General features: G+C 61.9%; 140 protein-coding genes and 1 riboswitch (2 of these 141 running past the window's edge). Of the genes, 107 read left to right on the plus strand and 33 right to left on the minus strand.

Translation table 11 applies throughout. From position 1 onward, the window contains the following. From ACVZUB_RS09980 to ACVZUB_RS09990, 3 genes are all read right to left on the minus strand, one after another. Positions 1-1,398 carry the 5' portion of a DEAD/DEAH box helicase gene (locus tag ACVZUB_RS09980; RefSeq protein WP_482628318.1) on the minus strand. The gene continues 432 nt to the left of window position 1, outside the view, so 1,398 of the gene's 1,830 nt are visible here — the first part of the coding sequence; the start codon lies at positions 1,396-1,398; its stop codon lies off the left edge, out of view. 118 nt (positions 1,399-1,516) lie between these two features. Continuing rightward, a complete protein-coding gene (gene metX / locus ACVZUB_RS09985; protein ID WP_083057711.1) occupies positions 1,517-2,653 on the minus strand; it encodes a homoserine O-acetyltransferase MetX in 1,137 nt (378 codons plus the stop codon). Then, complete coding sequence (locus tag ACVZUB_RS09990) at positions 2,650-3,975, minus strand: bifunctional o-acetylhomoserine/o-acetylserine sulfhydrylase (RefSeq protein WP_482628319.1); 1,326 nt, start codon at positions 3,973-3,975, stop codon at positions 2,650-2,652. Before ACVZUB_RS09990 ends, metX begins: the two co-directional genes overlap by 4 nt. Positions 3,976-4,118: 143 nt before the next feature. Next, positions 4,119-4,259: riboswitch (SAM riboswitch) on the minus strand. 305 nt (positions 4,260-4,564) lie between these two features. Here ACVZUB_RS09990 and ACVZUB_RS09995 point away from each other — a divergent pair. The 7 genes from ACVZUB_RS09995 to yhjD all read left to right on the plus strand — a co-directional run bounded on the left by ACVZUB_RS09995 (position 4,565) and on the right by yhjD (position 11,195). Further along, positions 4,565-5,788 carry an NADP-dependent isocitrate dehydrogenase gene (locus ACVZUB_RS09995; protein ID WP_003940772.1) on the plus strand — a complete coding sequence of 408 codons (1,224 nt, stop codon included), beginning with the start codon at positions 4,565-4,567 and terminating at the stop codon, positions 5,786-5,788. A 130-nt stretch (positions 5,789-5,918) separates the two neighbouring features. Then, positions 5,919-7,127, plus strand: coding sequence for an MFS transporter (locus ACVZUB_RS10000; RefSeq protein WP_482628320.1), 1,209 nt, complete (start codon positions 5,919-5,921; stop codon positions 7,125-7,127). Between the two features lie 36 nt (positions 7,128-7,163). Then, on the plus strand, positions 7,164-8,009 hold the full coding sequence (locus ACVZUB_RS10005; protein WP_080712672.1) for an exodeoxyribonuclease III: 846 nt from the start codon (positions 7,164-7,166) through the stop codon (positions 8,007-8,009). 26 nt (positions 8,010-8,035) lie between these two features. Beyond that, positions 8,036-8,554: a ribonuclease domain-containing protein gene (locus ACVZUB_RS10010; RefSeq protein WP_162114152.1), complete on the plus strand. Its 519-nt coding sequence runs from the start codon at positions 8,036-8,038 to the stop codon at positions 8,552-8,554. Then, positions 8,554-9,048, plus strand: coding sequence for a barstar family protein (locus tag ACVZUB_RS10015; protein WP_030535081.1), 495 nt, complete (start codon positions 8,554-8,556; stop codon positions 9,046-9,048). Before ACVZUB_RS10010 ends, ACVZUB_RS10015 begins: the two co-directional genes overlap by 1 nt. A 26-nt stretch (positions 9,049-9,074) precedes the next feature. Further along, positions 9,075-10,109, plus strand: a complete 1,035-nt coding sequence (trpS, locus tag ACVZUB_RS10020) for a tryptophan--tRNA ligase (RefSeq protein ID WP_482628321.1) — start codon at positions 9,075-9,077, stop codon at positions 10,107-10,109. Positions 10,110-10,160: 51 nt separating this feature from the next. Then, positions 10,161-11,195: an inner membrane protein YhjD gene (gene yhjD / locus ACVZUB_RS10025; protein ID WP_007727380.1), complete on the plus strand. Its 1,035-nt coding sequence runs from the start codon at positions 10,161-10,163 to the stop codon at positions 11,193-11,195. Here yhjD and ACVZUB_RS10030 read toward each other — a convergent pair. Then, positions 11,192-12,499: a serine hydrolase gene (locus ACVZUB_RS10030; RefSeq protein WP_139799822.1), complete on the minus strand. Its 1,308-nt coding sequence runs from the start codon at positions 12,497-12,499 to the stop codon at positions 11,192-11,194. The genes yhjD and ACVZUB_RS10030 overlap by 4 nt on opposite strands. Before the next feature lie 198 nt (positions 12,500-12,697). On the opposite strand from ACVZUB_RS10030, the gene ACVZUB_RS10035 reads away from it, so the two are divergent. Then, complete coding sequence (locus tag ACVZUB_RS10035) at positions 12,698-13,270, plus strand: dihydrofolate reductase family protein (protein ID WP_482628322.1); 573 nt, start codon at positions 12,698-12,700, stop codon at positions 13,268-13,270. 62 nt (positions 13,271-13,332) lie between these two features. Here the strand turns inward: ACVZUB_RS10035 and ACVZUB_RS10040 are convergent, their stop codons facing one another. The 8 genes from ACVZUB_RS10040 to iolC are packed head-to-tail and all read right to left on the minus strand — an operon-like array spanning position 13,333 to position 22,535. After that, positions 13,333-14,838 (minus strand): CoA-acylating methylmalonate-semialdehyde dehydrogenase, encoded by a 1,506-nt coding sequence (locus ACVZUB_RS10040; RefSeq protein WP_003941032.1) that lies wholly within the window; start codon positions 14,836-14,838, stop codon positions 13,333-13,335. A gap of 24 nt (positions 14,839-14,862) precedes the next feature. After that, positions 14,863-15,747 carry a sugar phosphate isomerase/epimerase family protein gene (locus ACVZUB_RS10045; protein ID WP_482628323.1) on the minus strand — a complete coding sequence of 295 codons (885 nt, stop codon included), beginning with the start codon at positions 15,745-15,747 and terminating at the stop codon, positions 14,863-14,865. A gap of 2 nt (positions 15,748-15,749) precedes the next feature. Next, positions 15,750-16,790: a Gfo/Idh/MocA family protein gene (locus tag ACVZUB_RS10050; RefSeq protein WP_042449660.1), complete on the minus strand. Its 1,041-nt coding sequence runs from the start codon at positions 16,788-16,790 to the stop codon at positions 15,750-15,752. Between the two features lie 26 nt (positions 16,791-16,816). Beyond that, entirely contained in the window at positions 16,817-17,722 is a 906-nt protein-coding gene (locus tag ACVZUB_RS10055; RefSeq protein WP_007727370.1) for a sugar phosphate isomerase/epimerase family protein, read from the minus strand. 52 nt (positions 17,723-17,774) lie between these two features. Then, a complete protein-coding gene (iolD, locus tag ACVZUB_RS10060; protein WP_030535076.1) occupies positions 17,775-19,730 on the minus strand; it encodes a 3D-(3,5/4)-trihydroxycyclohexane-1,2-dione acylhydrolase (decyclizing) in 1,956 nt (651 codons plus the stop codon). A gap of 14 nt (positions 19,731-19,744) precedes the next feature. Then, on the minus strand, positions 19,745-20,617 hold the full coding sequence (iolB, locus tag ACVZUB_RS10065) for a 5-deoxy-glucuronate isomerase (RefSeq protein ID WP_030535075.1): 873 nt from the start codon (positions 20,615-20,617) through the stop codon (positions 19,745-19,747). Between the two features lie 21 nt (positions 20,618-20,638). Then, on the minus strand, positions 20,639-21,538 hold the full coding sequence (locus tag ACVZUB_RS10070; RefSeq protein ID WP_070162750.1) for a Cgl0159 family (beta/alpha)8-fold protein: 900 nt from the start codon (positions 21,536-21,538) through the stop codon (positions 20,639-20,641). Next, positions 21,531-22,535: a 5-dehydro-2-deoxygluconokinase gene (gene iolC / locus ACVZUB_RS10075; protein WP_030535074.1), complete on the minus strand. Its 1,005-nt coding sequence runs from the start codon at positions 22,533-22,535 to the stop codon at positions 21,531-21,533. Before iolC ends, ACVZUB_RS10070 begins: the two co-directional genes overlap by 8 nt. A 199-nt stretch (positions 22,536-22,734) precedes the next feature. On the opposite strand from iolC, the gene ACVZUB_RS10080 reads away from it, so the two are divergent. The 5 genes from ACVZUB_RS10080 to ACVZUB_RS10100 all read left to right on the plus strand — a co-directional run bounded on the left by ACVZUB_RS10080 (position 22,735) and on the right by ACVZUB_RS10100 (position 28,182). Beyond that, positions 22,735-23,472, plus strand: coding sequence for a GntR family transcriptional regulator (locus ACVZUB_RS10080; protein WP_003941006.1), 738 nt, complete (start codon positions 22,735-22,737; stop codon positions 23,470-23,472). Between the two features lie 106 nt (positions 23,473-23,578). After that, positions 23,579-24,727, plus strand: coding sequence for a Gfo/Idh/MocA family protein (locus ACVZUB_RS10085; protein WP_387480454.1), 1,149 nt, complete (start codon positions 23,579-23,581; stop codon positions 24,725-24,727). Between the two features lie 30 nt (positions 24,728-24,757). Further along, positions 24,758-26,140, plus strand: a complete 1,383-nt coding sequence (locus ACVZUB_RS10090) for an MFS transporter (RefSeq protein ID WP_482628324.1) — start codon at positions 24,758-24,760, stop codon at positions 26,138-26,140. Between the two features lie 121 nt (positions 26,141-26,261). Further along, positions 26,262-27,698 (plus strand): rifampin monooxygenase Iri, encoded by a 1,437-nt coding sequence (iri, locus tag ACVZUB_RS10095; protein WP_482628325.1) that lies wholly within the window; start codon positions 26,262-26,264, stop codon positions 27,696-27,698. A gap of 58 nt (positions 27,699-27,756) precedes the next feature. Further along, entirely contained in the window at positions 27,757-28,182 is a 426-nt protein-coding gene (locus tag ACVZUB_RS10100) for a hypothetical protein (RefSeq protein WP_482628326.1), read from the plus strand. Positions 28,183-28,221: 39 nt separating this feature from the next. Here ACVZUB_RS10100 and ACVZUB_RS10105 read toward each other — a convergent pair whose 3' ends face one another. The 4 genes from ACVZUB_RS10105 to ACVZUB_RS10120 all read right to left on the minus strand — a co-directional run bounded on the left by ACVZUB_RS10105 (position 28,222) and on the right by ACVZUB_RS10120 (position 31,757). After that, positions 28,222-28,539 (minus strand): hypothetical protein, encoded by a 318-nt coding sequence (locus tag ACVZUB_RS10105; protein ID WP_482628327.1) that lies wholly within the window; start codon positions 28,537-28,539, stop codon positions 28,222-28,224. A 61-nt stretch (positions 28,540-28,600) separates the two neighbouring features. Further along, the gene (locus ACVZUB_RS10110) at positions 28,601-29,785 is read right to left on the minus strand and encodes a phytanoyl-CoA dioxygenase family protein (RefSeq protein WP_482628328.1); all 1,185 of its coding nucleotides are present in this window, start codon (positions 29,783-29,785) and stop codon (positions 28,601-28,603) included. A 173-nt stretch (positions 29,786-29,958) separates the two neighbouring features. Beyond that, positions 29,959-30,735: a TIM barrel protein gene (locus ACVZUB_RS10115; protein WP_214514470.1), complete on the minus strand. Its 777-nt coding sequence runs from the start codon at positions 30,733-30,735 to the stop codon at positions 29,959-29,961. Further along, on the minus strand, positions 30,732-31,757 hold the full coding sequence (locus tag ACVZUB_RS10120; RefSeq protein ID WP_482628329.1) for a Gfo/Idh/MocA family oxidoreductase: 1,026 nt from the start codon (positions 31,755-31,757) through the stop codon (positions 30,732-30,734). Before ACVZUB_RS10120 ends, ACVZUB_RS10115 begins: the two co-directional genes overlap by 4 nt. A gap of 116 nt (positions 31,758-31,873) precedes the next feature. Between ACVZUB_RS10120 and ACVZUB_RS10125 the strand changes: the two genes are divergently transcribed. From ACVZUB_RS10125 to ACVZUB_RS10140, 4 genes are all read left to right on the plus strand, one after another. Next, complete coding sequence (locus ACVZUB_RS10125) at positions 31,874-32,875, plus strand: LacI family DNA-binding transcriptional regulator (RefSeq protein ID WP_065455153.1); 1,002 nt, start codon at positions 31,874-31,876, stop codon at positions 32,873-32,875. 160 nt (positions 32,876-33,035) lie between these two features. After that, entirely contained in the window at positions 33,036-34,037 is a 1,002-nt protein-coding gene (locus ACVZUB_RS10130; RefSeq protein WP_007727338.1) for a substrate-binding domain-containing protein, read from the plus strand. A 63-nt stretch (positions 34,038-34,100) separates the two neighbouring features. Further along, on the plus strand, positions 34,101-35,159 hold the full coding sequence (locus tag ACVZUB_RS10135; protein WP_003940759.1) for an ABC transporter permease: 1,059 nt from the start codon (positions 34,101-34,103) through the stop codon (positions 35,157-35,159). 3 nt (positions 35,160-35,162) lie between these two features. Next, entirely contained in the window at positions 35,163-35,975 is an 813-nt protein-coding gene (locus tag ACVZUB_RS10140; protein ID WP_007727336.1) for an ATP-binding cassette domain-containing protein, read from the plus strand. A 58-nt stretch (positions 35,976-36,033) separates the two neighbouring features. Here ACVZUB_RS10140 and ACVZUB_RS10145 read toward each other — a convergent pair whose 3' ends face one another. Genes ACVZUB_RS10145 through ACVZUB_RS10160 form a run of 4 tightly spaced genes read right to left on the minus strand, consistent with a single transcriptional unit; the run spans position 36,034 to position 39,726 of the window. After that, positions 36,034-37,035 carry a Gfo/Idh/MocA family protein gene (locus ACVZUB_RS10145; RefSeq protein ID WP_482628330.1) on the minus strand — a complete coding sequence of 334 codons (1,002 nt, stop codon included), beginning with the start codon at positions 37,033-37,035 and terminating at the stop codon, positions 36,034-36,036. After that, entirely contained in the window at positions 37,032-37,898 is an 867-nt protein-coding gene (locus tag ACVZUB_RS10150) for a TIM barrel protein (protein ID WP_007727332.1), read from the minus strand. The genes ACVZUB_RS10145 and ACVZUB_RS10150 overlap by 4 nt, the downstream gene beginning before the upstream one ends. Further along, positions 37,895-38,935 (minus strand): Gfo/Idh/MocA family protein, encoded by a 1,041-nt coding sequence (locus ACVZUB_RS10155; protein WP_482628331.1) that lies wholly within the window; start codon positions 38,933-38,935, stop codon positions 37,895-37,897. The genes ACVZUB_RS10150 and ACVZUB_RS10155 overlap by 4 nt, the downstream gene beginning before the upstream one ends. Next, the gene (locus ACVZUB_RS10160) at positions 38,935-39,726 is read right to left on the minus strand and encodes an SDR family oxidoreductase (RefSeq protein WP_482628332.1); all 792 of its coding nucleotides are present in this window, start codon (positions 39,724-39,726) and stop codon (positions 38,935-38,937) included. Before ACVZUB_RS10160 ends, ACVZUB_RS10155 begins: the two co-directional genes overlap by 1 nt. A 75-nt stretch (positions 39,727-39,801) precedes the next feature. Between ACVZUB_RS10160 and ACVZUB_RS10165 the strand changes: the two genes are divergently transcribed. Continuing rightward, positions 39,802-40,824: a LacI family DNA-binding transcriptional regulator gene (locus ACVZUB_RS10165; RefSeq protein ID WP_083057767.1), complete on the plus strand. Its 1,023-nt coding sequence runs from the start codon at positions 39,802-39,804 to the stop codon at positions 40,822-40,824. A gap of 58 nt (positions 40,825-40,882) precedes the next feature. On the opposite strand, the gene ACVZUB_RS10170 is transcribed toward ACVZUB_RS10165, so the two are convergent. Genes ACVZUB_RS10170 through sdhC form a run of 4 tightly spaced genes read right to left on the minus strand, consistent with a single transcriptional unit; the run spans position 40,883 to position 44,278 of the window. Continuing rightward, positions 40,883-41,650: a succinate dehydrogenase iron-sulfur subunit gene (locus ACVZUB_RS10170; protein WP_003940925.1), complete on the minus strand. Its 768-nt coding sequence runs from the start codon at positions 41,648-41,650 to the stop codon at positions 40,883-40,885. Further along, on the minus strand, positions 41,650-43,401 hold the full coding sequence (gene sdhA, locus ACVZUB_RS10175; RefSeq protein ID WP_003941011.1) for a succinate dehydrogenase flavoprotein subunit: 1,752 nt from the start codon (positions 43,399-43,401) through the stop codon (positions 41,650-41,652). The genes ACVZUB_RS10170 and sdhA overlap by 1 nt, the downstream gene beginning before the upstream one ends. Before the next feature lie 15 nt (positions 43,402-43,416). Next, on the minus strand, positions 43,417-43,872 hold the full coding sequence (locus ACVZUB_RS10180) for a succinate dehydrogenase hydrophobic membrane anchor subunit (RefSeq protein WP_003940699.1): 456 nt from the start codon (positions 43,870-43,872) through the stop codon (positions 43,417-43,419). A gap of 1 nt (position 43,873) precedes the next feature. After that, positions 43,874-44,278: a succinate dehydrogenase, cytochrome b556 subunit gene (gene sdhC, locus ACVZUB_RS10185; RefSeq protein WP_020969155.1), complete on the minus strand. Its 405-nt coding sequence runs from the start codon at positions 44,276-44,278 to the stop codon at positions 43,874-43,876. A gap of 253 nt (positions 44,279-44,531) precedes the next feature. Here sdhC and ACVZUB_RS10190 point away from each other — a divergent pair, with 253 nt between their 5' ends. From ACVZUB_RS10190 to ACVZUB_RS10200, 3 genes are read left to right on the plus strand one after another with little or no spacing between them, the layout of a single operon-like run. Then, positions 44,532-44,936 carry a cytidine deaminase gene (locus tag ACVZUB_RS10190; RefSeq protein WP_003940810.1) on the plus strand — a complete coding sequence of 135 codons (405 nt, stop codon included), beginning with the start codon at positions 44,532-44,534 and terminating at the stop codon, positions 44,934-44,936. Further along, complete coding sequence (locus ACVZUB_RS10195) at positions 44,929-46,224, plus strand: thymidine phosphorylase (RefSeq protein WP_003940738.1); 1,296 nt, start codon at positions 44,929-44,931, stop codon at positions 46,222-46,224. Before ACVZUB_RS10190 ends, ACVZUB_RS10195 begins: the two co-directional genes overlap by 8 nt. A gap of 9 nt (positions 46,225-46,233) precedes the next feature. Continuing rightward, positions 46,234-47,319 (plus strand): adenosine deaminase, encoded by a 1,086-nt coding sequence (locus ACVZUB_RS10200; RefSeq protein ID WP_003940981.1) that lies wholly within the window; start codon positions 46,234-46,236, stop codon positions 47,317-47,319. 15 nt (positions 47,320-47,334) lie between these two features. Here the strand turns inward: ACVZUB_RS10200 and ACVZUB_RS10205 are convergent, their stop codons facing one another. Genes ACVZUB_RS10205 through ACVZUB_RS10215 form a run of 3 tightly spaced genes read right to left on the minus strand, consistent with a single transcriptional unit; the run spans position 47,335 to position 49,258 of the window. Continuing rightward, on the minus strand, positions 47,335-48,573 hold the full coding sequence (locus ACVZUB_RS10205) for a hypothetical protein (protein ID WP_063316661.1): 1,239 nt from the start codon (positions 48,571-48,573) through the stop codon (positions 47,335-47,337). A 47-nt stretch (positions 48,574-48,620) separates the two neighbouring features. Next, on the minus strand, positions 48,621-48,920 hold the full coding sequence (locus ACVZUB_RS10210) for a YbaB/EbfC family nucleoid-associated protein (protein WP_063316660.1): 300 nt from the start codon (positions 48,918-48,920) through the stop codon (positions 48,621-48,623). Then, positions 48,917-49,258 carry a hypothetical protein gene (locus ACVZUB_RS10215; RefSeq protein WP_372027395.1) on the minus strand — a complete coding sequence of 114 codons (342 nt, stop codon included), beginning with the start codon at positions 49,256-49,258 and terminating at the stop codon, positions 48,917-48,919. Before ACVZUB_RS10215 ends, ACVZUB_RS10210 begins: the two co-directional genes overlap by 4 nt. Positions 49,259-49,391: 133 nt before the next feature. On the opposite strand from ACVZUB_RS10215, the gene ACVZUB_RS10220 reads away from it, so the two are divergent. Further along, on the plus strand, positions 49,392-50,822 hold the full coding sequence (locus tag ACVZUB_RS10220; RefSeq protein ID WP_482628333.1) for a recombinase family protein: 1,431 nt from the start codon (positions 49,392-49,394) through the stop codon (positions 50,820-50,822). Here ACVZUB_RS10220 and ACVZUB_RS10225 read toward each other — a convergent pair. After that, the gene (locus ACVZUB_RS10225) at positions 50,791-51,249 is read right to left on the minus strand and encodes a helix-turn-helix domain-containing protein (protein WP_482628334.1); all 459 of its coding nucleotides are present in this window, start codon (positions 51,247-51,249) and stop codon (positions 50,791-50,793) included. The two genes, ACVZUB_RS10220 and ACVZUB_RS10225, sit on opposite strands and share 32 nt — an antisense overlap. Positions 51,250-51,443: 194 nt before the next feature. Here ACVZUB_RS10225 and ACVZUB_RS10230 point away from each other — a divergent pair, with 194 nt between their 5' ends. The 82 genes from ACVZUB_RS10230 to ACVZUB_RS10635 all read left to right on the plus strand — a co-directional run bounded on the left by ACVZUB_RS10230 (position 51,444) and on the right by ACVZUB_RS10635 (position 98,399). Then, positions 51,444-51,842: a hypothetical protein gene (locus ACVZUB_RS10230; RefSeq protein ID WP_482628335.1), complete on the plus strand. Its 399-nt coding sequence runs from the start codon at positions 51,444-51,446 to the stop codon at positions 51,840-51,842. A gap of 660 nt (positions 51,843-52,502) precedes the next feature. After that, complete coding sequence (locus tag ACVZUB_RS10235; RefSeq protein ID WP_482628336.1) at positions 52,503-52,772, plus strand: helix-turn-helix domain-containing protein; 270 nt, start codon at positions 52,503-52,505, stop codon at positions 52,770-52,772. A 61-nt stretch (positions 52,773-52,833) separates the two neighbouring features. Continuing rightward, entirely contained in the window at positions 52,834-53,697 is an 864-nt protein-coding gene (locus tag ACVZUB_RS10240; RefSeq protein ID WP_482628337.1) for a hypothetical protein, read from the plus strand. Further along, entirely contained in the window at positions 53,694-53,936 is a 243-nt protein-coding gene (locus ACVZUB_RS10245; protein WP_482628338.1) for a hypothetical protein, read from the plus strand. Before ACVZUB_RS10240 ends, ACVZUB_RS10245 begins: the two co-directional genes overlap by 4 nt. Next, a complete protein-coding gene (locus tag ACVZUB_RS10250; RefSeq protein WP_482628339.1) occupies positions 53,933-54,112 on the plus strand; it encodes a hypothetical protein in 180 nt (59 codons plus the stop codon). The genes ACVZUB_RS10245 and ACVZUB_RS10250 overlap by 4 nt, the downstream gene beginning before the upstream one ends. A gap of 103 nt (positions 54,113-54,215) precedes the next feature. Continuing rightward, complete coding sequence (locus ACVZUB_RS10255) at positions 54,216-54,704, plus strand: helix-turn-helix domain-containing protein (protein WP_482628340.1); 489 nt, start codon at positions 54,216-54,218, stop codon at positions 54,702-54,704. Next, entirely contained in the window at positions 54,701-54,907 is a 207-nt protein-coding gene (locus ACVZUB_RS10260) for a hypothetical protein (protein WP_482628341.1), read from the plus strand. The genes ACVZUB_RS10255 and ACVZUB_RS10260 overlap by 4 nt, the downstream gene beginning before the upstream one ends. Positions 54,908-55,018: 111 nt before the next feature. Next, complete coding sequence (locus ACVZUB_RS10265; protein ID WP_482628342.1) at positions 55,019-55,378, plus strand: hypothetical protein; 360 nt, start codon at positions 55,019-55,021, stop codon at positions 55,376-55,378. Continuing rightward, complete coding sequence (locus ACVZUB_RS10270; protein ID WP_482628343.1) at positions 55,375-55,545, plus strand: hypothetical protein; 171 nt, start codon at positions 55,375-55,377, stop codon at positions 55,543-55,545. The genes ACVZUB_RS10265 and ACVZUB_RS10270 overlap by 4 nt, the downstream gene beginning before the upstream one ends. Beyond that, a complete protein-coding gene (locus ACVZUB_RS10275) occupies positions 55,542-55,916 on the plus strand; it encodes a hypothetical protein (protein WP_482628344.1) in 375 nt (124 codons plus the stop codon). Before ACVZUB_RS10270 ends, ACVZUB_RS10275 begins: the two co-directional genes overlap by 4 nt. Next, entirely contained in the window at positions 55,913-56,098 is a 186-nt protein-coding gene (locus ACVZUB_RS10280; RefSeq protein ID WP_482628345.1) for a hypothetical protein, read from the plus strand. The genes ACVZUB_RS10275 and ACVZUB_RS10280 overlap by 4 nt, the downstream gene beginning before the upstream one ends. After that, positions 56,095-56,370, plus strand: a complete 276-nt coding sequence (locus ACVZUB_RS10285; RefSeq protein WP_482628346.1) for a hypothetical protein — start codon at positions 56,095-56,097, stop codon at positions 56,368-56,370. Before ACVZUB_RS10280 ends, ACVZUB_RS10285 begins: the two co-directional genes overlap by 4 nt. A gap of 315 nt (positions 56,371-56,685) precedes the next feature. Next, a complete protein-coding gene (locus ACVZUB_RS10290) occupies positions 56,686-56,874 on the plus strand; it encodes a hypothetical protein (protein ID WP_482628347.1) in 189 nt (62 codons plus the stop codon). Beyond that, positions 56,871-57,716: a PD-(D/E)XK nuclease-like domain-containing protein gene (locus ACVZUB_RS10295; protein WP_482628348.1), complete on the plus strand. Its 846-nt coding sequence runs from the start codon at positions 56,871-56,873 to the stop codon at positions 57,714-57,716. Before ACVZUB_RS10290 ends, ACVZUB_RS10295 begins: the two co-directional genes overlap by 4 nt. Next, positions 57,709-58,590, plus strand: coding sequence for a hypothetical protein (locus ACVZUB_RS10300; RefSeq protein ID WP_482628349.1), 882 nt, complete (start codon positions 57,709-57,711; stop codon positions 58,588-58,590). The genes ACVZUB_RS10295 and ACVZUB_RS10300 overlap by 8 nt, the downstream gene beginning before the upstream one ends. Then, the gene (locus ACVZUB_RS10305) at positions 58,587-58,943 is read left to right on the plus strand and encodes a hypothetical protein (protein ID WP_080909512.1); all 357 of its coding nucleotides are present in this window, start codon (positions 58,587-58,589) and stop codon (positions 58,941-58,943) included. Before ACVZUB_RS10300 ends, ACVZUB_RS10305 begins: the two co-directional genes overlap by 4 nt. Continuing rightward, on the plus strand, positions 58,940-59,476 hold the full coding sequence (locus ACVZUB_RS10310; protein WP_482628350.1) for a WhiB family transcriptional regulator: 537 nt from the start codon (positions 58,940-58,942) through the stop codon (positions 59,474-59,476). The genes ACVZUB_RS10305 and ACVZUB_RS10310 overlap by 4 nt, the downstream gene beginning before the upstream one ends. A gap of 77 nt (positions 59,477-59,553) precedes the next feature. Further along, positions 59,554-60,282 (plus strand): hypothetical protein, encoded by a 729-nt coding sequence (locus tag ACVZUB_RS10315; RefSeq protein ID WP_482628351.1) that lies wholly within the window; start codon positions 59,554-59,556, stop codon positions 60,280-60,282. Continuing rightward, complete coding sequence (locus ACVZUB_RS10320; RefSeq protein WP_482628352.1) at positions 60,279-60,725, plus strand: hypothetical protein; 447 nt, start codon at positions 60,279-60,281, stop codon at positions 60,723-60,725. The genes ACVZUB_RS10315 and ACVZUB_RS10320 overlap by 4 nt, the downstream gene beginning before the upstream one ends. 35 nt (positions 60,726-60,760) lie before the next feature. Then, complete coding sequence (locus ACVZUB_RS10325) at positions 60,761-61,567, plus strand: hypothetical protein (protein WP_482628353.1); 807 nt, start codon at positions 60,761-60,763, stop codon at positions 61,565-61,567. Next, the gene (locus ACVZUB_RS10330; RefSeq protein ID WP_482628354.1) at positions 61,564-62,133 is read left to right on the plus strand and encodes a hypothetical protein; all 570 of its coding nucleotides are present in this window, start codon (positions 61,564-61,566) and stop codon (positions 62,131-62,133) included. Before ACVZUB_RS10325 ends, ACVZUB_RS10330 begins: the two co-directional genes overlap by 4 nt. Next, complete coding sequence (locus ACVZUB_RS10335) at positions 62,130-62,417, plus strand: hypothetical protein (protein WP_482628355.1); 288 nt, start codon at positions 62,130-62,132, stop codon at positions 62,415-62,417. The genes ACVZUB_RS10330 and ACVZUB_RS10335 overlap by 4 nt, the downstream gene beginning before the upstream one ends. 88 nt (positions 62,418-62,505) lie before the next feature. Further along, the gene (locus ACVZUB_RS10340; RefSeq protein ID WP_482628356.1) at positions 62,506-62,682 is read left to right on the plus strand and encodes a hypothetical protein; all 177 of its coding nucleotides are present in this window, start codon (positions 62,506-62,508) and stop codon (positions 62,680-62,682) included. Then, positions 62,679-63,050 carry a hypothetical protein gene (locus tag ACVZUB_RS10345; protein WP_482628357.1) on the plus strand — a complete coding sequence of 124 codons (372 nt, stop codon included), beginning with the start codon at positions 62,679-62,681 and terminating at the stop codon, positions 63,048-63,050. Before ACVZUB_RS10340 ends, ACVZUB_RS10345 begins: the two co-directional genes overlap by 4 nt. Positions 63,051-63,095: 45 nt before the next feature. Beyond that, positions 63,096-63,245, plus strand: a complete 150-nt coding sequence (locus ACVZUB_RS10350; RefSeq protein ID WP_157902073.1) for a hypothetical protein — start codon at positions 63,096-63,098, stop codon at positions 63,243-63,245. Further along, the gene (locus tag ACVZUB_RS10355) at positions 63,242-64,525 is read left to right on the plus strand and encodes a hypothetical protein (RefSeq protein WP_482628358.1); all 1,284 of its coding nucleotides are present in this window, start codon (positions 63,242-63,244) and stop codon (positions 64,523-64,525) included. Before ACVZUB_RS10350 ends, ACVZUB_RS10355 begins: the two co-directional genes overlap by 4 nt. Positions 64,526-64,527: 2 nt before the next feature. Further along, on the plus strand, positions 64,528-64,704 hold the full coding sequence (locus ACVZUB_RS10360; RefSeq protein WP_482628359.1) for a hypothetical protein: 177 nt from the start codon (positions 64,528-64,530) through the stop codon (positions 64,702-64,704). Next, on the plus strand, positions 64,701-64,952 hold the full coding sequence (locus ACVZUB_RS10365) for a hypothetical protein (RefSeq protein ID WP_482628360.1): 252 nt from the start codon (positions 64,701-64,703) through the stop codon (positions 64,950-64,952). The genes ACVZUB_RS10360 and ACVZUB_RS10365 overlap by 4 nt, the downstream gene beginning before the upstream one ends. A gap of 5 nt (positions 64,953-64,957) precedes the next feature. After that, on the plus strand, positions 64,958-65,344 hold the full coding sequence (locus ACVZUB_RS10370; RefSeq protein ID WP_482628361.1) for a hypothetical protein: 387 nt from the start codon (positions 64,958-64,960) through the stop codon (positions 65,342-65,344). Then, positions 65,341-65,715, plus strand: a complete 375-nt coding sequence (locus ACVZUB_RS10375; RefSeq protein WP_482628362.1) for a hypothetical protein — start codon at positions 65,341-65,343, stop codon at positions 65,713-65,715. The genes ACVZUB_RS10370 and ACVZUB_RS10375 overlap by 4 nt, the downstream gene beginning before the upstream one ends. After that, positions 65,712-65,864 (plus strand): hypothetical protein, encoded by a 153-nt coding sequence (locus tag ACVZUB_RS10380; protein ID WP_482628363.1) that lies wholly within the window; start codon positions 65,712-65,714, stop codon positions 65,862-65,864. The genes ACVZUB_RS10375 and ACVZUB_RS10380 overlap by 4 nt, the downstream gene beginning before the upstream one ends. After that, positions 65,861-66,451: a hypothetical protein gene (locus tag ACVZUB_RS10385; RefSeq protein ID WP_482628364.1), complete on the plus strand. Its 591-nt coding sequence runs from the start codon at positions 65,861-65,863 to the stop codon at positions 66,449-66,451. The genes ACVZUB_RS10380 and ACVZUB_RS10385 overlap by 4 nt, the downstream gene beginning before the upstream one ends. A gap of 8 nt (positions 66,452-66,459) precedes the next feature. Continuing rightward, positions 66,460-66,624 (plus strand): hypothetical protein, encoded by a 165-nt coding sequence (locus ACVZUB_RS10390; RefSeq protein WP_482628365.1) that lies wholly within the window; start codon positions 66,460-66,462, stop codon positions 66,622-66,624. Further along, positions 66,621-66,962: a hypothetical protein gene (locus ACVZUB_RS10395; protein WP_482628366.1), complete on the plus strand. Its 342-nt coding sequence runs from the start codon at positions 66,621-66,623 to the stop codon at positions 66,960-66,962. The genes ACVZUB_RS10390 and ACVZUB_RS10395 overlap by 4 nt, the downstream gene beginning before the upstream one ends. Further along, positions 66,959-67,273 carry a hypothetical protein gene (locus ACVZUB_RS10400; protein ID WP_482628367.1) on the plus strand — a complete coding sequence of 105 codons (315 nt, stop codon included), beginning with the start codon at positions 66,959-66,961 and terminating at the stop codon, positions 67,271-67,273. The genes ACVZUB_RS10395 and ACVZUB_RS10400 overlap by 4 nt, the downstream gene beginning before the upstream one ends. Before the next feature lie 146 nt (positions 67,274-67,419). Next, positions 67,420-67,590 (plus strand): hypothetical protein, encoded by a 171-nt coding sequence (locus tag ACVZUB_RS10405; protein WP_482628368.1) that lies wholly within the window; start codon positions 67,420-67,422, stop codon positions 67,588-67,590. Further along, the gene (locus tag ACVZUB_RS10410) at positions 67,587-67,772 is read left to right on the plus strand and encodes a hypothetical protein (RefSeq protein ID WP_482628369.1); all 186 of its coding nucleotides are present in this window, start codon (positions 67,587-67,589) and stop codon (positions 67,770-67,772) included. The genes ACVZUB_RS10405 and ACVZUB_RS10410 overlap by 4 nt, the downstream gene beginning before the upstream one ends. Continuing rightward, the gene (locus ACVZUB_RS10415; RefSeq protein ID WP_482628370.1) at positions 67,769-68,437 is read left to right on the plus strand and encodes a hypothetical protein; all 669 of its coding nucleotides are present in this window, start codon (positions 67,769-67,771) and stop codon (positions 68,435-68,437) included. The genes ACVZUB_RS10410 and ACVZUB_RS10415 overlap by 4 nt, the downstream gene beginning before the upstream one ends. Positions 68,438-68,728: 291 nt before the next feature. Then, the gene (locus tag ACVZUB_RS10420) at positions 68,729-69,223 is read left to right on the plus strand and encodes a DUF6221 family protein (RefSeq protein WP_482628371.1); all 495 of its coding nucleotides are present in this window, start codon (positions 68,729-68,731) and stop codon (positions 69,221-69,223) included. Between the two features lie 550 nt (positions 69,224-69,773). Next, positions 69,774-69,926, plus strand: coding sequence for a hypothetical protein (locus ACVZUB_RS10425; protein ID WP_482628372.1), 153 nt, complete (start codon positions 69,774-69,776; stop codon positions 69,924-69,926). Continuing rightward, positions 69,923-70,345: a hypothetical protein gene (locus tag ACVZUB_RS10430; RefSeq protein ID WP_482628373.1), complete on the plus strand. Its 423-nt coding sequence runs from the start codon at positions 69,923-69,925 to the stop codon at positions 70,343-70,345. Before ACVZUB_RS10425 ends, ACVZUB_RS10430 begins: the two co-directional genes overlap by 4 nt. 17 nt (positions 70,346-70,362) lie before the next feature. Continuing rightward, positions 70,363-70,917 carry a cutinase family protein gene (locus ACVZUB_RS10435; protein ID WP_482628374.1) on the plus strand — a complete coding sequence of 185 codons (555 nt, stop codon included), beginning with the start codon at positions 70,363-70,365 and terminating at the stop codon, positions 70,915-70,917. A 10-nt stretch (positions 70,918-70,927) separates the two neighbouring features. Next, positions 70,928-71,152, plus strand: a complete 225-nt coding sequence (locus tag ACVZUB_RS10440; RefSeq protein WP_482628375.1) for a hypothetical protein — start codon at positions 70,928-70,930, stop codon at positions 71,150-71,152. Positions 71,153-71,271: 119 nt separating this feature from the next. Next, entirely contained in the window at positions 71,272-71,493 is a 222-nt protein-coding gene (locus ACVZUB_RS10445) for a hypothetical protein (RefSeq protein ID WP_482628376.1), read from the plus strand. Beyond that, entirely contained in the window at positions 71,483-71,650 is a 168-nt protein-coding gene (locus ACVZUB_RS10450; RefSeq protein ID WP_482628377.1) for a hypothetical protein, read from the plus strand. Before ACVZUB_RS10445 ends, ACVZUB_RS10450 begins: the two co-directional genes overlap by 11 nt. A 67-nt stretch (positions 71,651-71,717) precedes the next feature. Next, positions 71,718-71,978 carry a hypothetical protein gene (locus ACVZUB_RS10455; protein WP_482628378.1) on the plus strand — a complete coding sequence of 87 codons (261 nt, stop codon included), beginning with the start codon at positions 71,718-71,720 and terminating at the stop codon, positions 71,976-71,978. Beyond that, positions 71,978-72,244, plus strand: a complete 267-nt coding sequence (locus ACVZUB_RS10460; RefSeq protein ID WP_482628379.1) for a hypothetical protein — start codon at positions 71,978-71,980, stop codon at positions 72,242-72,244. The genes ACVZUB_RS10455 and ACVZUB_RS10460 overlap by 1 nt, the downstream gene beginning before the upstream one ends. 190 nt (positions 72,245-72,434) lie before the next feature. Next, positions 72,435-72,638 carry a hypothetical protein gene (locus ACVZUB_RS10465; protein ID WP_482628380.1) on the plus strand — a complete coding sequence of 68 codons (204 nt, stop codon included), beginning with the start codon at positions 72,435-72,437 and terminating at the stop codon, positions 72,636-72,638. A 696-nt stretch (positions 72,639-73,334) separates the two neighbouring features. Beyond that, the gene (locus ACVZUB_RS10470; protein ID WP_482628381.1) at positions 73,335-73,652 is read left to right on the plus strand and encodes a hypothetical protein; all 318 of its coding nucleotides are present in this window, start codon (positions 73,335-73,337) and stop codon (positions 73,650-73,652) included. Then, the gene (locus ACVZUB_RS10475) at positions 73,639-74,670 is read left to right on the plus strand and encodes a terminase (protein WP_482628382.1); all 1,032 of its coding nucleotides are present in this window, start codon (positions 73,639-73,641) and stop codon (positions 74,668-74,670) included. The genes ACVZUB_RS10470 and ACVZUB_RS10475 overlap by 14 nt, the downstream gene beginning before the upstream one ends. Next, positions 74,648-75,247 (plus strand): terminase, encoded by a 600-nt coding sequence (locus ACVZUB_RS10480; protein ID WP_283568079.1) that lies wholly within the window; start codon positions 74,648-74,650, stop codon positions 75,245-75,247. The genes ACVZUB_RS10475 and ACVZUB_RS10480 overlap by 23 nt, the downstream gene beginning before the upstream one ends. A gap of 18 nt (positions 75,248-75,265) precedes the next feature. Continuing rightward, complete coding sequence (locus ACVZUB_RS10485; RefSeq protein WP_283568080.1) at positions 75,266-76,609, plus strand: phage portal protein; 1,344 nt, start codon at positions 75,266-75,268, stop codon at positions 76,607-76,609. Then, positions 76,599-77,582: a VG15 protein gene (locus ACVZUB_RS10490; protein ID WP_482628383.1), complete on the plus strand. Its 984-nt coding sequence runs from the start codon at positions 76,599-76,601 to the stop codon at positions 77,580-77,582. The genes ACVZUB_RS10485 and ACVZUB_RS10490 overlap by 11 nt, the downstream gene beginning before the upstream one ends. Positions 77,583-77,644: 62 nt before the next feature. Beyond that, the gene (locus ACVZUB_RS10495) at positions 77,645-78,187 is read left to right on the plus strand and encodes a hypothetical protein (RefSeq protein WP_482628384.1); all 543 of its coding nucleotides are present in this window, start codon (positions 77,645-77,647) and stop codon (positions 78,185-78,187) included. A 15-nt stretch (positions 78,188-78,202) separates the two neighbouring features. After that, positions 78,203-78,565 carry a capsid cement protein gene (locus ACVZUB_RS10500; RefSeq protein ID WP_080909480.1) on the plus strand — a complete coding sequence of 121 codons (363 nt, stop codon included), beginning with the start codon at positions 78,203-78,205 and terminating at the stop codon, positions 78,563-78,565. Positions 78,566-78,617: 52 nt separating this feature from the next. Continuing rightward, the gene (locus ACVZUB_RS10505) at positions 78,618-79,526 is read left to right on the plus strand and encodes a phage major capsid protein (protein WP_482628385.1); all 909 of its coding nucleotides are present in this window, start codon (positions 78,618-78,620) and stop codon (positions 79,524-79,526) included. A gap of 11 nt (positions 79,527-79,537) precedes the next feature. Next, positions 79,538-79,753 (plus strand): hypothetical protein, encoded by a 216-nt coding sequence (locus ACVZUB_RS10510; RefSeq protein ID WP_482628386.1) that lies wholly within the window; start codon positions 79,538-79,540, stop codon positions 79,751-79,753. Continuing rightward, positions 79,737-80,132 (plus strand): hypothetical protein, encoded by a 396-nt coding sequence (locus ACVZUB_RS10515; RefSeq protein ID WP_283568085.1) that lies wholly within the window; start codon positions 79,737-79,739, stop codon positions 80,130-80,132. The genes ACVZUB_RS10510 and ACVZUB_RS10515 overlap by 17 nt, the downstream gene beginning before the upstream one ends. Further along, positions 80,132-80,509 carry a hypothetical protein gene (locus ACVZUB_RS10520; protein ID WP_482628387.1) on the plus strand — a complete coding sequence of 126 codons (378 nt, stop codon included), beginning with the start codon at positions 80,132-80,134 and terminating at the stop codon, positions 80,507-80,509. Before ACVZUB_RS10515 ends, ACVZUB_RS10520 begins: the two co-directional genes overlap by 1 nt. Before the next feature lie 2 nt (positions 80,510-80,511). Further along, the gene (locus tag ACVZUB_RS10525) at positions 80,512-80,691 is read left to right on the plus strand and encodes a hypothetical protein (RefSeq protein ID WP_080909475.1); all 180 of its coding nucleotides are present in this window, start codon (positions 80,512-80,514) and stop codon (positions 80,689-80,691) included. Continuing rightward, positions 80,691-81,005: an HK97 gp10 family phage protein gene (locus tag ACVZUB_RS10530; RefSeq protein WP_482628388.1), complete on the plus strand. Its 315-nt coding sequence runs from the start codon at positions 80,691-80,693 to the stop codon at positions 81,003-81,005. Before ACVZUB_RS10525 ends, ACVZUB_RS10530 begins: the two co-directional genes overlap by 1 nt. After that, positions 81,005-81,451 carry a hypothetical protein gene (locus ACVZUB_RS10535; protein WP_482628389.1) on the plus strand — a complete coding sequence of 149 codons (447 nt, stop codon included), beginning with the start codon at positions 81,005-81,007 and terminating at the stop codon, positions 81,449-81,451. The genes ACVZUB_RS10530 and ACVZUB_RS10535 overlap by 1 nt, the downstream gene beginning before the upstream one ends. 119 nt (positions 81,452-81,570) lie before the next feature. After that, on the plus strand, positions 81,571-82,140 hold the full coding sequence (locus tag ACVZUB_RS10540; RefSeq protein ID WP_283568087.1) for a hypothetical protein: 570 nt from the start codon (positions 81,571-81,573) through the stop codon (positions 82,138-82,140). Between the two features lie 17 nt (positions 82,141-82,157). Further along, positions 82,158-82,625, plus strand: a complete 468-nt coding sequence (locus tag ACVZUB_RS10545; RefSeq protein ID WP_482628390.1) for a hypothetical protein — start codon at positions 82,158-82,160, stop codon at positions 82,623-82,625. A 29-nt stretch (positions 82,626-82,654) separates the two neighbouring features. Next, positions 82,655-82,987: a hypothetical protein gene (locus ACVZUB_RS10550; protein ID WP_482628391.1), complete on the plus strand. Its 333-nt coding sequence runs from the start codon at positions 82,655-82,657 to the stop codon at positions 82,985-82,987. A 66-nt stretch (positions 82,988-83,053) separates the two neighbouring features. After that, positions 83,054-87,997 (plus strand): phage tail tape measure protein, encoded by a 4,944-nt coding sequence (locus ACVZUB_RS10555; RefSeq protein WP_482628392.1) that lies wholly within the window; start codon positions 83,054-83,056, stop codon positions 87,995-87,997. Then, the gene (locus tag ACVZUB_RS10560; RefSeq protein ID WP_264614351.1) at positions 87,998-88,963 is read left to right on the plus strand and encodes a hypothetical protein; all 966 of its coding nucleotides are present in this window, start codon (positions 87,998-88,000) and stop codon (positions 88,961-88,963) included. Between the two features lie 3 nt (positions 88,964-88,966). Next, the gene (locus tag ACVZUB_RS10565; RefSeq protein ID WP_482628393.1) at positions 88,967-90,649 is read left to right on the plus strand and encodes a Gp37-like protein; all 1,683 of its coding nucleotides are present in this window, start codon (positions 88,967-88,969) and stop codon (positions 90,647-90,649) included. A 9-nt stretch (positions 90,650-90,658) separates the two neighbouring features. Then, positions 90,659-91,270, plus strand: coding sequence for a translation initiation factor IF-2 N-terminal domain-containing protein (locus ACVZUB_RS10570; protein WP_482628394.1), 612 nt, complete (start codon positions 90,659-90,661; stop codon positions 91,268-91,270). Further along, on the plus strand, positions 91,267-91,854 hold the full coding sequence (locus ACVZUB_RS10575) for a C39 family peptidase (protein ID WP_482628395.1): 588 nt from the start codon (positions 91,267-91,269) through the stop codon (positions 91,852-91,854). The genes ACVZUB_RS10570 and ACVZUB_RS10575 overlap by 4 nt, the downstream gene beginning before the upstream one ends. Then, positions 91,854-92,762 carry a glycoside hydrolase family 19 protein gene (locus ACVZUB_RS10580; protein WP_482628396.1) on the plus strand — a complete coding sequence of 303 codons (909 nt, stop codon included), beginning with the start codon at positions 91,854-91,856 and terminating at the stop codon, positions 92,760-92,762. Before ACVZUB_RS10575 ends, ACVZUB_RS10580 begins: the two co-directional genes overlap by 1 nt. Then, a complete protein-coding gene (locus tag ACVZUB_RS10585) occupies positions 92,762-93,169 on the plus strand; it encodes a hypothetical protein (protein WP_482628397.1) in 408 nt (135 codons plus the stop codon). The genes ACVZUB_RS10580 and ACVZUB_RS10585 overlap by 1 nt, the downstream gene beginning before the upstream one ends. 3 nt (positions 93,170-93,172) lie before the next feature. Next, positions 93,173-93,436: a hypothetical protein gene (locus tag ACVZUB_RS10590; protein ID WP_080909463.1), complete on the plus strand. Its 264-nt coding sequence runs from the start codon at positions 93,173-93,175 to the stop codon at positions 93,434-93,436. Next, positions 93,433-93,624 carry a DUF7620 family protein gene (locus ACVZUB_RS10595; RefSeq protein ID WP_482628398.1) on the plus strand — a complete coding sequence of 64 codons (192 nt, stop codon included), beginning with the start codon at positions 93,433-93,435 and terminating at the stop codon, positions 93,622-93,624. Before ACVZUB_RS10590 ends, ACVZUB_RS10595 begins: the two co-directional genes overlap by 4 nt. Continuing rightward, a complete protein-coding gene (locus ACVZUB_RS10600; protein WP_283568946.1) occupies positions 93,621-93,998 on the plus strand; it encodes a putative phage holin in 378 nt (125 codons plus the stop codon). The genes ACVZUB_RS10595 and ACVZUB_RS10600 overlap by 4 nt, the downstream gene beginning before the upstream one ends. 3 nt (positions 93,999-94,001) lie before the next feature. Next, entirely contained in the window at positions 94,002-95,039 is a 1,038-nt protein-coding gene (locus ACVZUB_RS10605; RefSeq protein ID WP_482628399.1) for an SNARE domain-containing protein, read from the plus strand. Beyond that, positions 95,039-95,704 (plus strand): glycine-rich domain-containing protein, encoded by a 666-nt coding sequence (locus ACVZUB_RS10610; RefSeq protein WP_482628400.1) that lies wholly within the window; start codon positions 95,039-95,041, stop codon positions 95,702-95,704. The genes ACVZUB_RS10605 and ACVZUB_RS10610 overlap by 1 nt, the downstream gene beginning before the upstream one ends. Positions 95,705-95,707: 3 nt before the next feature. After that, complete coding sequence (locus ACVZUB_RS10615; protein ID WP_482628401.1) at positions 95,708-96,250, plus strand: translation initiation factor IF-2 N-terminal domain-containing protein; 543 nt, start codon at positions 95,708-95,710, stop codon at positions 96,248-96,250. Next, positions 96,247-96,654, plus strand: a complete 408-nt coding sequence (locus ACVZUB_RS10620) for a hypothetical protein (protein ID WP_482628402.1) — start codon at positions 96,247-96,249, stop codon at positions 96,652-96,654. The genes ACVZUB_RS10615 and ACVZUB_RS10620 overlap by 4 nt, the downstream gene beginning before the upstream one ends. Before the next feature lie 9 nt (positions 96,655-96,663). Then, complete coding sequence (locus ACVZUB_RS10625; protein ID WP_265154996.1) at positions 96,664-97,101, plus strand: hypothetical protein; 438 nt, start codon at positions 96,664-96,666, stop codon at positions 97,099-97,101. A 14-nt stretch (positions 97,102-97,115) separates the two neighbouring features. Beyond that, on the plus strand, positions 97,116-98,231 hold the full coding sequence (locus ACVZUB_RS10630; protein WP_482628403.1) for a hypothetical protein: 1,116 nt from the start codon (positions 97,116-97,118) through the stop codon (positions 98,229-98,231). 21 nt (positions 98,232-98,252) lie between these two features. Beyond that, positions 98,253-98,399: a hypothetical protein gene (locus ACVZUB_RS10635; RefSeq protein WP_167398198.1), complete on the plus strand. Its 147-nt coding sequence runs from the start codon at positions 98,253-98,255 to the stop codon at positions 98,397-98,399. Between the two features lie 202 nt (positions 98,400-98,601). Here the strand turns inward: ACVZUB_RS10635 and ACVZUB_RS10640 are convergent, their stop codons facing one another. From ACVZUB_RS10640 to ACVZUB_RS10650, 3 genes are all read right to left on the minus strand, one after another. Beyond that, positions 98,602-99,114 (minus strand): hypothetical protein, encoded by a 513-nt coding sequence (locus ACVZUB_RS10640; RefSeq protein WP_482628404.1) that lies wholly within the window; start codon positions 99,112-99,114, stop codon positions 98,602-98,604. Between the two features lie 72 nt (positions 99,115-99,186). Continuing rightward, positions 99,187-100,089 (minus strand): C40 family peptidase, encoded by a 903-nt coding sequence (locus ACVZUB_RS10645; protein ID WP_482628405.1) that lies wholly within the window; start codon positions 100,087-100,089, stop codon positions 99,187-99,189. Then, positions 100,086-100,400: a type VII secretion target gene (locus ACVZUB_RS10650; protein WP_341514175.1), complete on the minus strand. Its 315-nt coding sequence runs from the start codon at positions 100,398-100,400 to the stop codon at positions 100,086-100,088. Before ACVZUB_RS10650 ends, ACVZUB_RS10645 begins: the two co-directional genes overlap by 4 nt. A gap of 81 nt (positions 100,401-100,481) precedes the next feature. Here ACVZUB_RS10650 and upp point away from each other — a divergent pair, with 81 nt between their 5' ends. Continuing rightward, on the plus strand, positions 100,482-101,105 hold the full coding sequence (gene upp, locus ACVZUB_RS10655) for a uracil phosphoribosyltransferase (protein WP_007727319.1): 624 nt from the start codon (positions 100,482-100,484) through the stop codon (positions 101,103-101,105). Here the strand turns inward: upp and ACVZUB_RS10660 are convergent. Together ACVZUB_RS10660 and ACVZUB_RS10665 are read right to left on the minus strand one after the other, a co-directional pair. Continuing rightward, complete coding sequence (locus ACVZUB_RS10660; protein ID WP_341514176.1) at positions 101,102-102,694, minus strand: phospho-sugar mutase; 1,593 nt, start codon at positions 102,692-102,694, stop codon at positions 101,102-101,104. The genes upp and ACVZUB_RS10660 overlap by 4 nt on opposite strands. Continuing rightward, the gene (locus ACVZUB_RS10665) at positions 102,691-103,488 is read right to left on the minus strand and encodes a purine-nucleoside phosphorylase (protein ID WP_007727315.1); all 798 of its coding nucleotides are present in this window, start codon (positions 103,486-103,488) and stop codon (positions 102,691-102,693) included. The genes ACVZUB_RS10660 and ACVZUB_RS10665 overlap by 4 nt, the downstream gene beginning before the upstream one ends. A 67-nt stretch (positions 103,489-103,555) precedes the next feature. Here ACVZUB_RS10665 and ACVZUB_RS10670 point away from each other — a divergent pair, with 67 nt between their 5' ends. Then, the gene (locus ACVZUB_RS10670; RefSeq protein WP_003940710.1) at positions 103,556-104,254 is read left to right on the plus strand and encodes an enoyl-CoA hydratase-related protein; all 699 of its coding nucleotides are present in this window, start codon (positions 103,556-103,558) and stop codon (positions 104,252-104,254) included. Positions 104,255-104,266: 12 nt separating this feature from the next. Next, positions 104,267-105,197 carry the 5' portion of a M20 family metallopeptidase gene (locus ACVZUB_RS10675; RefSeq protein ID WP_341514177.1) on the plus strand. It continues 230 nt past the right edge of the window, so 931 of the gene's 1,161 nt are visible here — the first part of the coding sequence; its start codon is at positions 104,267-104,269; its stop codon lies beyond the right edge, outside the window.

Consider the following 105,197-nt stretch of genomic DNA (forward strand, 5'->3'; position numbering starts at 1 on the left):
GTGTCGCGAGAGCATCTCGCCCATCGTCCGGTACTGCGTGAATATCAGCGCGCGATCGCCGTCGTCGACGATCTCGGCGATCATTTCCGTTGCGCGGTCGAGCTTTCCGGATCTTCCGTAGAGGTCGTCCGTATCGCCGGTGACCTGCGCCGGGTGATTGCATACCTGCTTGAGAGTGGTCAGAAGCGCAAGGATGTTGCCACGCCGGGCAATTCCCGTGCCCAATCCGGAGTCGAACGCATCGGCAACTGCCGACCGGTAGATGCGCGCCTGTTCCGACGTCAGAGTGCACGAGACCGTGGAGAACTGCTTGGGCGGAAGATCCTTTGCCACTGTGTCTTTGGTTCTGCGCAGAATGAAGGGATCGATGACCGCGGCAAGCCTGGTCGCCGCGGTGGCCGATCGACCGGATTCGATCGGTACGGCAAAGCGTTGACGAAACCGTGCGCGAGTTCCGAGGACGTCGGGATTGGCGACGCGAAAGAGCGACCACAATTCTTCGAGACGGTTCTCCACCGGCGTGCCGGTCATCGCTACCTTGACGTCCGCCGACAACTGCATTGCTGCTTTCGCGGCGAGGGAAGCGGGGTTCTTGATCTGTTGCGCCTCGTCGAAGACCACTGAACTCCAATGGACCGGGGCCAATTGGGCTGCGTCGGAACGCAAGACGCTGTAGCTGGTCAGAACCGTAGTGCCGGCGGGGATACGAGTGGGAAGTGCACGGGCGGCCCCGTGATGAACGTGCAGTGGCAGATGCGGAGCGAATCGCTCGATCTCGCGGCGCCAGTTTCCTATCACCGAGGTGGGACACACAACCAGATGCGGACCGTCGCCGGCGCGGATCGCGATCATCGAAATCGCTTGCAGTGTCTTACCCAAACCCATCTCATCGGCCAAGATCCCACCGCCCGAACCCGACAGAGCCGTCAGCCAGGCAACTCCCTGCATTTGATACGGGCGCAGAGTCGCCTGAATCTTTGCTCGGCGAAGACTCTCGATGGCCGCGCGCGCTTCCGTGAACAACCGCACCGTGGACGCGGCGCTTCGGATCTTCGTGTCGTCGCGCTCGATAGCGGCATGCGCTGCGGTCGGAATGTCATGTGCGCCGGTGTCGATGACGCGCTTCCACGCGAGCAGCGACGATCCGAGGTCGCCGCGACCAGCATCGAGGTTGTGGAACGCGTCGATCGCGGTGGTGAGGTCGAGCAGTTGCGCTCCGACGTCGGTTGCTGTGATCGACTCGTCGACCGGGATCGCAAGCCTGCACACGCCCGGCGACCCGGTCGGCATCCCCAGTGCCGACAGCCGCGTTGCCGGGTCTGCGTCACCCCAGAACGCGAAGGACATGTGCTCGGGAATGTACGTAGCCTGCAGGCGCGTCGAGCATGGCTGATTCACGTTCGCCGATGCTAGCCGCGCCGGCTCACGTTCGCCAATGAGAATGTCGGGAAAACCCGCAGATCAGCTGTGGTTTTCCCGACATTGACGAATCCTGAAAACGTGGCTCTGTGCCGAATCAGCGAGCCGTACGCGCGAACTCCATCGTCCGGCGAAGCAGTCCGGCGACGGCGTCCGCCTCCGTCAGGAAGCCGTCGTGGCCGTCCTTGGACTTGAGAATCTCGAGGCCGCTGCACGTGGAAATTCCGTCGGCGATCTCCTCCTGCAAGCGAAGGGGATACAGCCGATCCGAGTCGACGCCGCCCACCACGACCGGTGCCGTGATCGATGCCAACGCCGCCGCAACACCGCCGCGTCCACGACCGATGTCGTGCCGGTTCATGGCCTCGGTCAGGAGGACGTACGTGCTCGGGTCGAAGCGGTCGACCAGCTTGTCTGCCTGATGTTCCAGGTAACTCTGTACGGCGTATCGTCCACCGTTCCAAGGATTTTCGTCGTTCTGAGCGGAGTTCTCGAAGCGTGCGTCAAGTTCGGCCTCGGTGCGGTACGTGAGGTGCGCGATGCGACGGGCGATGCCGAGTCCGGCGCGAGGTGCCCGCCCCGTTCCGTGGTAGTCACCGCCCTGCCAATCCGGATCGGAGACGATGGCAGCGATCTGCGTCGTCTGGGTGCCGATCTGATCTGCAGTGGCCCGTGAACCGGTTGCGAGAACCAACGCGGAGCGAATGCCGTCCGGGTAGGTAACTGCCCATTCGAGGGTGCGCATGCCCCCCATGGATCCGCCGACTACCGAGGCCAACTGGTCGATCCCGAGGAGATCGACGAGCTTCTTCTCCGCCGCGATCTGATCCCGGATGGAGATCTCCGGGAACCTGCTGCCCCACGGCTTGCCGTCGTCGGCCGGCGAACTGGGACCGGTCGTGCCGCGACAACCACCGAGGACATTGGTTGCGATGACGCACCATTCGCCGGTGTCGATCGGTTCGCCGGGGCCGACCATCCCGTTCCACCAGCCGGGGGAGGGCTGATTCGCGGAGATCGGTCCGGTGACGTGTGAGTCTCCGGTCAGTGCGTGCTCGACGAGTACGACGTTGTCGCGGTTCGGGGAAAGCTCACCCCACCGCTGAACGGCGAGCGAAACCGATGGGATTGCCGCGCCGCTCTCGAGTTCCAAGGCACCGATGTCGACGAACCCCACCTGGCCGTCGGGTGGGGGCAGGAGGTCGATCCTGGGCTCCAATTCGTTCACGGTCACGAGTTTGCCACCGCTGCCAGGCCGACGGTGAGATCGGCGAGGATGTCGTCGATTCCTTCGATGCCGACCGCGAGGCGGACGAGCCCGGGGGTGACACCGGAGGCGAGCTGCTCTTCGGGGGTGAGCTGCGAGTGTGTCGTCGAGGCGGGGTGGATGACGAGTGAGCGAACGTCACCGATGTTGGCGACGTGGCTGTGCAGCGTCAGGGCGTTGACGAACGTCTTGCCCGCATCGATACCGCCGGGCAGCTCGAAGGTGACGATTGCGCCGGTTCCATTGGGCGTCAGCTGCTTTCCACGTTCGAACCATGGCGAGGAGGGAAGTCCCGCGTAGGAAACGGAGGCGACCTCGACGTGACCGTCGAGGAATTCGGCGACCTTCTGTGCATTGGATACGTGGCGCTCGATGCGCAGGCTCAAGGTTTCGATACCCTGCGCGATGAGGAACGCGTTGAACGGCGCCACGGCGGAACCGAGATCGCGCAGCAGTTGGACGCGGGCCTTGAGTGCGAACGCCGGCGCGCCGAGGTCCGCGAAGGTGACGCCGTGGTAGCTGGGATCAGGCGTCGTGAAGTTCGTGTGGCGACCCTGCGTCCAGTCGAAAGTGCCACCGTCGACGATGACGCCGGCGATCGCGGTGCCGTGTCCACCAAGGTATTTGGTGGCGGAGTGAACGACGATGTCGGCGCCGTGTTCGAGTGGGCGAAGCAGGTACGGCGTCGCGACTGTGTTGTCCACGATCAACGGAAGACCGTTCTCGTGGGCCAGTGACGAGATACCGGGTAGGTCGAGGATGTGGTTCTTCGGATTGGCGATCGTTTCGCCGTAGAACGCCTTCGTATTCGGGCGAATGGCTTCGCGCCACTGCTCGAGATTGTCGGGATCCTCGACGAACGTGACTTCGATACCCAGCTTGCGAAGGGTGTAGTGCAGGAGGTTGTACGTGCCGCCGTACAGGTACGGGCTGGAGACGATGTGGTCGCCGGCCTCGGCGATGTTGAGGATCGCGATGGTCTCGGCGGCCTGACCCGAGGAGAGGAGGAGTGCGGCGACTCCGCCTTCGAGGGCAGCGATGCGCTGCTCGACGGCGTCCTGTGTGGGATTCATGATCCGCGTGTAGATGTTGCCCGGCTCGGCGAGGCCGAACAGTGCAGCAGCGTGATCGGTGCTGTCGAAGACGTAGCTGGTGGTCTGGTAGATCGGCAGAGCGCGCGCATTGGTGGCGGTGTCCGCTGTTTGTCCGGCGTGCACCTGCTTGGTCTCGAACGACCAGTTCGCGGTCGGATCCGAAGTTGCTGCGGCGTCGGCTGTGTTGTCGGTCATGATTTGTTCACTCCAGTGGTCTGACGGATAGATGTCGGACGGGGGCGAATGATCGCCGCCCCGTGCTGGGGTCTATCTACAAGTGCGACACATACTGAAATACCTCCGTGGGGCTCGGCCCGGTCTGGGGTCCGTCCCTGTCGGACCCGCGCTTGTCACCCGAATTGCGGTGGAACTGCGCGAGCAGATCCACGTCGGGAAACCTGGTCATCACCCGGGGCACCCCACCGCGGTTGGAGGGTTGCCGTCCAGCGAGCCGGGGCTTGACGCTGGCACTCATGACCAAGTCGGATTCTACCGGGAAGTGAGCGCAGTCCTGACACGGGGCGAAATGTGAGCCGCAACCGCACGCGAGGCAGAGCGACGCAGCCCACTAGCAGGCAAAAGTTACTCGCGAGTAGAGACCGATGAGTGGACCTGCCGGTTGCGGCCTCACGGGTTAGCAGTACGCTTGTCTTGTTTGGGACTCATCTCCCGAGATCAGTCCACACCGTCTAGGTTTGATAATCGAACCGTTCGCGGACCCACTCACAAAGTGTGACCGCAACCGTGTAACCAGGGAAACTTCCTAGGAGGACGCGAAGCACCCATGTCCAAAATCAAGGTTGAGGGCACCGTCGTCGAACTCGACGGCGATGAGATGACGCGCATTATCTGGCAGTTCATCAAAGACAAGTTGATCCATCCGTATCTCGATGTGAACCTCGAGTACTACGACCTCGGTATCGAGTACCGCGACGAGACCGACGACCAGGTCACCATCGACGCAGCGCACGCGATCCAGAAGCACGGCGTCGGCGTCAAATGCGCCACGATCACGCCGGACGAGGCACGTGTCGAGGAATTCGGTCTCAAGAAGATGTGGCGTTCCCCGAACGGAACGATCCGCAACATTCTCGGCGGCACGATCTTCCGCGCACCGATCATCATCTCCAACGTTCCGCGACTCGTTCCGGGCTGGACCAAGCCGATCATCATCGGCCGTCACGCATTCGGCGACCAGTACCGCGCCACAGACTTCAAGGTCCCCGGCCCCGGCAAGGTGATGATCACCTACACGCCTGAGGACGGCAGCGCACCGATCGAGCACGAACTGGTCAACTTCCCCGAAGAGGGCGGCGTCGTCCAGGGGCAGTACAACTTCACCACGTCCATCCGTGACTTCGCTCGCGCGTCGCTCACCTACGGACTGCAGCAGAACTACCCGGTGTACCTGTCCACCAAGAACACCATTCTCAAGGCGTACGACGGTGCCTTCAAGGACATCTTCCAGCACGTCTACGAGACCGAGTTCAAGGCTGAGTTCGATGCTGCAGGTCTGACCTACGAGCACCGCCTCATCGACGACATGGTCGCTTCCGCACTCAAGTGGGAGGGCGGATACGTCTGGGCATGCAAGAACTACGACGGCGACGTCCAGTCCGACACCGTGGCCCAGGGCTTCGGCTCGCTCGGCCTCATGACGTCGGTTCTGCTGACACCGGACGGAAAGACCTGTGAGGCAGAGGCTGCTCACGGCACCGTGACGCGTCACTACCGTCAGCACCAGCAGGGCAAGCCCACCTCGACCAACCCGATCGCGTCCATCTTCGCGTGGACCCGCGGGCTCGAGCATCGTGGCAAACTCGACAGCACCCCTGAGGTCATCGGCTTCGCGCAGGCGCTCGAAGACGTTGTCATCAAGACCGTCGAAAGCGGCCAGATGACCAAGGACCTCTCGATGCTGGTCGGCGGCGATCAGGGCTACCTGACCACCGAGGAGTTCCTCGGCGCACTCGACGTGAACCTGCAGAAGGCCATGGCCGCGAAGTAGATTCACCGCTTCACCTGTCAAATGGGACGTCTGGGAAACCAGGCGTCCCATTTGTGTTCGCGGTCTCACGTGAGTGAACTCACCCGCTCTCACTTGGAAGTTCAACCAGGTGTGAGACCACAATTGATCAGTGACTTCGTCTACCCTCTCCCGTTCTGACACCTCGACACCCGGGGTTCGTTCCGCCAGAGGTCCGGCGATGCTCGCTCTCGCTCTCGGCGGTTTCGGTATCGGCACAACCGAGTTCGTCGCCATGGGGTTGCTCCCGGAAATGGCATCCGGACTCGGTGTCTCGGAACCCGTCGCGGGTCACGTGATCTCGGCGTACGCGCTCGGGGTTGTCGTCGGCGCTCCGCTGATCGCTGCACTCACCGCACGAGTACCGCGCCGCACCCTGTTGATCGCACTCATGGTCGCGTTCACCGTCGGCAATGCCGCCACGGTTTTCGCGCCCTCGTACACGACGCTGATGATGGCCCGCTTCGTCGCCGGATTGCCGCACGGCGCGTATTTCGGAGTCGCCGCACTGGTCGCAGCTCACCTGGCCGAACCGGGAAAACGCGCGAAGGCCGTCGCCATGGTGATGATGGGTCTTTCCGTGGCCAACGTGATCGGGGTACCGGTCGCGGCCTGGATCGGCCAGGCACTCGGCTGGCGCAGCGCCTTCGCCTTGGTCGCCGTGATCGGAGTGGCAACCGTTGCTTCGCTCTTCGTCTGGATTCCGCGTTTGGACGGCATGCCGGTGACGAATCCGATCACCGAACTCGGGGCACTGGGCCGCGTTCAGGTGTGGATGACCCTGATCGTGGGCATGGTCGGATTCGGCGGGATGTTTGCCGTCTATACCTACATCAGTACGACTCTCACCGACGTGTCCGGGCTTGGCGCTTCGTTCATTCCCCTCGCACTCATGCTGTACGGACTGGGCATGGTGGCCGGCAACTTCGTCGGTGGATACCTCGCGGATCGCGCACTGATGAAGGGCTTGTTCCTGTCGATGGGATCCCTCGTGGTCATCCTCGCGATCTTCGTTATCGCCGTGCGCAATCCGTACACGGCGCTCGTCTTCGTCTTCCTCATCGGGCTCGCCGGGTCGTCGATGGTGCCTGGCCTCCAGACACGGTTGATGGATGTCGCCGAGGATGCTCAGACCTTGGCCGCGTCTCTCAATCACGCCGCACTCAACATCGCCAACGCCTTCGGAGCGTGGATCGGCGGCGGCGTCATCGCAGCCGGTTACGGGTACACCGCGCCGGCAGCGGTGGGGTCGTTGCTGGCCGTCGCGGGTCTCGTCGTGCTGTCGGTAGCGGTGATTCTGCAGCGTAGGGCCGCGCGCTGACCTGGGCGCCCATCCGCGTCGGTGGAATCGGCTACGGTGCTTGCCGTGCCACAAACTGCTGACTCCCACATTCTTGCGCCCCACACCATCACGTCCGTGAACGTCAACGGCGTTCGCGCAGCGGCCCGCAAGGGCATGCTCGACTGGCTGGAGAAGACGTCGGCGGATTTCATCTGCCTTCAGGAAACGCGTGCGTCGGACGATCAGCTTCGCGAGACTCTCGAACCAGCGCTCGGCAACGGATGGTTCCTCGTCTCCGCCGAGCCGTCCGCGAAGGGACGCAACGGAGTCGCGGTGCTCTCACGCACGGAACCTGACGCGGTGCGGATCGGTCACGGGGACGACGAGTTTCTCGACGCCGGTCGATACATCGAAGCCGACTTCGCCGATCTGACCGTCGCGAGCCTGTACCTGCCCTCCGGTGAGGCGCTCACGCCGAAGCAGGAGGAGAAGGAGCGGTTCATGGCGTCCTTCGCAGTTCACCTCGCTACCACCGCTGCGGCGGCCGAGGCTGCCGATCGTCACGTGGTGGTCAGCGGCGATTGGAACATCGCGCACACCGAACTCGACCTCAAGAACTGGAAGACCAACAAGAAGTCTTCGGGATTCCTCCCCGAGGAGCGCGCCTGGATGGATCTGCTGTTCGCCGAAGATTCCGCGTGGGTGGACGTCTTCCGCGCCCTCCATCCGGGTGTCGACGGCCCGTACTCGTGGTGGTCGTACCGCGGAAAGGCATTCGACAACGATTCGGGTTGGCGTATCGATTACCAGGTTGCCACTCGCGGATACGCCGAGCGGGCCAAGGTCGCGCTCGTGGAACGCGCTGAGTCCTACGACCTCCGTTGGTCGGATCATGCGCCTGTCACCGTCTCGTACCGATAGAGACGCGTATGTCTGAAGGTCTGAAAATGCCGAGCGCAAAGACGCGCAACGCCATCATCACCGTCGTGGTGGCGGTGGTTGCGCTCGTGCTGGCGGTCACCCTTTCTTCACGTGACTCCGACAGTTCGGCGTCGGCGGTGACGAAGTCCTCGAGTGCCCAGTCCTCGAGTGTTCAAGCCAAGCCTGGCGCCACCACCAAGGCTGCGCCGTCGAGTTCCGTGCCCTCGAGCTCCGCTGTCAAGACAACGCAGCAGACGAACAGCGATGCGCCGGCGCGAGTGCTCGCCACGCTGGTGGAGATCGACGCCGGGAGGTGGCCGGATTCCGCCAATGCGCCGGGCACCAAGGGCGGCATCACCTTCCGCAACAGCGAAGGACGTCTACCCGCTGTCGGTGCCGGTGGCGGACGTGTCGTCTATCAGGAATGGGACGTGAACCCGAAGAAGAACGGCCAAGGACGCGACGCCGAGCGAATCGTCACCGGCAACGACGGTTCGGCGTGGTACACCCTCGATCACTACGACACGTTTGTGAGGATTCGCTGATGTCCGATTCGTCTACGGTCAGCGTGGCGCAGTGGCTGGATCCGTCTTCGGATGTGGCTTCGGTGGCGCTGCAGAGCGACCCGGCCGTTGCAGATGATCTTGCACGTCAACTCCGTGCCGAGAATTTTGTCGTTCGGGTGGTTCGCGGAGAGAACATGCGGACAACGGCGCAGGTCTTCGACGAGTTTGCGGCAGCCTTCCAGTTTCCGTCCCACTTCGGGCGAAATAAAGACGCTTTCGACGACGTCATGCGCGATCTCGACGACGTCCTCGGACTCGGCGCCGGATATGTAGTTGTGGTCCGAGGCGCGGGTTCTCTACTGTCCGAGCAACAGGATCAGTTGGAGTGGTTCTGCGAAACGATGGACTTCTACGCCGAAGAATGGGAACCCGTCGTTTTCCGGACCGTCTACCAGTTCGGTGCGGAGGACCTCACCGCCCACGGTGAAGACCTCGTCGAACTCGACTACCCGGGCACCACGCCACTGCACTGATTTCCACTCGTGAAAAGATCGGAACCATGTCGACCCCTGCAGAACAGAAGCCCACCGCAAAGCCTCGCGTGCTTTCCGGAATCCAGCCGACGTCGGATTCTTTCCACCTCGGCAACTACCTGGGTGCGCTGCAGCAGTGGGTTCCGTTGCAGGACGATTTCGACGCTTTCTACTTCATTCCGGATCTTCACGCCATCACGGTGACGCAGGACCCGAAGGAATTGCGTCGTCGCACCAAGGTTGCGGTGGCTCAGCTCCTTGCGGTGGGGATCGATCCGGATCGGGCGACGCTGTTCGTACAGAGTCAGGTTCCCGAGCACGCACAGTTGGCGTGGGTCCTGAACTGCATCACCGGTTTCGGTGAAGCCAGCCGTATGACGCAGTTCAAGGACAAGTCCGCCAAGCAAGGCAGCGACAACGCCAGTGTCGGTTTGTTCACGTATCCGGTTCTGATGGCCGCGGACATCCTTCTGTACCGCCCGCAGCGCGTCCCCGTGGGTGAGGATCAGCGTCAGCACCTCGAACTCGCACGCGATCTGGCCGGCCGGTTCAACACCCGCTACGGCAAGGCGTTCGTCGTTCCCGAGCCGCAGATCATCAAGGGCACGGCAAAGATCTACGACCTGCAGGATCCGACCGCCAAGATGAGCAAGTCCGCCGCCAGTGCGGCCGGACTGATCAATCTGCTCGACGATCCGAAGGTGTCGGCAAAAAAGATCAAGTCGGCCGTCACCGACAACGAGCGCGAGATTCGTTTCGACCCGCAGGCCAAGCCGGGCGTCAGCAACCTGCTCACCATTCAGTCGGCTCTCTCGGGAGTACCGATCGAGACTCTGGTGGCCGGTTACGAGGGCAAGGGGTACGGCGACCTCAAGACCGATACCGCTGACGTGCTGACCGAGTTCGTCACCCCACTCAAGACGAAGGTCGACGGTTACCTTGCCGACGAGGCAGAGCTGGATCGCATCATCGCGGCCGGAGCGCACCGCGCCCGTGAGGTGTCTTCACGCACTCTCGCCGCCGTCTATGACAAGGTCGGATTCCTGGCACCAAAGGGCTGACATACGCGAATTCGGACTCACGACGCCTGACCGAACATGAGGGGGACGGCAATGGCTGACACGGACGACGACGCACCGAGCTTTCTCGAGAAGCAACGGGCAGCGCGACCCTGGCTCGATCATCTGGTTCGCGCGGCCGGACGGTTTCAAGAGCAAAAAGGCGACTATTACGCTGCTGGTATCACGTACTTCAGCGTTCTCGCGTTGATTCCGATCATGATGGTCGCGTTTGCAGTGGCCGGTTTCGTATTGGCCGGGCATCCCGAGTACCTGGAGTCGATTCAGGAGCAGATCACCAAGAGCATTCCGGGCAGCTTGGGTGACACCATCAACACGCTGATCGATTCGGCCATCGACTCGCGCGCGAGCGTCGGAATCTTCGGCCTCCTGGGTGCTGCGTACGCGGGTCTCGGTTGGATGGCAAATGTTCGCGACGCGCTGACGGCGATGTGGGAGAGCAAGCGCGAGCCCAAGGGGTTCGTACGTACCAAACTTGGTGACGCAGGGGCCCTCGTCGGTCTGGCTCTCGCCATGGTCGTCTCACTGGGAATGTCGGCGCTGAGCAGTGGGCCGGTTGCGACTCAGATCGTGAAATGGCTCAACCTCGAGAACATCACCGGTGTCGGCGTGGGGCTCAGAGTTGTTTCACTGTTGCTCTCACTCCTGGCGACGTGGGCGGTGTTCCTGTGGGTGATCGCCCGGCTGCCGCGCGAGCCTGTCACGCTGCGTAGCGCTGCGCAGGCAGCGGTTATCGCCGCGATTGTGTTCGAGATCTTCAAGCAGGTGGGTGCGATCTACCTCGCTGCCGTCACCAACGGACCAGCGGGCGTGGCATTCGGTCCGATCATCGGTTTGCTCGTGTTCGTGTTCACGGCGTCACGGATGCTGCTGTTCTGCACGGCGTGGGCGGCGACGACCAAGGAAAGTATGGCCCTGGCGTTCGTTCCGCCGCCGGATCCCGCAGTGATCTCGCCGCGAATCGTTGTCAGTGACGGTGCTTCACCGTCTCGCGTGGCTGCGCTGATCGCCACGGGTGCGGTTGCCGGCCTGGGTCTTTCGGGCTTCATGCGTCGTCGGCCGCGCTAGCGCCTCCGACGGTTGAGGGCAACGGCTCCCGCCACCAGCGCGATCACCACTACTCCACCGACAGCACCGATGAGTATGCGGTCAGTGGTGTCGGATTCGGCGTCGGTAGCGGTGGGTGCAGCCGAGATCGAGCCTGGTGCAGCGGCAGACGGTGTGCGAGTGACATCGGGCGAGGCATCGTCGGTGGATCGGTCCGTCAACGAGCCGACGGTTGTGCTCGCGGGGAGTGCATATCCGTAGTCGAGTAGACGGGCAGCTTGTTCCCACGGACGGATCGGCTTGGCTTCGCCGCCCATCAATGTCACCAGTAGTTTCCGGCCGTTACGCTCCGCGCCACCCACATACGTGTGGCGGGCGTCGTCGGTGAAGCCGGTCTTGCCGCCCAATGCGCCGTCGTAGTTGTAGAGCAGTTGATTGTCGTTGGCGAGAGTGAATCCGGGGCGGTCCTGATCGTCGGGAATCGTCGGATCTTTGGGGAAGCCGGGAAATTCGACGGTCTCGGTATGGATCAGACCGGCAAACGTCGGATTCTGCAGGGCGGTATGGAAAATCACGGCCAGGTCGTACGGCGAGCTGCTCATCCCCGGGCCGTCGAGTCCGGATGGAGTTGCCGTGCGGGTGTCGAGGGCGCCGAGTTCGGCCGCGAGCGCGTTCATTTTCGACACGGCTGCAGCGTCACCGCCGAGTTGGCGGGCAAGAGCGTGCGCGGCATCATTTCCCGATGCCATGACCAGGCCCTGCATCAGTTGCCGGTTGGTGTACTTGCCGCCCTTGCCGATGCCGACAGCGCTACCTTCAGCGTCCGCGTCTTCGGCCGTTGCGGTGATTTCGGTGTCGAGATCGAGTTCGTCGAGCGCGACAAGAGCCAAGAGCATCTTGATGGTGCTGGCCGGTCGGTAGCGACCGTGCGGATCTTTCGCGGCGAGGACCTCACCGGTTTCGGCGTCCGCGAGTACCCATCCGGATGCCGCGATATCCGCCGGGAGCGGGGGAGCGCCGTCAGGGAGTACAACACCGCACTCGCCGAGCTTGTCTCCACCGACAGGGCTTTCCGGAATCGGGACAGCAGTCGGGGCCGTAGATCCGGGCGCGGGTGCTTCGGAGAGATCGATCGCCGGTGCCGGGCTACTCGTGAAAGGGCAGCTGTCGGTGTTGGGTGTTGTGAACGGCGCTTCGGTGGTGGTGGGCGGCGGGGCCGGTTGGGCGCCGGCCACTCCCGAGGTCCCTACGACACCGGTAAACGCAATGCTCCCTGAGAGCACTGTTCCGGCTACTGCCACTGCACACTTTCGACGCCACATCATCGATATACGAGGGTATGCGAACGTGAGGGAACGTCCGAATCGCCACGCAAGCAGAGGGATCGAAAACAGGCGATTCGGTTTGTACATCGGTCATAGTGGACGATCGCCGCCGATGAGTTCCACCACCACGCAGAGTCTGTAACAGTGGGGTAGTCGGCTACTCGAATGGCGCACACGCACTGACGACAGGGGATCGGTATGGGCAAGATCGTGGTGACAGAATTCGTGTCTTTGGACATGGTGATGGAAGCTCCCGGTGGCGAACCGGGTTATGCGCACACTGGATGGGTCTTTCCGTACCAGGAGGGCGATCAGATGAAGTTCAAACTCGACGAAACCCTCGCCGCGGACGTCCTTCTGCTCGGGCGGCGGACCTACGAGAGCTTCGCCGGTGCCTGGCCCGAGCGCGAGGACGACCAAGGCTTTGCGGACAAGATGAACGAGATGCCCAAGTACGTCGTCACGAGTTCGACCGAACCGCTCGAATGGAACAACTCGACGGCGCTCGACGGTCCCATCGAGGAATCTGTCCCGAAGCTCAAGGAGCAGATCGACGGCGAGATCCTGGTCGCGGGAAGTCGGACGCTCGTCCACGCGTTGTTGCTGGCCGGTCTGGTCGACGAGCTTCGTCTGATGGTCTTCCCGGTCATTCTCGGGTCCGGCGGGAGAGTGTTCCCCGAATCGGCCGACAAGATCGTCCTCGCGTTGAAGGACGATCGTCGGTACGAATCCGGAGTTCAGGTACTGACGTACCACCCCACGGTCACGTAGACCTCTCGAAAACATCTGTGGCCGAGCCTCTTCGAGAGTCTCGGCCACAGATGTCTTGCCGGCTAACTGTTTTCGGGAAAGCCGAGGTTGATGCCGCCGTGGCTGGGGTCGAGCCAGCGACTGGTGACGGCTTTACCTCGCGTGAAGAAATGAACACCTTCTGTCCCGTGAGCGTGGGTGTCACCGAAGAGGCTGTTCTTCCAGCCGCCGAAGCTGTAGTAGGCCATGGGAACCGGGATGGGGACGTTGATGCCGATCATGCCGACCTCCACCTCGTTCTGGAAGCGTCGGGCAGCGCCGCCGTCGTTGGTGAAGATGGCGGTGCCGTTTCCGTACGGGTTGTTGTTGATCAGTTCGAGGGCTTGGTCGTAGGTATCGACGCGCACGACGGAGAGAACAGGCCCGAAGATTTCGTCGGTGTAGATCGACATGTCGGTGGTGACGTGGTCGATGAGGGTGGGCCCAAGCCAGAAGCCGTCCGGTCCACCATCGGCCTGGACTGTGCGTCCGTCGACCACGATGGTGGCGCCGTCCTTCTCGCCTGCATCGACGTATGAGGCGACCTTGTCGCGGTGGGCCTTGGTGACGAGCGGACCCATGTCGGAGTTCTTTGTGCCGTCACCGGTGACGAGGGGAGTGGTGCGTTCGACGATCTTGGCGACAAGTTCGTCGGCGATGTCGCCGACTGCGACCAGAGCGGAGATCGCCATGCATCGTTCACCCGCGGAGCCGAATCCTGCGTTGACCATTGCGTCGGCGGCGAGGTCGAGGTCGGCGTCCGGCAGAACGATGGCGTGGTTCTTGGCGCCGCCGAGTGCTTGCACGCGTTTGCCGTTGGCGGTGCCGGTGGCATAGACGTACTGGGCGATGGGGGTGGATCCGACAAACGAAATCGCTTTGACTGCTTTGTTTTCCAGAAGTTCGTCGACGGCGAGCTTGTCACCTTGGAGGACGTTGAAGACGCCGGGGGGCAGACCGGCTTCGGCCCAGAGTTCGGCGAGCCAGATCGCCGCGGTGGGGTCCTTCTCCGAGGGCTTGAGAATCACGGTGTTCCCGGCGGCAATGGCGACCGGGAAGAACCACATGGGGACCATCGCGGGAAAGTTGAAGGGCGAGATGATGCCGACGGGGCCGAGGGGTTGGCGGATGGAGTAGACGTCGACCTTGGTCGATGCATTCTCGGTGTATCCGCCCTTGAGGAGATGCGGTATTCCGCAAGCGAATTCGACAACTTCCTGCCCGCGGCTGATTTCGCCGAGGGCGTCGGAGAGAACCTTGCCGTGCTCGGCTGTGATGATCTCGGCGAGTTCACCTTTGCGAGCGTTGAGGAGTTCGCGGAAGCTGAACAGTACCTGTGTGCGCCGGGCCAGTGAGGTGTCACGCCAGGCGGGGAAGGCCGCCGCAGCCGCGTCGATGACAGCGCGGGCGTCCTCGAGGTTCGCCAGGGCCAGTCGGCCGGTGATCTGTCCGGTGGCGGGGTTGGTGACGGTGGCGGTGTCCTCGGACGTTCCGGCGAACGGCTTGCCGTCCAGCCAGTGCGCGATGACACGAGTATCAGTGCTGGTCATGGTATTTCCTAGTGGTCTGGTGACTCAGGAGTTCGGGGAGGTGTACTTGGCGACGTAGTCGTTCATCGTCTCGCGCTGGTACCGGGAAACCTCGTGCGCGTTTTCGTTCTCGGCGAAGACGCTCGACACCATCACGGCGTTCTCACGTTCGTAGAAGCCGAGTTTGCCGAGACCGCCGAAGAATTCGTCCCAGTTGACGTCTCTGTCACCGATTTTGAGATGCTGATGCACTCGAACGGCATTGGCTGGCGGGTTGGTGATGTAGCGCAGTCCGTGGGAACGGTGATGATCCATGGTGTCCGCCACGTGAACGAGTCGGACCATGTCGCCGGCGGCCTCCATGATGGCGGGAAGGTCCCCACCCATGTGGAATTGGTGGCACGCCACGATCACCATGCCGAGGTTCTTGGAGTTCACACCACGGATCGTGCGGATCGCGGCTAGTCCGTCTTCGACAAAATCGTCCGGGTGGGGGTCGATCAGGACGTCGATTCCCTCGCGTTCGATGATCGGAACCAGTTCCTCCATCGAACGATAGAACGCACGCTCGGACTCTTCGGCCTTTTCGGGGCGGCCGGAGAATTCGGTGTTCATGACGTTGACACCGAGATCGACCGTGATCTGGATGGCCCGCTTCCAGTAGCGCACGGCTGCTTCGCGAGCGTCCTCGTCCGGGCCGGACCACCGAAGGACCGGGAGCACCGACGCGATGCCGACTCCCGCACTCGCGCAGGCCTTCCGGAACTCGGTGACGAGCGCGTCGTCGGCTTTCGGGTGATTGAAGAACGGGATCATGTCGACGTGCGGTGTGAGCTGCAGGTACTCGTACCCGAGATCGGCAACAACCTGAGGTAGCTCGAGTAGTGAGTAATCGTGATGGAAAGGTGTGGGGTCGAGTGCGACCTTCATCGCTAAGCTCCGGCCACAGAGTCGCGCGCAACCATGTCCACGACGACGCGCTGACCCGTCTCCAGAGACTTCACACCGGCGGCGCAGACAGCGGCCGCGGCGTACCCGTCCCAAGCACCTGGTCCGTCGATGTAGTTGCCGGTGCCGGCGCCCGTCTTCACTGCCTTGATCCACCGGGCGAACTCGGTGTCGTAGGCCTGCCCGAAGCGTTCGCGGAATCCTGGGGTGATCTGCCCACCCCAGTTGCCGGGCTTGGTCTTTCGGATCAGTCCCACGTCGAGTCCGATCATCGCGCTTCCGAGTTCGCCGACAACTTCGGTGCGCACCTCGTAGGCAACTCCGGTGGTGACAAACACCTCGGCGTCGACGTGTCTACCGGACTCGGTCTCGAATATCGCGATCTGTGGGTCTTGAATGCCCTCGGGAGCAAACGAATTCGCGGCCGGTCGGATGATCTGCACCGAGGTGATCTCTTCGTCGAGCAGGAATCGTGTCACGTCGACCTCGTGGACGAGTGAGTCCTTGACGATCATCGCGCTGTCGAAGCCGTTCGGAACCGCAGGATTGCGGTGCGCGCAGTGCACAACGAGAGGGCGACCGAGATCGCCGCTGTCGATCAAATCCTTGAGCTGGGTGTATTCGTGGTCGAACCGGCGCATGAAACCAACCTGGATCAGTCTTTTTCCCAGCGCTGCTTCGGCTTTGACGATCGTGAGCGAACTGTCCGCGTCGGTGGTCAGCGGCTTTTCGCAGAGAACAGGCTTGCCCGCTTCGAGGCAGGCAAGAACCTGCTTCTCATGGGTCGGGCCCGGGGTTGCGAGAACAACGGCGTCGACGTCCTCGGCTGCGATGGCATCGAACGGATCGACGACGACGCGCGCCCCTGGCGTCAGTGCTGCGATTTCCTCGGCGCGGGCGAGAGAGTAGTCGTTGACGACGGTGACGCGGGCACCGCCGATTTTGTTGGTGATGCGGTCGACGTGATCGGCCCCCATGATGCCGACGCCGAGCACTGCGATCCGGAGATCCTGGTTGTCAGACATGCGGTGGTACTCCTCGATTGTGTTGCTCAGTTGAAACGGACGGCGGGGACGCCACAGGTGGACAGGTATTTCTGAGTGCGCGCTGCGATGGGCAGCGGTGTGTCGGGATGGCAGGGATACATGTCCTGCTCGACGATCGCGAACACGTCGATGCCGAGCTTCTCGATGGCCTCCAGAAGCGGCGGCATGTCCGGTATTCCGCGCGGTGGTTCGATCATCGCGCCGAGTTTGACGGCTTCGCCGAACGGCAGGTCCTCCGCCTCCACCTTGGCGACGATCGCCGGATCCACCTGCTTGAGGTGCAGGTACCCGATGCGCTCCGGATGCTTGTTGATGATGGCGAGGTTGTCACCGCCGCAGTAGCTGATGTGGCCGGTATCGAGGCACAGGTTCACGAAACGCTCGTCTGTACCTTCGAGGAACTTGTAGACGTTGTCCTCGATGTCGACATGGCTGTCGGCATGAGGATGGTACTGCGCCATGACGCCGTATTCCTCGAGCATTGCCTTCCCGAGAGCGTTCATGCCGTCGGTTTTCTTACGCCACTGCTCGGGCGTCAGATTGCGGTCTTCGAGTACCGCTCCGGTGGAAGGGTCGCGCCACATCTCAGGGATGACCACCACGTGCTTGCCGCCGACGGCTGCGGTCAACTTGGCGACGTCCTTGATCTGATTCCAGACGGCATCCCAGGAATCGTCCTGGTGCAGGTGTTCGAAAACGGTACCGGCCGAAAGCTTCAGGCCGCGGGCGCCGAGTTCGTCCGTCAACTTGGCTGGATCGGTCGGAAGGTATCCGAACGGGCCGAGTTCGATCCATTCGTATCCCGACGCGGATACCTCGTCGAGGAATCGTGTGTAAGGGGTCTGCTGTGGATCGTCCGGAAACCACACGCCCCAGGAGTCGGGGGCTGATCCGACGCGAATCGCGCTCATGTCTAGATTCCTTTCGCGGGCAAGCTTTATGGGGTGTGGTTGTGCGGAATTTTCATTCGGATGGACGGAGGTACGGTCGCTGGATCTTCTTCCAGGACTCGTAAGTTGTCCGTGCCTTCTTGGTGGACTCCAGTTCGGAGGTGGCCGATACCGGTACATCCCACCAGGATTCGCTGTCCGGGGCGCCGATCAGCGGATCGGTTTCGACGTGGATGACGGTGCTGGTGTCGCTTGCTTTGGCAACCTTGATCGCGTCGGCGAACTCGGCAGCGGTGTTGGCGCGGATGACGTCGACACCGAGGCTGGCAGCGTTCGCGGCCAGATCGACCGGGAGAACCCCTCCGTCGAGACGTCCGTCATTCGAGCGGTAGCGGTACTGCGTGCCGAAGCGCTGGGAACCCAGCGACTCGGACAGTGAACCGATGGAGGCAAATCCGTGATTCTGCACCAGGACGACGATGACCTTGAGGCGTTCCTGTACGGCGGTGACCAATTCGGTGGCCATCATCAGATAGGAACCGTCTCCGACCATCACGAACACGTCGCGATCGGGGCACGCCATGCGGACGCCTAGACCGCCGGCAACTTCGTATCCCATGCACGAGTACCCGTATTCGACGTGATACCCCTTGGAATCACGGGTTCGCCACAGCTTGTGGAGGTCACCTGGCATGGACCCGGCAGCGCACACCACGACGTCACGTGGATCGGACAGTGTGTTGACCAGGCCGATCACCTGATTCTGATTCAGTGACCCGTCGGCAGCGGGTTCGGCTGGGTTGTAGACGGATTCGACGATCGCATCCCAATCGCGAGCGAGGTCACCGATCCTGGACGCATATTCGTCGTCCACCCGGTAGTCGTTCAGTGCAAGTGCCAGCGCGTCGAGTGCCTCACGGGCGTCGGCGACAACGCTGACTCCGCCCTGCTTCACGGAGTCCAGTGATGCGACGTTGATGTTGACGAAGCGAACGTCGGGATTGGTGAACGCGGTGCGGGACGCGCTCGTGAAATCGCTGTACCGCGTACCGATTCCGATGACGACGTCAGCCTCGGTGGCCAGTGCGTTTGCAGCCGTAGTGCCGGTGGACCCCACCGCCCCGACGGATTGTGGATGGTCGTAGACCAATGAACCCTTGCCGGCCTGGCTCTGCCCCACGGGGATTCCGGTCTGCGCGCAGAACGCTGCCAGAGAGTCGGTGGCCTGGCTGTAGATCACGCCGCCGCCGGCGACGATCAGTGGCTTGCGAGCCGAGCGGATGATCGCGGCGGCGCGTTCGATCACCGATCGTTCGGGGAGCGGGCGGGCCACGTGCCACACCCGTTCGGCGAAGAAGGACTCGGGCCAGTCGAAAGCCTCGGCCTGCACGTCCTGCGGGATGGCGATGGTGACCGCGCCGGTCTCGACGGGATCAGTGAGAACGCGCATCCCGGCGAGCAGAGCGCTCGGCAACTGCTCCGGGCGCCATACCCGATCGAAGTATCGTGAGACGGGTTTGAAAGCGTCGTTGACTGTGACGTCGCCGCTCGACGGGAGTTCGAGTTCCTGTAAGACGGGGGCGCTGGCGCGGGTCGCGAAAGTGTCTGCGGGAAGGAGTAATACAGGTAGACGATTGATGGTGGCCAGTGCCGCGCCGGTGATCATATTGGTGGCACCGGGGCCGACGCTGGACGAGACCGCCCACGTCTGCAGGCGGTCCTTCATGCGGGCGTGCGCGACAGCCGAGTGCACCATCGCCTGTTCATTGCGGCCGAGCACGTAGGGGAGTGTCGGCTCACGGCCGGCGTCGAGATCCTGGATCTCGGCCTGCAAGAGTGCCTGCCCCAGTCCGGCGACGTTGCCGTGCCCGAAGATTCCGAAGCAGCCGGCGAACAGCTTGGTGCGCTGGCCGTCGCGTTCGGTGTACTGGTTGGCGAGGAAGCGGACGACAGCTTGAGAAACGGTGAGGTATACGGTCGGCTCGTCGCGAGGTGGACGATTGCCGGTTGCGTTGTTGGTGGGTGCCACAGCTTTCACTTCCGTCAGTTGTGGGACTGCAACGGCAGTCGAGGGTCGATGTCCTGGTGATCCCAGCTTCCACGTAGCCAGGTGTGTTGCGGATCGTCACAGATGTTCCACGCCCGGATCTCGCCCGAACCTGCCATGACATTGAGGTAGTACATGTGGTGGCCCGGCGCTGCGATGGACGGGCCGTGATAGCCGTGCGGCACGAGAACGACGTCGCCCGAGCGGACTTCCTCGAGCACTTCGATAGGTCTCTCGGCGGTTCCGTACACGCGGTGGTAGCCGAAACCTTCGGTCCCGGTGGGGCTTCTGTCGATCTCGAAGTAGTAGATCTCTTCCAGGGCCGATTCGACGTCGCTGTTCTCGTCGTGCTTGTGGCTGGGATACGACGACCAGTTCCCGCCGGGGGTGATGACCTCACACGCGATGATGGAGTCGGCCTCGAAGGTGTCTGCGGTGGCGAAGTTGTGAACCTGTCGGCTGCAGTTCCCGGCACCGCGGAGCTCGACCGCAACTCCTGATGCGGGACCGTATCGATGGGGGAGCTTTGCGCCGGCGCGTGCTCCGCACAGAGCGAAGCGGCCCCCGTCAGCGCTGCTGACCGAGTAGTCGGCGTCGCGTCCTACGTACGCGAAATCGCTCGGGCCGTCGAAAACCGATGCGCGGCCAGTGAGGGGAATCTCCGTCCCCTCGGCAACAACCACGGCCGAACCCGCCAGTGGAACGACGATGATCTCGTTATCGCCGGACTGCAGGTGGACGTCAGCGCCAGGGGCGAGTTCGAGTGTCCACAAGCTGGATTCGGTCCACCCGGCGGACTCCGGCGTGACCACTGTCGTGAAATCACCGTCGGCGGACGATCCGGCGGGGACGTAGTACTTGCTGAACATCTTGCTCCTGCCAGGTCGCTTCTAGTGGACGAGCTTGACTGCGGTGTCGACGGCCGCGGTGACGTCGCCGTCGGGTGGGTAGAGCAGCGCGCGTCCGACGATCAGTCCGCGCACGGACGGCAGCTGAAGTGCAGCGTCCCACTTTGCGTACGTTTCTTCCGGCGCGATCTGCGGATCGCCGCCCAACAGGAGCGTCGGGAGGGTGGTCGCATCCATGACGCGTTCCATCTCGTCGACGACCGGCAGTTTCATCCACGTGTACGCCGAGGTGGAGCCGAGACCTTGGGAGATGTGGATGGATTTGATGACGGCGTCGGGGCTGAGATCGTTGACGACCTTGCCGTTCACGCGGCTGGAGAGAAACGGCTCGAGCATCGCGATCAGTCCGGCCGCGGCCAGTTCGTCCACGGCTTCGGCACATGCCGTCATGGTGGGCAGAGTGCCCGCGTCGTCGAGTGCGATGCGTAGCAGCATCTTTCCGCCGTTCATTCCGAACTTCGCGGTGCCCGCCGCGGTGTATCCCGTCATGCGGTCGTCGAGTTCGAAGCTCGCGCCTGCCAGGCCGCCGCGGTTCATCGACGAGAAGACGACCTTGTCGTCGAGGGCGCCGAGGAGGAGCAGATCGTCGAGAATGTCCGCGGTGCCGAGAACGCCGTCGACTCCGGGATTGTCGAGCGCAGTGCGTAATCTGTCGAGCAGATCTGTACGACTGTTCATCGCTGTCGGCTTGCCAGCGACAGACAGTGCCCCACGGGCCGGGTGATCGGCAGCGACGATCATCAGTCGACCATTGCCTCGAACAGTGGCGCGAGGAGTTCGCGCTGCCCACGCCTTTTCGATGATCTGCGGATCGCTCGCACGCAGTTCCGTCACTTCGGCGTAGGTGGTGGCGAGGGGGCGGGCGGCGAGCTTGTCAGACATTGACTGCCTCCGTGGCTGTGGCTTCGGCGAGATCGTGGACTTCTTCGGCGGTCGGCATCGCAGTGGAGCATTCGAGCCGAGATGCGACTATCGCGCCGGCCGCGTTGGCGTACCGCAGTACCTTCTCCAGCGGCCACCCGGCCAACAGTCCGTGGCACAGTGATCCGCCGAAGCTGTCGCCTGCTCCAAGCCCGTTGACCACGTCGACGGCGTTGGGCGGCACGGTGATCGACTGCTTTCGCGTTTTGCCGAGTACGCCCTTCGGGCCCTGCTTCACGATGGCCAGTTCGACGCCGAGGTCGAGAAGCGCGTCGGCGGCCTTGTTCGGATTGGTCTCACCGACCGCGATCTCGCACTCTTCGCGGTTTCCGACGGCTACTGTCACGTGCGCCAGAGCGCGCTGCACCTGATTGGTTGCTTCTTGGGGCGTCGACCAGAACATCGGGCGGTAGTCCAGATCGAGGACCGTCAGCGGGCGTCGTTCGCGGGCTTCCCAGGCAGCGAAGTGTGCACTGCGACTCGGTTCTTCGGACAGCCCTGTCACAGTCGACCAGTAGAGGGACGATGCTCGAACGGCGTCGAGGTCGATGTCTTCCGGGGTGATCCGAAGATCGGGCGCATGCGGCTTGCGGTAGAAGTACAGCGGAAAGTCGTCAGGAGGGAAGATCTCGCAGAACGTCACCGGTGTCGGGTACTCGGAATTGGTGACGACAAACCTGTTGTCGACGCCCAGACGTGCCAACTCGCGTGTGACGAACTTCCCGAAAGGATCGCTGCCTACGCCGGAGATCAGTGCTGCTCGCCGGCCGAGGCGCGCGGCCGCCACCGAGACATTGGCTGCGCTGCCGCCGAGGAACTTGCCGAACGTCTCGACGTCCTCGAGTCCGACACCGGTCTGAAGTGGGTAGATGTCCACCCCCGATCGGCCGATGGCGAGCACGTCGAAGGGTGCGTCAGGGATGTGTGACCCGCTCTGGTGAGTGTTGATGCTTGTCAAAACTGACTCCCGAGAGTTCGTGGTGGGTTGCCCACGCAGGGCACCGTTGTATGACTGAAACTGTGCGCCGCGACACAGCGATTGTCAATAGTTTGTCTGGACATTATGACTTGCGGTCAAGTGAATGTTAGTGTTCGCATACACTGCCGAGAGAAGTAGCGTCGATACGGCGCCTTCCCAAGACAGATCGGAGTTGGCCGTGGTCGCAGCACTCGCCGTCGAGTTGGACCGCTCGAGCCCGGTGCCGCTGTATTTTCAGCTGGCACAGGCAATCGAGGGCGCTATTCTCGGTGGCGAACTTGCCCCAGGTGATCGCTTCGAGAACGAACTGGCGTTGGCCAAACGGCTCAATCTCTCACGTCCGACCACTCGACGCGCGATCCAGGAACTGGTGGACAAGGGACTACTTGTTCGTAAGCGGGGAGTCGGAACTCAGGTGGTGCAAAGTCCGGTGCACCGCCCGGTCGAGCTCACCAGCCTGTTCGACGACCTTGCGAGGGCCGGCCAGGCGCCGACGACCAAGCTGCTCGAGTTCACGGTGGGAGTTCCCGCCGAGGACGTTGCCGCGGAACTCAACCTCGAACCTGACGCCGAAGTGGCCACCATCAGGCGTCTGCGAAGCACCAACGGCGAACCGCTTGCCGTGATGACCAATTACATTCCGGTGGACATCGCACCCGATCCCGAGGAGTTGGAGACGCAGGGGCTGTACCAAACCTTGCGAACTCGCGGCGTTCACATCCGTGTCGCGCGGCAGCGAATCGGCGCTCGGGCGGCGACTCGCGAAGAAGCAGGATTGCTCGACGAGAAAGTGGGTGCTGCCCTCTTGACCATGAGCCGCACTGCATTTGACGATTCAGGTAGCGCCGTCGAGTACGGCAGCCACTGCTACCGAGCGTCGCGTTACTACTTCGACACCACCGTGGTCGACCGCTAGATCTCGATCCCGGTGACACGAGTACCCGCCTGACCGAGTCAGTGGGGGTGATTTGTGATCCCAGCATTTCTGCGATCCTTCGATCATTTGACCCGAACGGAGCCTCATGACAGGCATTTCAGTAGCAGTTGCCGGATTCGGATGGATGGGCCGCGTCCACACGCAGGCGTATCTGCGTCTGCGGCAGCACTATCCGCAGCTTCCCGTGATCCGCATGGCCGCCGTCGCCGACGAGGTGCCTGGCAGAGGGGAGGAAGCAGCGGACCAATTCGGTTTCGAAGCTTTCACCCAGGATTGGCGCGATATCGCAGCCGATCCGGCCATCGACGCGGTGAGCATCACGGCCCCGAACTTCTTGCACCGTGAAATCGGCGTCGCAATGGCAGAGGCCGGCAAACACATCTGGATCGAGAAGCCCGTCGGCTTGTCCACGGAAGACGCCAAAGCTGTTGCCGTAGCAGTCTCGAAGGCCGGTGTGCAGTCGACCGTAGGCTTCAACTACCGAAACGCGCCGGCTGTGGCCCTGGCAAAGAGCCTGATCGACTCAGGGGAGTTGGGCACGATCACGCACTCGCGTTTTCGTTTCCTCAGCGACTATGCGGCCCACCCTGAAGGTGCTTTGAGTTGGCGATACGAGCGTGAGCGCGGCGGCGCCGGCGTCCTGGGCGACTTGGCTTCGCACGGCATCGATCTGATTCGTCATCTTCTCGGTGACGTCGACGCTCTCGTTGCGGATACTGCGATCTTCATCCCGGAGCGTGCGCGTCCGTCCGCCGCTACCAGTGGACATGCGCGCGCCAGCGGTGGGGAGATGGGGGCTGTCGAGAACGAAGACTTCGTCAGCGCACTGCTGCGCCTCGGGTCGGGTGGCCGGTGCACCCTCGAAGCATGCCGCGTCGCCGTGGGAGAGCAGAACAATTACGGATTCGAGATTCACGGCACGAAAGGTGCCGTGTTCTGGGACTACCGCCGGATGGGTGAACTGGGCACCAGCCTCGGCTCGAAGTACCAGGACCAATCCGTCACGACGGTTCTGGTCGGCCCCGAGTCCGGTGAGTTCGGCCGCTTCCAGCCTGGCGCGGCCAACGCGATGGGCTACGACGACCTGAAAGTGATCGAGGCTCGCAATTTCATCGCCTCGATCGTGGACGGAGCGCCGCAGGGCGCGACCATCGCTGATGCAGTCGCGTCCGCACAGGCTCTGGACGCGATGGTCGCCTCGGTGACCTCCGGCAGCTGGATTTCTCTCGGTTGATCGACAGCTCCTCCGAAAGGCTCTGGTGCAGTGACATTTCCCCGCGGACTGGCGCTGCTCGTGGCAGCAGTGCTGTTCATGGAGATGCTGGACGCGACGATTCTCGCAACGGCACTGCCGTCGATCGCCCAATCTTTCGGAGTTGATGCCGTCGACGTCAATGTCGCCGTTTCTTCGTACCTCCTGGTGTTGGCCGTCCTGATCCCGGCGAGCGGATGGATGGCCGACAGATTCGGAACGCGACGTGTCTTCATCTCTGCCATAGCCGTTTTCACGGTGGCGTCGGTGGGATGTGCACTGAGCACCTCCCTCCCGATGCTGGTGGGAATGCGTGCTTTACAAGGGGTAGGCGGCGCCATGATGGTGCCGGTGGGGCGGCTCGCAGTATTGCGGGTGACGTCGAAGGCGGAACTCGTACGGGCTATCGCCTACTTGACGTGGCCGGCGCTCACAGCGCCGGTTCTTGCGCCCGCTGTGGGTGGAGCCATCGTGTCGATCGCTTCGTGGCGCTGGATCTTTCTGATCAACGTTCCGATCGGGATCGTCGGGTTTCTGCTGGCATTGCGCATGGTGCCCGACATTCGGGAGGCGCAGAAACGGAGCCTCGACTGGCTGGGATTGGTGGTGATCGGAGCAGGCGTCGCAGTGCTTGTCGTGGCGCTCGATAACGTGCACAGTGCCGGAACCGACTGGCTACGAGTGGGCCTCGGGATCGTTGCGGCTCTGATCTTGTTGAGCTTGGCCGTCATTCACCTCGTCCGGTCGGATCATCCGCTCATCGCGCTCGGCGTCCTCCGACTTCGATCGTTTCGGCTCGTCGCGTCGAGCGGCTCGCTGTACCGGCTCGTGATCATGGGCGTGCCGTTTGTGCTGCCGTTGTTGTTCCAAGTGGGATTCGAAATGTCGGCGTTCAAGGCCGGTCTGCTGGTGATGGCCCTGTTCGCGGGGAATATCGCGATCAAACCGCTCACCACTCCGCTCATGCGCAGATTCGGGATCAGACTAGTTCTGGTGGGAAACGGAGTTCTGTCGGTGGTGTGCTTCGGTGCGCTGGTACTGATCTCGTCGACGACACCGGACGTCGTAATCGCTGTCGCACTGTTTGTCAGTGGCGCGTTGCGATCCATCGGGTTCACCGCGTACAACAGCTTGGCGTTCGCCGACGTCGACTCGGGTGAGCTGACCGATGCCAGTACTCTGCATGCAACGCTGCAAGAGTTGGCGTCCGGTCTGGGTATTGCACTGTCCGCTTTGGTGATCACGCTCTGTACACCGTTGGCGGAGTCGGAGGATCTGAGCGGCGGAGTGCCGTTTTCTCTGACGCTGGGTGTTCTCGGGGCCATGCTGGTGCCGACGGTGATCGAGAGTTGGCGGCTCCCACGCGATACGGGTGCTGTGGTGTTGGTGCGCTGATGAAGCGTCTTCCGCCACCTTCATCATAACGCGGGACCCGGGGCTTGCGGCAAGGCCCCGGTGATGGTGCACACTCGTCTGCTGCGAGCAAGCAAAAGCCTTGCCCGGAGGAGGGGATCGCATGAGTGACGTCATCATTGTCGGTGCTGGACCAACTGGATTGATGCTGGCAGGTGAGCTCCGGCTGCAGGGCGTCGATGTCGTCGTCGTGGACAAGGACGAGGAGCCGACTCAGTTCGTCCGTGCCCTCGGCATCCATGTGCGCAGCATCGAAATCATGGAGCAGCGCGGGTTGCTGGACAAGTTCCTCGCGCACGGCCGCAAGTATCCGCTCGGTGGATTCTTCGCGGGGATCAGCAAACCGGCACCGGCGCACCTCGATACTGCGCACGGGTACGTACTGGGCATTCCTCAGCCCGAGATCGACAGGATTCTTGCCGAACATGCCACCGAAGTCGGTGCGGACATTCAGCGAGGGAAGCGCGTCGTCGCGATCCGTCAAGATACCGATAGCGTCACAGCGGACTTGTCCGACGGCACAACACTTCACGCGCGTTATCTCGTGGGCTGCGACGGCGGCCGCAGCACTGTTCGGAAGCTGATCGACGTCGGGTTTCCCGGCGAGCCGTCGAGCGCCGACACGCTGATCGGCGAAATGGACGTGACCATGCCGGCTGATGAACTGGCCGCCGTTGTCGCCGAAATCCGGGAAACGCACAAACGATTCGGAGTCGGTCCCGCCGGTAACGGCGCTTTTCGTGTCGTGGTCCCTGCGGCCGAAGTTGCCGACGGTCGCGCAACACCGACCACCCTCGACGACATCAAACAACAGCTACTGGCCATTGCGGGTACCGACTTCGGTGTGCACTCGCCGCGGTGGCTCTCGCGCTTCGGCGACGCCACCCGTCTAGCGGAGCACTACCGGCGCGACCGGGTGTTCCTCGCCGGCGATGCCGCACACATCCACCCACCGATGGGCGGTCAAGGTCTCAATCTCGGTGTGCAAGATGCCTTCAACCTCGGCTGGAAGCTCGCCGCCGAGATCAACGGCTGGGCACCGGACGTCCTGCTCGACACGTACGAATCGGAACGGCGTCCGGTGGCTGCCGACGTTCTCGACAACACGCGCGCGCAGGCGGAGCTGATCTCCACCGCTGCCGGTCCACAAGCCGTGCGGCGCTTGATCTCCGAGCTGATGGAATTCGAAGACGTCAAGCGCTATCTGACCGAGAAGATCACTGCGATCTCGATTCGCTACGATTTCGGCGAAGGCGACGACCTACTCGGTCGGCGGCTGCGGAACATCGCGTTGACCCGCGGCAACCTGTACGACCTGATGCGATCCGGCCGCGGACTTCTTCTCGACCAGGGTAGCCAACTGGCGGTAGATGGTTGGAGCGATCGAGTCGACCACGTAGTCGACACCAGCACCGAATTGGACTCACCGGCTGTCCTGCTTCGACCAGACGGTCACGTGGCATGGGTGGGGGATTCGCAGGCGGAGTTGGATACTCAGCTGTCCACGTGGTTCGGCCGGCCGGCGACGGGCCCCGTGTAACTCTTCGGATTCGGCAACCGAGCACCGTGGCGACTCGGACGCACTACCGTTGACGACTATGAGGCGAAGGTCAGCACAGGTTCCGGCTGCGGCAGCGGGCTCTGTGGGAGCGCTGATGCTGACAAGCTGCACGACCAATGTCGATGTGCCGAAAACCTTTGCCGCCACGATAACGGTGACCGGTCAGGCAGAGCAGGCCGAGACGGTCTCTGGAGAGTGCGTGATCGACATGATTCGTGTCGCTCCGAACGACCAGATTCAGATTTTCGGGGGCAGCGGCGCTGCATCCACAAGGTCGGCACTCGAGGTCGAGGCAATCGATCAACTTCCCGACGGAATGAGCACCTGCTCCTACACCGCACATTTTGATGCCGTCCCCGCAAACCAGAGAAACTATGAGGTGAGCTTGGGCCACTTCTCTCCGGAGTCCTTCAGCTCAGATGAGTTGGAGAACGGTGTCACCTATCAACTTCGCCGGCCCTGACTGAACCAGTTCTCCCTCGCGTTGTATCCGGTCCGACTTTCACTGAGCTCGCTTGGTGGTCCCGTCGCCTCCGCGCTGTCGAGCCTTACCGGGGTTGATGTGGAGCCGAACACCCTCGTAGGCGACTGTGTACGGCACATCGTCGTCGTTGTCCGGGGCGCCGGAGTCCGCAGGATCCGGAAGTTCCGCGATCTGTTCGATGACAGTCTGTGCTCGCGCCGCACCGGGATCGAACATCTCCTGAAACGGCCCGACGAACGACCCCCCAAGCCCGCGGCGCCTTGCCCGAACAGCCGCCCACCCGAACACCGCCAACGGGCCGATCATGGCGAACAGCACTAACAAGTCCCACCCCATGCCACGAGCGTACCGACTGACCGGCATTGGGCGGTCCAAGTCTCGTCAGCGCTGTCGTCCCTCAGGCCATTCGTCTCTCGGACTGTGCCTTCAGCAACTCGGCCAGATGGTCAGGCGAGATCCGCTCGCGAACCGCCTCCATCACTAGTTCGGCCTGCGTCTGAGGCGCGAGGCCGTCGATCGGTTGGTCTCGGTCCAGATTGGTCGGGAAGGCGTAGCCCTCAGCGGAAGCGGCGACGGCACAGCGAACAGACTCGTCGGAACCTGCTTCGCTGAGGGCGAGCAGTGCCGGATAGATCGCGTTGACGAGCGCGTCCCGGTCAATGGTTCCGAGGGCGCGACCGAAGGCTGACGACACCTGAAGAAGATTTGCCATGCGCAGGACGTCGGCGGATTTGTTGTGGCCGGCGGCGTGGAACAGTGCAGGGTTGAAGAAGACGGCATCTCCCTTCTCCAAAGGTAATTGGACGTAATTGGCCTCGAAGAACTCCTTGAACTCGGGACGCTCGAACGCGAGGTATCCGGATTCGAATTGTTGGGAGTACGGCAGATATTTCGTCGGTCCCGTCTCGACCGGCATGTCCACATGGGCGACTGCACCTTGCAAGGTGAGGGCGGGGGTCAAGCGATGAACGTGCGCTCGGAACTTCGCAGCGACGTCGCTCGACATGAAACCGAGGTGGTAGTCGCGATGTGGATTCTGTGCGGCGCCACCGGGATTGACGACGTTGACGTCCGACGTCACCTGATACATGGGGCCGAGCCAGGCTTCCGAAGCTAAAGCGACAATGCTGTTTGCGTAGTAGTCGACGTAAGCCTTGGGATCTTCGAGCGCCAACTTCAGTTGTGCTCCCCAGATCCGGTCATTGGCTCCGGGTTTGGCGAAGTGATCTCCGGACACCGCGCCGGCTTCGTGTTGGCGCGCAATGAGTTCACGGAAGACCGCACTGGCGCGATCCAATACCTCCGCGTCGAACGCGCCTTGGAAGACCGTGATGCCTGGACCGGTGAGTAACGCGCGGGCGATCTCGTCCTGAATCTCCGCCCGGATTTCAGGATTCGACAATTTGTCGACCAGAGCATCCGAGCGGTAGAGAAGAACGCCGTCGGCCACCGAATGGGCGTACGGGTAATCGGCGGGGTCTGTCTCGTGTGCGACCAGAGCGGCGAAGTCTTCGATGTTGCAATCTTCTCGGTGCAACCTACCCGCGAACGGCACGGTGTGGTCGGTCAGTGCTGGAGTCATTCGGGGGCCTTCCTGCGGAGTTCACGATGTGCTGTGACTCAAAGACTGCCAAGGAAAAGCCATCGAAACTACCCCTGAAATCCATCAAAAAGACCTCAGGAAGCGCTCCCCGTGGACTCGACCGGTGACGGAAGATCTGCGCGCTACGACGGGATCACGTTCCTGGGTGAGAGTTAGAGAGTGAAGGCGTTCCGGAAAGCAGTGAGTGCGGTGTCACTGTCTCCGGATGCCCAGCCCTCCAATCCGACCGTGCCGGTGTAACCCTGCTCGGCGAGAACGCGTGCGATGGCTGGGTAGTTGATCTCGCCGGTTCCGGGTTCGCATCGGCCGGGTACGTCGGCCACCTGAATCTCGCCGATGTTGTCACCACAACGCCGCACGAGTTCGATGAGGTTTCCTTCGCCGATCTGTGCGTGGTAGAGGTCGAGCATCATCTTGAGGTTGGGGTGTGAGACGGATTCCACCAGTGCCAGAGTGTCTTTGGCTCGGGCCATCGGTACGCCAGGGTGATCGACGATCGTATTGAGATTCTCGAGGCAGAAGACGACTCCGGCGTCTTCACCCAGTCGCGCGATCTTCTCGAGAGCGCGTTGGGCCGTCAGCCACATCGCTCCCGTAGTTCGATACTGCGGGCGCGCGGCCTGTCCGTCGATCAGCTCGCCGGTATGGAAGTTCAGCCGAGGAACGCCGAGTTTCGCTGCCGGCGTGAGGCATAGCGCCGCTGTACGTACGAGTTCGGCGCTGCCCGCTTCGTCGAACAAATCGCCGTGAAGATAGCCGGTCATCGAGGAGAACCGAGCCCCGGTGGCGACCAGAGCATCGAGGTCCTTGTCTTGCCAACTCCAGATCTCGGCTGCGAACCCCGCCTCCGAGATCCGCCGAATGCGTTCGACGACAGGGAGTTCGGTGAACGTCATCTCGGCAGAGACCGCCAAATCGAAGGGGCTCACTGCGGCACCGACAGCAGCGATACGGGCAGTCCGGTTTCCACGGATTCTTTTGCAGCCAGTGCGATTTCCAGGGCGTTGCGAGCATCGAGACCGTCGACCGACGGCGCGCTGCCGGAGCGGATGCAGTCTGCGAAGTGCGCCAGCTGGGCAACATAGGCGTCGTGAAACAGTTCGATGTTCACCCGAGGTGTGTCGGCCAGAACGCCCGGTGAGCTGTAATGACGCATCGCGGTCCGCGTGACCTCGCCTGCACTCACCATTCCACCGGAACCGAAAACCTCGCCGCGAACGTCGTAACCGTAGGTGGCCTGGAAGTTGGCCTCGGCCGACGCGAGGGCGCCGTTGTCGAACCGCAACTGAACCATCGACGTATCGAGGTACCCCTGCTCCTTGTACTGCGGATGGACGAGAGCATCGGCCTGCGCGAACACCTCGACGACGCGTGCCCCCGGGTTGAGCCAGAGCAGGGCGTCGAAGTCGTGAATCAGTGTCTCGTTGAAGATGGTCCACGGCTTGACTCGGGAGGCGACGTCGGCGGTGATTCCCGGATCGCGAGTCAGAGAGCGAAGTAGCTGCGGTGTCCCGATCCCACCGGAGGTGATCACGTCGTGTGCCGCGGCGAAGTCGGCGGCGAAGCGCCGGTTGAAACCGACCTGCAGCGCAACATTGTTCGCGGCGCATGCGCCGATTGCGCGATCGGCGTCCTCGAGCGTCAATGCCATCGGCTTTTCGCAGAAGACATGCTTGCCTGCCTCCGCTGCTGCTACCACGAGATCGGTGTGAGTTGATGCGGGCGTACTGATGAGCACCGCTTCGATGGTCGGATCGGCAATCAGCTCAAGGGCGTCGGTGTACGCGCGGGCGTCGGGACTGACACGTTCGATCAACGACGCCGCAGCGCCGGGCGCAGGATCGGCGACGGCGACGAGACGGGTGCCGGGGATACGCAGCGCGACGGACTCGCCGTGGAAACGGCCGATCCATCCAGCGCCGATCAGACCGACTGCAACAGAGGCAGACATGGGGGCTCCGTTCGGAGTGAGGATGAGGAACTAGATCGTTCTAGTCCTTGCCAGTAAAGCGCTGGTTGCCTCGTGCGTCAACGTTTCGGCGTGTATTCGCTGGAACGATCTAGTCTGTGGAGGTGAACAGTCGACGCCCCACCTTGCAAGACGTAGCAGACCTGGCCGGTGTGTCACGCGCACTGGTGTCCATCGTCATTCGCGATGTCCCGGGTGCCAGCGATGCCACGCGGGTACGGGTCAAGGCGGCCGCGGACGAACTCGGCTATCGACCCGACAACGCGGCGCGACTGCTGCGCCAGCATCGCAGCCGCCTGATCGGTGTCAGTTATGTTGCCGCGCAAACCTTTCACGCGGAGCTGCTCGACGAGATCTACGACGCAGCCGAACGCTTGCGCTACGACGTCGTTCTCAGTGCCGTCTCGGACCGCAGGCCTGGCTCGCGCGCCGTGCGCACCCTGCTCGACGACCGATGCGAGGCGATCTTGCTGTTGGGTTCGCAGGCGCCGGAATCGGAGATCGTCGACCTGGCGGCCAAGGTTCCCGTCGTCGTGCTCGCCCGGAAGATGCCCTCAGCACATGTGGACGTTGTCCGCACGGACGACGAGGCGGGCGCCGTGATGGCTGTGAATCATCTCGTCGGACTCGGGCACCGCTCGATTGTCCACGTCGACGGCGGACGCGGTCCGGGTGCCCAGGAGAGGCGTCAGGGCTACCGGAAGGCCATGCGGGCGGCCGGACTGGAATCGCGGATACTTCCCGGCGGCCTCACGGAGGAGTTCGGCGCGGACGCTGCGCGGTCGATGGTCGAACAAGGGATTCCCGGTGCGGTCTTCGCTTTCAATGATCGTTGCGCGCTAGGAGTCCTGGACGTCTTCTTGCGTGCGGGAGTCTCGGTGCCCGGCGACGTCTCCGTGATCGGATTCGACAACAGTGCATTGGCAGGTTTGGCGCACATCGATCTGACCAGTGTCGGGCAGGACACGGCGTTTCTGGGTGGCGCCGCGGTGGAGCGAATCTCCGAACGTCTCGACGCCGGAAGTGGACTCTTGGGCAGGGACATAGTCGCGCAACCACAACTTGTAGTTCGAGGTTCAACTGGACTCGTAGGGCGTTGACCTGGCGTTTCGACCTAAACTAGGTTGTCCGGTCTTTGATAAGCAGTCCTAATGTCAGAACAAACTATTGACATTCGACTGTGACGGGTATTACATCTTTCACATACAACCGAGCACCATCCGTTCGCGGGCCGTTGGTTGATGTCGAGAGGGAGTTCACATGTCGTTTCTCACGGGACGCAAGAGCGTTGCCGTACTGGCCGGAGCCTCAGTCGTGGTCTTGGGTCTGGCCGCCTGTTCAAGCACCGGCGGTAAGCCGGATTCTTCCGGATCCGGAATGGGCGCGGGTACGGCGGACACGCCCCGCGCCACCATTGCGATGATCACCCACGAAGTGCCCGGTGACACGTTCTGGGATCTGGTGCGCAAGGGTGCCGAAACCGCAGCGGCCAAGGACAACATCGAACTTCGGTACTCCGCCGATCCCGAGGCGCCGAATCAGGCCAACTTGGTTCAGAGTGCGATCGACAGCAAGGTCGACGGGATCGCCGTCACCCTCGCGAAGCCCGACGCCATGGTTGCCGCGGTCCAAAGTGCCACCGCCGCGGGCATTCCGGTGGTCGCCCTCAACTCGGGCCTCGAAACCTGGAAGGACATGGGCGTCAAGGAGTACTTCGGTCAGGACGAGTCGATTGCCGGTGAAGCTGCCGGCGAGCGACTCAACACCGAAGGTGCCACCAAGGTGCTGTGCGTGATTCAGGAGCAGGGCAACGTGAGCCTCGAATCACGGTGCGCCGGTGTGAAGAAGTCGTTCAAGGGAACGACGGAGATTCTCAACGTCAACGGCAAGGACATGCCGTCGGTGGAGTCGACCATCACCGCGAAACTTCAACAGGACCCGGCAATCGATCGAGTTCTCGCGCTCGGTGCGCCGTTCGCATTGACGTCCGTGACGTCGGTCGGCAATGCGGGCAGCAAGGCGAAGGTCGTCACCTTCGACACCAACGCGGCGCTCGTCGACGCCATCAAATCCGGTGACGTGCAGTGGGCAGTGGACCAGCAACCCTTCCTGCAGGGCTACCTCGCCATCGATTCGCTGTGGCTTTACCTCAACAACGGCAACGTGATCGGTGGTGGCTTGCCCACCCTGACCGGACCCGCGTTCATCGACAACACCAACATCGACTCGGTCGCCGAGTACGCCAAGAACGGAACTCGCTGATCCGGGCGCACGGAGGGCTGAGAGTCCGCCCTCCGTGCGCCTGTCCAGCACGGAAGGGAAATCATGTCCACTCAGGCAGATCTCGACCTTGCCGCCCATAAAGTCGTGACCGATGAACGGGTGAAGGAGCAAAAGCGCATTCAGCGTCTGCTGCTCCGCCCGGAGATGGGTTCACTTGTCGGCGCCATCGCCATCTTCATCTTCTTCTGTATCGTCGCGGCACCGTTCCGTACGCCGGAAGCGCTTGCGACAGTGCTCTACTCCAGCTCCACGATCGGCATCATGGCTTGCGCGGTCGCCCTGCTCATGATCGGCGGCGAGTTCGACCTCTCCGCCGGCGTCGCAGTCACCACGTCCTCGCTCGCCGCGTCGATGATCGCCTACAACCTGCACCTCAACCTGTGGGTGGGCGCGATTCTGGCGCTGGTCGTCTCGCTCGCCGTCGGATTCTTCAACGGCTACCTCGTCATGAAGACGAAGATTCCCAGCTTCCTCATCACCTTGAGTTCTTTCCTGATGTTGACCGGTATCAACCTGGCCGTCACCAAGCTCGTGAGTGGTCAGGTGGCCACACCCAGCGTCTCCGACATGGCTGGATTCGATTCCGCCAAAAAGGTATTCGCGTCGTCGTTCTCGGTCTTCGGGGTGTCCGTCAAGATCACGGTCGTGTGGTGGCTGCTGTTCACCGCGATTGCAACATTTGTTTTGTTCAAGACCAAGATCGGCAACTGGATCTTCGCGGTCGGCGGCAATCAGGACAGTGCCCGCGCGATCGGTGTGCCGGTGACCGCAGTCAAGATCGGCTTGTTCATGACCGTCGGCTTTGCTGCCTGGTTCGTGGGCATGCATCTGCTGTTCTCGTTCAACACCGTTCAGTCCGGTCAGGGTGTCGGTAACGAGTTCCTGTACATCATCGCCGCAGTCATCGGCGGTTGCCTGCTCACCGGTGGTTACGGAACCGCGATCGGCGCTGCGATCGGTGCATTCATCTTCGGTATGACCAACCAGGGCATCGTCTACGCAGGCTGGAACCCGGACTGGTTCAAGTTCTTCCTCGGCGCCATGCTGCTCTTCGCGGTCATCGCCAACAACGCATTCCGCAACTACGCTGCGAAAAGGTGACACATGAGTACCACAGCTGAAGTTCCCGCTCTCTCGAACTCGGGCGGCAACGTGCCACTGATCGAGCTCAAGGACGTCGGTAAGCAATACGGAAACATCATCGCGCTCAAGGGAATCAACCTGCGCGTCGGTGCGGGTGAAGTAACGGGCGTGCTCGGTGACAACGGCGCAGGCAAGTCCACGCTGATCAAGATCATCGCGGGTCTGCACCAGCAGAGCGAAGGTGAACTACTCGTCGACGGCGAACCGACAACGTTCCACTCGCCGAAAGAAGCTCTCGGCAAAGGCATCGCGACGGTCTATCAGGACCTCGCCGTCGTTGCGTTGATGCCGGTGTGGCGCAACTTCTTCCTCGGGCAGGAACTGCGCAAGGGTGGTCTGATCAAGTCGCTCGACGCCAACGCCATGCGCGCGACGACTCTTTCGGAACTGTCGAAGATGGGCATCGAACTACCTGACGTCGACGCACCGATCGGTAGTCTCTCGGGCGGTCAGCGTCAGTGTGTTGCCATCGCCCGCGCCATCTTCTTCGGCGCGCGCGTGCTGATTCTCGACGAGCCGACAGCAGCGCTCGGCGTCAAGCAGTCGGGAATGGTGTTGCGCTACATCACCGCTGCCAAGGAACAGGGATTCGGCGTCATCTTCATCACGCACAATCCGCACCACGCGTACATGGTCGGCGATCACTTCGTGCTCCTCAACCGAGGCAGGCAGAAGCTCGACGCCAAGTACGACGACATCTCACTCGAAGAACTGACCAAGGAGATGGCGGGCGGTGACGAGCTCGAGACGCTGACCCACGAGCTTCGCCGCTAGATCAAAACCTCGCGACTACAGCCTCGGTTCGAATCGAACCGAGGCTGTAGTCGTTTCGTCACAGGATGGTCGTCGGCCGAACCCCGAGGCCGGAATGCATGTACGCCTCGTCGATCATCGTCATGTTGGCTACCGCGTCGCCCGGGCCGATCGGCAGCGCCGAGACCCCGGACAGATGATCGGCGAACGCTTCGAGTTGATAGGTGTACGACGACTTCGTGCCCAGATGCTCGACGCTCGTGCGCCCACCGGCCGTGACGGAGACACGGTCGTCGATGTCCGGCTGCAGGAAGTTGTGCACCAGGACGTCTCCTTCAGTGCCGAATACTCGGACGGTGAAGTGATACCGCTCGTCCAACATCGTGGTCACCACGGATGCCGTGGCGCCGCTGGGGTATTCGAGTTCGATGTCGAACCACGAATCGACCCCCGGAGCGTATTCCTCGTGGCGGGTCCCGGTCACCACTGGCGCACCGCCACAGACGTCACTCAGCGTCCGGGAAGCATGTAACCCGTAGCAGCCCAGGTCCATCAGTGACCCACCTGCCAATGCGAGCTCCCACCGCGGGTCGTTCTCGGATGGTGTGGGCATCCGCAGTACGGTTTCCACCCGAGTGACCGCGCCGACTGTGCCGCTCCGAACCACATCCAGCAGGCGCCGGTTCACCGGATGAAAGAGGTAGTGGAACCCCTCGAGCAGCGTCACTCCGCTCACGCGCGCTGCCTCGGTTACAGCACGCGCTTCCACCGCGTTGCTCGAAAACGGTTTCTCCGTCAGCACGTGCTTGCCGGCCCGAACGGCGGCGAGATTCCACGGTCCGTGCAGGCTGTTGGGTAGCGCGTTGTAGACGACGTCCACCTCCGGATCCGAGATCAGCTCGGCGTACGAACCGACCACCCGTTCGATCCCATGCTGGGCCGCATAGGCTCTGGCCCGCTCGGGGTCGCGTGCGGCAACGGCCACCAGGCGGTGCCCGGTTGCCGTTGCAGGTTTGATCATCGCGTTCTCGGCGATGCGTGAGGCTCCCAGAATGCCTATCCGCAGCGGGGTAGGTGTCACAGAACCGACCGCAGATACTCGACGCTCGCTCGCACATCGCGCACCGGTCCCTCGTCCGACGGCGCTTCGGCCAGAATGGTGTCCTGCTCGAGCACGTACCACCCGTCGAAACCGTGGCGCTGCAATATGGCTGTGACACCGGCGATGTCGACGTCGCCGCCACCGAGTGGACGGTACATTCCCGCCTTCACGCCGTCGGTGTAGGTGAGCTCACCTCTGCGAACGCGTGATGCGAGGGCATCGTCGACGTCCTTGAGATGCACGTGGGTGATGCGCTCGGGAGCTTGACGCGCCAGGTCGACCGGATCGGTGCCGCCGATCAACAGGTGGCCGGTATCCAGGCACAGGGGGATGGCCGAGCCGTCGAGCACTCGCAGGACCTCGTCGCGCTGCTCGATCATCGTTCCGACGTGAGGGTGGACAACTGCCCTGATTCCGCGCTCGGCCGCGGCGTCGGTGAGGCGATCGAGATTGTGCAGCAGGGTTTTCCAACTCTGCTCGTCCAGTTCCGGGCGTGAATCGTAGCCGTCGGAACCCGTCGCGGCGGCCAGGACCAAAACCTCGGCACCCGAGGCGACGAAACCGTCGAGGATGGGGGAGATGCCGGGAACCGGATCATGATCGCGATCATGCAGCAGTACCGGTGCGAACCCGCCGACTGCGCTCAGATCGTGATCCGCGAGCACCTTGGCCATTTCGGCGGGTGCAGTCGGCAGAAATCCCTCCGGTCCGATTTCCGTTGCCGCCAGACCGACTTCGCGCATTTCCCGGAGGACTTGCGCAGGGTCGAGCTGGTAGCCCCAGCCCGGGACTTCGCACACGCCCCAGGAGATCGGTGCGCCGGCGATGCGAGGAGTGCTCATGTGTGTGCCTCATTCTTGTCGTGAAGGAACAGATCTTTGACTTCGGTGATCGTGACGGGCCGACCCTCGCGCAGAGAGTGCGTTGCAGCTTCGGAGATCCAGGCCGACTCGACCGCATCTGTGGGCGTGCACGGTGATTCCCGACGCCCGGCGACAACGCCGAGGAATGCTTCGAGTTCCGCACGGTAGGCGGACGTGAAGCGGTCCATGAAGAACGTGTACGGCTCCTTCGAGGGGAACGATGTTTCGGGGTCGAGGGAGCGGAGTGGCAAGCGGTCGTCCAGCCCGGCAACGACGGAGTCCGCCGAGCCGAGTACCTCGAGTCGGCAGTCGTAGCCGCGGCCGTTGTAGCGGGTATTCGACACGACCGCGATGGTTCCGCCTTCGAAAGTGAGAACCGTTGCGGCGGTGTCGACGTCACCGGCATCGGCGATCCCGCGATCACCCTGATTCGAGCCGGTGGCAAAAACAGTGGTGACTTCGCGGCCGCTGATCCACCGTACGATGTCGAAGTCGTGGATCGAGCAGTCGCGGAAGATGCCGCCTGAGTGTTCGATGTACGAGATCGGCGGGGGAGCGGGGTCGAGGGTGGTCGATCGGAGAGTGTGGATCCAACCGAGTTCTCCAGATCGAACCGCGTCGTACGCCGCCACAAATGACGGGTCGAATCGGCGCTGAAATCCGATCTGGACTGGTACCGACGTCTGCTCGGCAGTCGCGAGTACACGAACGGAGGATTCGATGGAGTCGGCTACCGGCTTTTCGCAGAATGTCGGGATGTCTAGGCGAACAGCGGCTTCGATCAATTCGGCATGTGAACTCGACGGCGCGGCGATCAGAACGCCGTCGATGCCTGACGCTAGAAGCGCGTCGGGATCGGCAGCGGACTCCACGTCGAGTTCGCTTGCCACGTCCGAGGTTCGACGTGCGTCGACATCGGTGACAACCAGTGCGTCGACGCCGTTTAGCGTCAGTAGATTTCGGGCGTGGTAGCTGCCGATTCGTCCGAGGCCGAGAACTCCGATGCGAGCGCCCATCAGTTCAGCCCTCCGAAGACGTTCTGGTCCCAGTCGATGATCGAACCCGTCACGACTCCGCTGCGATCGGAGAGCAGGAAGACGACGAAGTCGGCGATTTCGTCGACCTGTCCGAGCTTGCCCATGGGGAGGGTGCTGCCCGCGCGTTCCTGCCAGTCGTCACCGGCGTCGTGAAAAGCTCTCTGCGTGAGGTCTTCACCCTCGGTCTGTGTCCACCCGATGTCGAGACCGTTGATCCGGATACGATCCCAGCGATGCGCATGGGCGGCGTTGCGGGTCAGCCCCGCCAGCCCGGCCTTCGCTGCCACGTACGGCGCGAGATACGGCTGCCCGCCGAGTTCGGACGTGGAGATGATGTTGACGATGGACCCGGGGACCGCACGCTCGCGCATGTCTTTGACTGCTGCCTGCATCGTGAAGAACGGACCGCGAAGGTTCACCGCGATGTGCTGGTCGAAGAGTTCTTCGGTGGTGTCGAGCAGCGTTCCGCGTGAAGTGAGCCCGGCGGAATTGACCAGAGCATCCACGCGGCCGAAGTGAGAGATCGTCTCGGCCACGCTGTCGAGCGCGGAATCCGTTTGTGCCACATCGGCTTCGATGAAGTGAGTTCCCGGAAGTTCTGTCTCGAGAGCCTTTCCGACGTCCGGGCGTCGGCCGGTGAAAGCCACCTGAGCGCCCTCACGGACTGCGGCGCGTACGATTCCGGCGCCGACGCCTTGCGAGCCGCCACTGACCAGTAAGACGGTGTCGGCCAGGAGTGCGGGCCTGGTTACGCCCGGCGTAGAAGTCATGGGTTTAGTCTGGCTGTGACGAAGACCTCGAGCAACAGCAAAAAACCATCAAATATCCATCATCGTGAGGTAGTTGTGGCGCATCGATTCAAAGTACGGGAGATCGCTCAGCAGTCGGGCCTGAGTGAGGCCACCGTCGACCGGGTGCTCAACGACCGTCCTGGAGTTCGCGACGGCACACGATCGGAGGTTCGCCAGGCGATCACGGACCTGGAACGTCAACGCTCGCAACTGAAACTGGTCGGTCGCACGTTCATCGTCGACGTCGTGTTGCAAACTCCTGCACGGTTTTCCGACGCCGTTCGCGATGCGCTCGAGGCCGAACTGCCGACCCTTGCACCGGCTGTGGTGCGGTCCCGGTTTCACTTTCGTGAGACCGGTTCGGTAGAAGCGATGACGTCGACGCTCGACAAGATTCGCCGGCGCGGGTCCCACGGTGTCATCGTCAAGGCTCCCGACACTCCGGAAGTCGTGGCGGCGATCGATCGGTTGGTGGCGGCAAGGATTCCGGTCGTCACGTTGGTGACCGACGTTGCCGGCAGCAGGCGAGCCGCCTACATCGGCATCGACAACCGAGCCGCCGGAGCCACCGCCGCGTACTTGATAGATCAGTGGCTGGGGGATCGGGAAGGCAACGTGCTGGTCAGCATGAGCAGCGGGTTCTTCCGCGGGGAGGAAGAACGGGAGATGGGATTTCGCTCCGCCATGCGAGTCTCGGCTCCGCATCGACGGTTGATCGACATTCCGAACAGTGACGGTCTGGATCAGACGAGTAGGAAACTGGTGCGAGCGGCACTCGAATCCGATCCGCAGATCCGTGCCGTGTATTCGATCGGTGGTGGCAACCTGGCCACTGTCGACGCGTTCGAAGAACTGAACCGGGAGTGCAGTGTCTTCATCGCCCACGATCTCGACGGTGACAATCGAAAGTTGCTGGGGGAGAAGCGAATATCAGCGGTGCTCCACCACGATCTGCGTGCGGATGTTCGCACTGCCTGTCAGGTGGTCATGAAGGAACACGGCGCCATGGGCGCTCACTTCGGCTTTACGACGTCACCGGTTCAAGTCGTGACACCGCTCAACATGCCCCCGACATAGCTGTGCGCGGTCAAGGAGTCCGGAGACTCCCTAACCGCGCACAGGGCCGAAGGCCTGACTATCGAGCGAAGAGCAGTGCTCGCTTGACTTCCTGAATAGCCTTTGTCACCTGGATGCCGCGGGGGCACGCGTCGGTGCAGTTGAACGTGGTGCGGCAACGCCACACGCCGTCCTTGTCGTTCAGGATGTCGAGACGCTCGGAAGCGGCCTCGTCACGGCTGTCGAAGATGAACCGGTGTGCGTTCACGATGGCAGCGGGACCGAAGTAGCTGCCGTCGCTCCAGTACACGGGGCACGACGTGGTGCAGCATGCGCAGAGGATGCACTTGGTGGTGTCGTCGAAACGAGCACGGTCGTGCTGGCTCTGGATGCGCTCACGAGTGGGCTCGTTGCCACTGGTGATGAGGAACGGCTTCACGGCGCGGAATGCGTCGAAGAAGGGCTCCATGTCGACAACCAGGTCCTTCTCGACGGGCAGGCCCTTGATGGGCTCGACCGTGATGGTGACCGGCTTGCCGTCCTTGGGCAGCATGTCCTTCATCAGCAGCTTGCAGGCCAGACGGTTCACACCGTTGATCCGCATCGCGTCCGATCCACAGACTCCGTGTGCGCAGCTGCGACGGAACGTGAGGGTGCCGTCGAGGTAACCCTTCACGTACAGGAGCAGGTTGAGCAGACGGTCGGTGGGCAGTGCCGGGACCTGGAAACTGTCCCAGTGCTGGCCCTCGCCCGATTCGGGGTTCATCCGCGCGATCTTGAGAGTGACCATGACGGCCCCCTCAGGAACAGCGGGGAGTTTGGGTGCATCTACAGCAGGCGCAGACATCAGTACTTACGCTCCATCGGCTCGTAGCGGGTCTGGATCACCGGCTTGTAGTCCAGACGGATGTCGGAGAGCAGGCCGTCACCCTCCTTGTACGCCATCGTGTGCTTCATGTACTCGGCGTCGTTGCGGTCCGGGAAGTCCTCGCGAGCGTGGCCGCCGCGCGATTCCTTGCGGTTGAGGGCGCCGACGACGGTGACCTCTGCCATTTCGAGGAGGAAGCCCAGCTCGATGGCCTCGAGCAGGTCGCTGTTGTAGCGCTTGCCCTTGTCCTGGACCGTGATGTGGTTGTAGCGCTCCTTGAGAGCACGCACATCCTTGAGAGCCTGGGTGAGGCGCTCTTCGGTGCGGAAGACGGAGGCGTTGTTGTCCATCGACTGCTGCAGCTCGGTGCGGATGTCCGCAACGCGCTCGTGGCCGTGATCGGACAGGATGACGCCGACCCAGTCTTCGACCATCGCGGCCGGGGTTTCCGGCATGTCGACGAACTCGGTGGAGTTCGCGTACTCGGCGGCAGCGATGCCGGCGCGACGGCCGAACACGTTGATGTCGAGGAGCGAGTTGGTACCGAGACGGTTTGCACCGTGTACGGAGACACAGGCGCATTCGCCGGCCGCGTACAGACCCTTGACGATCTCGTCGTTGTTGCGCAGCACCTCACCGTTGATCTTGGTGGGGATACCGCCCATGACGTAGTGGCACGTCGGGTAGACGGGCACGGGCTCCTTGACGGGGTCCACGCCGAGGTAGGTGCGCGAGAACTCCATGATGTCGGGGAGCTTCTCGTCGAGAACTTCCTCGGGGATGTGCGTCACGTCGATGTAGACGTAGTCCTTGTTCGGGCCGGCGCCGCGGCCTTCGAGAACCTCGAGGACCATCGAACGCGCCACGATGTCACGCGGAGCGAGGTCCTTGATGGTGGGTGCGTAACGCTCCATGAAGCGTTCACCATCGGCATTACGGAGAATGCCACCTTCACCGCGGACGGCTTCCGAGATCAGGATGCCGAGACCGGCGAGTCCTGTCGGGTGGAACTGGTGGAACTCCATGTCCTCGAGGGGCAGGCCCTTGCGGAAGATGATGCCCATGCCGTCACCGGTGAGGGTGTGCGCGTTGGACGTCGTCTTGTACATGCGTCCCGAGCCGCCGGTCGCGAAGACGATCGACTTGGCGTGGAAGATGTGCAGCTCGCCGGTCGAGAGCTCGTAGCAGATGACACCGGTGGCAACCGGGCCGTCCTCGGTCTCGGTGATGGCGATGTCGAGGGCGTAGAACTCGTTGAAGAACTCGACGTCGTGCTTGACGCAGTTCTGGTAGAGCGTCTGCAGGATCATGTGACCGGTGCGGTCGGCGGCGTAACACGCACGGCGGACGGGTGCCTTGCCGTGGTCGCGTGTGTGGCCACCGAATCGACGCTGGTCGATCTTGCCTTCGGGCGTGCGGTTGAACGGCAGACCCATCTTCTCGAGGTCGAGCACCGCATCGATGGCCTCCTTGGCCATGATCTCGACGGCGTCCTGGTCGGCGAGGTAGTCGCCGCCCTTGACGGTGTCGAAGGTGTGCCACTCCCAGTTGTCTTCCTCCACGTTCGCCAGTGCGGCACACATGCCGCCCTGGGCCGCGCCGGTGTGGCTGCGGGTGGGGTAGAGCTTGGTCAGTACGGCCGTGCGGGCACGGGGGCCAGCTTCGATTGCCGCACGCATGCCTGCGCCACCGGCGCCGACGATGACCACGTCATAACGATGTTCCTGCATGAAGTCTGTGCTCCCCTAGCTCGCCGAGATATTGGGGTCGAAGGTGAAGATGACGTACGTGCCCAGGCCCATGATCAGGATCATCGAGAGAACGAGGATCGTGGTCAGCCAGAAGCGCGTGGAGTCCTTGCGGGAGTAGTCCGCGATGACCGTGCGCAGACCGTTACCGCCGTGCAGCTGTGCCAGCCACAACATCGTCAGATCCCAGAACTGCCAGAACGGGCTGGACCAGCGACCTGCGACGAACGCGAAGTTCAGACGGTGAACGCCACCGTCGAGCATCAGCATGATGAACATGTGGCCCAGGACCAGAACGATCAGGGCGACGCCGGAGAAGCGCATGAACAGCCATGCGTACAACTCGAAGTTGTTCCGAGCCTTCGCGCGCGGGGACCGCGGGTTGTCCAGGCTTGCGGGACGGTCGTATGAGGTGCCCAGGCTCTTGGCTTCGGGTCCGTGAGTAGTCGCCATGTCAGTGCTCCGCAAACATGTTGATGAGGATGCGTCCGGCGCCTGGGATCATCACCAGGAACCAGATCGTCAGAATGGTCCAGAGCATGACGCGCTGGTACTTCGGGCCCTTCGACCAGAAGTCCACCAACATCACGCGCACGCCGTTGAGGGCGTGGTAGAGGACTACGCCGACGAGGCCGATCTCCATGAGGCCGACGAGGGGGTTCTTGTACGTGTCGATGACGGCGTCGTACGTATCGGGATTGACCCGAACGAGTGCCGTATCGAGAACGTGTACGAATAGGAAGAAGAAAGTAGCGACGCCTGTGATCCGGTGTAGAACCCAGGACCACATTCCGGGGTCGCCCCGGTAAAGCGACCTCGTGCGCTCCTTCTGAGGAGCGGCTTCAGTCGTAGTACTCATCGAGTGCTGTGCCTCCAACGTCATTGGTGGACGCGTCGAGCCTGCAGAGAGCTTCGATGTACCTCAGCCCGGGCTCGACGGGATCCTGAACCGACTTGACTCAGACTCTAAACCTATGTGAAACCGGGAACTAATCAGATGCGGGATTCGTACGCGTACCAAACTCTTTGTAAGGTTTGCCTTTCCAATCTCGCCGAGACTGTTTCGGCGTGGTTTCTGCATCCATTCAGTCGGCGTGATTGGATAACGAACCATGGGCGACATCGACTGGAAGTTGTTGCGGCACAACGCGCAAGTGGTCATGCGGCAGGCTTATGCACCGTACTCGGGCTATGCAGTGGGTGCAGCTGCCCTGGTAGACGATGGTCGGATCGTCTCAGGATGCAATGTGGAAAATGTCTCATACGGTTTGAGCCTGTGTGCCGAATGTGGACTCGTCGGTAACTTGGCCGCCACCGGGGGTGGCCGGCTGCTTGCCTTCACGTGCTGCGACGCGAAGGGCTCGATTCTGATGCCGTGCGGCCGGTGCAGACAGCTTCTCCTCGAGCACGGCGGGGGTGAGATGCTTGTCGACACGAGCAGTGGGTTCAAGCCGCTGAGCGAGCTGTTGCCTGATGCTTTCGGGCCGGAACAAGCAGAGGGGCTCCGCCATGTTTGACGCAGTTTCCATCATCGGCGCCAAGCGTGACGGCCGCGAGCTGTCGGGAACCGAGATCGACTGGATAGTTCAGGCGTTCACACAGGGGATCGTCGGTGACGAGCAGATGTCGGCGCTCGCGATGGCGATCTACTTCCGCGGAATGTCGCGAGCAGAGACCGGTCGATGGACCGAGGCGATGATCGAATCCGGCGGGAGGATGGACTTTTCGGACTTGCCGCTGCCCACCGTCGACAAGCATTCGACCGGTGGAGTGGGGGACAAGATCACCCTTCCGCTTGCACCCCTCGTCGCTGCCTGTGGTCTTGCAGTCCCGCAGTTGTCGGGCCGCGGACTCGGCCACACCGGTGGAACTCTCGACAAGCTCGAGGCCATTCCAGGTTGGCGAGCCGAGCTCACGGCGACGGAGATGGTCGACATTCTCTCGGACCCGAAAATCGGCGCGGTGATCTGCGCTGCCGGAGCGAATCTGGCCCCCGCGGACAAGAAGCTCTACGCGCTGCGCGACGTGACCGGAACGGTGGAATCCATTCCGCTGATCGCAAGTTCGATCATGAGCAAGAAGATTGCCGAGGGAACCGGCGCCCTGGTGCTCGACGTCAAGGTCGGTTCCGGAGCGTTCATGAAGGACCTCGGCGACGCGCGAGAGTTGGCACGCACGATGGTCGAGCTTGGCAACGACGCCGGCGTGCGTACAAGCGCTCTCATCACCGGGATGGACACCCCGCTCGGATTGACGGCGGGCAACGCCCTCGAGGTACGTGAATCCGTCGAGGTGCTGGCAGGCGGCGGGCCGTCGGACGTCGTCGAGCTGACCCTGGTCCTGGCTCGGGAGATGCTGTCAGCGGCTGGGATCGACGGTATCGACCCCGCCGACAAACTGGCCGACGGCACGGCAATGGACCGGTGGCGCGCGATGATCGCCGCCCAAGGTGGGGACCCACACGCGACGCTGCCGGTGGCCCGGCACAGCGACGTCGTCACCGCGGACCGGGACGGCGTACTGACCCGACTCGACGCCATGGCGGTGGGCATCGCGGCCTGGAAACTGGGAGCCGGACGCGAACGGCAGGGCGAAGCCGTTCAGGCCGGTGCCGGCATCGAGATGCATGCAAAGCCTGGCGACGTGGTCCGTGCCGGGCAGAAGCTGATGACATTGCACACCGACACTCCCGAGAGATTTGATGCAGCGCGACGAAGCCTCGGCGGTGGATGGTCGATCGGGACCGATTCCGACACCGTTTCGCGACCGTTGCTCATCGAGCGAATTGTGGGTGATTCGCGTTAGCGTTGGCGAATGAACGCACCGGAGTTGACCACGATCCGCAGCGCACCCAAAGTTCTTCTCCACGATCATCTCGACGGAGGACTCCGACCCGAGACCGTTCTCGAACTGGCCGAGCAATGTGGCTACGACGAGCTGCCGGCGAATACGGCATCCGAACTGGCGCAATGGTTCCGAACTGCCGCTGACAGTGGATCGCTCGAGCTCTACCTCGAAACGTTCGCGCACACAGTCGCCGTGATGCAGACCCCCGAAGGGCTCGCACGGGTGGCACGTGAGTGTGCCGAGGATCTGGCCGACGACAACGTCGTCTATGCCGAGGTCCGTTTTGCGCCCGAGCAGCACCTGGAACAAGGCCTGAGTTTGGACGAGGTCGTCGAGCACGTTCTCGAAGGTTTCCGGGCCGGCGAATCCGCTGCCAGGGTCGCGGGACGGGAGATCCGCATCGGCTGTCTTCTCACGGCGATGAGGCATGCCGCGCGGTCGCGGGAGATCGCCGAACTCGCGGTGCGATTCCGGGACCGCGGGGTTGTCGGGTTCGACATCGCCGGTGCCGAGGCCGGTAACCCACCGAGCCGGCACCTCGATGCTTTCGAGTACATGCGTGACGCGAACGCTCACTTCACGATTCACGCGGGTGAGGCTTTCGGGTTGCCGTCGATCCACGAAGCCATCGCCTTCTGCGGAGCGGATCGGTTGGGCCACGGCGTGCGGATCGTGGACGACATCGACGTAGGCGTGCCAGGTGGGGCAGAGTTGGGTCGGCTCGCGAACTACGTCCGTGACATGCGCATTCCCCTGGAACTGTGCCCGAGTTCGAACGTGCAGACCGGAGCCGTAGCCGCCCTGGCGGACCATCCGTTCGGACTCTTGGCGGACTTGCGCTTCCGAGTGACCGTCAACACCGACAACAGGCTGATGAGCGACACCACCATGAGCCGGGAAATGGCCGCGTTGGTCGAGACCTTCGGTTACGGATGGACCGATCTCGAACGCTTCACCATCAACGCGATGAAGTCGGCCTTCATCCCGTTCGACGAGCGCCTCGCGTTGATCGACGACGTCATCAAGCCGGGCTACGCCGTGCTCATCGGCTAGATGACGTGCGCCCGACTACTCAGATCGAAGCCGGGCCTCGAACTCGCGCTCGAGTTCGCGCCAGGCCTCGGATTCCTTGGTGAACGGCGCACTCGGAGCCATCCGCGACGGATCGGGGTTGAGGAGGTACGAGACGTACCAACCCAGCTCGTTCGACGCGGACAGAGCCTCCTCGGTGGAGTCGTCGTCGGCGAAATCTGCTGCATCGGTGAACAATTCGACGGCGAGTTCCAGCTGCTCGGCATCTACGACGTCCGGGCCCTGGGCGAGGTCGTCGGCGATACCGGGCAGAACGTAGACGTTCTCGTCCGTGACCTCGATTTCGAGTGAACCGTCGACGGCCGCATTCTGAATTTCGCCGTACGTACTGACCTGCGAGAGATCGTGTTCGTGGTTGTCGGCGAGGTAGCGAGCGAGTGCGCGCTCGCTACGGAAGACGGTGATCAGTCCGTCCTTGCCGAGGAAGATCGCCTGATCCCCCATGTAGCAGCGCAGAGTGTAGAACGTCTCGGCCGAGGTGATGATGCGGATCGGGTCGACACCGACCTCACCCCAGAAGGTCTCGACTTCGTCTTCGTCCTCTTCGAGGTCGTCTTCGTCGAATTCCTCGTCCTCGCCCTCCTCGGCGACATCGTCGGCGTCGACGGTGTTCTCGGCGGCAGCGAGCAGTTCAGCTTCGGCCACCGCCACAGCAGCTGCATCGACCTTCGGGGAGGTGACCACCTTGTCGATGGCGTCGAGAACGGCGTCCCAGTCCTTGACGATCGCAGCGCCGACCTGGTCCCACAACTCCAGGCCTTCGCGGCCTTCGAAGGTGCCGGCGCCGGTGGCAAGCGCGCCGAGTACCGGATGGCCGCTGAAGAAGCGGATGACCGCGTCGAGTTCGCACACCTCACCGATGTTGCGAGCCATGTTCAGGGTGTCTTCGAGTTCCGAGACCGCCAGTGCCTCAGGGTCACCTGCGGCCAGTTCCGGCACGCCGACGAAATCGAACGTGAAGTTCTCTTCCGGTTCCAACTCGGCTGCCGACAGTCCGGAGACGACGGCCCACGCCGGATGCTCGACCAGGTCGTTGTCGGAGTCCGTTCGGATGAAGGCCGCGAGTTCCGCGACGGAGGAGAACCCGTAGAGGTCTTCCTCATGGCCGAGAAACGCTTCCCACTCGTCGTCGCCCTCGCGCCAGCGAGGTGCCCACAAAGTGACGAGGTCTCCGTCGGTGAGTCCGATTTCGATAGGGACGATGTCTCCAGCCATGGGCGGAAGCCTATCCACCGCAGCGCGAAAGGCATAGCGGGGGTTCGTCACGTTTGTTTCAGGGCTACTCGGAGCTCACTGACCAGTCGCTCGCGTTCGTCGTTGGACTGTCGAACTGCCTGGTGAATCGTGGCCACCGTCAATGCGGCCACCGTCTGAGAATTCATCGCGGTGACTGCGTCGGTAATCCGTAGGTCGACCAGAGCGCCCAGCCCGTCGACAGTCGCCGTGACTATCCCACCCTCGCTCGAGACGACTACCCGAAGAGCGCCGACCCCGTCGACGGCGTCCTGCAAGAGTCCCGTCCGGTGTTTCGCCAGCTCCATGATTCGATCAATCTCGCTCATATCGAACGCATCCAGCTCGACGGAAGGTTCTGGCCCTCGGCGGCGTCGACATCGGCCAGTCCGTCTCGGGTCGGTAGACCGAGCCGATCGAGGATCGCTGCCGGGACTCCGGTCTCCTCGAGCTCCACACGATGGCGGGCGCCGGCTTCGATTGCTGCATGTGAGCACAGCGTGAGTATCTGCTGCGCCAACCGCTGCCCGCCGTACCGCAGTTCGTCCTGGCTGATCCTCAGGTCCACGGGCACGGCGTGCTCCGTGGCGCGGACCGCGATGGTTCCGTTGCGGTTGACGGCTACGGCTGTGATGATCGGCGATGATTCGCGCTTGTTCTCGGGCATGATTCCCTGTCATTCCGTCGGACGGTAGAAGCCGTGAAAGCCCATGCCGCTGTTCGTGGTTCGGATGGCGCTGATCTCGACAGGATCGCCGGCTTCGACGAGATGTGTTTATAGGTTCCGATACAGTCACGACATGCGTGCAGTCATTTACACCCGAGTCTCATCCGATGCTGCAGGTAAAGGCCGTTCCGTGTCGGAACAGGAGGTCGATTGCCGCGAAATCTGCGAGCGCGAAGGCTGGGACGTCGCAGAGGTTCTGACTGACAACGATATTGGAGCCAGCCGACATTCCGGCAAGGATCGGCCCGCGTATCGGCGTCTCTCCGAAGTGCTCACCAAGGGTGACGTTCTGGTGATGTGGGAAGCCTCCCGAGCGCAGCGCGACATGAAGGCATACGTCGAACTCCGCGACCTGTGCGCCGAGCGTGGAGTGCTCTGGTCCTACTCCGGCCGACTCTATGACCCGTCCCGCGGCGATGACCGATTCAGTACCGGACTCGATGCCCTCATTGCAGAGAAGGAAGCGGAGCAGACTCGCGAACGTGTCCTCCGCGCCAAGCGGTCAGCAGCTCTCGAAGGTCGTCCGCTCGGACGTTTGTCGTATGGCTACCGGCGTCAGATCAACATGCGAACCGGCGCGACCGAACAGTGGATACTCGACGAGAGTGAAGCTCCGATCGTTCGCGAAATCTACGCCCGCGTTCTCGATGGCGAATCCCTGTGGGCGATCACCCGAGACCTCACCACCCGCGGTGTGCCGGCCCCCTCGAATCAGAAGAATGCAGCGGGGGAGTGGAAGGCTCAGCGAATGCGGGTGATGATCCTGCGTCCTGCCTATGCCGGATTGATGGTCCACAAGGGAAAGGTGATCGGCAAAGCGAACTGGGAAGCCATCGCAACCGAGCAAGAACACCAGCGCCTCGTCGCAATCCTGACGGATCCAGCTCGGGCAACCCATCGCGGCTGCGAGCCAAGGCATCTCCTGACCGGCATCGCTACCTGCGGCGTGTGCGGAAGTGGTTGCAAGTACTTCCATCCAAAGTCATCCAAGAGTCCGCGGTACGTGTGCGAGAAGAAGAACTGCGTCACACGAAGAGCGGATCGAATCGAGGACTTCGTCCAGGAACTAATCATCCTCATGTCGGAGTATCCGCCGAACTTCGAGCCTATGAGCGCGAGCAAGTCAACGCGAGGCAGAGAGGCATTCAACGAGGCATCCCGACTCCGAGATGAGCTAAAAGACTATGCGCGCAAGGCTCACGGATTGGGCATCAGCCTCGAGACGTTAGCCGAATACGAGCGTTCAGTTCGCGCCCGTATCGAAGAAGCGGAGTTGATCGCCCGAAACTCTGCGCGCTCACCTCTGCTTGCCCAACTGGCAGGGCCTGGCGCTGCAGGCCAATGGCTGGACATGGCAATCACACAAAAGCGAGAGGTCATTCGTTCGATGATGACGATCTCAATCAACAAGTCGTCAGTAGGAACTCGACAGTTCACTCATGCCGACATCGACTACATCCCCCGCCCCGGCTTCACTTTTCCACCCCTTCGGTCCGTCGATTGACATTCTCCTGAACTACCGCGGAGTCACCCATCGTGAGGTTGACCTGCGTCGCATCGATGCGAGGAACTCCAGAGTCGATCAACAACTCTGGGATCGGCAGCCCTCGCCCGACCCGCGAGAGGATGCGCATGATCACAGCCATGGTTTCGGGGAGTTTGTCCCTGGGCACCCGCGCCACAAGTGGGGCGAACACCCCGAGCATGTCGCGAACTTCGTGAGTGATCAAGCCGTAATCGGACGGAGCAACCCCCAGTGCTGAGAAAATCTTGATGAGGTTGTCCTGCTGTCCCGCTGCGCCGTTCTCGATCCCCTTGATGGTGCCCGCAGGCACTTCGGATTCACTCGCCAGCTGATCCCTTGTCCAGCCGACCGCGTCCCTGATGGCGCGGATCTGCGGACCGTACGATCTTCGTTCTGTTTCGTCCATGACGTCTGCTCCATTTGCGCAGGATGTGCGGCGCCTTCGCCGCGGTGTAGGTGCAAGTCGGGGTTACGGTTAAAGGTTGAATCCTCAATTTGCACTCGAGTTTTCAAGGGTGGCAATAGACTTCATTCAATGCCCTAAGAGAGTGTTCACCAGAAGATTACCGCCCCTGTCGGGCTGATTTGAGGGAATCCAATATGCCGAACCGGATTGCTTTCTTGTGTCCAATTCTGTCCGCCACCCCTCATGAACTCCATGTCCTCGGCATAGTTCCGTGCGAGTCCTCGGAGGAGATCTTCTATCAGGTGGATCGCGGCGAGATGCTGGCCGAAATCGGCGCACTCGTGGCAACCCGGGGGAAGGTCTACGTGATCCCTCGGCACGGCTGCACTGAACTGCAGGGTTCCCTACTGCTCGGCGCGGCCGAGTATGCCTTCTATTCCGAACCTTCAGTTCCTGGCGGGTGGTGTTTCAATCCTGATGCTGAGGAGTGTTGGGAGACGTATGTGTCCGTTCATATTCCCTCCGCTCCTGCTCGTCAAGAGGTACTACTTTCGGACCAGCGCGCCGAGGACTGGGGTTGGGCTGCTGCCTAGAGGCAGCAATCATGGGGGCTCCGCCAAGCCCAGCTTCTCCATAAGGCGTCGGATTGCTCGTCGCGTCCTGCGTGCTCGTGTCTTCATTATCTAGCTCCTGTCGTTGCGCTACCAGTACGCGAAGCAGTCCGATTACCGCTTCACGCTCTTTCGGCGACAGGTCATCAACGCCTGGGGGTAGCTCCGCTGCAAACGGAGGACCCGGGACGCGACGCCCAGCTGCCATGAACGCGGCCTCGTCGCCGACGCCGGCCAGCCATGCAATCGCCCGGATGGTGTCATCCGAGGGAGTGGACTTGTAGCTCCCACTCTCGATCGCATTAAGCGTGGTGCCGACGATCTTGTAGCCGGCTGCCTTTGCCTGCATGGCCAGCTGGCGGATCGATGTCGCTCGCTCCCTGCGAGCTTTCCCGATCAAGCCTTGGAGGCTGTCGACCTCGTTCATGGTTGATACGTTCCCCTGCTGGTTGTCGCTTGTGCCAGATGGCTGTGCGAATTTCGTGACAAGTAACAAACACATCATTGCAGGGTTGGGCAGCGTTTCGCCGCTTGTCCTCTTGACAAGTGGATGACAAATGCTGTGTACTCTACTTGTCAAACCAAACATGGGAGAGCATGATGAGACGAGTACGACCACCTGTTCGACGAAAGGACGTTTGGATGAGGGTCAAGGACCCCGGCCAGATCCGGAGATGGAGGAAGCAGTGCCACTACAGCCAGCGCGAACTCGCATTCCTTTGTCGGAAGAGTCAGAACGCCATCTCGCTAGTCGAGAAGGGTGAACTGAGAAACATCACCGAAGACTTCGCTGTCGCGCTAGCCGGTCGCCTCGGCGTCCCCTGGGAGGACCTCTTCGAGGCTCATGAGATTGAACCCAGGTCTGCTGCTTCAAGTGCTGTGCGCAGCGTTGGTGAAAAGATCCCCGCATAGAAAAAGCCGCCACCTGCTCGAACAGATGACGGCCAGTGAAAATCCCACGAAAGGAAAGTTCATGACTGATCTTACGGCACCGACCGAGCGCGGCAAGCGTGACGAGTTGGTTAATCGCACGGACGTTCTCGACAAGGTGAAAGCTCTGACTCTCTTGTCTGACGACACGCATGTGACCATCGAGATGGTCGCAGACTTCTATGGAGTCGATTCGGACGGCATCGAATGGCACATCAGGAATAACCGCGACGAGCTCGAGTCGGACGGCATGGTCCTCCTTGCCGGCGAGCGACTCTCCGAGTTTAAAGCGGAGAGTGGTTACCGCTCCCGTGCCGCCTCGCTTACCTTGCTCCCTCGCCGCGCAGTCCTCCGGATCGGAATGCTTCTTCGTGACTCCCTTGTAGCAAGGCGAGTTCGTGACCATCTCCTCGATACTGAAGCTGCGTCCGTCAAGCCGCTCTCCGGGCTTGAGTACGCCCTCGCCCTCGTGGATGCTGAGCGTCGCGCTGAGGCGGGAGCCAAGTTCCAGCGAGCCATCGAAGGTGGCGACGGGATTGGGCTACGCGTCTTTCATAAGAAGTACTTCTCTTCGATCACAGAGAAGGCGTTCTTCGCCCACTTGTACGGCAAGAACTATCTGATCGATCAGCGAGGCAAGGGATCCATGCGAGACTCCGGACCTCGGGCGGGAACATTCCGTGACGGCAGTCAGCACAGTCACCCCAGCTTCAAGGGGAAGCCGTGGATGTACCTCCACACTCCGGAAACCTTTAACGGTTACCGCAAGGAGCAGACACGAGTTCGCCCCGGCCGGTACGAATTGGACTTCCGCGATCACCTTGCCGCAGAAGGGCTTGCGGCAAACGAGAACACCACGGGCCTCTTTGGTATCGATGGAACGATCACGCGGGAGTTGTCGGCATGAGTGAAGTCAAGCGTGAGGCGACCGTCAGGCTTGCGGTCGCAGACAAGGCAGTAGGTGGCTTCGGCGGCGGGATGATCAAGATTCGTCACTACGAGTCATCGTCCGAGATTGATTTTGAAATATCGAAACCCTCCCTGGTCCTGAGCGCCTCCGAAGCGATCATGATTGCGAAGCATCTTCTTGGGGCGGCAATGCCGAACGAAGAAGACTTCTGGCCAGACGAGGACGATGCAGCATGAGAACCCCATCGCTCCCCAAGGTTGGCCCATGGACCGAAGACGATGAGGCTCACCTCCAGAAGGTGTTCGCCACCTTCCCTGTCTGGAACTCCGAGCAGATCGCAGTGGCTCGTCGCGCATTCCAGTCAGCAGTGGACCACAGAGTCGAACTGGATCGACAAGGAGAAGCAGCATGACCATCAACGCCCTCCGAGTCACCATCCTCGCCGCCACCTTCGGTCTCGCTGCCTGGGTTGTCGCGGTGTGGACGATCGTCACTCTCGCCGATGGGAGGTTGTCATGAACCGAGATCGACTTGTCGGGCAGGACTTCGCAGCAGCCGGAGCCAGGATTAAGGCGTGCCGTTCCAAGGCTGGCCTGTCTCAGGCACATCTTGCCCGAAGGTTGTCCGAGGTCGGGTTGAAGATCCACCCGACTGCAATCTCAAGAATCGAATCCGGTTCACGCGCCTCAACCTTTGTTGAGATCGCATGGATCTGCCAGATCCTTGACGTTGATGCACGGGATCTGGTCGAGGCGGTGACGGAACCCCTACCAGGGACGTCGATTCCGCGAGCCATGATCCGCACCTTCGACGGTCTCGAGGTCGACACCATCGAGCCCATCCCCGCGCATAACCTGTCAGCCCAGACGACTGACCTCGCCCACGGCGGCTACTGGAATTGCGAACTCACCGGTGGTGGATGTGTCCAGCAGTTCGGCGATGAGCTTCTCGTCGGCCCGGACGAAGAGCATCTGACGCTCGTTTCGGAGCGGGGTGCGGCGTGATCCTCAACCGCGTAACGACTGGACTTGCCATCCCGGCAAGTGGATGGCAGGTGCGACAGGTGCATGGCCGTTGGTTCCTTGGTCTAGGGCCGTGGATCGAAGCGGCGTCGGCGCTGTATTCGCAGTTTCTCCAAGGCGAGGTTGATGGCGAGGACTACCGCAACCGCGAGCTCGAACTACGTCAGCGATTCTCCACCGGCTGACCCCCAATCTCCGGTGACGTCAACCGAGTAAGACCGCGACCGGTCCCGATGGCCGGCACCCCGACGTCACCGGCTCAACTTCCCACTCCTCCCTGAAAAGGACATTTTGTGATGACGCATACCCAAATGGCCCCGGCGTACGTGGCCGCAAGCAACAAGAAGTGCCCCCTGACTGTGCCGTTGGCGGTGCTGGGTGAGGTCGACGCTCCTGTGTTCGACGCTCTCACTACGGCTCTCGCGGTCGAGTGGCCGGATGAGTCGGATGTCGATCCGTACGACTTCGACGAGATCACTGCCGAGGGCGGCGAAATCTACTTCGCCGATGAGGATCGTCTCGATGAATTGCCAACGGAGCCAGCGCCTCCGCTGGTTACGAACTTCGGCGTCATAGTCGGGGGAGTGTGTACCACCATCGTCGTGGTTGCACTCGGAGTCATTCACCACTTCGCGCCCTTTGGCGGTGTGGCATGAGCGGCGCAGTGTCGGGCGCACTCTTCTCGGTAGTCGGCCTACTCCTGTGCTTGATCCTTGCGGGATGGGAAATCCGTGACGGAAGGCCTGGTCGAGCCACATTCTGGGGAGTCGTCGCAGTCTTCAATCTCGCCGCCCTTGCATATGGGCTGAGTGGTGCATCATGACTGACCGTCACATCATTCTCGGGATCGTCGCCTCCGCAATAGCTTCGAAACGCGCTGACAGTCCCTACAGAAGCAGTACCCAGATCAACTACTCCGAGCATATCGCTGACCGAGTCCTCGAAGTATTGGGGGCTAAGGGGTTCGAGATCGTCGAGAAGGCGACACAGGAGCCGACCCACCATTGGCCGACATGGGCCGACGTCCCCGAGGGGGTGTGGGTCCATGGCGAGAAGGCATCTCCAAGTTGGGAGTGGATCAAGCGCCACGGAACCGCATATGCGTTGAACCTCAACCACAACGCCGGCTACCCGTCAGCCCTGACTCCGAGACAGTTGGATGCCCTGGCCCCATTCAAGGCGGTGCAGCCATGACCACAAATCCACTAACCCCAGAACCTCCTGACGGCATGGGGCCATGGGAACAGGTGCGGCAACTGGAGTTCCTCCGCGCCTACAAGGACGACCTCCCAACTCTGCGCATCGAATCGACCATCGCCGATCGGCATTACACGACGTTCTGGATCTCCCACTACAAGAACGGGGGTCGACCATGACCTACTCCAAGTTTGAATACGGTCCACTTGATACCTACGAGATCATCTGGGCTTCAGGCCAAGTCGAGTACATCAAGGCCCATCAGGTTCTCATGCCGCAGAGCTCGGCCTTGGCTGGAATGTTCGGCGAGGAGAGACAGAAGCCGGTCTGGTCAATCCATGGCGAAGTCGACGGACGGTGGCGGCTACTCCTGACAGCACCCGCCGATGACATTCGCACGGTTCGAAATGTCACCCACACGCACGACGTCGCCGAGCCGGGTGGTCGGTGATGACCCCCTTCGACAACAACGACGGCCTCGACGATCCCTGCGAGAAGTGGGACCAGCGAGACACCGACCACGACATCGACCGGCTACTGGACGAGAAGCGGTTAGGACTATGAGTCGCCCATGTCCACGGTGCGGCAAACCATTCACCGTCTCCTCGCATGGATTCCAGGTCCACACCGACACGAACTACACGTTCTGCGGTCCGCGACCAGAACTGAAGCCGGCATGGGCCACAACTCCCGAACATCTGCGGGATGACAGCCCAGACCCATTCCGCGAGTACAACCCCGCCGACGAAAACCCAAGGTGGAAACGATGACCCTGCACATCAACGGCGACCAGGCAACCGACTTCCATGTCGATCGTCTCCGCAATCGGGTGGTGATCGACTTCCTGCGACTGAACGAAGATGTAGCCGAGGGAGATCCGAACGAATGGGAGATCGTGTTCTCGGAATCGCGCCCCCTCGACGAGCTACGAGACCTCCTCAAGGAGGCCTCATGAGTGACGTAGTTGACCTCGAAGGCGTCTATGACGCAATCCCGGACGACGTCTATCATGGCGACAAGAATTCTCTCTCGTCGTCGGGCGCTCGCAAATTGCTTCCGCCATCCTGCCCAGCCCTGTTCCGCTACGAACAGGATCACCGCCGAAAATCGACAACCGAATTCGACATCGGGCACGCAGCGCACGCTCTCGTCCTCGGATACGGCGCCGAGATCCAGGAGATCGACGCACCGGACTGGAAGACCAAAGCGGCACGCGAAGAACGAGACCGGGCCTATGAAGCGGGCAAGACTCCACTGCTGACCAAGGAGCACAACCAGGTCAAGGCAATGGCATCCGCACTCAAGAAGCATCCCGTCGCCGCGATGTTGTTCACGGCCGGCGTTGCCGAGCAGTCCCTCTACTGGCGCGATGCGGAGACCGGTGTTTGGCTCCGGGCTCGACCAGATTGGATGCCCGAAACCGATGGCGGTCGGTTGATCATCACCGACTACAAGACTGCCGTCTCGTCCAACCCGGCGAGGTTCTCGAAGTCTGCCGCCGACTTCGGATATCACTGCCAGGCGGCGTGGTATCTCGATGCCGCAATCGCCCTAGGCCTCGCAGATGACCCGGCTTTCGTGTTCGTAGTGCAGGAGAAATCAGCGCCCTATCTGGCGTCTGTCGTCGAACTCGATCGAGACGCAATCGAATTGGGGCGGCGACTGAATCGGCGCGCCATCGACACCTACGCGGCATGTGTTGCCGCTAACCATTGGCCCGGCTGGAGCGACGAAGTCGAACTCGTCCACCTGCCCACCTGGGCCGCATACCAAGCTGAGGAGACATTGAATGTCTAGTCCCGCCCGTTACCAACCCATCGCCCAATCGCCCGCGCCTCGAACGGATATCAGCCAGGCGACCGCGGTCGAACAGTCCCGCGCCATCGCTGAAGTTCAGGCCTCGGTGTTCGTCGCGAAGCAGAGCCCGCGCATCAAGGACATGGCCGTCGCCGAGATGCGCGACTCGACAGCGCAGAAGTCGGTGGGAGACAAGGCGTTCTTCCGCTTCCCGCGTGGAGGCCAGACAGTCACCGGACCATCCGTCCACCTCGCCCGAGAGTTGGCGCGCTGCTGGGGAAACATCAACTACGGAGTGATCGAACTCCGACGTGACGACGAGAAGGGTGAGAGCGAGATGCAGGCTTACGCCTGGGATCTCGAAACGAACACCCGCAACGCCCAAACCTTCATCGTCCCGCACAAGCGAGACCAGCGCAGCGGACCCCAGAAGCTCACCGACATGCGCGACATCTACGAGAACAACGCCAACGCCGGCGCCCGACGAGTCCGTGAAGCGATCTTCGCCGTCCTCCCGTCGTGGTTCATCGACGAAGCAGTGGATCGGTGCAACGAAACCATCAAGAAGGGTGGCGGAGTTCCACTGCCGCAGCGGATCGCCAACAGTATCGGCCATTTCGAGGGCATCGGCGTCACCAGGGCTCAGCTCGAATCGAAGATCGGTCGACCGTCCGATAAGTGGAACGAGCACGACGTCAGCCAGTTGGGCGTCACGTTCTCGTCCATCAATCGCGGAGAGGTCACCCGGGATGAAGAGTTCCCGCCGGCGCGAGTCACTGCCGGTGAGATCGCGTCGACCGTGAAGTCCGCCGAGAAACCTGAGCCCGCGGAGAAGTCCGCCGAGGAGCCAGCGAAGCCAGGTGAGCCAGCATGAATGACTACAACCCAGTCACCGTCGAGCAGGCCATCCGTGACTGCTCGAACCGAATCTCCAAAGGCGTCACTGTCTGCGCCAATACCTACGCCGCATTCCTGAACGCCGATCGCGCCTACGACCAGGCATATGCGTCTGAGTACATCCGCGCATCCGACAAGCCTGCTCACGAGCGCAAGTATGTCGCTGAGCTCGCCACTACAGGGGAGCGGGAGACTCGCGACCTTGCCGACGCTGCGTATCGCTACTCGGACCGTCAGGCCCGAGCGCTGGAATCCGAACTCCGCGCCTGGCAAAGTGTCGGCGCTTCCATCAGATCGGCGTATGCCGTTGCAGGACGGGGCGAATCATGACCATCACATTCCTACCTCTGCTCAATCTCCTCGATCGTGCACCGTGGACGGAGGAGTCTCTGTGCTCGAAGTCCGACAACCCCGACGCCTGGTTCCCCACTGCAGGATCAAGGTCGCACGATCCGGCCATCCTCACATGTCAGGTGTGCCCCGTCATCGGCCAATGTGCAGCAGAAGCCCTTGCGTCAGATGAGGCCTGGGGGATTCGAGCCGGCGTCTATCTCGACACCATGCACCCCAGTCGCAGGCGGGAACTGCTAACCGACAGTGCGGAGAAGCACGGGGCAAAGCTTCCTGTCGACGTCATTTCGTCCCTCCAGGCGAAGCGGTTGCCGAAAACGCCACCGAAAGGCGGAGCCGCTATGAATGCAGAAAAGACGACCTGCCGAAGTGGCCATGAGTTCAGTGAAGAAAACACCGGCTACAAGACATACAACGGTGGCCCGAAGTATCGGTACTGCAAGCAGTGTGACAAAGAAGCAAAGCGAAAGTACTGGGCGGCAAAAGCTGCGCGAAACGCGAAGGCCCAGTGATGACCAGAACGCGCTCACGTATTCCGCGGATCGGCGGAACCCCTCGGCAGCAGGACCACCGGAGAACCATCCTGCAAATGCGAGGCATTCCATCCATGGCACCCGCCGAGAAACTGCGACGGCACATCGAAGAATTGATGGCCATCGGAATGACTGACGCGATGATCGCGCAGGCTGCAGGTGTCGCGCACAATGTGCCGACAGGTGTCATCCAAGGGCGCTGGAAGTCGATCGGAATCCGCTATGCGGCAGCTTTATTAGAGGTGGACCACCGGCCGAATCGTCACCAGGCTCACGTCCTCGGCGTCGGTACCAGGCGTCGGATCGAGGCCTTGCGCGCCCTTGGGTACTCAATGAGCGACCTCGCGGCCCCGCTTGGGGTCAGAGAGACCGAAGTTACCCGCGCCTACCAGGGCAGGCAGACAGTTCGATATCAGCGCTGGGCTCTCGCTTGCGAAGTTTTCGAGGCGCTTTCAGCCACGCCGGGTCGATCCGACAGAGCGCGGCGACATGCGCGTATTCAGGGATACCTACTTCCAATGGAATGGGAGGGGTACGACATCGACGACCCTCGCGTAGTACCTCCACGATCCATACGTAGGTCCAGTGAGACGCCGACGAACTATGCGGTCGACGAGGTTCTTGTGCAACGCATTGTGGATGGTCGACATGAGGGCCTGCTTCCGAAACTGGAACGCGATGCCGCATTTCGGCGGCTCAATGAAGCGGGGTGGTCAGCTGCTCGAATTGCCGACCGGTTGCAAGTTTCTCAGCGGACCGTCGAGCGACTGAGGGCGGCAGCATGAGCCTTCGTAGAACACCCCTCAAGCGCACACCTATGAAGCGAACCCGCTCGAAGAATCAGCCCACCCGGAAACGTCAGCGTGACACCGGCTTCTCGGAGTTGGTGAAGAAGCTGATTCACGAGCGGTCCGGTCGTCGTTGCGAAGTCCGCCAGGCCTGCCATGGGGATGCGGCGGTGCAGATCCATCACCGTCGCCCTCGTGGCGCCGGCGGGTCGTCGGTGGCGTGGGTGAACCAGGCGGCGAACGGGCTCGACGTATGCCATCCCTGTCACCTCCGAATCGAGTCGGCCCGGGAGTTCTCCGAAGCTCACGGCTGGCTCGTGTCGATGAACAAGAAGCTGCGTTCGGACGAGGTTCCAGTGCTCCTCGTCCATGACGCAGAACCGGTCCTGCTGTCCGATGACGGCTCATTCCGCCGACCAACCAAGGGGGAGGGCCCATGAGAATCCGATCCATAAAGCCTGAGTTCTGGCGCTCAATGGACATCAGCAGTCTCGACAACTGGATCGACAGGTTCATTTTCATCGGCCTCTGGTCCTATGTGGATGACAATGGTGTTGGGATCGACAGGCTTTCGCTCATCACCACAGACCTGTTCGCAGATGACGTGGAGCGAGACCCTCGCGAGACATTCGCGAGAGTCTCGCGAGGGTTACAGAACCTTTCCGAAGCCGGTCTCATCGTTCGCTACAGCGTCGCGGAACGCTCATTTCTCTACATCACCAACTGGTCGAAGCATCAGCGGATCGACAAGCCGAACAAGTCCCGCTACCCCGACCCCACCTGCGACGATGCCGAAATTCGCGAGACCCTCGCGAGAGTGTCGCGAGAGTCTCCGGAGATCCCCGCGCCTGGAACAGGGGAACAGGGGAGCAGTGGAACAGGGGAACAGGGGAGCAGATCTTCTTCGTCGGCGATGCCGCCGAGGGAGGATGTCGAATCGATCTGCGGCAGATTGCATGACCGAATCGTCGCCAATGGATCGAGGGCAACCATCGGTGACTCTTGGCGCAACGAAGCCCGGCTTCTGCTCGACCGAGACGATCGAGACATCGACGAGGTGTTCGAGCTCATCGACTGGTGTCAGGCCGACGACTTCTGGAAGTCCAACATCCTGTCGATGTCGAAGTTCCGCCAGCAGTACGACAAGTTGCGTCTGCGCCGCGAATCCGAACGACCATCCGCGCGCCCTGGGGCGCTACAGAACGGCATCTCACGCCAAGACGCCAAGGTCAACGGATATCTCGCCTATGCCAATCTCGATAACCAGAAGGAAATCTCGTGAACGAACACCAGCAGACGGCAGCTCTCGTCCTGGCGAAGTGCGCGGCGAACGATCCCTGGTTCCCGAACGGCGGCGAGGCGATCGTGATGGCGTGGGCGGAAGTGTTCGCCGAGTCCGGGCTCGCTCGTGAGGATCTCCTCGCGGGCGTGGCCCGGGCCTACCGGCTCGAGACCGAAGGTTTCAAGCCACTGGCGGCATCGATCGTCAAGCACTCATTCGCCGCATACCGCGACTCGCTCAAGTCGCTCCCGGACGAGAAGCGGGAAGCGATGGAGGAGGCGTCTCACATCCTCCAGGAGCTCGGTTTGACTCCGCCGCAGGCTCATCGCTACGTCCGGCGGATTGCACTCGGCAGGAAGCCTCTGGTGGCTCTGACGCAGGATCAGGATTCGCAGCTCCGGATCCGACTGGCGGAGCGACAGGCATTGAAAGCACTCCCGGCCCGTAAACGGTTCCTGATGGGAATCGTTGGCGAGTTCGGACAATCACCCCAACCCAACCCCGATGGTGCGCCCACGACGCGCACAGCCTCGGGAATCGACCTCCAAGAACAGGACCACTCATGAACGTCCAGACATTCCGCAAGAAGCCCGTCGAGATCGAAGCAATGCATCTTGACAACCACACCACTCCAGAGGAGGTTGCGCGCTGGTGTGGAGGCCGAGTGGCAACCCCGACAGTCGGCGTCGGATGCCCGATCGTCATCGAGATTGACACCCTCGAAGGTGTTATGACCGCTAACCCCGGCGATTGGGTAATCCGGGGCACTCGCGGCGAGTTCTACCCCTGCAAGCCCGGACCGTTTGCGGACACCTTCGAGGCTGTCCGACCAGGCGGTGAGCCAGCATGAACGACCACGGACCTGACTGCATCTGCGCCACTTGCGATCCTATTTGGGCTGAGGATATTGCTCGCCACAACTCAGTGCAGGTGGCGGCATGAGCCTCTATGTGATCATCGAATCCCTCCAAGGCGACGACACCGGCCCCGCCGTCTACGCGCTCTACGACACACGCGAAGACGCGGTTGCTTACATGGATTTCTGCAAGGTCAGAGCAGCGCACTCCGGGCGGGCTGACGTCTACCAGCTCGGACGGGTCGAGGTGGAGAAATGACCCGCAGCCGAGCATCCGCCAGAAAAGCCGGCACCACCTTCGAGCGCTCCATCGCAGACGGACTCGCCCAAGCGCTCGACGACGACCGTATCGACCGCCGAGTCAAAACCGGATCCAAAGATCGCGGCGACATCGGAGGAGTCCGAGTCCACGGACAACGCCTGGTAGTCGAATGCAAGGACGTAGCCAAACAAGCGCTCCCGCAATGGACCCGAGAAGCTCAACTCGAAGCAGGCAACGACGACGCCTTGGTGGGGGTGGTTGTCGCGAAACGTCGCGGCACCACCAACCCCCTCGATCAATGGGTCCACATGACCGTCAGGGACCTCGTAGCCCTCATCACGGGCCAGCGACAGGACCAGCCATGAACGCCGAAATCGATTCTGCGCCAACCGAAACCGAGGTGAAATAGCATGACCAGCCTGGTAAAATTCAGGTATCACTTCACCTCCACCGCAACAGCTTTCGGCATCACTGCGGCCGGTTTGGCGTTCGCAGGTTTCCTGACATTGACCGCGCTCTCGGATGTTCTCGAGCGCCATCCCGGAACGAGGAACTCATGACCGGATATACTCCCAAGGAGCATTACGCCCGGGCTGAACAGATCTTGGCTGACACTGTGATGGTTCGCGGCCAGTTGTCGCACCACGCATGGTGTGAGCATTTACTGTCTCGCGCTCAGGTCCATGCGACGCTTGCGCTGTTCGCCCCCGAGGTTTCCATTGAGGTGCAGAGTCAGGATCCCCGCCATCAGGTTATGCAGTCCGACTACGGGGTCATGCGGCAGAGGGAACGTGAAGCACGGCTTGCACGGAATCCGGAATCCCTCCGCAGGATCAAGTCCACTCTCGCGTCAACGGAGGGTGATACCGAGGTGTCAGGTCAGGATTTCCTCGATGCCATACCTATTGGAAATCCAACTTCTGCTGAATCTGCCGAGACCAACCAGTTTTGGCAGGAGTTGCACGATCTGCCGCGCACAGATTCGGCAGACCTCAAGGTGCCCTACCACCTGGAACCTGACTTGACCGAACCCGCCGAGCCTGTCGTCCACAATCCTGAGCATCCGTACTTCGTGTGGGAGCAGGGCTATCAAGCCGCAGTGACCGACAGTGATGCTGGCGTGGATGGAACACGCGGCAATGCGTACACCAGCAACCCGTACTCGCTGGGTGAGTCAGAGCCGGATCCGGCAACCGAACCCGCCGAGGAGCTGAAGCCGATCAGCTGGTACCGGACGATGGAACTGGATTTCGCGGCAAAGCATTTCGGTTTCCCCATCAAGCCAGACTCGGGAGATTGGTTCACCGCTTCGGATGGCGGCAAATGGTGCTCGGAAAACAACGAGTGGGAACTTCGTTACTACCCGCCCACCCCCGCCGAACCCGCCGAGGAACGTCTTGCACGCAACCCGGAAACGCTCGCCAGAATCAAGTCCGCTCTCGCATCGACGGAAGGCGACACGGAGATTCCCGCCCCTGCCGAACCCGCCGAGGAGGAGACGAAAGCGGAGCGGAAGAGTCCGGAGCTTTGGTACGTGCAGGCGCAGGATCGGCCCAATGCAGGCAACTCCTCCGCCTGCGTCGACACCGAAGAGCGGGCGAACTACTACGCGAAGCTCTTCCTGGACACCGGCTACCTGACCGTCACGATCCACCTGCCGGTTGTCCCCGCCCCCACCGAAACCGGACCGTGGCCGAGTTGGGATCGGAACCAAACGAAGAACGTTGAGCGGATCCTGCGGTTGGTTTCATACAACTCGAACTTTCATCGAGTATTCCGCGAACAGGCACGAATTGCAGCCGAGTCTCTCGCCCCGTTCGTTGCGGCCGAGGAGGGGTGAGCATGAGCACCTTCGACATTGGTGGCGCATGGCTCACCGACAGTCAGGCGAAAGACGCCGAGCGGATCCTGCGAATGGTGTCGATCAACTTCCATTTCAACGAGAAGTCACGAGAGCGTGCCCGTGAAATCTCAGCCGCGCTCGAGCCTTTCGTGGCTGCGTTGGGGGTGGCGGCGTGACTGGGGTGGATGTTGAGCACACGAAAGCGCAACTGCTGCCGGACTTGCCGGGATGCGCTCACGGTGTCGTGGGGCGCGAGCCGTGGGTGATTCAGTGCGACGGATGCGGACTGACCATCACGTACGACGGACGCGAGCACAAGGCGATCTTCTTCCGTCGCATCACGTTCTACCCCAAGGCTCCGGGACTGCGTATGTGTGAGCCCTGCTGGCAAAAGGCGATCCCCGACTACGGCCCGGAGTGGTGACGACGATGACAAACCTTGAGCACACGAAAGCGCTGGCCGAGAAGGCGCAGCTTGGACATCTCGTTGCCGTGACATCAGGCGTTCGGAACGGTGACCACTGGTACATCTGCGACGACAACGAATCGGTCGCCATGATCGCCGCAAACGACGGCATCGACGAAGAGTTGCGCCAACCTCGCGCCGAACTGTTCGCACACGCGGTCAACACACTGCCCGCCCTGGTTGCGGCTGTCGAGCGAGTCCAAGCACAAGTCGATAAGGCCCTCGAAATCCTCGACCGCTACAACCATTCCGACGACGGAGAACTCCCGGAATGCGCACCCGAAGACCGCTGGCGGCTGTACCGCGACCTGCTGGCGACACTCAACCCCGAAGCACTGGAGACATCATGAGCGAGCACATCTTACGAGTCACCCGCGCATCAAACGACGAGCACGACGCCGAATACGGAATGGTCTGCCAGGCCGCCGATCCCAAGAAGTGCATGGTGTGGTGGGAATGCCAGAAGTGCGATGAGCTGACCGGCGAGGCTCACATCGATCTCGAAGAGCGCCTCTGTGAAGATGGCGAAACTGTCATACATGGCATCGCGCACAAGTCTCTCGGTGGGATGATCTGCCACGAGGGCGAAGGCTGCGTGACCCGGTATATGGAAGTCGAGTACGACTTCGATCCCGAAGAATTGCCGGTCGGTGATCACCCGGCCGACTACGAGTGTGAAGAGAGTTGGGTCTACATCACCCTTCTCGAGGTGTCGTCGTGACCGCGCCTGATCCGAAGAGGTATCAAATCGTCAGTCTCTACGACTCGCGCATCATCCGCCGCAATCTCACTCACGCCGAGGCATGGAAGTTCAGCCGAGACATGGACCGCCTCACGGAGCATGGCGTGAAGATTGTGGAGCAGCGATGACCGCGCCTGATCCGGGGTTGACCGACCTCATCGCAGCGGCGTTGTACTCAGTCCTCGCCAAGGCTGCCAAGTCAGGAACGGCAACCGTTGACGACCTTGTGGCCAGCGTGATCCCTGTGGTGGAGCACACCAACGGGCGGATAACGGAATTGCGGGAGTGGCAGATCAAAGTCGCTACGGCACTCGGCATGTGCGAGGAAGTAATGGGCATCGGCTACTCGATTGCCAACGCCAAGGACGCATCTGAGCGCGCAGAAAGTCTCACCACACTTGAGCTTGAACACATCGAATGCCCAGCGTGGTGCTACGAGTGCGAGCGTATGGAGCGGTGGCAGTCCTGCACGCACTGCAACGGATCCGGTTGCGGCCCAGGCACGGCGTCGGGGGCCTACGAGGAATGTGAATGGCGCGCAGGCGATGGCCGCGATCATGAACCCGATCTGACCGCCCGCACCGAGAAGGCTGAGGCCGCGATCGCCAGGGTGGAAGCGCTGAGAGGTGACCTCTTCCTGCACGGCGGTTTCACCATCACCAAATGGGAAGCGGCACGACTCGTCGACGCAGCTTTAGAAGGGGAACAGCAATGAGACTTGATATGACCGCGCCCAGTTCGGTTTGCATCCACTGCGATCAGCCGATCTGGATGGCGTCGAATGGCGACTGGAAGCACTACGAGAGTGGTCGCTGGCTGAACAGGTGCCAACGCGTCGCCAACTACGGAACCGATGCCACGCCCAAGCCTTCTGAGGAGCCGTTGTGAGTGAGATCCGATCACAGGCCACACCCGCGAGGGACGAACTGGCCGCAGATATTCGCGAGGTAGACGGGAACCACTCGTTGGGTGCATCAGCCTTGGCGGACCTGCTCGTGGACCGAGGTTGGTCGAAGCCTCGCACGGTGAACAGCGCGGCCGAGTTGGACGCACTGCCCGTGAACTCCGTCGTCGTTGACGCGTCAGGCACGCCCCGAACGAAACGTTACGGCAACTCACACATGGGTGCCGGATGGACCAACGCTGGACGTAGCCCACTCTCATCGCGGGAACTGGCAGACGGCCGACCAATGCGCGTCTTCTTCACTCCGGGGGATGCGGAATGAGCCCAACGATTCCGTATGACGAGATGCGGCGACTGTGCGGGCTGCCCAGTAAGGAATACCTCGACACCCTCGCCGACCTTGAACGCTACGGCCTCAAGTACGTACTGATGAAGAAGATTACGTCTTCGCAACCTTGGTGGATTCCGGTCGATGAGCCGACGATCGAAGCAGCCCAGTGGACGTATGGGCGGCGTACCGGGATTTCGGGTGGGCTCCTTGGTGGGCGTGAGCCTGCCAGTCCACCGATGTGGGCGAACGATCCCGCCCACACCCGTAGGACTGTGTTCGGTCCGACGAAGCGGGTGAAGTGATCGTCTTGATCCTCGCCATCCTCATCTTGGCTGCGGCTGAGGTGGGGATGACGTTTCGGGCGAGAGGTATTGCGCGGCAATGCAATTGGTGATACGGCGTGGTAGAATCAGGGAGGAGTTGCGGACCGTCTGAGAGTGGGGATCACATGGCTGAGATAGCGGATGGTGCACCGAAGGTGATCGGCCGAGACTTCTATCTCGGTGACCGCCACGTCTGTGACGAGACCTGCCCTGTTGGCGTATTCGCGTTCGGCGGTCACATCCCCAAAGGGTGGCGTCCGTGGGCATTGATCAATCCGAGCGGAGAGCGACCATGAGCCCACTGGAGGTTCTGGACCACGCCAACGAGATTGTGGAGCTGTACGCACTCACATTTGGCGAAACCTTGCCATCAGAGCTTTCCCCATGGGATCGGTACACCAACCGCGAGTTGGTCGACGCTATGAAGCATGTGCAACTAGCCCTCGAATGCGGCGCCTTGGAGCTGAGGAAATCATGAGCGAGATCTACTTCGTCTGCCGTGAAGACCGTCAGATGCTCGACAAACTCCTCGGCGAGATCCCTGGCTTAGTGGACGATCTGGCAATCACGATCACCCGCCAGGACCGCACCGGCAAGGGTGGGATGAAGATCAGCTCAGGCAGTGACGAGCAGCCGATGCCGTTCAACGTCGGCGCCTCGGATGCTGGCGACTACCTCCGCAATGAGCTGAACACCTGGGCTCGACTGGTATGCGAGGAGCGCTACATCTCCTATGACGGTTCTGATTCCGTCGTTGGGGTGTCGGTGTGGTTGCGGAAGAATCTGGCGTCTCTGGCGATGACTCAGGGCGCGGAGGATGCGCTACCGGAGATCGAGTCGGCGATGAAGCGGTGCCGGCGGGCGATGGACATTCCGCCCGAGGATGAGGTGGCCTGGGATCCGGAGAAGCTCGAAGAGGCCAGGGGATCCGAATTGAATGCGGCTGCAATCGCACTGATGCGGCACCAGCTCGGCGCCGAGGATCTGAATGCTCGCCGTGTGGAAACGCTCCGGAAGGCGGGAAAGCTCGAGCCTGTCCGCCTGGTTCCTTGTGGCAAGCGGACTATCGCGGTGTATCGGCTGGGGGATGTGCTGGATGCGCATGAGCAGTTTCCGTCCCGAGCTCGAAAGGAAGTCGCATGAGCTACTGCGGTAGGTGTCTACGTGACCTGGCAGGTAAGTCGTCGATGCAATGCCCATGCCGTAGCGGGTATGCGGGAGCCGACGGGGAGGCCCTGGACAAAATCATCCGACTACATCAGCCCGGCAACGTCTGCAGCGACGACACCGAGCAGTACCGCTGCAAAGAATGCTTCCAGGCGTGGCCATGCGGGACGAAGAAAATCATCGAAGAGTGGGGATCACCGATGTACAGCCATAGCGCATGGAACCGCAAGCCCGAGGAGTCGTTGCGAGCAATGACAGGATGAACGCATGACGATCGTAGAGTTCCTCGAAGCGCGGCTAGCGGAAGATGAAGCGGTCGCACTGACGGCAGGCGGCAGTGCGGCCGACTGGCTCTATGTGGGCGAGAATGACCAGGCGACTAACGGAGAGGTTGTCTGGTCGAACTCCAGGCGCGAGGATGCATTTCACAGAGGGTCCGTCAATGAGTCCGTGTACGTAACCTACGATCGCCATGTCACCTGCGATTCTGAAGGGCTGTCCCCGGCCGTCTGCGAGGAGGATGGCCCGCACATTGCCCGCCATAATCCTGCCCGCGCCCTTGCTGAGGTTGCAGCAAAGCGGGGAATCCTTGAAGCCCATGCAGGCCGGAGTCCTAGATCAAGTGATTTCTGCCGAATATGCGAAGACCCGTATACATACGGCCCGGAGGCTTGGCCGTGCGACACAGTTCGATACCTCGCCTCCATTTACAAGGATCATCCCGACTTCAACAAACACACAGAGGGTGGGTGGACGATATGAGCCAAGCCAGATTGCCCAGTTCGACTGTGCGCCGCAGGATTGCCGAATGGATGCGCAATAAGGCTGACCATATTGATCCAACGAGCGGGCCACGCGCAATCGGCGCCCACTTCAATTTCATCGAAGGAGAAGGCATGGTGCTTACGAAGACTCTTGGCATTCCAATCTCACCGCCAGCCCCGGGATGTCCGCTCTGGTATATGTCAGAGGATTACGATCGCGCCTTCACGGATGGACATTAGGATGTCCACCTATGCCAACTGGATAAGTGGGTAGTGACCCTGTAGGCTTCGCCTTGAGCGCGGAGTGGATGAGAATCCACTGTCGCGCTTGAGTCATATCTGGGATGAGTTTCACTGCTCACCCGCCGGTGAGTGATGTTGCCTCACCTGCACATTCTTGTGGTCAATCACTGCGCACACATCTGCATCTTCGGCGCTCCGTGAACTGACCACAATCCCCTGAGGTGTTGCCGCTCAGCCAGCGCAGCCTTGGGATGCCCCGCCACTGCCAACGCGGTCGGCGGGGCCACAACGTCTCAGGAGGATGAATGCCCGACCAAAAGGCGAGCTACTTCGTGATTGCAAGCGAAGACTTCCTCGAATCGCTTCGTCGCTGCGCCAATGGCGAAGATCCTGATCTGGTCCTCATGGAGTTCTACGTGAACTGCGACCATGAGAATGTCGAAGGTGACGAGACGTGACCGAGAGATTCAAGCTCGAGACTCATGATCTGTCAGTCCCCGGAATAGGCGAGTTCCCTTCGTACTGGCTGAACATCTCCGTTCATGACACCGACAGGGAGCTGCATCGCGCAATGGCGAAACATGCAGGCGTCCCCCTCGCATCCATTGGCGAGAATGTCGGCGGCTGCTTCAGCTACCCGGATGGCTGGCCAACGAATCGTTACCTCGGGATCCTGCGGTTCTCGAAAGTGAACCTGACAGTGAACACGATCATTCACGAATCAGTGCACGTCGCAGTGCATCTGGCTCGCGTTCACTTCCGCTGCGATCCACTACGCCTGCCACGTGGAGGGCACGGACTGCGCGAAGAGGTTGTCGCCTACGCGACCGCTCCGCTCGCTGAAGCATTGATCGACATGTTGATCACCGATCGCTGACACTTCTGGAGGCCGCTATGCGGGTTCTGACTATCCTCGCCGTGTCCGCCTTCGCTTCACTGCTTCTCGCCTCACCTGCCAACGCTCGCAACGTGATCGTTGTCGACGGAACAGGCCGAGCTGGTGCCGCGCTGCTGGCTCCGGAGATCCAACCGGGCGACACGGTGACGTACATCGACTACCCGGCGACGGTGTTGTGGCCGAGCTACGACCAGTCGGTTGAGGCTGGGAGTCAGGCTCTACGTGAGGAACTCGCAGATGCACCTGACGACACGCTCGTGATCGGTTACAGCCAGGGCTCGAGGATCGCCGGTGACGTCCTCGCTGAACCGCAGAACGCCGGCGTGACCGGGGTGCTGTATTCCGATCCGCGCCAAGCCGGTTCAGGTGTGGAGACGCAGACGTGGCTGCCGGGTGTTCTCGGGGCAACGATGTCGGGGGAGCGTGGCGAGTTCACGGTCCCGGTGGAATCGAAGTGCATCCCTGGCGACGGGGTCTGCAACTGGCGCAACGACGATCCTCTCGGGTCGGTAGTCGGATACCTACAACACCATCAGCATTACTTCGACTGAGGGGCTCGACATGCATGAAAGCATCCAGTCAGTGCGTGAAGATATTCACGCGGCAGGAAATCTATCCGAGACCATCCCGGGCGTGCCGCCACTTGGCGACGCTGCATTAAAGATCCTCGAGCCCTGGATCACGGATGTCGTTGCTGCTTACGGACGGACACCGGGCCGTGCCAGCGCGTACACGCTTGCCGACCTCCCGGTGCGCCCGAAGCCCAATGTGTGGTTTCGGATTTAGCGGCCTCCCGATATGGCGAGTGAAGCCGAGGATGAAGTTCCCTCCAGTCATGACGTGATCTTCTGGGCCATCCAGATGCACGGCGATCTCAGTGACATGTTCCCAGAGGGGATTGCGCAATGACCGAGTGGCTACCTGACGGCATCGTAGTTCTATGCACGATCGAGATCGTGGAGTATCTGGATGCCGAGACCGGCGAATACCTCACGGCTGAACGCTTCTGGTCGTCAGATGGTGACTCCATCCCCCTAGTTAAGAAGCTGGGGCTACTGGAGCAGGCGAAGGTCGCAGCGTGCAGGCCGATGATCGAGTCGATGAACAGCCGGCCCGATGATGACTGACGACCAATCCAACCGGATCACCCTCGCCGAGAACCTGGTCACCGAAGCTGAGGCTCGCATGGTCAGGGCTGAGAACGAACTGCTCGCAGCCCAGGTCGGTTGCGATGCAGCACATCAGCGGTTGCAGTGTGCACAGTCGGAGGTGGTCACATGCTGACCCAGCTGCTCGACCTCATCGAGTTCGCCCGTATCGCACTGGCTCTCATCCGGTTCTGGGTGCTGTAATGCCCAGCCTCGCGCTACTGCGTTGGGCAGCAGCCGGCATCTACCGCATGTGGAGACCCGAACGCCGCACCATCACAGTCAGAGTCGACCCAGGCTCACCGACAGTGGGGATCTGGTGCAACGACTGCAAGGTCCCGTCAGTGGTGTCCGTGCCACTGTCCACCGTCCTCGACGACGGAGTGCTCAGCCTGGGCGAGTTCATCGCCTGCACCGAGTGTGAGCCCGAGTGGTTCGGTATCGACGACCAAGGCGGTGAGTGATGCCCGAGTTCGCCAAGGGCGGTGCCATCAAGGGCTCGACCCTCTCATCCGATTCTGTGCCGTGCCAGATCAGTGACTACTCCTACGCACTGCCGGCATCTGTGGCCAACAGACATTCAGCCATCCTTGCGCAGATCAATGCAGGCACATGGGGAGTGACGACGATTGCGGGAGTCGAGTTCGAACAACTCGACGTCGACCCCGAGCCTCGCCTATGCGAGACCCGTGGGCGGTGGATCCCATGCCTGCACTGCGATGAGAACTAATTTGACTGGATTCAAATCAGGCGGACTAATCCAAACTGATTCAAACCAAACTGAATCCACACAGACTGATTCGGATTCCCTGCCCTGCATCAACAGCAGCGGCTACATGCTGCCGGCATCCCAGGTCCAGAAGTACTCAGCCGACTTAGCTCTCATCAATGCCACGCCTTCACAAAGGTAGGTGACTGCAATGCCTAGTCTCGAAGACCTCATCGTCGACACCCTCGCCAACCTCCGCTCAGTACGAGCCGACTACGACAAGGCCGTGTTCATCACCGACTTCTCGGACAAGGCACAGGCTCGACACGTCGAGGTACTGGAAGCAAGAGTCGAGATCCTCACCGATCAACTCGACACGTACCTCGGTCAAGTCCCGCATCACATGGCTGCGTGATGGCACGAGCACGGACCCGAGTGTGCAGCAAGCCTGGCTGCCCTCACATGCAAGCCGAAGCCCAGTGTCCCGAGCACCGAGCAGAGTGCGACCGGCACCAGCGAGCGACCACACCCACCAAGGTCACACGCGACCATGCCGAGCGACAACGACGAGCACAGGCAGTCAACGAACATCGAGCCATGCAAGGCGACTGGTGCCCTGGGTACCTGAGAGCCCCGCACAGCTCCTCTGACCTCACCGCCGACCACATCGTCGACATCCAGCACGGCGGCTCGCCCACGGGCCCTCTGCAGGTCCTCTGCCGGAGCTGCAACAGCCGCAAGGCCGGCCAGCGATGGCCCTGACCTGCGGCGATGCAACTCGTTCGACCTGCGAATCATCCCTCTGACCTGCGCAAACGCACGGGGTAGGGGGTCATCCCCAAACGGGGAAAACCGTCCCGCCGCGGGGGAGGTGAACTTTTCCCGCGACAGGTTCAAGACCTATCGGTCGGCGCGATGCCGGCCGTCTTCCGTTGGTGGCGCGATGCCGCCTTGAGGAGTGATTGCTATGCCATCAGGTGGTGCTCGTTCAAGATCTGGCCCTCCAAAGGATCCGAACTCGCTTCGGTCTGCGAACTCATTGGCAAAGGGGGAGTGGAGAACACTTCCTCGGGAATCCGGCACGGATACGCCCGAATGCCCGCTGCCTGAAGTGAATGCCGCCGAGTTGCAGATGTGGGAAACGTATTGGCGTAAGCCGCAGGCGGAGATCTGGCGAGAGAATGGCATGGAGATCGAGGTCGCGCTTCATGTGCGGCACCTCGTCGAATCCTTGGCTGCTGGCGCCGCCTCCAATGCGCGCACGCTGGTTCGGCAGCAGATGGATTCGCTTCTCCTGACCCACAAGGCAATGCAGGACGCGATGATTCGCATCGGCGACGATCAGTTGACTGATGCTCCGGCACTTGTCTCGAAGCGTCCTTCTGCTCGCGATCGGCGCCTGGCGGCCGTTCCCGATGCAACCGCCTGACCTCACGCTGGACATCGTCCCTGACTGGATCGAAACGCACTGCGCCGTACCTGACGGGTTCGATGCCGGCGAAATGCTCGAGCTCGTACCTGAGCAGTTGACGTTCGTGCAGAACCATTACGCGATCAGGACTGGCGCTAAGCGCGGAGAACTGGCTCAGGCGTTCGTGTATCGGCGTTCCCAACTGGTTCGGGCGCAGAAGTGGGGTAAATCTCCGCTGATCGCCGCGTTCGTCTGCGCTGAAAGCGTTGGGCCGGTCTTGTTCGACGGCTTCGCTGAGGGTGGCGAGCGGTATCGATGCTCCGATCATGGCTGCGGCTGCGGGTGGGTCTACGAGTACGTGCCAGGGGAGCCGATGGGCAAACCGTGGCCTACGCCGTTGATTCAGGTGACAGCGACGACCGAGGATCAGACGGACAACACGTACGGGGCCCTGCGGCCGATGATCGACCGCGGTCCGCTGGCTGATGTCATCACCCGCACCGGTGAGGAGTTCATTCGCCTCCCTGGTGGCGGGCGCATCGACGTCGTGACATCGAAGGCGACGTCCCGTCTCGGTCAGCGCGTGACGTTCGTGCCTCAGGATGAGACGGGGATCTGGACCGATTCGAACTCGATGACGAAAACAGCGCGCACGCAGCGTCGAGGGCTTGCCGGCATGGGCGGTCGGGCCATCGAGACGACCAACGCTTGGGATCCTTCCGAGAACTCGGTCGCTCAACGCACTTACGAGTCGTCGGCTGTGGATATCAACCGCGATTTCCGTATTCCGCCCGCGGACTTGTCATTCAAGGACAAGCGGAAACGCCGGAAGATTCTGCAGTTCAACTACGCAGGTGTGCCGTGGGCGCTCAACAACCTCGACGGCATCGAGGCCGAGTGTGGCGAAATGATGGATACCGATGCCGCTGAGGCTGAACGGTTCTTCGGTAATCGAATCGTGCATGGCCAAGGTTCATGGCTGCGGGATGGACTGTGGAAGTCGAGGTTCGTCAATGCTGTGGCTACCGAATCCTGAACCGGGAACGGCGATCTGCGCAGGCTTCGACGGCAGTGAGAACAACGACTTCACAGCCATTCGCTGCGAGACGCGTGACGGACTGCAGTTCACGCCGAGGTATGGCCCGGATCGTCGTCCGACCGTATGGAATCCGGCGAACTGGAATGACCAGATTCCCCGCGGTGAGGTACATGCGGCGGTGGATGAGATCTTCTCGACCTGGAATGTCGGTCGCTTCTACTGCGACCCGCAGGACTGGTACTCGGAGATCGGCGACTGGGCACTGACTCATGGCGACGAGCATGTTTCCGAGTGGCCGACGAACAAGATCGACCGGATGTATCACGCGATCCGCCGATTCGAGACCGACCTCTCCACTGGGCGCATCACCCAGGACGGTTGCCCGATCACGGAAACGCACATGGCGAACTGTCGGAAGATCGCCAAGCCTGGCCAGAAATACATCCTCGGTAAGCCTGCGGATCACCAGAAGATCGACGCCGCAATGGCATCCATCCTCGCGCACGAGGCGGCAGCGGACGCTCGCGAAGCTGGCTGGTCCGACGCCCCTAGTAGTCAAATGATCGTCTTCTGAAAGTAGGTGATGTGGCCGATGGCCGAGACTGTTGACCTCATCCCGATCCTCGAAAAGGGCCTCGCGGCTGATGTGGCGAACCTGACGAAGTGGGACAACTACCTTGAGGGCGAGCAGCCCTTGAAGTACATGTCCGAGGCCATGCGGGAAGAGTTGGGCGACACTGTCGCTGAGCTCGTTCTGAATTGGGCCCGGCTCATTGCCGACGCGTATGAGAGTCGCCTCGATGTCGAGGGGTTCCGCTACGCCGACTCCGACGCTGAAGACGATGAACTCTGGGCAGGGTGGCAGTACAACGACATGGATGAGCAGTCCCAGCAGGGGCATCTCGATTCCATTGCGCTCTCGCGCTCGTATGTCTTGATCAGTGCCAACGAGGAAGCGGACAAGCCTCCCCGCAACACGATCGAATCACCGTTTCAGGTGTGGGCACGCCGCGATCCGAAGACCCGCAAGGTGTCATCGGCAATCAAGAAGTGGAAGGACCTCGAAGACCTCGAGCATGTCCTCATCTACACGCCAATCGAGACCGTGGAGTTCGTCAAGAAGGACGGCGAATGGAAGGCTGGCGAGTTCAGTGACAAGCACAACTTCGGCATTGTCCCGGTCGTGCCGCTGGTGAACAAGCCGAGAATCCTGCGTCCGGATGGCGTGTCGGAGTTCAAGGACATCATCCCGCTCGCTGACGCGGCCAACAAGATGGCCACCGACATGATGGTCTCCGGAGAGTTTCATGCAATGCCCCGCCGGTGGGCATTCGGACTGAAGCAGTCCGACTTCGTCGACAAGAACGGCAATCAGCTCAGCGCGTGGTCGAAGGTGAAGTCTCGCCTGTGGGCGAATGAGAACCCCAATATCAAAGTCGGGCAGTTTGATGAGGCAGACCTCAAGGTCTTCCACGACACCATCAAACTGCTGGCGCAGTTGACCTCTCAAATGGCCGCCCTGCCGCCCCATTACATGGGATTCAACAGCGACAATCCACCCTCGGCCGATGCGATGCGCTCCTCGGAGTCGCAACTGGTCAAACGGATCGAACGTAAGCACACCTTCCTCGGCGGAGCCTGGGAAGAGGCGCAGCGCATCAACCTGATGTTCATGCGCAACAAGGCCGAGCTCGAACCGAATGACTACCAGCTCGAAACTGTATGGCGAGATCCTTCGACGCCCACCGTGGCGCAGAAGGCCGACGCCGCGCAGAAGAAGTACGAGTCCGGCATTGTGCCCTTGGAGCAGACGCGGATCGACCTCGGCTACAGCGCAACCCAGCGCAAGCAGATGAAGAAGATGGACGAGGAAGCTTCAGCTGCTGGTTCCGTTGCGCGCTTCGGTCGAGAATTGAACCCCGACAATGTTGCCTGACGCTTCCGCGGACTATTACCGGAAGCAGCAGGGGATCACACTCGAACTGCTGGCGATTGCGAGTGACATCTGGGGATCTCGACCCCCCAAGGATTTCGACCGTTGGTTTGCATCCAACGTCGACATGCTGATGGAGCTCGTCCTTGCGGGTCAGGCGAGAGCGATTGCCGGAGCCGACGTGTACGTGGCGGATGTTCTCGATGAGATCGGCGTATCTATTGCCGCGGATGCGGTGACGGCGCCGGACGGGCTCATCGGCGTGGCATCGGATGGCCGAGCATTGGACACGCTGATGTACGGCGCGGTGATCACCTCGAAGGGCCGAATCGCCAAGGGGTTGTCGACTTCGCAGGCATGGGCGTCCGGCTTGGATGTGCTGATCAATCGACTGCAAACGCAAGTGGCTGACGCTTCACGAGTCTCGACCGGTTTGTCGATCGCAACACGTCGGCGTGTCGGGTATGTGCGAATGCTCAACCCGCCATCCTGTTCGAAATGCGCCGTCCTGGCTGGAAAGTTCTACCGCTACAGCGCAGGGTTCCTTCGGCACCCAGGCTGCGACTGTCGGCATATTCCATCAACCGAGAACACGTCCGGCGACATGACCACCGACGTGGACGCCTACTTCACGAGCCTGTCCGAGGACTTGCAGAACAAGTACTTCACCAAGGCTGGCGCCCAAGCCATTCGAGATGGCGCCGACGTCAATCAAGTGGTGAATGCCCGGCGCGACATGCAAACGGCGCAAGTCTTCGGGCGCGACTTACTTACCACGACCGTGGGGGTCAGCCGCCGCGGAGTGGCCTACCGGGCGATGTCCAACGCCGGATATGCAAACCGTGGCACCGATGTTCGCTCTGGCGGAAGATTCCGCGCCCGTGCGCCTCGACTGATGCCGGAATCGATCTACCAGATTGCCGAGAGTCGTGATGACGTGCTCCGGCTCCTCAAGTTGTACGGCTACCTCGCGTAGTCCGTCATTCCCATGCGGGCGATCCGCATGGGCAACCACCCCCGCGATGGAGGTCTACACCCATGTCCGATCCCACACCCACTCCGCCTGTTGTCGATCCGGCACCGTCCGCACCTCCTGTAGTTCCCGACGGCGCGACGCCTACCGGGACTTATCCGGAGGGCCTTGGCGATCCAGGCAAGAGGGCTCTCGATGCAGAACGTGCACGAGCTGATCAGGCCGAACGAGACCTGAAAGCTCTGCGCGACAAGGCCGACGCCGACGCGAAAGCTGCCGAGGACGCGAAGCTTTCCGAGCTCGAGCGTGCCCAGCAGACTGCAAACGAGGCTCGCGCCGCTGCCGAGAAGCAGTTGGAGGAAAACCAGCGACTCCGCTTCGCATTCGAAAACGGAGTCCCTGCGGCATGGGTGAACCGGCTTCAAGGCAGTACCCCCGAAGAACTGGCGGCTGACTGGGCGATCCTGCAGCCGACACTCGCCGTTCAGGTCGACCCGAACGCGCCGCGAGTTCCCGCCCCGGTCCCGAATCCGGGTCCGCAACCGGGTCCTCCTCAGACCGAGGACGACCTCCTCTACGAGGAGATCTACGGATCTACTCCAAAGTGAAAGTGAGGGCCTGACATGGCCGAATATGTTCCGATCCGGACACCCGGAGCGGCGCTTGTCTCTCAGGCGTCTGCTGCGATCACCGGAGGCCAGCTTGTTGCGGTGTCCGGAAACAGCACCGTCGCACCGACGTCCGCAGCTACGGCAGCCTTCCTGGGCATTGCCGCGTTCGACGCCGCAATCGGCGACAAGGTCACCATCCACTCCGTAGGTGAGCACGAACTCACCGCTTCGGGTGCGATTGCCGCCGGCGCCAACGTCATCGCTGCGGCTGCAGGTGCCGTCGCCACGATCGGTTCTGTCACGGATTACTCGCAGGTGGTTGGTGTCGCGGTCGCCGCGGCGTCCGGCGGCAAGGTCCGCGTCGTTCTCCGCTAAGTCCAATTCACCCATGGGGCCGTGAGGCTCCGGTAACTCAAGGAGGGGCCAGATGGCCATCACCTACCCCCCGGTACCGCCCACGTTCAATGGGGATACCACCACCGTCAATCGCTTCCTCGACAACCCGACCTTGGTGTCGCGCCGAGCAACAGAGTTGGCGCGTCAGCGTTTCATCTCCGATGTTCTCCTGACCGCCCGCCAGGACGTCTCCGGCGGTGCGATCGTCTTCGAGCAGGATGACCCGCTGTACGTCGACCGTCCTGTTGAAATGGTCTCGCCCGGTGGCGAGTACCCGCAGACCGGGCTCGGCGACGGGGTTCCGCAGGCCGTGAAGGTCAACAAGTGGGGCCAGGATGTGCCGATCACCGACGAGAAGATCAAGCGCTCGAACTTCTCCGCAGTGGAGAAGGCGCTGCAGCGACTGGTCAACACCGCGGTGAAAAACTGCGACTCGATCAGCCTCTCGTTGATCGCATCGCAGGTCACCCAGACCCAGGCCGTCACCGACGGCGTGTGGTCGACGTCGACCAAGATCCTGCGCGACATCATGCTCGCAAAGTCGCAGATCGTCGCACAGAACAAGGGTTACGACCCGAACATGCTCATCGTCGATGACGTCACGTGGGCTTACCTTGCATCTGACCCGGCCCTCATGACCGCTCGCGCCCGTGAGGACAAGTCGAACTCCGTGTACTCGGGCGACTTCCCGACGATCGCCGGCTTGACGATCCTGTCGACCCCGAACCTTCCCGCGCCCGGCGCCTGGGTCATCGACACCAACGCACTCGGCGGCATCGCCGACGAGAAGTTGGGCGAGGGTTACGCCGGCGAGACGATCGAAACCAAGACGATCCGCGAGGAAAAGAACGACCAGTGGCTCGTTCGCGCCCGCCGCGTCTTCGTTCCGTACGTCAGTGAGCCCGGTGCGGCCATCAAGATCACCGGCACTGCGGCCTGAGAGGAATGACCATGAGCTACACAGTCAAAGCTCCGCTCGTCGGAGTGAACGGCGCCGACGGCAAGGTCAAGTACCTCTACATCGGCACGCCAGTCCCTTCGGATGTTTCCGCAGAAGATCTCGAACGACTGGAGGAGGGCGGGCTGATCGTCAAGGACGAATCCGCCGCTCGTCCGAAGGTTGCGGCCAAGAAGCCCGCAGGGGATTCGAGTGACGGCGCCGCTTAAGCCGCCACTGATCACGGTCGAAGACGTTCAGGCTCGCCTAGGGGAAACCTTAAGTGAGGCTGAACGTCTTCAGGTCGAATCGCTGATCGAGTACGCATCGGCTCGGCTTCGGGCGTATCCGCTCGATATCGACAATCGGATCCTGCAGGGTTCACTCGATCCAGTCTTAGTGACTGGAGTTGTTGTTACTGCGGTCATTCGAGCGCTCGATGCGATGCGTATCGGTCTTCGTGTCCGGTCAGAGCAGTATCCGGAGATCAGCACCACTTATGCGGACGCTGACCCTTCGTTGCTGTTCTTCTCGGCCGACGATCTGGCTGTTCTCGATCCCGCCACCGGTGTGCAATTCGGTGGTGCCTTCTCGATTCAGCCCGGCTGATGCCGCGCCTGCCCGAGCAGTGGGTGCTACTGCAGGACAACCCGGTGGTCGGTGTCGATCCTTCGACCGGCAACCGGCGTCCTGGCGTCCCGATCGAGACTCCATGGACCGGACTGTTACAGCAGCGCCAGTTGTCCGCGTCGTCCGTCGATGCCGGCAACGTCGAGTTCTCTGATGGGCATGTGGTCAGTTCATATGTCCTGCTGCTCGATCCCGGCCTGCAGCCGCATCCGGATCGACGTGATCGTTTCCGGGGGCCTGACGGAACGGTCTACACCGTCGTTGGTAAACCTCGAGTCCGCCGGCCCGCCCGCGGGTCTCGCCGACCTGCCTACATTTCCGCGATCGTTCGGAATTCATCTGACTACCAGGAGTAACCATGGCAATCGTCACCTACACCGACGATGACGGTGTTCACTACACCGACGAACACTCGAAGGCGTACGAGAATCACCAGAAGGCGCAGGCGGCGAAGCCTGACGTCAAGGAATCGCCGAGGCTCGACCCGCCTAAGCCGGTGGCGAAGGTCGACGTGAAGCCGGAGCACAAGGCGCTGTAATGGCCCGGGTGACGATCTACCGCGACAACGCCGAACGTGACGCCCGGAGGTTATCCGCCGAGGGGCGCAAAGATGTTGCGGAGCAGATCAAGTCCGAGTTCGAAGCGATCGCTCCACGTCGCACCGGTGAGTATGCCGGTGGCGCATCGGTGACGGTCGACGGCGATCGTGTGTACGTCGAAGACAATGACCCTGAAGCGTTCTGGAAAGAGTACGGAACTTCCAGGATGCGGGGGATTGCGGCATTGACGAACGCGGCTCGTAAGCACGGTAAATACAGCGGCTTCAAGCCTCGCGGATCCAGGAGGGGCTGATGACAGCATTCACCCCCTTTGCTCCAGGTGCGATTCGAGATTTCCTGATCAAAAACGATGAGTTCGTTACTCACGTTGCGGCTGATCACATCTCGACCCGCGATATCCCGGACCCGATCACGAAGCCGTTCGTGACCTTGTCGGCGCCCAGCAACTATGGCGTCGACCCCATGCATCGGAAGCCGATGATCCAAGGCGACATCTGGGTTCCGATGCTCGAAATCCTCGGTGGCGATACCGATCCCGAGGAACTGGCGTGGAATATCGCCGACCTGGCCGGCCGCCTGGTTCACAAAGCCCCTCGTTCGCAGCGGCAGTTTCGCAACGCGTCATGGGTTGCTCGTTGGATTGACGGCCCGATTACGGCCATCGACGACGAGCGAGGGCCCGACACCCTTCTCTTCCGGGCAATTGTCCGCTGGGACATGTCGATGGTCGTCCGCTAACTCGCCGAATATCGGCGTCTCAACTGTCCCACCTCGGGTGATCTGCCGCGCCAGGCGTGCCCGAGGTGGGGCTCACCAACCGTGCTCACGTCCGTGAGCTCACCTCAGGAGGAACATTCGTGAGTACCTACGCAGATCCCAATAAGGCGTACGTCTGGCAGGATGGCGACGCATTCCGCGCCCCTGCCGGAACTGCAGCGCCCACTGACCCGTTCGCATCCACACTCGTCACCGGCACTTCGCCTGGCGTGACCTGGGATGCCTTCGGCGGCATCGAGGCAGGGTTCGAGCAGAACCCCAGCCAGGACACCAAGGAACTGCCGATCTGGAACTACCGGCAGTCGTCCTACAAGATCGCCCGCGGACCCCGCTCGGATCGCCTCAAGCTCAAGCCTGTCGACTACTCGAAGGCGACCGTGCTGACCCTGCTGCAGGGCGGCGAGATCATCACGACCGGCACCGCCCCCAACGAGGTCCACAAGTGGGTCATCGGCGATTCGGAAGAGTTCGCAATCCTGCTCCGCCTCGAAGACGAGGACGACAAGCAGGTTCTGTACTGCGAGCGCGCAACGCTATTCACGCCTCCGCCGCGCTCCCTCGGTGGTGACAAGATCGACGGCTTCGAGCTCGAACTTCTCGCCCTGTCGCCGGTTCAGCTTCTCACCAACACGAACCCGCTCGCACCCTGATCTGAGGAGAACTCACAATGCCTGGCGCACCCCGCAAGACCGCACCCCGCAAGGCTCAGCCCAAGCCGGCTGAGCCTGCGGTGGTTGCAGAAGAAGTCGATGACGACACCTTCGATCTACTTTCGGTACTCGATACCGAGGATCTCCCGCCTGTTCCGGTCGTACTCCGAGGAGTCCGAGCCGAGATCCGGCGAAGCTATACCGGCGAAGAGTCGGTGAAGTTCACCGAGTATCTCCGCAAGCAGCAGGTCGAGGAGGTTCTCAAGCTTCTCGCAGGCGAAGAGGATGGCCTCGCATTGTCTGCCGCGCTGTCTGCCTTCAATATCGAGCAAGGCGTGAAGCTCTTCAATTGGCTGGCCAAGAAGTCCACACTGACTTCGGGGGAAGCCATGGCGCTCTTGCCTGCCTACGCACGCGGGATGGATGGAGCGCAGCTCTCGCAGGATGCAGACGATTCTACGGACGAGACCTCCGCGACATCCTGACGGAATCGCAACGGGATGCGGCAATTCTCGTGGAGCAGGCCATCGAATGGCTGGCCGCCGAGAAGCGGGATTCCGAGAACCTCGCGATGCTGGTCGACCGCGACGACTACTGGCTCAACTCCGAATACGCCTCGTGGACTTCCGATCCGGATGACCCTGAAGCGAAAGCTGAACGGGAGCGGCGAAAGAGGGCGGGCATCAAGCCCCCTCCGCTGCCCATTCTTCCGCCGATCGCATGTCGTGGCCCGGCTGAGATGGCAGCTGCTGCGGCCGATTTCGTTGCTCGGCGTCAGGAATTGAATCCTCCTGAACCGGCGAAGCCGAGACTTGCCGACGTGGTCGGCCAGTGGCAGACCGGCTGACAACTCAATTCATTTTCCCGAACCCCCAACGGACTCCGCGCCTCGGGGGTTCTTGCGTTCCAGGAGGTGGTCCCAATCGCTGGCGGACGCATTGATGTCGAGGTTGCAGCCGATCTATCGGAGTTCAATTCTCAGTTCGAAGAAGGCCTGGAGGGTGCCGGCGATGCTGCATCCAACTTTGCAGGGAAGATCGCCGGCGCCCTTGCGTTAACCGGTGCGGCTGTAAGTTTCGCGTCCGTCATCGACCTGGGTAACGAGTTCACTCGCACGCTCAATTCGATGTCGGGCGTCTCGGGCGCGACCGCGGCACAGATGGATGTCGTCAAGCAGAAGGCGATGGAGCTCGGAAACGATGTCGAGCTGTCGGCTACGTCGGCGAATGATGCTGCTGCGGCGATGACGGAGCTTGCCAAGGGTGGCTTCTCGGTCGATCAGTCGATGGAGGCAGCCAAGGGAACGCTGCAGTTGGCGGCTGCTGCACAGATTGATGCGGCCGAGGCTGCGACAATTCAGTCCCAGGCCCTTCAGGCGTTCGGCCTCGATGCTGACTATGCGGCGACTGCTGCTGACGTGTTGGCGAACGCGGCCAATGCTTCGAGTGCTGAGATCACGGATATCGCTGCCGGACTTCAGCAGTCCGGTGCGGTGGCCAATCAGTTCGGGCTCTCGATCGAAGAGACTGCGGCGACTCTCGGCGTCCTCGCGAATGCCGGCATCACTGGTTCTGACGCTGGCACGCTGCTGAAGTCGACCCTGCTGTCCTTGACGGATACGAGCAAGCCTGCTCAGGCCGCGATGGAAACTCTCGGCCTGAGTGTGTATGACGCCCAGGGCAATTTCGTCGGCATGGAGTCACTGTTCGGCCAGCTCAAGGAAGCATCTGGCGAATTGACGCCAGAGATCTATCAGCAGGCATCGGCGACCTTGTTCGGGTCGGACGCGATGCGCCTCTCGGGTGTTGCTGCAGAGCAGGGCTCTGAGGGCTGGAACGTCATGCGCGAAGCCATCGGCCGCCAAGGCGCTGCCGCTGAGCTTGCCGCTGCCCAGAATCAGGGGCTGCCGGGCGTTTTCGAGCGTATCCAGAACACGTCCGAGCGCCTCCAGCTTCAGCTCTATGACTTGATCGACGGACCGCTCGCAGGCTTCGGAACTGCTGTGGTCAACCTGGTCGACGGCGGACTCGACAAGTTCGACGCGGCAATGCACAACTCCAACGGCCTGATGGCCGGAATGGGCGAGGCTGTATCGAGCTCGCTCACTGGCGTACCCCTGCTTGCGGGAGCTTTCGGCAATGTCGTCAGTGCAGGTGAATCCCTCTGGGGAATGGTCACCAACATTGGCGATGCGCTGGGTAACCTTGCGAGTGGAGCCGTCAAGTCGGGCGGTGCTGTCGATACTCTCCAGACCGCACTGACTCTGACGACTGGCGCTATTGCAGGTGTGTTCAATGTGATCGAGCCGGTAGTCGGCGTACTGGCTACAGCGGTCGGCGCATTCGGTTCATTGCCTGCTCCGATCCAAGCTGTCGCCACAGGTCTCATTGCACTCAAGCTTGCGTCGATGGCGTTTGGCACCGTCATGGCGAGAACTCCAGATCAGGTGGGACGCTTCGGCGCCGCCCTCCAGTCGACTGGTCGATTCGCGCAGGGCATCGGGCCCGGACTTCGGGCCGCCGGCTCCAACATCACTGCCTTCGGATCTGCAATCCGCACCTCGGCGCAGATGGTCAATCAGGCCAACCCGAACATGTCGGCATTCGGCCGGACGATGACCGTGCTGACGGCACAGTCGTCCGGGTTGACGAGTATGCGCACCGCATTCACTGGCGCGGCAACCGGAGCGACGCGATTCAGCGGAGCTCTCGCTGCAGCCCAGGTCGCCGGCAGGGGCATGGTCACTGCGGCCGGAAGTATGGTCTCCGCACTTGGTGGCGGATTCATGATCGGCATCGTCGCCGCAACAGTGGCGATCACGCAGATCAGTCGAGCGTCGGCAGATATGCGCGCTCAGCAGGCCGCGATCGTCGAAGGCTCGAACGCGGTCGGCGCTGCACAGCGTGACATGGCGAAGGAAATCCAGGCAGCCAACGGTGCCGTCTCGAACGGCGTTACATCCGCCGTGACCATGCAGATTGATGCAATCAAGACTGAGCAGCAGAAGCTCGCTGATGCGAAGCCGTCGAAGTTCTGGTCCACCCTCAAGGATAATTTTCAGGAAGACGCCAAGGGTGCTCGTGACGCTACGGACGCCGCAATCGCCCTCGGTGAGCAGGCTGAACGCATCAATAAGTCGTTCGAAGAAGTCAACCTCACTTCGACGGAGCTGAGCTCGGGCATCACTGGCACCGACGCTGCATTCGCTGGACTGGTTACTCGGCTCCAGGGAACGAGCAACGGCGGTGCTGAGGCGATCGAACGCCTACAGGGGCTGCGCGACAAGTTTGTCTCCGCAGAGAATGCGGCAAAGGATACGACCCCCGGATTCTTCGACCTCACCGAGGCCATCCGAATCCTGGGTGATGAGTCCTCCAGCTCCGCTGACCGTGTCAATGCGATCAAGACTGCGCTGGATGTGCTGTCGGGCAAGGCGATTCCGCTCTCCGATGCGGTGCAGCAGTACAACAAGACTCTGCGGGAGACTGCGGAAGCTGCTGCTGCAGGGATCGACCCAGCTAAGGGATTCGGTGACGCACTCGTTGGCGATGGCGGTGCGCTGAGCACTGCTACTGCTAACGGCTCAGCACTACGTGACTCCCTGACTGGAATCACGAGCTCGACCGTCACCTTGACTGAGGCGACGATCGCTGCGGCATTGGAGCAGGGCAAGTCGCTTCCTGATGCGCAGGCTGCGGCTCGTGCGGCTATGGCGCAGAACGAGACTGCATTGCAGAACCTCGCGCTGCAGTACAACCAGCCCATTGAAAAGATTCGCGAATGGGCTGCGGCTGAAGGCTTGCTGCCCGATCAGATCATCATGCTGGCTTCGCTGACTGGCACAACCGATGTCGAGCAGCAGCTCGCTGTGATTGGAGCAATGCTCAAGGGCGTCGGCCAAGGCGTCGACATTCCCGTGGATGCGTTGACTGACGAGGCGAAGCAGAAGCTCCTCGATACGGGCGCAACGATCGATGAGGTCACAGGCAAGCCTGGCGTCGTTCGCATTACTGCGCCGAATCAGCAAGCCTTGGATCAGATTCGAGCGGTCCAGCAAAGTCGTGATGGTCTGCAGAACAAGACCATCACGATCACGGTCGATGCAGTGCGAACTGCAGCAGCTCAGCAGGCATTCAACTCGACAGGTCAGTTTGGTCCAGTTGCTCCGATATTCAGAGCATTCGGCGGACCGATCGAGGGCGGCACACCAGGCAAGGACTCAGTCCCTGTCATGGCAATGCCTGGCGAGCACATGCTCACCACGCAGGACGTCGACAATCTGGGCGGCCAAGACGGAGTGTTCCGATTCCGTGCCGCATTGGCTCAGGGCAAGGTTGGGAAGTTCGCAGACGGTGGAGCTATCGGCTCTGACGGTCTCGACAACATGATCAACTTCGCCCGAGCCAAGGCAGGGATCGGCTACAACTACGGCCCGTGGGACTGCTCGATGTACATGTCTCACATCGCCGCAACTGGCATGGGGCAGCAGCCTCGCCGACTGTGGACGACGTACTCGATCCTGGGCGGCGACCTGCAGGGTATGCAACCCGGCGGCAGCGAGGGCCACTTCCGGATCGGTGTCAGCCAGGAGCATATGGCCGGCACGTTGATCTTGAAGGACGGCTCTCGGGTCGATGTCGAGAACGGTGGCAGTAACTCCGGATCGACATTCGGCGGCAATGCGGCCGGATATGACGACAGTCAGTTTCCCAATCAGTTCCATCTTCCCGACGCGGCACTTTCGCCGGCGCTGCAGATGGCACTCACTGGAGGTTCTGGCGGTTCCGGTGCGTCGTACTCGGCTGGAGTCGCGAAGGATCCCTGGACTGAGAAGGACGCCCTCGCTCTCGAATCGGCTCGCGTAGCGGTCATTCAGGCGAAGGAAGCTCAGGACAAGGTCAATTCGAGCGACAAGAAGACCGAGGCGGATCGACAGCAAGCCGAACTGAAGGTGCAGCGCGCCGAGCTCAAGGTCAAGGAGCTCGAGCAAAAGCGTGACGGTGCCGGATCGGCAGCCTCACTGACTCCCGCTCCGGAACTTATGGGCGGAATGACTGAGGATGCGATCTCCATGCGCAATGCGGAGATCGCTGTTGTCGATGCGCAGTTGGCTCGCGACAAGGTCTACGCCGACGCCACGTCTACCTCCATTGACAAGGAGAAGGCGGACATGGCGGTCTACTCGGCGCAGAACGCGCTAGCTAAGGCGAAGACCGAGGGGAGTGGCGACGGGCAGACCTTCAACTTGAAGGACCGGGTGAAGAAGTTCGGTTCCGATGTTGCAGGGATTCTCGTCGATGCGGCGTTCGAGCAGTTGCCGAGCGAGTTGTCCGAGTCTCGTTGGATCACAACGGACTGGGAAGGCTTGATGGGCAAGAAGGCTGCTCCGACGCCCGCCATTGCGGCACCGGTGTTCAGTACCGCGGAGATTCAGGCTCAGCTCCCGACCACTCCTGGCGTTCCTGGTTGGCAGAACATGCTGGCCGACATCAATGGGGACAACTGGCAGGAGCGGCTTGCTGCTGCATTGAATCTGCCGACCGTCCTACGCGATGGCGGTGGGCCAGTTCCTCACGGCACTGCTGCGTTAAACCTGTCGGGCGCTGAGGAGTGGATGCTCACCGCGGATGAGCGGCTGAATCTCAGTCGCGACTTCGCGCTGATGCGTGGCGCAGTCAAGGGCGGCGATGGGGCAACCCAGATCGCCGGACTCGACGCTCTCGCTGCAGAGGTTCGCACTCTCGCGTCTCGCCCGACGAGTAACTACACCTTCCACACTCGTGACGTCGAAGAAAACGCACGCCGGGTCCGCCAGATCGAAAACACAAGGGCACTTGGTGCGGGATCGAGGTTCTAAGTGAGCGTCCGTGAAGCGGAAGCAACGATCGACATCTTCGGTGCGGATGGAAGTTTCATGCGCATCGCAGGCGAAGGTCAGGGTGAACAAGGGGCTCAGCTCGCTACGGACATGAAGGGCTTCTACGACGCCCCGGTGAAGACATTCCGAAGGGAAGGTGCTCACCAGATCGGCGGCAACTACCTCGGGAAGAAGTACACGATCCGGGACGTCGCCTTCGGCCTCCATGTTCACGGCAACGAGACGGAGTGGTGGGAGTCGCGAGACTCCGCTGTCCGCAAGGCCTTCTCGTACGAGTTGGATCCATGGAATCCGGATGCGCAGTTGGCTCGGATGCAGATCACGACGGAGATTTCGGGGGCCCGGAGTCTCCGTCTTGCATTGTCGGAGTCAATCGGGTTCGAGTCGGAGTTCGACCCACTGTTGATGCAGCGGGGCGTAACTCCGGTTCTCGCGGCAGCAATGCAGCCGATGTGGTTCGAGGACGACTTTCTCGGGACGCCGGAACATCCGGCGCACTGGGAGTTGACTTCGGGCACATCGGGTGAGGGGTCTGTGTGGATTTCCAATCCGACAGATCAGCCGATGGCTCATTCATGGATCTGCAGCGGCACAGGAACCTTCGGACTCCCAGACTTCTCGTGGACCGGTCCGGAGTATGCGCGAGTCCCTGGCGTGGATTTCAAGACCGGGCGCGATGACTCGGAGCGGATGTACACAGTTCCGACGATCACGAGCGCTGACGGCGGCGGCGCCACGGTACATGTGAGCCGGATGAAGATCCCGGTTCGCTCGTTCTCGAACACCAACATCGCCGGCCGCACCAACGGCAAACGTCTGCTCTACGCGGTGCCGCCGTACACGCCTCCGACCGAGGTTCCGGTCTACGTCACCGGAGCAAGTCCCGGTGCCGGCGTTCAACTTCGTATGCCCCGACTGTGGTCGAGGCCCTGGGGATTGGAGTAAGAGATGCCAGTCCTTGGAGCAACACTTCTCGACCGCTGCAATGCGATCTGGGAAGCCACTGTCGCCCAGGAAAAACGCGAGACACTCTGCCGTCTCGAACCTCCACTCGTCCGCCTCTGGGACGGCGAATGGCACTGGCAAGGTGAAGTTGCCGCCGAATACATGGGCAACTTCGAATGGAAAGACAACGACACCGGATCTGGTGTCATCGAGATTCCGTTCGATCACTACACCGCCCGGTGGATCTGGGACGAGAAGGGCCGCATGGCCCGCGGCGAGAAGCGCAACGTCCACATCACCGTCGACAAGAACGGCGCACGCTGGTCGGGCCGACTTGAAGACGTCACTGTCGACAACCGCGAAGACGGCTCAGTCGTTCTCGTCGCCAGGTTCTTGCATGACTACGAGAACTTGAAGTGGTACCAGATCTGGTCCAATGCTTTCCTGCCGGCAGCGGTGCAGTTCCCGCGAGTGTTCATGCTTGCCGGAGGCGCACGTTGGGCACTGCTCACCAGCCTGTTCCTGCAGGTGATGCGCGAGCAGACCTCGGCTTGGCACCTGCCTGACGACCCGCTACAGAAGGCTACGTGGGGATCGGGCGGACTGGACATGTCCAACTGGTCCGTCGCTGTCCAGCCGCACAGTTTCATGGACGACCTCAATGAGGGAATCCTGTGGGGCCTGGTCATTTCACGGTGGCAGACGTGGCACGACGTAGCGAAGCCGATTCTCGAAGACGCTGAGCTCTCAGTTGTTCCGCGGCGCTACCTCGAAGGCGATCCGCCTCCGTGGCCCGGCGCTAACCTACGCCACGGCTGCCTGGTGATCGACATCGTGGACAAGTCCGGCTACTACACCGGCACTGCCAACGGCGGCAATCAGTGGGACGGCCTGCAGCGGACGATCGCGAACTTCACATCCGACTTCATCGACAGCACAGAGTCGCTGATCAGTGACACGAACATGCCGTCCGAGTACTCGCAGCCGAACTTCAAGAGCACCAACAAGATCGCTCCGTACGTCTCCTACCTGATGGGCGACGAGACCGGCATCCAGACCTCGAAGTTCACCCGCATTCCCGCCAAGGGAATTCAGGTCAACTGCGGTGGTCACTCGATGCCCGGCGTGAACGAATTGATCTCCGCGACAGTTCAGATGGTCGGCGACCTCACTGCCATGATCCCTGGCGTTCCGCCTATGGGTGGCGTTGCGGATGCGGTACTCAAGCCGATTTACACCGACACCCTCCTTGCGTGGATGTCGGTCAAGTCGAATCAGCGTGCTGTGAACTCAGGGTGGTCGAGATACTTCGAGTACTTCCAGGATGGCGCCGACAAGGCGTACACCCTCTCGTCGTTGATGGTTCTGCGGCAGGGGTTCTGGGCTACTCGATCGCGATTCGCTCACGAGGTTGCGATCCTTGACGGCTCTCCGTGGTTGATCGGAGACCGTGGGCAAGGTCACCTCTGGCTGTCGGATCGCATGTCCGCGCAGATCACTGGCGACTGGACTGGAGATCTTTACGTCGACCGGGTTCGCTCGATCGTCCTCGCGTGGGATGAGAACAGCCCTGCCGAATGGGTTCCGGTCATCGGCGACAACTCGGTTCTCAAGGATCCGGCGCAGCGTGCGATGGAGCAGCTCGAAAAAGCAATGACCGGGCTGTCCATGCTCGGCGTCTTCTAAGGGAGCGCAATGGGATTCACCTTGGGCGAGATGCCCACACGCGACAACTGTGATCCGAACGATCCACGCGAAGCGTTCCTGTGGATGCTGATTGCACTCCCAGGCATGAAGGGTGCTCCAGTTCCGTGGCCGATCGAATACTTCATGGAGATATCCGAGCGGCTCTGGAACTGCGGCGCCCGGCCTGGGATTGGCGAGCAGACGATCTGGTACAACCCACCGCAGTCGGGGGACATCTCGCCGATGTTCGCCGCCGGCGCCTGGGAGGACCATCCGCCCGAGGTGCAGGATCTCGGCATCGACCTGAAGTCGCTGGGCATGGCTGTCCAGCGTGAGGTCAGGCGCCAGGCGTTGGAGCTCGAGCCCGATGCCCCGATCGAGGTCGAGGCTCCGGCGACGGTGACTGAACCGGCGAAGTGGCCCGAGAAGATCCGGGTTCACTACCTCGCAAAGAAGTTGGGTTCGACGTCGGCGGATGTCCTTGCGGTGTGCGCCGAGATCGGCGTGCCTGCGAAGTCTGCGCAGTCCAGCATTCCCGGCAATCGGTGCGCGGCGATTCGAGATCAGTTGCGCATCAACGCGCTGCTTGCGCAGCGCCCTAGACCTGGAGGTCACCGATGAAGGTTCTCAATCATCAGTACACCGTCCAAGAGACTGGGTTTTGGTGCGGACCTGGTTCGACGCAGATCGTTCTGACTTGCCGCGGCATCGACGTGCCCGAGCAGCAACTCGCACTCGAACTCGGTACGACAACGAACGGAACGGACTGGATCGGGCAAATCACCCAACTGTTGGCCCGCCGAACAGGGTTGCCATACGTAACCCGTGAGATGCCGAATGACCCACCGACCGGAGCGCAGATTGATCTGCTCTGGAATGACATCCGAGCGAGCATCGACGCCGGTTGCGGCCTGGTGGCGAACATCGTCGCACCCGCCAATAACCACCCTCCCGGATATCCGAACTACACGATCTATCACTACGTGGCGATCGTCGGCTACGACGAGAAGAACGGCGTCTACGTCGCAGACCCGGCACGGTTCGGCGGGATCGAACACTACTGGCTCTCGCTGGAGAAGATGGCATCGCTGATCTGCCCGAAGGGGTACTCGGCCGCACCTACTGCCGCTCCGCCAGCACCTCCGGCGCCTGCTGTCGATGCATGGATTCCGGTACTCGAACAGTTCATAGGACCGGTGACGTGATGGACGTTCAAACCCTGGCGCGGATCATGGATTACCGCGTGCCGATGTCCCGCTACGAGGAACTGTGCGGGCCGTTCAATGCCGCGATGATCCAGGCCGGCTGCACCACCCCTCGTCGGGCGACAATGTGGTGCGCCCAGATCGGGCACGAGTCCGGCGGCCTGCGCTACATGGAAGAGATTGCAAGCGGCGACGCCTACGACACCCGTACGGACCTCGGAAACACGCCGCAGGTGGACGGCGACGGTCGACTATACAAGGGCCGCGGACCAATCCAGATCACAGGCAAGAACAACTACCGCAACCTCAGCAAGTGGGCGCACGTCAAGGGATATGCCCCGACGCCGACGTATTTCGTCGACGAGCCCCACTTGCTCTCGGATCCAAAGTTCGGCTTCCTCGGCGCCGTCTGGTACTGGACCGTCGAGCGCGACATGAATTTCTACGCCGACCGCGACGACCTAATCGGCGCGACCATCGCCGTCAATGGCGGCACACACGGCCTCGATGACCGCCGGAAGTTTTGGTACCGCGCCGGAGAAGACGAGGCCGCTGTACTTCCTACTCAACCTCAATCAGGAGGAACCCCAATGGGTACACCAGAACTCGTTCAAGATCAGCTCTCAGGCCCCGGCGGTCAGGGGTGGCCGTTCCTCGGAGGACCCTCCAAGCAGGACCCCAGTCGCGCCAACACCCTCCCCGAAGCCGTAGGTGAGGTGCGCGATGCACTCACAATCCCACGTCCCTCACTGATCAATCCCGCCGTTTCATTCGATGCGGTGACCTACCTCCAGTTGGTCGACGCTGCGGCATATCGAACCGAGAAGGCTGTCGAGGAACTGACCAAGCAGGTCGCGGAACAGTCCAGGCAGATCGCGTTGCTGGTCAATACGATCGGGGGTAAGTGATGTCGAAACTCGTGCAGGCATTCCCGCAGGTTCGTCTCGCCATCTATGGCATCGCCAGTGCGACGCTTGCGGGCCTCGTGATCGCAGGCGTTGTCACTGAAGGCCAGTCGAGCAACATCCTGAACTACGTCGGACTTGGCCTCGGCGCCCTCGCCACATTGCTGGCCGGCCTCAATGTGTCAAAGCCTCCCATGGTAGACCAGTCCACAGCCTCAGTCGGGTCCAATGGGTTCGAGTTGCTCCCCGGCGGATTCAACGGCGGCGGTGGTGGCGGGGGCCACGCACAACTCGGGGTCAATGACGTAATCACCCAGGGCATTCAGCAGGTCCAAGCGGCAATTGCTCCGTCCGTCGATCAGATCCGAGCGCAGCTGGAGCAGCAACTCGGCCGCCGGACCGAGGGCTAGCTAGTGCCCGCGGGGTTTACCCCCGAAAACCTCTCCAGCCCCTGGATCCTGGTCGGTCTCGTCTTCTGCCTCGTCATGTTCGGCGCTCTCGTCCCGCGTTGGATCCACAAGGCCATCGTCAACGACAAGAATAAAGAGATCGAAGCGTGGAAAGCGACAGCAGGTAAAGCGCTGGAGCAGAACTCGGACCTCATAGGCCATTCCACCACTGCACTTCACATTGGCGACGAGATCAAGCGGCTCGCCGAGAGGGGCGGTACCGGATGACGTGGTGGTGGAAACAGAGGCGAGATGCGCAACGGGGGCGCGAAGAGGCTGAGCAGGTCCTCAAAGAAGTCAAGTCCCGAGATCCGCTCATCGCGGAACTGGGACGTAAGCATCGACTGATGGTGCAGATCAACGGGTTCGGCGAGGACGTCGAGCAGGCCATGGGCAGAAAGAAGGGGCACGCATGAAACTCATCATGCTGCTGGCCGCGCTGGCCGGAGTGGTGATTGTCGGGATATTCGATCCGGAAACAGAGGCTCGAATTTTCCTGACGTCGATGACTGTCCTGGCTTGGACGTTCACGATCATGTACGTGACCCGTTCTCCGTGGCGGGCGACTCAGGGTGGTCGGGCGTTGCTGTACACGTCGGCTGCCATCGCGTTGCTTGGCACTCAGTTGATTTCGGTGTGGTGGTTCGGTGACTACCGATTCCGTGCCGAGGTCCGAGACCTAGTCGTCGTCCTACTAATCCTGACATTGCTGTACCGGATTCTCGTGTTGTTCCGCATTCAGCAGAGTGCCCGTCGAGTGAGCGAATCGGATTCCACTAAGGAGGTCTAGTCCATGACCATGCCTTCAGGTGGAAACCCACCAGGCTCACTGGCTCCCGGCGGATTCGCTGCATGGCAGGCGATGACCGAGGCTGACGCGAAGACGATGATGGCCGGTGGCACCAAGGGCGCCTTCGGCGGTGCCCAGAATGCCTTCAAGACCAATGGCAAGTCACTTTCCGAGCAGTTGTTGATCGTCAACGACCACACCGCTCAGCTTTCAGAGCAGGCCGAGGCAATCGCGCAGATGACAGCACGCGGCATGGCTGTCCCATTCAGTCAATCCGGCTGGTATTACCCGCCAAAGGATCTCGTGACGCTTCGCCTGGTTGGGATCGGCGCGGGAGCTGGCGGCGCGGCAGGTAAATGGAACCTCGGCGCCGGTGGTCGTTTCGGCGGAGGCGGCGGAGGTGGTGGCGGCTACTCGGAGATCGAGATCACCGCGGCGTTCCTGCCTAAAACCGGCGAGAATTTCGATCCGATCCGGGTGGACATCTATCTCGCTGGCAATGGCGGCTCAGGCTCGGAAGCTCCCGGCGGTGGCGGCGGCAACATCATATTTGGCGCGAACCTCGCGAAACCCTATGCGACCTTCCAGGGCGGAGTCGGCGGCATGACCGCCACTAACTCCAACGGCGGTGGCGGCGCGGGTGGTTTCGGAATGGTCCCCGGCGGCGCCGGTGGCGGCGGAGCACGAAGCAACCTCGATGAATACCCGGGAGCTCCTGGCGGCAACTCGTTCGCTTCGGAGCGCTACATGGGTGGCGGCGGTGGCGGCGGCGGCGGTAGCGGCTTCATCGAACCTGCTGGCATCGGCGGTAACGGCGTCGGTACCGCAGGCGGTCTCCCGAATCAGCCTGGCGGTTCCCCTCACCCTGCAATGGCTATCGGTGCCGGCGGTGGCGGTGGATCGAACAATCAGTCCAACAGCGGCGGCGCGGGCGGTTTCCCTGGCGGCGGCGGCGCAGGCGGGCACGGCGGCCTCACCGCAGCAAGCTCGGGCGGTAAAGGCGGCGAGGCGAAACTGTACTGCTTCGAGGAGATGAACTGATGCCGCGATCGAGACTGGTGGTGTTCACCGCTTCGGGGACGTGGACAAAAGATCCGAAGCTGTACGCCATCAGGATCGTCGGTCGTGGTGCGGGCGGTGGTGGTAGTTGGCCCGCCGGTAGCGGTAACGGCTACGGCGGCGGCGCTGGTGGGGCATCGAAGACGCAACGCAGGATCGCTGCCCGTGATCTACCTGCCACGGTCGCGGTCACCATCGGCCCGGCAGGGGTTGGCGGCAACTCCTCATCGCGCAATGGAACAGATGGCGGCGACTGCCTCTTCGGAACTTTCCTTCGCGTCGGCGGCGGCAAGGGCGCGAGAACTACTTCTGCGGGAGCTGGCGGCGAAGGTATCTATCGCGGCGGCAACGGCGGGAACCCTGGCAGTGCAGGTCAATCGAAACCGCTTCGACCATCCGACTATCTGTCAGCCCCTGGTGGCGGAGCGGGTGGTGGATCCACTGGTGGATCATCTGGCGCTGTCCCGCCGAACACTTCACTTCCCATTCTCTGGCAGACCACCCAATCTGGTGGCGGGGGGAACAGTGGCGCTTCGGGCGGTATGCCTGGCGGCGGAGGTGGGGGAGGCCAAGCCCCCAGCGTTCCGGCAGGTTCGGGTGGCGCGGGCTGCATCACCGTCATCGAGTATCTCTACGACGAGGAATGAGACATGCCCACAGCAACTTTGATCGATCGGGACAACCTCACGTTCGCGGGACCGGCCAACTGCTACCACCTCGACCCGCCTCTGATGGGGAACGAGTTCGTGATGGTCTACATCGAACCCGGATACGGCTCGATCACCCCTCGGGTGACGATCGTGCCGAAGCGGATCGGTGACGCCCCCGCCCTGAATAGCCCACTGCCCGGCTCCTATTCGCTGCAGCATGACGTGAGCATTGACGACGGCGCGTGGTTCGCGCTTCTCGCGGCAGGTGGTTACGAGATTGTGGTGCCCGATCCGGTGGTCGACGACAGTCCCACCGAGTTCGACGAGCCGACAACCCTCGAACCCCTCGCCCTCGACAAGGCTGAACCTGAAGTTGCCGAAGTGATCCGAGTCCACGAACTCGCAAAGGAACTCGGCATCACCTCCGCTGAACTCCTCACCAAACTCGCCGAACGCGGCAGCACCATCACGAACGCATCCGCGAACGTCGACCACGACACCGCCCAGATTATGCGCGGCATATACGCAGAGGGGGAGTCGTGACCGTTGTAAGTGAAACCCTCACCGACGCAGCCGGGAACCCCGAGACGAAGCCGCTCACATTCTTCATCGAGCAAATACGTGAATCAGCCTCGGGCACTTCGACGATCAGCGTCAAACGCGTCGATGCGCCCGTTGTCGGCGGAGTCCTGACAGTCAACCTCGACCCAGGCCCGGCACGAGTCGAATGGCGCGGCAAAACCTACGCGATCGTCGTCCCGGTTTCCGCTACCCCCGTCAGGCTCTGGCCACTCATTGATGCCGGCCTCCCTGCGCCAGGACTTGGCGAACCAGGCTTCGTCCGCAATGCAGGCGGCATCGCACGAATCCAGCGAACCACCGTCGCCAACTATGCGGCGATCCCCAGCAAAGACCCCGAAACCCTCTACATCACCTTCGAGTCCTAGGAGACCAACATGGCCGTTACCGCGAAACTCTATGGGCTTGCGCTGTATTCCGCATTCAACAAGGAAATCGACTGGGACACAGACGTCATCAAGGTGATGCTCTGCACCAGCGCGTACACCCCAGACCAGGACACCCACCGATACAAGTCGTCGGTGACGAACGAAGCATCGGGTACCGGCTACACCGCCGGTGGTGCAACGCTCGCAGCTTCGGCGCCGTCGTACACCGCGGGCACGAACACTCTCGTCCTCGATGCTGCTGACACGGCCTGGACCGGGTCGACGATCACTGCACGGTACGCGGTCATCTACAACAGCTCTCCCGGCACCGATGCCACTCGGCCGCTGATCGCATACGTCGACTTCGGCGCCGACGTGTCCACGACCGCCGGCACCTTCACGATCACCTGGGACGCCGCCGGAATCGTCACGCTAACTGCCGCTTAACGGAAGGCTGACCGATGGGGTTGTTCAACAGAGGTCAGTCGATCTCCGGAATGTGGCTCGACGGTAAGCCTGCGATCCGGGCGTATCTCGGTGACGTGTTGGTATGGGATGGGACGAAGCCGGCGTTCGTGAATGTTCCGCGAGCGCTGGTGTCGGCACTGGCGGTTGCGCCTGCAGTTAGGGCGGACGCATCCATAACTGCGGTCCCTGCCGTGGGTTCATCGTCATCGTTTGCACCGTCGCTCATGGCGTTCGCGACAGTCGATCCCGAGACTGCGGTAATTGTGACAGCCCAGGCCAGCGCTCCGGTTGTCCGTGCCGATTCGATCATCATGGTCGAGACCATCACTGTCGGCGCACAGGCATTGCCCGCTGTTGCGGCTCAGTCTTCCGCGGCTACGGTGGCGGCTCCTGCGGCTGTCGTCTCGGTTGTGACCCCCATCCCGTCGGTGGCGGCGCACTTCGCGACCACCATACCGGCGATCGCCGTAAACGCCTCCGCCCAGGTGCCGGTCATCACCGCGACCGGCGCGGCGGTGGTGAACGTCCCAGTGTCGGCAGTCAATGCCACGGCTCGCGTTCCCGTCGTGTCCGGAAACTCGTCGGTTGTCGCATTCGCTGTGACTGCGGATGTGTCGGCGAAAATCCCGATGTTGACATCCTCGTCGGCAGTCTCTGCAGTGAAGGCTACGGCTACCGCGCTTGCGGCTGTTCCTGCAGTGGTGGCGAACAACTTCACTGCGTCCGGCATGACGAAGAACGCGTCGGCTCAGAACTGGACTGGAACTGCGGCATTCCAAGTGACTGGAATGGTCGCCGAGTCTGGATCGACACTGTCGGGTAGTGCACTGCTGCCCAATGGGTCTAAGACGGGCGCTACAGTCAATGCGCAGGTCAGTATTTCGAACACCAACTTCGCGACAGTCACTGCGGAGCTTCGCAAGAACGGGACGCTCGTTCCTGGTGGAACAGTGACGGCGTCATTCCCTGGGGCGACCGTGACGTTGACGGTTCCAACGAGGACGGTCGACGTTGCTGGGACTGATCTGTTCACCGTCTGGGTGATTCCGGGTAGCGGTTCCGGTGGCACGGTCGCGGCTGGCGTGAACACCTACATTCGCATCACATGACCGGACTGAGACAATCAGGGCATGGCTTTCGAACCTGACCCTGACACCGGCCAACCCGGCACCGTGAAACTCGCTGACGGACGCTGGGCGTACCGCTGGAAAGATGCACCGGACGCCGAATTGATCATCATGAAGCAACCGGAAACACCCGCAGAATCTGCGGAGTAGCAAATGACTGACGCCCCATCCTCATCGCGAGGGTGGGGCGTCTTTTGTCGTTCCAGGCGGATGCGTCGATGCCCACCTGTGCTGCCGAATGAGTCAGGTGGGCATCGAACTATTCAGTTGTGGTGCGGCGATCACTGACGGCTTCCCTTCCGTCTCCTGCCAACGGATGCGACGCTACCACTCGTCGAACAGATGTGCGAAGTTATCCGACGAATTCCACGCGAACCACAGTGGACTCCTTGGCGATGTCGTACGTCGCAGTGCATCCAAATGAATTCCTGAGCATCGCCCCGAATCCGTTCTGTGAATCCACATCCCCAACGACAACCCACTCCGTTCCTGCAGTGTCGGTGTTCTTCGTTTCTACTCCCGACCATTCTGCTGACGACGGGGATTTGAGTTGCTTCGTCACGGCCTCTTTGCAGGTTTTCTCGACCAGCTTTCGGGCGCCGATCATGTCCGAAGCGCCAAGGGTGAGCTCGGCTGATGTCGTTCTCGGCGCGATCGAAACAGGCTCAGTTTCCGGAGCTGCCAGGGCGATCGAGGTTTTGATCGGCGTAGTCGAAGAAGTTGCCGTCGATGCAACCGTTGACGGCTCATCGGGATCGTAGGTCGCCCATTTCACTCCGATGCCGATCACCAGCACAGCGCCGGCCACGGAAAGGATCTGAAGAGCCACTCTACGGCGGTTGGCTGAGGGCTGCGGTGTGGTCATCAGCAATGCATACCAGACCGGTCGGACGAAATCTCCCTGGTCAGAGGATTCGCAACGCTATTGGTACCGTTATTAACACCGGGCCTCGACCATCTGACCGTTGCCGATCACCATGGCGACGTGTCCGTCCCAGACCGCGAGGTCGCCCGGCATCAGATTGTTCTGATCGACCTGGTTCCCGATTCCCTGTTCCTGAGCCAACCTCGGAATATCGACTCCGGCCTGGCCGTACGCCCATTGCGTCAGACCACTGCAGTCCAGACCGACTCCGGGTGTCGTGCCTCCCCAGGCGTACGGGACACCCTGTTGAGTGAGCGCGTTGCGTACGGCAGCAGCGGCCTCGGCGTTCGGTGCGGTGGCAATCGAGCCGTCGGGAAGTTCGACCTCAACGCCACCGACGGAACCGGAACCACTTGCGGAACCGGAACCACCCGCCGACTCGGAGACCCCAGGTGCGGGATCGGGTATCGGGACGGACGGGACGAGTGCGGACATCTTGTCGGTCGACCCGGCCAGCTCACCGCGTACCCGCTCGATCACCGATACCGCGCGTCCGAGGTGCTCCAACGCGGCCGACAACAACATCAATTGGCCCGTCGGTGTCATCAGCGTCGGCCCGGCCTTGATCGCGAGTGTCAGAAACGACTGGAGAATCTCACCGAGTTCGGTCATTCCCGCGTACACGGACGTTGTCGCTTCGTCCACGACGCCGGCGATGTCGGTCCCACGATCGGCGAGGTTTCGCGTCGACGTCTGCGTCTGCTCGGTTTTGGTCACCGCAGCGGTGAGTGCCGTGGACGAGCTCTGAGAGGACGCCAGTTCGCTCAGAGCAGCGCTTCCCAATTGGTATGCGATCTCGAGGGCGTCCGTGGCGATTCGGATGCCGACGTCGGGTCCACTTGCGCTGGGGACACCAGTCCCGACAGTGTCGACCAGGTCGATGATCGGTCGTGCGAGTGCGTCGACGTCGATCATGAGCGTGCGGCTTCGGCGAGAGTCCTTCGTACCGATTCCTCGGAGTCGAGATAGACGGCGTGAGCGTCGCGGGTGGCTGACTGGACGCTGGAGATCACAGCGGACAGTCGATCGATGTCGTCGATGTGCGCTTGCTGTGCTCGGCTCGCGACATCGACGAAGTCGCCGCCGATCAGCCCCAGCACAGTGGACAGAGCCAAGTGATCGCCACCCGCCGCGTCCTGTCGAGCTTGCGCGACGTTGTCGGCAACAGTGCCCAACCGCGTGGCGAACTCCGCGACGCTTTCAGTGTCCAGATCCAGATTTGTCAACTTGTCTTCCCCCCGTTGCGCTTACTCCTTCTTGGACGCCGCGCGGGGTGCTCCGGTTCCCGAGGAACTATTCTGATGGTCATGCAAACGCACGTAGTCGACCATCCGCTCGCGGCGGCCCTCTTGACGACAATGCGTGATGCACGCAGTGAGAACGCGACTTTTCGTTCCGCACTTCGCAGGCTCACGCACATGCTGGTCTACGAGGCCATGCGTGACGCGGAGGTCGAGGAATTTCCGGTCGACACCCCGGTAGCAGCGACGACGGGCATCCGGCTCGCGAAGCCGCCGTTGTTGGTACCCGTGCTGCGGGCCGGTCTGGGCATGGTCGAACAGGCGAGTGCGCTGATTCCGTCGGCCGGCGTCGGCTTTGTCGGAATGGCACGTGACGAAGAGACTCATCAGCCGGTTCCGTACCTCGAATCCCTGCCGGCGGATCTGTCCGGGATCCCGGTGTTCGTGCTCGATCCGATGCTCGCCACCGGTGGTTCGATGGTGCACACCATCGACTTGCTGGTTGCGCGTGGCGCGACGGATGTCACGGCAGTGTGCGTCGTGGCCGCTCCGGCCGGCGTCGACGCGCTGGCAGCGTCCGGCCACCCGGTTCGTCTGGTCATCGCGAGCATCGACGACGGACTCGACGAGAACGCTTTCATCGTCCCCGGTCTCGGTGACGCCGGCGATCGGCAGTTCGGACCCCGCTAGAGCGAAAGGGCGAAGGTTCGGAGTTCGGCCAGCCGGGCCTTCGCCGGCTCTACTGCGTTCGCGAGGTCGTCGCGGTTCGCCACCGGGACGACAACTTCGAGATAGCACTTGAGCTTGGGCTCGGTTCCGGACGGTCGCACCACCAGGCGGATCGACGGCCCGTCGAATATCACTGCGTCGGTGCGCATACCACCGCGAACCAGGGACAAGTCCTCGACGGTGACCGGCTCGCCCGCGAGTTGGCTTGGCGGATCGGCGCGTAGCCGTTTCATCATTTCCGCGATGTCACTCGAGTCCTCGACGCGGCGGGATACTTGGTCCCCGCGGTGCAGTCCGAATTCGACGGCATAGTCGCCTAGAACGTCCAACAGGGTTCTGTTGCTGCCCGCGAGGGTGGCAGCCAAGTCAGCCACCAGAACGGCAGCTGAGATTCCGTCCTTGTCCCGCACCACATCCGGATCGACGCAGTGCCCGATCGCTTCCTCGTAGGCGTAGACGAGTCCGTCGCCGGCACGCGTGAGCCACTTGAAACCGGTGAGTGTCTGCGCAAACCTGGCTCCGCGGGCTTTCGCCAACTTCGAGAGCAGGGTCGAGGAGACGATCGTCGTCGCCACCAACGAATCTTCGGGCGCCGTGCTCAGTACGTGGTCGGCCAGGAGCACCCCGGTTTCGTCGCCGCGCAACATGCGCCACTGATCACCGTCGCGAACTCCGACGGCGCAGCGGTCGGCATCCGGGTCGAGTGCGATCGCCAGATCCGCGTCGACACGTCGGGCAAGGGCGAGCAGGCGGTCTGCGGCGCCGGGCTCTTCGGGATTGGGGAACTCGACGGTCGGAAACGTGGGGTCGGGATCGAACTGCTCCGCCACGACGTGCAGGTCCTCGAATCCTGCTGCTCGCAGAGCCGCGGTCGCAGTCTCACCCCCGACGCCGTGCATTGCCGTGAGCGCAATCCGGATCGAGCGGGCGTCGCCGTGCGGGAGGGTCGCGATGCGGGCGATGTACTGCTCGACCAGAGAATCGTCGGCCGGAATCACCGATGCTCGCGCGACGTCGGCGGCACTACCGATGCGAGCGATCTCGCTCTCGATTTCACGATCGGCGGGGGAGACGAGTTGCGCTCCGCCCGAGAGATACACCTTGTAACCGTTGTCGGCGGCAGGATTGTGGGAGGCGGTGATCTGGATACCTGCCGCTGCCCCGAGCCTGCGCACCGCGAACGCCACCAGCGGTGTCGGCAGTGGGCGGGGGAGCAGGGTCACTTCGAACCCGGCGGCTGCCATGACCTCGGCGGCGGCCAGAGCAAATGCCTCTGAACCGAGCCGGGCGTCGCGGCCGACCACAACGCGGGACCCGCCCTGGCAGCGAGCTGTCAGCCAGGCCGCCAGACCGGCCGTGGTCCGGATGACGACCGCGAGGTTCATTCCGTTGGGTCCGCCGCGCACCGGCCCGCGAAGCCCAGCAGTGCCGAACGTCAGTGGTGCGGAAAAGCGTTCGGTCAGTTCATGTTCCGAAAGGGCTGCTAATTCTGCGCGGGTAACCGGGTCCGGATCGGCGTCGATCCACTCTGTGACGTTCAGTGGTGTCACAGCTGCTCGACCAGTTGACGCAGCAGCACTCCCATCCGGGCCGCCGAGGCTTTGCCTGCCGCCAGCACCTCCTGATGGTCCAGTGGGGCGCCCGTGATTCCGGCGGCCAGATTGGTGACCATGGAGATGCCGAGAACGCGGGCGCCGAGCGCGCGGGCCGCGATGGTCTCGTGAACCGTCGACATGCCGACCAGATCGGCGCCGAGTGTACGAAGCATTCGAATCTCGGCCGGAGTCTCGTAATGCGGACCGGGAAGCCCGGCGTAAACACCCTCGGCAAGGTCCGGGTCGATCGAGCGAGCCAGCGCCCGCAGTTCCGGCGAGTAGGCGTCGACCAGGTCGACGAACTCTGCGCCGACGAGGGGAGAGCGGGCCGTCAGGTTCAGGTGGTCACTGATCAGCACTGGTTGTCCCACTGCGTAGTCCTCGCGGATACCGCCGGCCGCATTGGTGAGGATGACGGTGTCGGCGCCGGCAGCAATGGCTGTCCGGACCGGGTGGACGACGGTACCGAGATCGTGGCCCTCGTATGCGTGCGCGCGCCCGAGCAGCAGCAGGACTTCGGTGTTTCCGACGCGCACCGAACGAATGGTGCCCGCATGGCCGAGGGCGGACGGTGGGGCGAAGCCAGGAAGATCCGCCATCGAGACTTCGGCTGTCACGTCCGCACCGGCGTCGCCGAACACGTCTGCGGCATCGGTCCACCCCGACCCGAGCACGATGGCGACTGACGGTGACGAAGAGCCAGTCATGGCGGACAGAGCAGCGGCGGCGGCCTCGGCGATCGTTCCCATGTGAGCAACCCTACTGAGGAGTCGGGTCGGTTCGCCGGGTGAGTTGGCGGGCGTTACTCTCCCATCCATGCCTTATCTCGAACGCGACGGCGACGTATTCATCCTGTACCTCGGCAACGAGGGCGAAACGGACAACGAGAACCGCTTCGGCCCCGAGTGGATCGACGCTGTTCACAGCAAGTTGGACGAGGTCGAAGCGCACGAGGGTCCCGCAGCCCTGGTGACCACCGCGACGGGCAAGTTCTACACGAACGGCCTGGACACGACGTGGATCTTCGGCAATCTCGACGGTCTCCCCGGCTACCTGGACAAGGTCCACACCATCTACAGCCGTTTGCTGACCTTCCCGATGGCCACGGTCGCGGCCGTGCAGGGGCACGCGTTCGGCGCCGGCGCCATGCTCGCGTCCTCGCACGATTTCCAGATCATGCGCGCGGACCGCGGCTTCTACTGCCTGCCCGAGGTGGGACTGAACATGCCGTTCACTGTCGGGATGTCTGCACTGCTGAACAGTCGTCTGCCCAAGCAGACGGCAGTCGATGCCATGACGACGGGGCGTCGCTTCGGCGGCGCCGACGCACTCGCTGCCGGCATCGTGCAGGAAACGGTCGACGGCGACGGAGTACTCGCCGCTGCTGTGGCCAAGGCGTCGGCACTGACGTCGACTCACGGCAAGAACTTGGCGGGAATCAAGGCAGGCATCCACCGCGATGCTCTTGCAGACCTCGCTCAGGTGACTGACAAGAGCAACTTCTCCTTCGGGTGAGACAATGATCGCGTGAACCAGAATGTCGACTGCGCAGTCAGGTCCGTAGAGGCCGATCTGATCGCGCTGTCGCATTCGATTCACAGCGACCCGGAACTCGCCTTCGAGGAGTTCCGCAGCGCTGCCAAAGTGTCGGACCTGCTGGCGCAGCACGGTTTCGCGGTCACTCGCGGGATCGTCGATCTGCCGACAGCTTTCGATGCCACCTACGGCAGCGGAGAGTTGGTCATCGCGATCTGCGCCGAGTACGACGCGCTGCCCGAGATCGGTCATGCCTGTGGGCACAACATCATTGCCGCCGCCGCGGTCGGGGCCGGCATCGCGTTGGCTACCGTGGCCGACGAACTGGGGATCACCGTCCGAGTGATCGGTACTCCCGCGGAGGAAACCGGTGGCGGCAAAGTTCTGATGCTCGAGCGTGGTGCATTCGACGGCGTCGGCGCGGCCATGATGGTTCATCCAGGGCCGATCGACATCATCGGTGCGACCTCGCTGGCCTTGGCGGACATCGCCGTGAGTTATCACGGTCGCGAGGCGCATGCGTCTGCTGCGCCGGAGTTCGGTCGTAACGCCGCCGACGCAGCGACGCTCGCTCAGGTGGCGGTCGGACTGTTGCGTCAGCACCTGCAGCCAGGTCAACAGATTCACGGAATCGTCAGTGACGGCGGCACGGCTCCCAACATCGTTCCGGCTCGGTCCGAATTGCTCTACTACCTGCGTGCCGAAACGGCCGCGTCGTTGGCCAATCTGTCCGAGCGTGCCGACGCGTGCTTCGCCTCGGGTGCACTCGGCACCGGGTGCACCCACGAAATCCGCACGGTATCGCCTACTTACACCGAGCTGACCCCCGATCCGTGGCTGGCGGCGGCGTACCGTGAACAGATCGTCGATCTCGGGCGGGTGCCACTGGCAGCGGAATGGGAGCGCTCCCGTCCACTGGGTA

Source organism: Rhodococcus sp. OS5, from assembly GCF_056837585.1.

What these genes read in the sequence shown, in the direction of transcription:
- ACVZUB_RS10220 (WP_482628333.1), top strand. Translation starts at nt 49,392, where the DNA reads ATGCGTGCAGTCATTTACACCCGAGTCTCATCCGATGCTGCAGGTAAA.
- ACVZUB_RS10425 (WP_482628372.1), top strand. Translation starts at nt 69,774, where the DNA reads ATGCCCGACCAAAAGGCGAGCTACTTCGTGATTGCAAGCGAAGACTTC.
- ACVZUB_RS10045 (WP_482628323.1), bottom strand. Translation starts at nt 15,747, where the DNA reads ATGAAGGTCGCACTCGACCCCACACCTTTCCATCACGATTACTCACTA.
- ACVZUB_RS10070 (WP_070162750.1), bottom strand. Translation starts at nt 21,538, where the DNA reads ATGTCTGACAAGCTCGCCGCCCGCCCCCTCGCCACCACCTACGCCGAA.
- ACVZUB_RS10235 (WP_482628336.1), top strand. Translation starts at nt 52,503, where the DNA reads ATGAGGGTCAAGGACCCCGGCCAGATCCGGAGATGGAGGAAGCAGTGC.
- ACVZUB_RS10295 (WP_482628348.1), top strand. Translation starts at nt 56,871, where the DNA reads ATGAGTGACGTAGTTGACCTCGAAGGCGTCTATGACGCAATCCCGGAC.
- ACVZUB_RS10385 (WP_482628364.1), top strand. Translation starts at nt 65,861, where the DNA reads ATGACCGCGCCTGATCCGGGGTTGACCGACCTCATCGCAGCGGCGTTG.
- ACVZUB_RS10255 (WP_482628340.1), top strand. Translation starts at nt 54,216, where the DNA reads ATGAACCGAGATCGACTTGTCGGGCAGGACTTCGCAGCAGCCGGAGCC.
- ACVZUB_RS10510 (WP_482628386.1), top strand. Translation starts at nt 79,538, where the DNA reads ATGAGCTACACAGTCAAAGCTCCGCTCGTCGGAGTGAACGGCGCCGAC.
- ACVZUB_RS10130 (WP_007727338.1), top strand. Translation starts at nt 33,036, where the DNA reads ATGTCGTTTCTCACGGGACGCAAGAGCGTTGCCGTACTGGCCGGAGCC.
- ACVZUB_RS10445 (WP_482628376.1), top strand. Translation starts at nt 71,272, where the DNA reads ATGACCGAGTGGCTACCTGACGGCATCGTAGTTCTATGCACGATCGAG.
- ACVZUB_RS10320 (WP_482628352.1), top strand. Translation starts at nt 60,279, where the DNA reads ATGAGCCTTCGTAGAACACCCCTCAAGCGCACACCTATGAAGCGAACC.
- ACVZUB_RS10665 (WP_007727315.1), bottom strand. Translation starts at nt 103,488, where the DNA reads ATGGGAACGATCGCCGAGGCCGCCGCCGCTGCTCTGTCCGCCATGACT.
- ACVZUB_RS10505 (WP_482628385.1), top strand. Translation starts at nt 78,618, where the DNA reads ATGGCCATCACCTACCCCCCGGTACCGCCCACGTTCAATGGGGATACC.
- ACVZUB_RS10285 (WP_482628346.1), top strand. Translation starts at nt 56,095, where the DNA reads ATGACCTACTCCAAGTTTGAATACGGTCCACTTGATACCTACGAGATC.
- ACVZUB_RS10565 (WP_482628393.1), top strand. Translation starts at nt 88,967, where the DNA reads ATGCCAGTCCTTGGAGCAACACTTCTCGACCGCTGCAATGCGATCTGG.
- yhjD (WP_007727380.1), top strand. Translation starts at nt 10,161, where the DNA reads ATGGCTGACACGGACGACGACGCACCGAGCTTTCTCGAGAAGCAACGG.
- ACVZUB_RS10270 (WP_482628343.1), top strand. Translation starts at nt 55,375, where the DNA reads ATGAGCGGCGCAGTGTCGGGCGCACTCTTCTCGGTAGTCGGCCTACTC.
- ACVZUB_RS10135 (WP_003940759.1), top strand. Translation starts at nt 34,101, where the DNA reads ATGTCCACTCAGGCAGATCTCGACCTTGCCGCCCATAAAGTCGTGACC.
- iolB (WP_030535075.1), bottom strand. Translation starts at nt 20,617, where the DNA reads ATGTTCAGCAAGTACTACGTCCCCGCCGGATCGTCCGCCGACGGTGAT.
- ACVZUB_RS10465 (WP_482628380.1), top strand. Translation starts at nt 72,435, where the DNA reads ATGCCTAGTCTCGAAGACCTCATCGTCGACACCCTCGCCAACCTCCGC.
- ACVZUB_RS10625 (WP_265154996.1), top strand. Translation starts at nt 96,664, where the DNA reads ATGGCCGTTACCGCGAAACTCTATGGGCTTGCGCTGTATTCCGCATTC.
- sdhC (WP_020969155.1), bottom strand. Translation starts at nt 44,278, where the DNA reads ATGAGTACTACGACTGAAGCCGCTCCTCAGAAGGAGCGCACGAGGTCG.
- ACVZUB_RS10585 (WP_482628397.1), top strand. Translation starts at nt 92,762, where the DNA reads ATGTCGAAACTCGTGCAGGCATTCCCGCAGGTTCGTCTCGCCATCTAT.
- ACVZUB_RS10375 (WP_482628362.1), top strand. Translation starts at nt 65,341, where the DNA reads ATGAGCGAGCACATCTTACGAGTCACCCGCGCATCAAACGACGAGCAC.
- ACVZUB_RS10610 (WP_482628400.1), top strand. Translation starts at nt 95,039, where the DNA reads ATGCCGCGATCGAGACTGGTGGTGTTCACCGCTTCGGGGACGTGGACA.
- ACVZUB_RS10325 (WP_482628353.1), top strand. Translation starts at nt 60,761, where the DNA reads ATGGACATCAGCAGTCTCGACAACTGGATCGACAGGTTCATTTTCATC.
- ACVZUB_RS10155 (WP_482628331.1), bottom strand. Translation starts at nt 38,935, where the DNA reads ATGGGCGCTCGCATCGGAGTTCTCGGCCTCGGACGAATCGGCAGCTAC.
- ACVZUB_RS10180 (WP_003940699.1), bottom strand. Translation starts at nt 43,872, where the DNA reads ATGGCGACTACTCACGGACCCGAAGCCAAGAGCCTGGGCACCTCATAC.
- ACVZUB_RS10315 (WP_482628351.1), top strand. Translation starts at nt 59,554, where the DNA reads ATGCGAGGCATTCCATCCATGGCACCCGCCGAGAAACTGCGACGGCAC.
- ACVZUB_RS10530 (WP_482628388.1), top strand. Translation starts at nt 80,691, where the DNA reads ATGGCCCGGGTGACGATCTACCGCGACAACGCCGAACGTGACGCCCGG.
- ACVZUB_RS10035 (WP_482628322.1), top strand. Translation starts at nt 12,698, where the DNA reads ATGGGCAAGATCGTGGTGACAGAATTCGTGTCTTTGGACATGGTGATG.
- ACVZUB_RS10485 (WP_283568080.1), top strand. Translation starts at nt 75,266, where the DNA reads ATGGCCGAGACTGTTGACCTCATCCCGATCCTCGAAAAGGGCCTCGCG.
- ACVZUB_RS10195 (WP_003940738.1), top strand. Translation starts at nt 44,929, where the DNA reads ATGTTTGACGCAGTTTCCATCATCGGCGCCAAGCGTGACGGCCGCGAG.
- ACVZUB_RS10345 (WP_482628357.1), top strand. Translation starts at nt 62,679, where the DNA reads ATGACCCGCAGCCGAGCATCCGCCAGAAAAGCCGGCACCACCTTCGAG.
- ACVZUB_RS10040 (WP_003941032.1), bottom strand. Translation starts at nt 14,838, where the DNA reads ATGACCAGCACTGATACTCGTGTCATCGCGCACTGGCTGGACGGCAAG.
- ACVZUB_RS09990 (WP_482628319.1), bottom strand. Translation starts at nt 3,975, where the DNA reads ATGACCGACAACACAGCCGACGCCGCAGCAACTTCGGATCCGACCGCG.
- sdhA (WP_003941011.1), bottom strand. Translation starts at nt 43,401, where the DNA reads ATGCAGGAACATCGTTATGACGTGGTCATCGTCGGCGCCGGTGGCGCA.
- ACVZUB_RS10055 (WP_007727370.1), bottom strand. Translation starts at nt 17,722, where the DNA reads ATGAGCGCGATTCGCGTCGGATCAGCCCCCGACTCCTGGGGCGTGTGG.
- ACVZUB_RS10600 (WP_283568946.1), top strand. Translation starts at nt 93,621, where the DNA reads ATGAAACTCATCATGCTGCTGGCCGCGCTGGCCGGAGTGGTGATTGTC.
- ACVZUB_RS10605 (WP_482628399.1), top strand. Translation starts at nt 94,002, where the DNA reads ATGACCATGCCTTCAGGTGGAAACCCACCAGGCTCACTGGCTCCCGGC.
- ACVZUB_RS09995 (WP_003940772.1), top strand. Translation starts at nt 4,565, where the DNA reads ATGTCCAAAATCAAGGTTGAGGGCACCGTCGTCGAACTCGACGGCGAT.
- ACVZUB_RS10450 (WP_482628377.1), top strand. Translation starts at nt 71,483, where the DNA reads ATGATGACTGACGACCAATCCAACCGGATCACCCTCGCCGAGAACCTG.
- ACVZUB_RS10360 (WP_482628359.1), top strand. Translation starts at nt 64,528, where the DNA reads ATGAGCACCTTCGACATTGGTGGCGCATGGCTCACCGACAGTCAGGCG.
- ACVZUB_RS10170 (WP_003940925.1), bottom strand. Translation starts at nt 41,650, where the DNA reads ATGTCTGCGCCTGCTGTAGATGCACCCAAACTCCCCGCTGTTCCTGAG.
- ACVZUB_RS10230 (WP_482628335.1), top strand. Translation starts at nt 51,444, where the DNA reads ATGCCGAACCGGATTGCTTTCTTGTGTCCAATTCTGTCCGCCACCCCT.
- ACVZUB_RS10205 (WP_063316661.1), bottom strand. Translation starts at nt 48,573, where the DNA reads ATGGCTGGAGACATCGTCCCTATCGAAATCGGACTCACCGACGGAGAC.
- ACVZUB_RS10015 (WP_030535081.1), top strand. Translation starts at nt 8,554, where the DNA reads ATGTCCGATTCGTCTACGGTCAGCGTGGCGCAGTGGCTGGATCCGTCT.
- ACVZUB_RS10200 (WP_003940981.1), top strand. Translation starts at nt 46,234, where the DNA reads ATGAACGCACCGGAGTTGACCACGATCCGCAGCGCACCCAAAGTTCTT.
- ACVZUB_RS10460 (WP_482628379.1), top strand. Translation starts at nt 71,978, where the DNA reads ATGCCCGAGTTCGCCAAGGGCGGTGCCATCAAGGGCTCGACCCTCTCA.
- ACVZUB_RS10305 (WP_080909512.1), top strand. Translation starts at nt 58,587, where the DNA reads ATGAATGACTACAACCCAGTCACCGTCGAGCAGGCCATCCGTGACTGC.
- ACVZUB_RS10480 (WP_283568079.1), top strand. Translation starts at nt 74,648, where the DNA reads ATGCTGTGGCTACCGAATCCTGAACCGGGAACGGCGATCTGCGCAGGC.
- ACVZUB_RS10390 (WP_482628365.1), top strand. Translation starts at nt 66,460, where the DNA reads ATGACCGCGCCCAGTTCGGTTTGCATCCACTGCGATCAGCCGATCTGG.
- ACVZUB_RS10580 (WP_482628396.1), top strand. Translation starts at nt 91,854, where the DNA reads ATGGACGTTCAAACCCTGGCGCGGATCATGGATTACCGCGTGCCGATG.
- ACVZUB_RS10215 (WP_372027395.1), bottom strand. Translation starts at nt 49,258, where the DNA reads ATGCCCGAGAACAAGCGCGAATCATCGCCGATCATCACAGCCGTAGCC.
- ACVZUB_RS10110 (WP_482628328.1), bottom strand. Translation starts at nt 29,785, where the DNA reads ATGACTCCAGCACTGACCGACCACACCGTGCCGTTCGCGGGTAGGTTG.
- ACVZUB_RS10500 (WP_080909480.1), top strand. Translation starts at nt 78,203, where the DNA reads ATGGCCGAATATGTTCCGATCCGGACACCCGGAGCGGCGCTTGTCTCT.
- ACVZUB_RS10250 (WP_482628339.1), top strand. Translation starts at nt 53,933, where the DNA reads ATGAGAACCCCATCGCTCCCCAAGGTTGGCCCATGGACCGAAGACGAT.
- ACVZUB_RS10140 (WP_007727336.1), top strand. Translation starts at nt 35,163, where the DNA reads ATGAGTACCACAGCTGAAGTTCCCGCTCTCTCGAACTCGGGCGGCAAC.
- ACVZUB_RS10405 (WP_482628368.1), top strand. Translation starts at nt 67,420, where the DNA reads ATGGCTGAGATAGCGGATGGTGCACCGAAGGTGATCGGCCGAGACTTC.
- ACVZUB_RS10340 (WP_482628356.1), top strand. Translation starts at nt 62,506, where the DNA reads ATGAGCCTCTATGTGATCATCGAATCCCTCCAAGGCGACGACACCGGC.
- ACVZUB_RS10050 (WP_042449660.1), bottom strand. Translation starts at nt 16,790, where the DNA reads ATGTCTGACAACCAGGATCTCCGGATCGCAGTGCTCGGCGTCGGCATC.
- ACVZUB_RS10575 (WP_482628395.1), top strand. Translation starts at nt 91,267, where the DNA reads ATGAAGGTTCTCAATCATCAGTACACCGTCCAAGAGACTGGGTTTTGG.
- ACVZUB_RS10420 (WP_482628371.1), top strand. Translation starts at nt 68,729, where the DNA reads ATGACGATCGTAGAGTTCCTCGAAGCGCGGCTAGCGGAAGATGAAGCG.
- ACVZUB_RS10030 (WP_139799822.1), bottom strand. Translation starts at nt 12,499, where the DNA reads ATGATGTGGCGTCGAAAGTGTGCAGTGGCAGTAGCCGGAACAGTGCTC.
- ACVZUB_RS10635 (WP_167398198.1), top strand. Translation starts at nt 98,253, where the DNA reads ATGGCTTTCGAACCTGACCCTGACACCGGCCAACCCGGCACCGTGAAA.
- ACVZUB_RS10570 (WP_482628394.1), top strand. Translation starts at nt 90,659, where the DNA reads ATGGGATTCACCTTGGGCGAGATGCCCACACGCGACAACTGTGATCCG.
- ACVZUB_RS10010 (WP_162114152.1), top strand. Translation starts at nt 8,036, where the DNA reads ATGCCGAGCGCAAAGACGCGCAACGCCATCATCACCGTCGTGGTGGCG.
- ACVZUB_RS10290 (WP_482628347.1), top strand. Translation starts at nt 56,686, where the DNA reads ATGACCCTGCACATCAACGGCGACCAGGCAACCGACTTCCATGTCGAT.
- ACVZUB_RS10225 (WP_482628334.1), bottom strand. Translation starts at nt 51,249, where the DNA reads ATGGACGAAACAGAACGAAGATCGTACGGTCCGCAGATCCGCGCCATC.
- ACVZUB_RS10490 (WP_482628383.1), top strand. Translation starts at nt 76,599, where the DNA reads ATGTTGCCTGACGCTTCCGCGGACTATTACCGGAAGCAGCAGGGGATC.
- ACVZUB_RS10160 (WP_482628332.1), bottom strand. Translation starts at nt 39,726, where the DNA reads ATGACTTCTACGCCGGGCGTAACCAGGCCCGCACTCCTGGCCGACACC.
- iri (WP_482628325.1), top strand. Translation starts at nt 26,262, where the DNA reads ATGAGTGACGTCATCATTGTCGGTGCTGGACCAACTGGATTGATGCTG.
- ACVZUB_RS10410 (WP_482628369.1), top strand. Translation starts at nt 67,587, where the DNA reads ATGAGCCCACTGGAGGTTCTGGACCACGCCAACGAGATTGTGGAGCTG.
- ACVZUB_RS10150 (WP_007727332.1), bottom strand. Translation starts at nt 37,898, where the DNA reads ATGAGCACTCCTCGCATCGCCGGCGCACCGATCTCCTGGGGCGTGTGC.
- ACVZUB_RS10335 (WP_482628355.1), top strand. Translation starts at nt 62,130, where the DNA reads ATGAACGTCCAGACATTCCGCAAGAAGCCCGTCGAGATCGAAGCAATG.
- ACVZUB_RS10190 (WP_003940810.1), top strand. Translation starts at nt 44,532, where the DNA reads ATGGGCGACATCGACTGGAAGTTGTTGCGGCACAACGCGCAAGTGGTC.
- ACVZUB_RS10415 (WP_482628370.1), top strand. Translation starts at nt 67,769, where the DNA reads ATGAGCGAGATCTACTTCGTCTGCCGTGAAGACCGTCAGATGCTCGAC.
- ACVZUB_RS10265 (WP_482628342.1), top strand. Translation starts at nt 55,019, where the DNA reads ATGACGCATACCCAAATGGCCCCGGCGTACGTGGCCGCAAGCAACAAG.
- ACVZUB_RS10120 (WP_482628329.1), bottom strand. Translation starts at nt 31,757, where the DNA reads ATGTCTGCCTCTGTTGCAGTCGGTCTGATCGGCGCTGGATGGATCGGC.
- ACVZUB_RS10100 (WP_482628326.1), top strand. Translation starts at nt 27,757, where the DNA reads ATGAGGCGAAGGTCAGCACAGGTTCCGGCTGCGGCAGCGGGCTCTGTG.
- ACVZUB_RS10670 (WP_003940710.1), top strand. Translation starts at nt 103,556, where the DNA reads ATGCCTTATCTCGAACGCGACGGCGACGTATTCATCCTGTACCTCGGC.
- ACVZUB_RS10275 (WP_482628344.1), top strand. Translation starts at nt 55,542, where the DNA reads ATGACTGACCGTCACATCATTCTCGGGATCGTCGCCTCCGCAATAGCT.
- ACVZUB_RS10595 (WP_482628398.1), top strand. Translation starts at nt 93,433, where the DNA reads ATGACGTGGTGGTGGAAACAGAGGCGAGATGCGCAACGGGGGCGCGAA.
- ACVZUB_RS10280 (WP_482628345.1), top strand. Translation starts at nt 55,913, where the DNA reads ATGACCACAAATCCACTAACCCCAGAACCTCCTGACGGCATGGGGCCA.
- ACVZUB_RS10085 (WP_387480454.1), top strand. Translation starts at nt 23,579, where the DNA reads ATGACAGGCATTTCAGTAGCAGTTGCCGGATTCGGATGGATGGGCCGC.
- ACVZUB_RS10370 (WP_482628361.1), top strand. Translation starts at nt 64,958, where the DNA reads ATGACAAACCTTGAGCACACGAAAGCGCTGGCCGAGAAGGCGCAGCTT.
- ACVZUB_RS10310 (WP_482628350.1), top strand. Translation starts at nt 58,940, where the DNA reads ATGACCATCACATTCCTACCTCTGCTCAATCTCCTCGATCGTGCACCG.
- trpS (WP_482628321.1), top strand. Translation starts at nt 9,075, where the DNA reads ATGTCGACCCCTGCAGAACAGAAGCCCACCGCAAAGCCTCGCGTGCTT.
- upp (WP_007727319.1), top strand. Translation starts at nt 100,482, where the DNA reads ATGCAAACGCACGTAGTCGACCATCCGCTCGCGGCGGCCCTCTTGACG.
- ACVZUB_RS10640 (WP_482628404.1), bottom strand. Translation starts at nt 99,114, where the DNA reads ATGACCACACCGCAGCCCTCAGCCAACCGCCGTAGAGTGGCTCTTCAG.
- ACVZUB_RS10300 (WP_482628349.1), top strand. Translation starts at nt 57,709, where the DNA reads ATGTCTAGTCCCGCCCGTTACCAACCCATCGCCCAATCGCCCGCGCCT.
- ACVZUB_RS10400 (WP_482628367.1), top strand. Translation starts at nt 66,959, where the DNA reads ATGAGCCCAACGATTCCGTATGACGAGATGCGGCGACTGTGCGGGCTG.
- ACVZUB_RS10440 (WP_482628375.1), top strand. Translation starts at nt 70,928, where the DNA reads ATGCATGAAAGCATCCAGTCAGTGCGTGAAGATATTCACGCGGCAGGA.
- ACVZUB_RS10240 (WP_482628337.1), top strand. Translation starts at nt 52,834, where the DNA reads ATGACTGATCTTACGGCACCGACCGAGCGCGGCAAGCGTGACGAGTTG.
- ACVZUB_RS10455 (WP_482628378.1), top strand. Translation starts at nt 71,718, where the DNA reads ATGCCCAGCCTCGCGCTACTGCGTTGGGCAGCAGCCGGCATCTACCGC.
- ACVZUB_RS10630 (WP_482628403.1), top strand. Translation starts at nt 97,116, where the DNA reads ATGGGGTTGTTCAACAGAGGTCAGTCGATCTCCGGAATGTGGCTCGAC.
- ACVZUB_RS10350 (WP_157902073.1), top strand. Translation starts at nt 63,096, where the DNA reads ATGACCAGCCTGGTAAAATTCAGGTATCACTTCACCTCCACCGCAACA.
- ACVZUB_RS10545 (WP_482628390.1), top strand. Translation starts at nt 82,158, where the DNA reads ATGCCTGGCGCACCCCGCAAGACCGCACCCCGCAAGGCTCAGCCCAAG.
- ACVZUB_RS10105 (WP_482628327.1), bottom strand. Translation starts at nt 28,539, where the DNA reads ATGGGGTGGGACTTGTTAGTGCTGTTCGCCATGATCGGCCCGTTGGCG.
- ACVZUB_RS10495 (WP_482628384.1), top strand. Translation starts at nt 77,645, where the DNA reads ATGTCCGATCCCACACCCACTCCGCCTGTTGTCGATCCGGCACCGTCC.
- ACVZUB_RS10475 (WP_482628382.1), top strand. Translation starts at nt 73,639, where the DNA reads ATGCAACCGCCTGACCTCACGCTGGACATCGTCCCTGACTGGATCGAA.
- ACVZUB_RS10535 (WP_482628389.1), top strand. Translation starts at nt 81,005, where the DNA reads ATGACAGCATTCACCCCCTTTGCTCCAGGTGCGATTCGAGATTTCCTG.
- ACVZUB_RS10355 (WP_482628358.1), top strand. Translation starts at nt 63,242, where the DNA reads ATGACCGGATATACTCCCAAGGAGCATTACGCCCGGGCTGAACAGATC.
- ACVZUB_RS10525 (WP_080909475.1), top strand. Translation starts at nt 80,512, where the DNA reads ATGGCAATCGTCACCTACACCGACGATGACGGTGTTCACTACACCGAC.
- ACVZUB_RS10520 (WP_482628387.1), top strand. Translation starts at nt 80,132, where the DNA reads ATGCCGCGCCTGCCCGAGCAGTGGGTGCTACTGCAGGACAACCCGGTG.
- ACVZUB_RS10245 (WP_482628338.1), top strand. Translation starts at nt 53,694, where the DNA reads ATGAGTGAAGTCAAGCGTGAGGCGACCGTCAGGCTTGCGGTCGCAGAC.
- ACVZUB_RS10645 (WP_482628405.1), bottom strand. Translation starts at nt 100,089, where the DNA reads ATGATCGACGTCGACGCACTCGCACGACCGATCATCGACCTGGTCGAC.
- ACVZUB_RS10615 (WP_482628401.1), top strand. Translation starts at nt 95,708, where the DNA reads ATGCCCACAGCAACTTTGATCGATCGGGACAACCTCACGTTCGCGGGA.
- ACVZUB_RS10210 (WP_063316660.1), bottom strand. Translation starts at nt 48,920, where the DNA reads ATGAGCGAGATTGATCGAATCATGGAGCTGGCGAAACACCGGACGGGA.
- ACVZUB_RS10435 (WP_482628374.1), top strand. Translation starts at nt 70,363, where the DNA reads ATGCGGGTTCTGACTATCCTCGCCGTGTCCGCCTTCGCTTCACTGCTT.